Raw genomic sequence first — 113484 nt, forward strand, 5'->3', positions numbered from 1 at the left:
GTCCAGGGCGACGACCCGGGTCTCCCCCTCCCCGTAGACCTTGTTCAGGCCGGTGGCGCGGGCGGCCGCCAGGCCGGTACGGACGGCGGTTGCGGTCGACGTGGTCACGGGGGTGCTCCTTGCTGGTCCGCGGATTCGTACCTCCATGCTCCGCGACGTGATCATGGTTCGGCGTCGCCCCGTCGAACGGTTGGCCCGACCGCCGCTGGTTGTACGGGAGGTACCGGACCCTCCTCCTGCGGTATGACGGGAACCCTGAGGGCGGTGCGGTGGCCGGAATCGCCGTGCTTCGTGGCCAAATCCCGAACTGTTCGTCAGATGGCAAGGAAACATGACAACTTCCGAGGCCGAGAACATGCGAAAGGGTGAGCCGGGCGACTAGTCTCAGGGGTGGTTCACGGGACGCCCGGATGGTGGAACGCAGACACGGGCAGCTTAAAACTGCTTGGCCGCGAGGCCGTGCCGGTTCGAGTCCGGCTCCGGGCACCGCATCGGCCGGCGGGGACGCCTCCGGCGTCCCCGCCGGCAGTCGTTCACCGGATCCTCCTCGCGGCGTATCCCGCTATTTTTGCCAAGCCATTACCCTGGTACCTGGGCGGTGCAGTGCCGCCACGGAGGGAATGTGCAATGAGAAGCAGCAACCCGGTCTTCTCGCGGGAGGGTTCCTTCACCCGCGAGCCCGGTTACGCGGGGTTCGGTGGCACCGGTCAGGCCGGGAGCCCGTACGGCAACCCCTACGCGGGGACGCAGTACGCCCAGCCCCAGGGGCAGGGCCCGCTGACGGACGAGCAGCTCTACCAGATGTACAACGGGCCGTCGGCCGGCCCGGCGGCCACCGGGCGGATGACGCTCGACGACGTGGTCGCCCGTACGGCCATGACGCTGCTCACCCTGGTCGCCGCGGGTGCGGTGGCCTGGTTCACGCTGCCGTTCGAGAACTTCGGCTTCGCGATCGGCGCCTCGCTGGTCGCCTTCGTCGTCGGCCTGGTGGTCTCGTTCAAGCGCAGCGTCAGCCCGGCGCTGATCCTGGTCTACGCGGCCCTTCAGGGCTTCGCGATGGGCGCCGTCTCGCACGCCTTCAACACCATGCTGAACGGCATCGTGATCCAGGCGGTGCTGGGGACGGCGGCGGTGTTCGCGGCGATGCTGTTCGCGTACAAGAGCGGCCGGATCAGGGTCACCGCGCGCTACCAGCGGATCGGCCTCGCGATCGCCCTGGGCTTCGTGCTGCTGATGCTGGTCAACGTGGTCGCGATGGCCTTCGGCGCCGACATGGGCCTGCGCTCCGGCCCGTTGGGCATCGTGGTCGGCCTGGTCGGCATCGGCCTGGGCGCCTTCTTCCTGTCGCTGGACTTCGCGGCGATCGAGGAGGCCATCGCGCAGGGCGCCCCGCAGCAGGAGTCCTGGCGGGCGGCCTTCGGGCTCACCCTGTCGCTGGTCTGGATCTACATGGAGATGCTGCGGCTGATCGCGATCCTGCGCGGCGACGACTGACGCACCCCCGGTCGTCGCCACCACTGCCGCCGGGCCCCGGAGCACTTCGCTCCGGGGCCCGGCGGCGTTTGGTTAGGCTCCTCCCCATGCATGACGTACAGCCCTTGGTCGAAGCCGTGGACAACCTGGCGGATCGTTTCCGCTCGCTGCCGCAGAGCAAGCTGCTGGGCGCCGTGCCCGGCCATGCCTCGCGGGCGGCGGCGGTGCTGGCGCTCGCACGGCGACTGGCCGCGCTGGCGCTGGCGGCGGAGGGCGGGCCGGAGCGGGAGTTCCCGGACGCCGGGGCCTTCGCGGCGGGGGACCAGCTGGCCGTCGCCGGGCACGACCTGGCGGCCGCGCTCGCGGCCCTGCCGGAGGGCGTCGCGGTGGCGCTGCCCGGCGGTCCGGTGCCGGCGGCCGAGCTGCTGGCCGGGGCGGTGGCCGCGGTGCGGGAGACGGCCGGGCTCTGCGCCTGAGCCGCCCGGAGCGCCCCTGGGGGCCTGCCCGGAACCGGACGCGCCGAAGGCCGACCCGGTCGGTAACCCCGTGACCCGGTCGGCCTTCGGTCCTGCTGCGTGGCTGAGGCGGGGTCAGATGCTGGCGACCACCCGGTCGGCGAGCACGTAGACGGCCTCCTCGTCGGTGGAGAAGGTCAGCGAGTAGGAGCCGGAGAAGCGCGAGCCGCCGAGCAGTCGGACGTGCTCACCGGCACGGACCGCGTCGATCAGCCGGTAGGCGGCCTCCCGGTCGCCCGGGGCCACGCACAGCGTGGTGCCGTCGGCGAAGGCGTACACGTCCAGGGTGCCGAGCGGGCCCGGGCGGACGTCGATCAGGGCGACGGCCTCCTCGGCGAGGGCGGCGAGCCGGGTGTCGGTCCACTCGCGGGAGGGCGCCTGGCTCGGCACGAAGTCGGGGTGCGAGGGGTGGCGGCGCGGGTCGGGCGCGGCGACCGGGGCCTCCTCCACGACCGGCTCGGCGTCCAGCAGCCCGGCCTCCAGGCCGGTGGCCAGCAGGTCGGCCTCGCGGCGGGCGCGGGCGTCCTTGGGGGTCTCGCCGACCGGGTGGCCGGGGCGCAGCGGGGCGCCGCCCTCGGTGCCGGGCTCGGTCGGGCCGGTGCCGCCCTCGTTGATCAGGTCCTCCAGCGCGGAGCGCAGCGCCTCGCCGAACTCCGGGTCCATCGTCCCGGCGTTGTCGGCGGCGTCCTGCGGGCCGGTGGGGCGGGGGAAGAACAGCGGCCACTCGTCGGTGCCGGCCAGCACCTCGGTGAAGGGCGCCCCGGTGAAGGGGGAGTCGAACAGTGGCGCGTCCTCGGCCGCGCGGGCCTCCTGCTCGGCCCAGAACGCCCGGGCCTCGGTGATCTCCCGCTCGCGGTCGGCGGCGAGCGCCTCGGCGACGGCCCGGCGTATCGCGCCCTCGTCCACCGGTGCGGGCCCGGCCTGGGCCGCGGCCTGTGCGTCCAGGCGCCGGGAGATGCCCCGGAGGCGCAGCAGCACGGCGGACGACACGGTGATCAGGATCAGCAGCAGGATGGTGTAGACGGCGCTCACGGAACGTACTCCTAGCGAGGAGCGGAACGGGGTTACGTGTCCACACTGCCCCATCCGGGGCTGTTACCGCAGTGGCGAATGTCTAATTCGTCCGGGACTTTCGCGCTTGTCCCCAAATTGTTAGGTAACACCGTTCTACGCAGTGGAGTTGATCCGCTCCGCACTGTCGATTTCCGGGCCGGAAACGACATGGGAGAGGGCCGGATCGACCTCTCGGTGTGATCCGGCCCTCAATTACGCACTGTCACTCCAAATGGGTGGTCCAGACCCTTCGGAGCGGCGGGAGCGGGTCAGCTGAGGCGCTCGATGACCATCGCCATGCCCTGGCCGCCGCCGACGCACATGGTCTCCAGGCCGAACTGCTTGTCGTGCCACTGCAGGGAGTTGATCAGCGTGGTGGTGATCCGGGCGCCGGTCATCCCGAAGGGGTGGCCGACGGCGATGGCGCCGCCGTTGACGTTCAGCTTGTCCAGGTCGATGCCGAGGTCGCGGTAGGAGGGGATGACCTGGGCCGCGAAGGCCTCGTTGATCTCGACCAGGTCGATGTCGTCGATGGTCAGGCCGGCCCGTCGGAGCGCCTGCTTGGAGGCCTCGACCGGGCCGTAGCCCATGATCTCGGGGGAGAGCGCGCTGACGCCGGTGGAGACCACCCGGGCGAGCGGGGTGATGCCGAGCTCGCGGGCCTTGGTGTCGGACATGATGACCAGCGCGGCGGCGCCGTCGTTCAGCGGGCAGCAGTTGCCGGCGGTGACGGTGCCGTCGGGGCGGAAGACCGGCTTGAGGCCCGACACGCCCTCCAGGGTCACGCCGGCGCGCGGGCCGTCGTCGGTGCTGACCACGGAGCCGTCCGGCAGCGTCACCGGGGTGATCTCGCGCTCCCAGAAGCCGGCCTTGATGGCGGCCTCGGCGAGGTTCTGCGAGCGGACGCCGAACTCGTCCTGGTCGGCGCGGGTGATGCCCTTGAGTGCGGCCAGGTTCTCGGCGGTCTGGCCCATCGCGATGTAGGCGTCCGGCAGCAGGCCGTCCTCGCGCGGGTCGTGCCACTCGCCGCCGCCCTCCTCGGCGCGCTTCTTGGTGCGGGCTTGGGCCTCGTCGAAGAGCGGGTTCATGGTGCCCGGCAGGCCGTCCGAGGTGCCGTTGACGCTGCGCGACACGGTCTCGACGCCGGCCGAGATGAAGACGTCGCCCTCGCCGGCCTTGATCGCGTGCAGCGCCATCCGCGTGGTCTGCAGCGAGGAGGAGCAGTAGCGGGTGATGGTGGCGCCGGGCAGGTAGTCCATGCCCATCTGGACGGCCACGATGCGGGCCAGGTTGTGGCCCTGTTCGCCGCCCGGGAGGCCGCAGCCGAGCATCAGGTCGTCGATCTCGCGCGGGTCGAGCTGCGGGACCTTGGCCAGGGCGGCCTGGATGATGTGGGCCGTCAGGTCGTCCGGGCGGACGTCCTTGAGGGAGCCCTTGAACGCCCGGCCGATCGGCGAACGGGTGGCGCTGACGATGACGGCTTCGGGCATTGCGGGGCTCCTCGCTGAGTGACGGCGGACTTGGCGGTCCGGGAGGAAAGTTACCGTGTGGTAGCTCAGCCGTCACCGGCCCCGGCGTGTGAGCTGGCCGACGTGTCGCCGGGCTCCGCGCCGGGCTCCCGGGGCACGTCCGGGCCGACCCGCAGCCGGTGGCGCAGCAGTGCCCAGCGCCGGCCCGCGCCCCCCGCGTCCACGGCCGCCACCTCGGTGCCCGCCCGGCCGGCCGCCGCCGCGGCGGCCACCGCGACCGGCAGCACCGTCTCGCCGCCCGGGACGGCGGCGCTCGGGCGCTCCTCCTCCGGCCACAAGCCGAGCGCGGCGCAGACCGAGGGCAGCACGGCCATCGCGGCGGTGGCGTAGCCCTGAGCGGAGGGGTGGTAACGGTCGGCGGCGAACATCTCCGGGCGGGCGGCGAACTCCGGGCCGAGCAGCGAGCCCAGCGAGACGGTGCGCCCGCCCGCCTCCACCACCGCGATGGTCTGCGCGGCGGCGAGCTGGCGGCTCAGCCGCCGGGCCACCCAGCGCAGCGGCGGGTGCACCGGCTTGATCGTCCCGAGGTCCGGGCAGGTGCCCACCACCACCTCGCAGCCGTTGGCGCGCAGGGCGGCGACGGCCTCGCCGAGCTGGCGGACGGCGAGCTGGGCCGGGCTGTGCCGGGTCACGTCGTTGGCCCCGACCATGATCACCGCGACGTCCGGGCGGTGTCGCAGGGCCTGCTCCAGCTGTCCGGAGAGGTCGGCCGAGCGGCCGCCGGAGCGGGCCACGTTGACCAGTCGCACCGGGCGCTCGGCCACCGAGGCCAGGCCGGCGGCCAGCAGCGCGCCCGGGGTTTCGCGGCCGCGGGCCACGCCGAGTCCGGCGCCGGTGGAGTCGCCGAGGACGGCCAGCACGAGCGGCGGTGCGGGCGGTGCGCAGCCGTCGGCGAAGGCCTCGCCGTAGACGCCGTCGGCCTTGGGCGGGACGGTCTCCAGGACCCCGATGGCCTGGATGGCGAGTTTGCTCTCGGTCAGCAGCAGCCCCACCAGGCCCACCCCGAGCAGACCGAGCCCGCCGCCGCCGTACGCCGCCGCGGTGGCGATCCGACGGGCCACCCGGGCCCGCGAGTCCTGCGCCCCTGGCATCCGCTGCCCCCTTCGCGTCCTCGTGCCGCCCCCTCCGGGGCCACGGCATTGCCTGCACAGCGCTCTTACCCGCGCGGAGGGCGGGAGTACCGGGGTCGCGGGCGGTGGTGGGCCATTGGTGGAGCCCCACGGCCGAGCGGGGAGTGCCGGTAGGGAGGGCTGGGGTGCGTGCCACGCCCTAGGCTTTGCAGTACCGAATGCACTCGCATGCCCATAGACCGGGAGGACCCCCGTGCGGTACCACAACTCGATCATCGACCTGGTCGGCAACACGCCGCTGGTCAAGCTGAACAAGGTCACCGAGGGCATCACCGCGACAGTTCTGGCCAAGGTCGAGTACTTCAACCCCGGCGGCTCGGTGAAGGACCGCATCGCGATGCGCATGATCGAGGCCGCCGAGGCCTCGGGCGCCCTCAAGCCGGGCGGCACGATCGTGGAGCCGACCTCCGGCAACACGGGCGTCGGCCTGGCGATCGTGGCCCAGCAGAAGGGCTACAAGTGCATCTTCGTCTGTCCGGACAAGGTGTCCACCGACAAGATCAACACCCTGCGCGCGTACGGTGCCGAGGTCGTGGTCTGCCCGACCGCCGTCGCCCCGGAGCACCCGGACTCCTACTACAACGTCTCCGACCGCCTGGTCCGCGAGACCCCGAACGCCTGGAAGCCGGACCAGTACTCCAACCCGGACAACCCGGCCTCGCACTACTACTCCACCGGTCCGGAGCTGTGGGAGCAGACCGAGGGGAAGATCACCCACTTCGTGGCGGGCGTCGGCACCGGCGGCACCATCTCCGGCACCGGCAACTACCTGAAGGAGGCGTCCGGCGGCAAGGTCAAGGTCGTCGGCGCCGACCCGGAGGGCTCGGTCTACTCGGGCGGCACCGGCCGTCCGTACCTGGTCGAGGGCGTCGGTGAGGACTTCTGGCCGACCGCCTACGACCGCAACGTGGCGGACGAGATCGTCGCGGTCTCCGACAAGGACTCGTTCCAGATGACCCGCCGCCTCGCCAAGGAGGAGGGCCTGCTGGTCGGCGGCTCCTGCGGGATGGCCGTGGTGGCCGCGCTGGAGGTCGCCAAGAAGCTCGGGCCGGACGACGTCGTCGTGGTGCTGCTGCCGGACGGCGGCCGCGGCTACCTGTCGAAGATCTTCAACGACGACTGGATGGCGGACTACGGCTTCCTGCCCTCGGCCACCGACGAGGCGCACATCGGCGAGGTGCTGGCCCGCAAGGAGGGCATGGAGCAGGGCGGCGTCCCGCAGTTCGTCCACATGCACCCGAACGAGACGGTCGCCGAGGCGGTCCGGGTGCTGCGCGAGTACGGCGTCTCGCAGATGCCGGTGGTCTCCCCGGGCGCCGGGCACCCGGACATCATGGCCGGCGAGGTGATCGGCTCGGTGGTGGAGAAGCTGCTGCTGGAGGGCATCTTCGCCAAGGAGATCGAGCTGACCGACACCCTGGACAAGGTGATGTCCAAGCCGCTGCCGGTGGTCGGCTCGGGCGAGACCGTCACCAATCTGATGACCGTGCTGGAGAAGGCCGACGCGGCGGTGGTGCTGGTGGAGGGCAAGCCGCAGGGCATCGTCACCCGGCAGGACCTGCTGGGCTACCTGACCACCCGCGGCGCGCACTGACGCCTGCTCACCACCGTTCGCCCGTGGCCGGAACCGGAGGATTCGTCCACGGGCGAAGTGGTACACCGGCGTCACCTGTCCGCAGCACGCGCTTAACACGGCTCCTGCATCGTGGTGGTCAACGGCAAGACGCCGAGCGAGACGGCAGCGGTCCACCGGGAGCGGCTCCCCGGCGGTCGCGGCCGGCTCCGGACACGTCGGACGGTCCTGACCCGACCGCCGTGTCCGCCCTCCCCGACCGCTCGTCGGAGGGAGGGGCCCTCCGTGGGGGGCGCCGTCGTCCCGACCCTGTCCGGCTCCGGCCGGTCGACAGGGTGCGGCGGCTCCCGCGGGTCGATCACCGCGCCGTAACAAGCGCGGCTCCGCGGTTCCCGGGTGGGGGAGCCGAGGCGGAGCGGTGGGGCCGGTCCCGTTCCGAGGGACCGGCCCCTTCCGTGTGTCCGGGCCCGTCCGGCGCCCGCTCCCCGTGCGCCGGTCCTCCCGGGCGTCCCCGGCCTGTCGCGGGCCCCCTTGCTCCTGTGCACGCCCGGGGGCCTACGTTCCCGTACGCTCGCTGGCATGACCAGCACTGAAACGACCGACGCCCCGCGCTACGTCAAGCTCAAGATCGAACTCATCGCGGAGATCACCGACGAGGGCGCGCTCAAGGCCGCGGCCCTGCAGCAGGTCGCCGGGGACGAGTACCTCGACGACGAGGAGCGCGCCCAGTCCGTCGACGCCATCGAGGTGGACCCGTCGGGTTCGCTCGCCCACTTCATCGACCCGGTCGCGCTGCTCGGCGACGTCCCGGGTGTGGAGCTCGCCTCGGCGACCTGGGAGTCGGCGCAGACCGAGTTCGACCCCGAGAACGACGAGTGGGACGAGTACTCCGTGGAGGAGTCCGCCGAGTAACGGCCGTTCGCGCCGTCACCACCCGTGAACACCCGGTCCGCCGTCGGCGGACCGGGTGTTTTGCCCATGTTCAGCGGGAAGTTGGGTCATCTCATACGATCGCTTACTCTTCGGTGGTGGAACCGTGAGCGGCCGGATTGCGTTTCTGTATCCGTAAATGCCCGGGAAGATCAGCAGGGAGACGCGACGTGACGGCACGGGACGGTCAGGGGCGGGTGGCCGGAGGCAACTGGAGCCGACGCGGAGTTCTCGCGGGCCTGATCGGGGCCCCGGTCCTCCTGCTCGCGGCCTGCAACGACAACAGCGGCGGCAGCAGTGGCAACGGCGGCTCCGGAAACGGCGCCTCCGGCAACGGCGGTGGCGGCACTCCGGGCTCCGGCGGCGGCAGCAGCGCCCCCAAGACCTCGGCCGCCGTGATCACGGTCAGCCCCGCGGACGGCACCACCGGCGCCAGCTTCAGCGAGCCGGTCAAGGTCACCGTCGCCAACGGCACCCTGAGCACCGTCAAGGTCACCGACTCCACCGGCAAGGAGCTGGCCGGCCAGCTCTCCGCCGACAACACCAGCTGGACGTCGGCCGCCGCCCCGGCCAGCGGTACCAAGTACGCCGTCACCGCCAGCGGCGTCGACAAGGACAAGCTGGAGGCCGACGCCAACGCCAGCTTCACCACGGCGACCCCGGCCAACACCTTCGTGGGCTACTTCACTCCCGAGGACGGCTCGGTGGTCGGCGTCGGCATGCCGGTCTCGATCAACTTCAGCAAGCCGATCACCGACAAGAAGGCCGTCCAGTCGGCGATCACGGTGATAGCGGAGCCGGGTGTCGAGATCGTCGGCCACTGGTTCTCCAGCACCCGCCTCGACTTCCGGCCGCAGGAGTACTGGGCCAAGGGCACCAAGGTCACCCTGAAGCTCCGGCTCAAGGACGTCGAGGGCGCGAAGGGCGTCTACGGCACCCAGTCCAAGGACGTCGCCTTCACCATCGGCCGGGCCCAGACCAGCGTCGCCGACCTCGCCACCAAGAAGCTCACCGTCACCACGGACGGCCAGGTCAGCGCCGTCTACAAGATCTCCGGCGGCTCCCCCGAGCACACCACCTGGGGCGGCAAGATGGTCATCTCCGAGCAGTTCACCCAGACCCGGATGAACTCGCAGACCGTCAACCTGGGCAGCGAGTACGACATCGCCGACGTGCCGCACGCCCAGCGCCTCACCACCTCCGGCACCTTCATCCACGGCAACTACTGGTCGCCGTCGTCGATCTTCGGCGGGCAGAACACCAGCCACGGCTGCGTCGGGCTGCAGGACGCCAAGGGCGCCCAGGACAGCAGCACGGACGGCTTCAAGTTCTACAAGTCCTCGATCGTCGGTGACGTCGTCGAGGTCCGGAACTCCGGCGACAAGACCGTCGCCCCGGACAACGGCCTGAACGGCTGGAACCTGAGCTGGGCCGACTGGAAGGCCGGCAGCGCGGTCTGACCCGCTCCCGCTCCCGCTCCCGCCCCCGCTTCTGCTCCCGGCCCCGCGCCTGTTCCCGCCCCGTCCGAGACCTCGGGCGGGGCGGGGGTGTCTCACCGCTTCGCGTAGTCCGCGAAGCCCTGCCAGTCGACGATCACGCACCGCTCGTCGCCCAGGATCCAGGCGTCGTGCCCGGGCGGGCAGATCATGAAGTCGCCCGGGCCGTAGTCGGCCTGCTGGCCGTCGTCCATGACGATCCTCATCCGGCCGGAGACCACGTACCCCAGGTGCGCCGCCTGGCAGCTGTCCGTCCCGGCGATCGGCTTCACGTGCTTGGACCACTGCCAGCCGGGCTCGAACACGGCCCGGCCGACCGGGCCGGACTCCAGGTTCACCAGACGCAGCTCCCCCGAGCCGTCCTCGAAGGGGCGGACCTCCTCGGGCGCCTCGAAACTCATGCGGACCAGACCGGACATGGCGCACTCCTCTCACGAGGAACGGCCCGGCCGCCGGCAGGTGGCCGGGTCGCCCTTGCTGGCCCTTCCAGTCTGCGCCGGGCCCCGGGAGCGGTCACCTCGGGTGGCGGGCGCCCGTAGGGGCCGGGCGGTCCGCGGACGGGCCAGCGGTTCCGAGGGCTGCCGTCGGTTCGTGGACCCGTGCCCCACTAGGCTGGGTCGGTCGGCCGGGTGGCCGTTCATGCCTGGGGGAGGGGTCGGGACGTGACCTTGCTGGAGAACGATCCGCGGGAGATCGGCGGGTACCTCCTGGAGGGCAGGCTCGGCGCGGGCGGGATGGGTGTGGTGTACCGCGCCCGGTCGGTGTCCGGGCGCCAGGTGGCGGTGAAGGTGATCCGGCCCGAGCTGGCGGCGGACGCCGAGTTCCGGGCCCGGTTCCGGCAGGAGGTCACGGCCGCCCGCAAGGTCAGCGGGGCGTTCACCGCGCCGGTGCTGGACGCGGACGCCGACGCGCCGGCGCCCTGGCTGGTGACGCTCTTCATCGCCGGTCCCTCGCTGGGCGAACGGGTCGCCGGGCAGGGCCCGTTGGCGCCGCCCGAGGTGCGCAGGCTGGCCGCCGGGCTGGCCGAGGCGCTGCGGGAGATCCACCGGGTCGGGCTGGTCCACCGCGACCTCAAACCCGGCAACGTGCTGCTCGCCGAGGACGGTCCGCGGGTCATCGACTTCGGCATCGCGCGCAGCGCGGGCGAGACCCAGCTGACCAGCACCGGTGTCGCTGTCGGGACCCCGCCGTTCATGGCTCCCGAGCAGTTCCGCAGCGGCACGGCGAGCGCTGCCACGGATGTGTTCGCCCTCGGTTCGGTGCTGGCCTTCGCGGCGACCGGGCGCGGGCCGTTCGGCGCGGACTCCTCGCACGCGGTGGGGTTCCGGGTGGTGTACGAGGAGCCGGACCTCGCCGGGCTGGCGCCCGAGCTGTACCCGCTGATCGTCGGGTGCCTGGCCAAGGAGGCGGAGCGACGGCCCACGGTGGAGGGGCTGTTGCGGCTGGTCGCGGACGGGGCGCGGGAGCGGACGGTGCAGCTGCGGACGGGGCCGGTGGCGCCGGCAGCGGCTCCCGTTCCGGCTCCGGACCCGGTCGCTCCGACGCCGACGGCCGCGGGGCCGGTGACTCCAGGGCCGGTGACTCCAGGGCCGGTGGCGCCGGGTCCAGTGACTCCGGGGCCGGTCGTTCCGATGCCGACGGCCCCGTCGGTCCCGCCCGCGGCGGTGGCTGCGCCGGCCCCTGTGCCCGCGGCGCCCGCCGCTCCGCCCGCCGGGGCCGCAGTGCCGACGGGCCCGGTCCCGCCGGCCGTCCCCTCGTACCTGGCCGCCCCCTCCACCCGTCGGTCCCTCGCCGACGCCGCCGCGCGCCCGCGCAGGCGCAAGGGGGTGCTGATCGGCTCGGCGCTGTCCGCGGTGGTCGTCGCCGCGGCGGGCACCCTGGGCTTCCTCGCCTGGCGGGACCACGGCCCGAACCAGCCGCCGTCCCAGGGGCCGAAGTCCGGCCCGTCCTCCCCGGTGACGACGACCGTCGCCTCCGGCTGCGGCCCCGACGGCAAGCAGGCGGTCGGCGCGGACGGGCTGCAGGTGGCCCTCGTCAAGCAGTGGCAGGCGGATTACGCCAAGGAGTGCCCGGGCGTCGGGATCACCTTCAACGGCCCCGCGAGCGGCACCGTGATGGACCAGTACGCGACCTTCAAGTCCGACGGCGTGGCCCTGGACTCCCCGATGACGGACGATCAGCGGGCCGTCGTCGGCCGCCACTGCCCCACCGGCTACGCCTCCCAGATCCCGGTCACCGTGCTGCCGATCGCCGTGGTCTACAACGCGCCCGGGCTGCAGGGGCTGGGGTTCGACGCCCCGACGCTCGCCAAGGTCTTCACCGGCAAGATCACCAAGTGGAACGACCCGGCGATCAAGGCGCTCAACCCGATCTGGAACCTGCCGGACTCGCCGATCGACGTGCGGATCCCGAGCAACGAGTCGGCGTCCACCACCATCCTCACCCAGTACCTCGCCAAGGCGGCGCCCGCCGACTTCCCGTACCAGCCGGGCCGGGCGTGGCCCGACAAGTCGCGGCCCGCGTCCGGCACGAACGCGTCCGACCTCCCCGCCTACGTCGCCGGGCACCAGTGGTCGATGTCCTTCGTGCCGCTCCCGGACGCCGGCACCCTCCAGAAGGCCAAGGTGACGTCCGGCGGCTCCCCGGCGGTGGAACTCACCCCCCAGTCCGCCGGCATCATGGCCGCCGGGGGCTCGGTGCAGGGCACGGGCACCAACCTGACGGTCACGATCGACTACGCGAGGCCCACCTCGCTCGGCTACCCCATCGTCGACATCGGCTACATCGGCTTCTGCGACCACGGCGGGGCCGACCGCGCCTTCGCCGGCACCGCCGTCCTGACGAACTTCCTGGCCCACGGGCTGGGCGCGCAGGGCCAGGCGGCCGGCGAGAACCTCATGTACGGCCCGCTGCCGGACGCCCTGGCGAAGCGCGTACTGGACTCCCTGGCCCCCCTGCGGGTGAAGCCCGGCAACTGATCAAGGAGCGGCGGCGAAAAGGGGGGTGCGGGTGTCCGCAACCCCCCTTTCGCGCTGGTCAGGCGTTGTTCTGCCGCGTCGAGGCCACGCCGATCGGGCAGGAGGCGCCGGTACCGCCCAGGCCGCAGTAGCCGTTGGGGTTCTTGGCGTCCGACAGGTACTGCTGGTGGTACGGCTCGGCCGGGTAGAACGGGCCGGCCGGGGCGATCTCGGTGGTGATCGGGCCGTGGCCGAGCGCGGTCAGGGCGGGCTGGAAGGCGTCCCGGGTGGCGGTCGCGGCGGCGGCCTGGGCGGGGGAGTGGGTGTACAGCGCGGAGCGGTACTGGGTGCCCACGTCGTTGCCCTGGCGGTTGCCCTGGGTCGGGTCGTGGGCCTCCCAGAAGGCCTTGAGCAGCCGCTCGTAGGAGACCACCGCCGGGTCGAACACCACCCGGACCGCCTCGGTGTGCCCGGTCAGCCCGCTGCACACCTCCTCGTACGTCGGGTTGGGCGTGAAGCCGCCCTGGTAGCCGACCAGCGTCGTCCAGACGCCGGGCAGCCGCCAGAACGTGCGCTCGGCGCCCCAGAAACAGCCCAGCCCGAAGTCGGCCACCTCCAGCCCCTCCGGGTACGGGCCGGTCAGCGGGTGGCCGAGGACGGTGTGCGGCTCGGTCAGGGCGAAGCCCGGGGCCTGGCGGCCGGGCAGCGCCTGGTCGGCGGGGACGAGCGAGGTCTTGTGGCGGTTGAACAGCACGGCCTGCTCCAGGGGTAGGGAGGGTTGCCCAGCGTTCAACGCTCCGGACGGCCCGCGGATTCCGGCCCGGCGGGGGCGGGGCAGGGGCCCCGGGGACGTCGGCGGGCCCCGGCGGGCGTCCGTCCCGGGATTCCGGCGGGCGCACGGCCGTACGGCCGTTAGGCTCGGAGTCATGACCGAGCACCAGCTTCCCCAGGGCTTCGAGACTCTCGCCATCCACGCGGGTCAGGAAGCAGACCCCCAGACCGGGGCCGTCGTCACGCCGATCTACCAGGTGTCCACCTACAAGCAGGACGGGGTGGGCGGCCTGCGGGGCGGCTACGAGTACAGCCGCAGCGCCAACCCGACCCGCACCGCGCTCGAGGAGTGCCTCGCGGCCCTCGAAGGCGGTTCCCGCGGCCTCGCCTTCGCCTCCGGCCTGGCGGCCGAGGACACCCTGCTGCGCACCATCCTCAAGCCGGGCGACCACATCGTGATCCCCAACGACGCCTACGGCGGCACCTTCCGGCTGTTCGCCAAGGTGCTGACCCGCTGGGGCGTCGAGTTCTCCGTCGCCAACACCCAGAAGCTGGACGACGTGCGCGCCGCGCTGCGCCCCAACACCCGCGCGGTGTGGGTCGAGACCCCGTCCAACCCGCTGCTGGGCATCACCGACCTGGCCGGGCTGGCCGAGGTCGCGCACGGTGCCGGGGCGCTGCTGGTGGTCGACAACACCTTCGCCAGCCCGTACCTGCAGCAGCCGATCGCGCTCGGCGCGGACGCGGTCGTGCACTCCACCACCAAGTACATGGGCGGCCACTCGGACGTGGTCGGCGGTGCGCTGGTGCTGGCCGAGGCGGGTCTCGGCGAGGAGGTCGCGTACCACCAGAACGCCATGGGCGCCGTCTCCGGGCCGTTCGACGCCTGGCTGGTGCTGCGCGGCATCAAGACCCTGGGCGTCCGGATGGACCGGCACAGCTCCAACGCGGAGAAGGTCGCCGAACTGCTGGCGGGCCACCCCAAGGTCAGCCAGGTGCTCTACCCGGGCCTGCCCGAGCACCCCGGCCACGACATCGCCGCCAAGCAGATGAAGGCCTTCGGCGGCATGGTCTCGTTCCGGGTGGCCGGTGGCGAGGAGGCCGCGGTCGAGGTCTGCAACCGCGCTCAGCTGTTCACCCTGGGCGAGTCGCTGGGCGGCGTGGAGTCGCTGATCGAGCACCCCGGCCGGATGACCCACGCCTCGGCGGCCGGTTCGCCGCTGGAGGTGCCGGCCGACCTGGTGCGCGTCTCGGTCGGCATCGAGTCGATCGACGACCTGCTGGCCGACCTCACCCAGGCGCTCGGCTGAGGGAGTCGAGGGCTACTGCCCCTGCTGGTCCGCCGTGTACGACTCCATCGCGTGGTTGAAGCGGGCCAGCAGGGCGCAGAACGCCTGCTGCTCCTCGGGCGGCCAGTCGGCGGTCAGGCGGCGGGTCAACTCGGCCCGGCCGTCCCGGACTTCGGCGAGCCGGCCGGTGCCGCAGGCGGTCAGCGCGAGCCGTACCGCCCGGCGGTCGGCCGGGTCCTGCACCCGGCCGACCAGTCCGGCCGCGACCAGCGGGGCGACCTGGCGGGTCACCGTGGAGGAGTCCACACCGAGCGCCTCGGCCAGCGCCTTGACGTTGGCCGGCCCGTGCCGCTCCAGGCGGTCGAGCAGCAGGTAGGCGGCCCGGTCCAGCGCGGCGACGCCGCCGCCGGAGGTCCGGACCTGTTCCATCCGGCGGGCGAACACCGCCAGCTGGTACTGGAGTTGGGTGTGCACGGGCTCGGTTCGGTCGGTGGCCTGGGGCGAGGTCGTCGTCATCGCGGCTCACGATCGTCATGCGGTGAGAGAAGCTCAGAAGCAGCAGCGTACGCGGGCGGAGCGGACCCGGGAACAGGCCCGACGTCCGGGGTTGGCCGTGGCCGCGCCTCTAGGCTGGGATCATGCAGAACTGGCCGATCACCCTCGACGACGTCCGCGGTGCCCAGAAGATGCTCGCCGGGGTCGCCCGGGTGACCCCGATGGAGGGCAGCCGGCACCTGTCCGGGCTGATCGGCGCGCCGGTCCACCTGAAGTGCGAGAACCTCCAGCGCACCGGATCCTTCAAGCTGCGCGGGGCGTACGTGCGGATCGCGGGGCTCTCGCCGGTGCAGCGGGCCGGCGGGGTGGTGGCGGCGAGCGCCGGGAACCACGCCCAGGGGGTGGCCCTGGCGGCCTCGCTGCTGGGGGTGCGCTCGACCGTGTTCATGCCGGTCGCGGCGCCGCTGCCGAAGGTCGCCGCCACCCGGGAGTACGGCGCCGAGGTCCGGCTGCACGGCACCACCGTGGACGAGGCGCTGCAGGCCGCGCAGCGGTACTCGGAGGCGACCGGCGCGGTGTTCATCCACCCCTTCGACCACTGGGACGTGGTCACCGGCCAGGCGACCGTCGGCCTGGAGATCCTGGAGCAGTGCCCCGAGGTGCGCACCATCCTGGTCGGGGTGGGCGGCGGCGGGCTGCTGGCCGGGATCGCGGCGGCGGTCAAGCCGCTGCGGCCGGACGTCCGGGTGGTCGGGGTGCAGGCGGCGGCCGCCGCCGCGTACCCGCCCTCGCTGGCGGCCGGGCGGCCGGTCTCGCTGGAGCACTTCGCCACGATGGCCGACGGAATCATGGTCGGGCGCCCCGGGGACATCCCGTTCGAGGTGGTCAACACGCTGGCGGACGGCATCCGCACGGTCTCCGAGGACGCGCTGTCGCGGGCCCTGCTGCTCGGGCTGGAACGGCTGAAACTGGTGGTCGAACCGGCCGGGGCGGCCCCGATCGCGGCGCTGCTGGAGCAGCCGGACTCCTTCGAGGGCCCGGTGGTCGCGGTGCTCTCCGGCGGCAACATCGACCCGCAGCTGATGCAGCGGGTGCTGCGGCACGGGCTGGCGGCGGCCGGGCGCTACCTGTCGCTGCGGGTGCGGCTGGCGGACAAGCCGGGCTCGCTGGCGGACCTGCTGGGGGTGCTGACCAGGGTGGACGCCAATGTGCTGGACGTCGCGCACGTCCGGATCGACCCGCGGCTGGGGCTGACCGAGGTCGAGGTGGACCTGCACCTGGAGACCAAGGGGCCGGAGCACTGCGCCCTGGTGGTCGGGGAGCTGCGGGACGCGGGGTACGTGGTCGCGGACTGAACTCCCGTGCGGGCTGGGCCTCCGTGCGGGCTGGGCCCCCGTGCGGACTGGGCCCCCGTGCGGACTGGGCCCCCGTGCGGACTGGGCCCCGCGCGGGCGGTTTTGCGAAATCCCCTTGACGCGATGTATCGCGAGTTGCCAGACTCGCGATACATCGCGTTCTGTGTCGGTGGGCGAGAACCGAGTCGCCCATGCGCCCGTAGGAGGGGCAGAGTGGGACAGATCGCCCATATTCGTCCGAGGAGATGAGGCAGGCCATGGCGCCAGCCATCCAAGCCGAGAACCTGGTGAAGACCTTCGGCGACGTACGAGCTCTGGACGGCGTCAGCCTCGACGTCCCCGAGGGCACGGTGCTCGGGCTGCTCGGCCCGAACGGTGCGGGGAAGACCACCACCGTGCGCGTCCTGACCACCCTGCTCCGCCCCGACTCCGGCCGCGCGGTGGTGGCCGGGGTCGACGTCCTCAAGCACCCCAATCAGGTCCGCAGCCTGATCGGGCTGTCCGGCCAGTACGCGGCGGTCGACGAGTACCTCACCGGCTTCGAGAACCTCACGATGGTCGGCGAGCTGTACCAGATGAGCACCCGCGACGCGAAGGCCCGCGCGCTGGAGCTGCTGGAGTGGTTCAACCTCACCGAGGCCAAGGACCGCACCGCCAAGACCTACTCCGGCGGCATGCGCCGCCGGCTCGACCTCGCCGCCGCGCTGGTCGTCCGGCCGCCGGTGATGTTCCTCGACGAGCCGACCACCGGGCTCGACCCGCGCAACCGGCTGGCGCTCTGGGAGGTCATCGAGACCCTGGTCGAGCAGGGCACCACGCTGCTGCTCACCACCCAGTACCTGGAGGAGGCCGACCGCCTCGCCCACGACATCGCGGTGGTCGACCACGGCCGGGTGATCGCCCGCGGCACCGCCGACCAGCTCAAGGCGCAGATCGGCGGCGAACGGATCGAGGTCGTGGTGCACGACCCGGGCCTGGTCACGGACGCGGTCGCGGCGCTGTCCGGGTACGCGCTGGGCGCGCCCGCGGTGGAGAAGAACACCCGGAAGATCACCGTGCCGGTCAGCGGCGGCGCCCGGGTGCTCGCCGACGTGATCCGCGAACTGGACGGCCGGGGCATCGAGATCGACGACATAGGACTGCGCCGCCCGACCCTGGACGACGTCTTCCTCACCCTCACCGGCCACGTCGCCGAGTCGGTCGAGGAGGACGGCGGCGGCCCCAAGGGCCGCGGTCGGGGCGGCCGGGGCCGCGGGGCGACGGGCGGCGGTGCAGACGGTGCGGACGGTGCCGGCGACGACGGCGCGGGCCGGGGGCCCGACGAGCAGCAGGCCGTCACGGCCGGAACGGAGCGCTGAGATGAGCACCGCCACCGAGCACGCCATCGGCGGGGCGATGCCCACGCCCCGCCGGGGCCTGGCCGCGACCCTGCATGACTCCTGGGTGGTCGCCAAGCGCAATCTGCGCAGGATGTCCCGGATCCCCGAGATCGTGGTGTTCGGGCTCATGCAGCCGGTCATGTTCGTGCTGCTGTTCTCGTACGTCATGGGCGGGGCGATCAAGATCCCCGGGACGAACTCCAGCTCCGACACGTACATCCAGTTCCTGATGGCCGGCATCTTCGCCCAGACCGTCACCTTCGCCGTCGCCGGCGCCTCGGCCGGCATCGCGGAGGACATGACCAAGGGCCTGGTGGACCGCTTCCGCTCGCTGCCGATGGCCCGCTCGGCGGTGCTGGTCGGCCGCACCCTCGCGGACCTGTGCCAGACCGCCTTCACGCTGGTGGTGCTGGCGCTGGTCGCGCTGCTGGTCGGCTGGCGGATCCACGACGGGGTGCTCAAGGCGCTCGGCGCCTTCGCGCTGCTGCTCCTGCTCGGCTACGCCTTCTCCTGGATCGGCGCGCTGATCGGCCTCTCGGTGCGCAGCCCCGAGGCGGCCACCTCGGCCGGGCTGATCTGGCTGTTCCCGCTGACCTTCGTGTCCAACGCGTTCGTGCCGGTCAGCTCGATGCCGGGCTGGTTGCAGGGCGTCGCCTACTGGAACCCGTTCAGCGCGACGGTGCAGGCCTGCCGGGACCTCTTCGGCAACCAGGTCGGGCCGGTGGACAGCGCCTGGCCGATGCAGCACGCGGCGCTGGTGTCGGTGCTGTGGTCGGTGGTGATCACGGTGGTGTTCTCGTGGCTGTCGGTGCGCAAGTACCGCTCGGCGGTGGGCTGAACCGTCCCACACGCCCGAGGGCGGGTGCGGAGTCCACGGGGGACTGCGCACCCGCCCTCGGGCGCTGCTCGGCAGTTCGGTGCCGGATCAGCCGGCGTGCGGCACGACCTTGACGATCTTCACCATGGCGGGCTTGCCGTTCGGCAGCTCGTAGGTGGCCTCGTCGCCGATCTTCTTGCCGTCGATCGCGCGGCCCAGCGGCGACTGCGGCGAGTAGACGTCGATGGCGTCCGCGCCCGCGACCTCGCGCGAGGCGAGCAGGAACTCCATGAGGTCGTCCTCGTCGCCGTCGAACGCGACCGTGACGACCATGCCCGGGGCCACCACGCCGGAGTCGGCCGGGGCCTCGCCGACCTTGGCGCGCTCCAGCAGCTGGGTCAGCTGGCGGATGCGCAGCTCCTGCTTGCCCTGCTCCTCCTTCGCCGCGTGGTAGCCGGCGTTCTCCTTGAGGTCGCCCTCCTCGCGCGCCGCCTCGATCTTCTGGGCGATCTCGATGCGCCAGGGCCCGGTCAGATGATCCAGTTCGGCCTTGAGCTGGTCGTAGCCGGCCTGAGTGAGCCAGGTCACGTTCTCACTGGTCTGGGTCACGGGTGCTCCTCGTAGGTGCTGGGGCTGTGCTGAGGGTGTGAGTCGTCAGCAGGGTCGACGATGATTTCGGTCTTAACTACAAAGCAACGCCCGCTCCCGTACCATCCGGTGCGGAAGGGGCGAAACCACGAGCCTAACAAGTCCTGCCGACAAGCGGGAGAGGCGTTGTCGCGGCATTGACGGTGGCGTGACGCCAGGGTGTACGGCAACCGGCTGCGGGACTCCCTACGGATGCCCGTTCTGCTGAACGAATATGCGTCCCGGGGGCGTTCCGGGCCCGCTCGGCCCGACGGTCGCCCGTTGCTCCGCCGGGCGTTTCCCGGGCAGCCTCGCCGGGCGTTTCCCCGGTTGCCCGGCCCTACTTCGCCGGGGTGCAGCCGAGCAGTTCGGCGGTGGTGCCGCGGGCGGTGGTGCGCAGGGTGACGGTGGCCTCGTAGCTGGACCCGGCCGCCGGGACGGGGAAGTCGGCCACTCCCACCACGGCGTGGTCGTCGCTCTGCGAACGGACCGTGCAGGTGCCGGCCGTCCCGTCGCTCTTGCTCACGGTCAGGTGCAGCTGCACCTCGGAGTCGGAGAGCACCTGGAAGGTCGGCACCGAACCGTTGATCTTCGTCTCGCGCAGCAGGTAGGAGCCGCCCAGCCAGGCGATCAGCCCCAGGCCGAGCACGCCGCAGACCGCGCCGACGGCCTTCAGACGGCGGTCCGACTCGCCGTCGCCCCTCCGGCCGTAGCGGCCCTCGGGCAGCTGCGTGGCGGTGCTCTGTGCGCTCATCGGACTCCGTCCTCTCCTAGGGAGGGGCCGCGCGGATGGTGCGGGGGAATGCGACGGACCTCCAGTCCGTCACTATAGGAGGGACACGCCCGCGGCCGGTCCGGCGGGGCGGGGCTCGTCCGAGCCGGAGACCGGCCGAGGGCCGGCCTCGCGGCGACGCGGTCCCGAAGTGAGCGGTTCGTACGGTGGGCAGACCCGGACTTCGCGGAACGCCCGACTATGTGGAAGGAACGCAAGGCGTTGACTGAGCAGTTGCGACTGATGGCGGTGCACGCCCACCCGGACGACGAGTCCAGCAAGGGCGCGGCCACCATGGCCATGTACGTCGAGCAGGGTGTGGACGTGCTCGTGGCCACCTGCACGGGGGGCGAGCGCGGGTCGGTTCTCAACCCCAAGCTGCAGGGGGACCCGTACATCGAGGAGAACATCCACGAGGTGCGCCGCAAGGAGATGGACGAGGCGCGGGCGATCCTCGGCGTCAAGCAGGCCTGGCTGGGCTTCGTCGACTCCGGCCTGCCGGAGGGCGACCCGCTGCCCCCGCTGCCCGAGGGCTGCTTCGCGCTGCAGGACGTCAAGGACGCGGCCGAGCCGCTGGTCCGGCTGATCCGCGAGTTCAAGCCGCAGGTCATCACGACCTACGACGAGAACGGCGGGTACCCGCACCCGGACCACATCATGACCCACAAGATCACCATGCTGGCCTTCGACGCCGCCGGCGACCCGGACGCCTACCCCGAGGCCGGCGAGCCCTGGCAGCCGCTCAAGCTCTACTACAACCACGGCTTCCCGATGGGCCGCATCCGCGCCCTGCACCAGTACCTCACCGAGCACGGTCTCGACTCCCCGTACGGCGAGTGGATCGCGGGCTGGGAGAAGAGCGGCCGCCAGGAGCGCGAGATCACCACCCGGGTGCGCTGCGGCGACTGGTTCGAGACCCGCGACCGCGCGCTGATCGCCCACGCCACCCAGATCGACCCGGACGGCCCCTGGTTCCGCGTCCCGCTCGACGTCCAGCGCGAGGTCTGGCCCACCGAGGACTACGAGCTCAGCCGTACCCTGATCGACGTGGACCTCCCGGAGGACGACCTGTTCGCCGGCCTGCGCATCCCCAGCCTGGCGGCCGAGTCCGCCGACACGCGCGACTGAACCACCCCCCGACGGCCCGGCTCGACGTGAGCCGGGCCACCATAGAGATATGAGTGCCCCCGTGAACCTCATCCACCTCGCCGCTGACCTCGCCGTCGACGACGCCAAGGTCACCCCCGGTCTCCTCGGCTTCGTCGTCTTCGCCGCCCTCGGCGTGGCGACGTGGTTCCTGGCCAAGTCGATGAACCGGCAGTTCAAGAAGGTCGACTTCACGGAGGAGCCGGAGGCGCCCAAGGAGTGAGCCCCCGGGGCCAGGGGCCTTCTCGGGCCCCGGGGCTTCGTGGGCGCTCCCGCTGCGCGGCGTCCGGCATCCGGCGTCGGACGGGTCCGGCGCCGGTTCGCGGCGCGGGCAGCGCGAGCGGGGCGGGGGATGCGGGAGGATGGGCGGCATGCCGAACCGTCTCGCGGACGCGACCTCGCCCTACCTGCAGCAGCACGCCGAGAACCCGGTCGACTGGTGGCCCTGGGGGCCGGAGGCCTTCGCCGAGGCCGAGCGGCGCGGGGTGCCGGTGCTGCTGAGCGTCGGGTACGCCGCCTGTCACTGGTGCCATGTGATGGCGCACGAGAGTTTTGAGGACGCCGAGCTCGCCGGGTACCTGAACGAGCGGTTCGTCTCGGTCAAGGTGGACCGGGAGGAGCGGCCGGACGTCGACGCGGTGTACATGGAGGCCGTGCAGGCCGCGACCGGGCAGGGTGGGTGGCCGATGACGGTCTTCCTCACGCCCGGCAAGGAGCCGTTCTACTTCGGGACCTACTTCCCGCCCCGGCCCCGGCACGGGATGCCGAGCTTCCGGCAGGTGCTGGAGGGTGTGGACGCGGCCTGGCGGGACCGGCGGCAGGAGGTCGGCGAGGTCGCCGCGCGGATCAGGGCCGACCTCGCCGAGCGGGCCGCCGTCTACTCCGCCGGGGCCCACCACCCGCCCGGCGACGCCGACCTGCACCAGGCGCTGGTCGGGCTCAGCCGGGAGTTCGACCAGAACCGCGGCGGCTTCGGCGGGGCCCCCAAGTTCCCGCCGGCCATGGTGATCGAGTTCCTGCTCCGCCACCACGCCCGGACCGGCTCCGAGGCGGCCCTGGAGATGGCCGTCCGCACCGCCGAGGCGATGGCCCGCGGCGGCATCCACGACCAGCTCGGCGGCGGCTTCGCCCGCTACGCCGTGGACGCCGACTGGGTGGTGCCGCACTTCGAGAAGATGCTGTACGACAACGCCCTGCTGCTGCGCGTCTACCTGCACCTGTGGCGGGCCACCGGCTCCGCGCTCGCCCGCCGGGTCGCGCTGTCGACGGCCGACTTCCTGCTGAACGAACTCCGCACGCCCGAGGGCGCGTTCGCCTCCGCGCTGGACGCCGACAGCCTGGACGAGGAGACCGGGGCCTCCGCCGAAGGCGCCTACTACGTCTGGGAGCCCGGCCAGTTGGTGGACCTGCTCGGCCCGGCCGACGCGGCCACCGCCGCCCGGCTGTTCACCGTCACCGCCGCCGGCACCTTCGAACACGGCACCTCCGTGCTCCAACTCCTCGCCGACCCCGAGGACTTCGCCGAGTACGAGGAGATCCGGCGGCGGATGTCCGAGGCCCGGGCGGCCCGGCCCGCACCCGCCCGCGACGACAAGGTGGTCGCCGCCTGGAACGGCCTCGCCATCGCCGCCCTCGCCGAGACCGGCGCCCTGCTTGACCGCCCCGACCTCGTCGAGGCCGCCGAACGCGCCGCCGACCTGCTGCTCGCCGTCCACCTCACCCCCGACGGCCGACTGCTGCGCACCTCCCGGGACGGCCGGCCCGGCACCAACGCCGGCGTCCTGGAGGACTACGCGGACACCGCCGAGGGCTTCCTCGCGCTCTACGCCGTCACCGGCGAGGCGGAATGGCTCCAGTTGGCGGGCGGCCTGCTCGACACCGTGCTCAAGCACTTCACCGACGAGACCTCCGGCGCCCTGTACGACACCGCCGACGACGCCGAGGAGCTCATCCGCCGCCCCCAGGACCCGACCGACAACGCCACCCCCTCCGGCTGGACGGCCGCCGCCGGGGCCCTCCTCGGCTACGCCGCGTACACCGGCTCCGAGCGGCACCGCGCGGCCGCCGAACGCGCCCTCGGCATCGTCGGCGCCCTGGCCGCCCAGGCCCCGAGGTTCATCGGCTGGGGCCTCGCCGTCGCCGAGGCCCTGCTGGACGGACCGCGCGAGGTCGCCGTCGTCGGCCCGGCCGACCACCCGGCCACCGCGGCGCTGCGCCGGGCCGCGCTGCTCGGCACGGCGCCCGGCGCCGTCGTCGCGGTCGGCGAGCCGGGCGAGGCCGCCGACGAGGTGCCGCTGCTGGCGGAGCGCCCGCTGGTCGGCGGCGCGCCCGCGGCCTACGTCTGCCGGCACTTCGCCTGCGAGGCGCCCACCACCGATCCGGCGGTGCTCGGCGAGCGGCTCGGCGTCGTTGCGGTCGTGGGCGAATAACCGTTGGCGCACGGGCGTCGAGCGGGGTGAGGATGGGCCATGACCTGGACGCTCAGCCCCTCGCTCGACGACTTCCGCCACCATGCGGGCGACTTCCTGGCCACCCGCCCGGCCGAGAACACCGTCCTGCTCACCATCGCCCACCGGCTTGCCGGATCCGGCCTCGACGCCTTCGGGGACCGGCCGCCGGTCTTCGGCTGGTGGCAGGCCGAACCGGGCGGTCCGGTGGAGGGCGCCTTCCTGCAGACCCCGCCGTTCGGCCCCCGGCTCTCCGCCATGCCACCGGCCCTGGCCGCCGAGCTGGCGGTCCGCCTGGCCGAGGCGGGCCCCGGGTTCACCGAGGTCGCCGGCGTCGGCGGCGGGGCCGAGCCGGTCCGCGCCTTCGCCGCGGCCTGGACGGCCGCCACCGGCATCGACCACTTCGTCCGGGTCGAGGAGCGGCTCTACCGGCTCGGCCGGCTCACCGACCCGCCGCGCCCGCCCGCCGGTCGGCCCCGGCTCGCCGGACCGGCCGACCGGGAGCTGGCGATCCGCTGGTACGAGGAGTTCCTGCGCGAAGTCGAGATCACCCCCTCCGGCGTGGCCCGGGCGGTGGACGACAAGCTGGCCGCCGGCGGCCTCCACCTCTGGGAGGACGCGGGCACCCCGGTCGCCCTGGCCGGCGCCAGCCCCGTGCTCGCCGGAATGTCCCGCATCGGCCCGGTCTACACCCCCGCCGACCGCCGGGGCCGCGGTTACGCCAGCGCGGTCACCGCGGCGGCCTCCGCCCATGTGCTCGGTCTGGGGGCGCAGGAGGTGCTGCTCTACACCGACCTCGCCAACCCGATCAGCAACTCCATCTACCAGCAGATCGGCTACCGGCCGGTGGAGGACTGCCTGGTGGTGGACTTCCGGACGCCGTAGCGGAGTTACGCGTCAGGCGGGATGCGTGAGGCGGGATGCGTCAGACGCCGGGCGTCACGCGTCCTGGGGCGGACGGACGCCGGGCACCCCGACCACCTTCGTCTCGAAGGGGTCGCGGGCCGCCGTCGCGATCGGCGGCGGCAGGTGGTCGGCGTTCCGGTAGTCGTGCGCGCAGGAGATCAGGTGGCCCCCGGCGGTCTTCAGGTCGGTGGCGAGCCCGTCCAGCAGCGTCTGCCAGGCACTGCTGCACCCGGTCAGCGCCGCCGCGCTCTGCCAGCCGGCCAGGCTCCCGGCGGCCGCGCTGCTCGGCTCGGCGAGCTTCGCCGTCTCCTCGGGGACCTTCCCGGCGACCGTCAGCGCGTTGTTCCCGGCGGCGGTCAACTCGCCCGGCTTGACGGTGAATCCCGGGGCCTGTCCCATCGGTTCCCCCTGACATCCGGGTCGGTCGCGGACGCTATGGTAGCTGTGAGTGCCGTGGCGGACACAGAACGCACAGGGGGTGCGGGATGGACATCGCACGCCTGCGGAACGCCAAACCGGCGGACCTGTACACGGCGGCGGGGGCGTACGACGCGCTGGGCAAGGCCATGGCGCAACACGCCACGGACTGGAAGAGCGGGACCGCCGACCGGGCCCACGGCTCCCGGTGGTCGGGGCCGGCCGCCGACGCCGCGCTGCCGGTGCTCGACGACTTCACCGGCAGGATGCGCGCGGCGGCGACGGAACTCGGCCTGATCGGCAAGGAGATCCGTGACTGCGCCGATGCCATGACGCTGGCCCAGGGCAGGCTCACCACCGCACTGTCGGATGCGCAGGCGAAGGGCTTCACGGTCAGCGACACCGGCGCGGTGAGCCGGCCCGCGTCGACCGGTCCGTACCAGGCGCCGGGCTGGGAGGCCAGGCAGACGACGGCCGCCGACGGGATCGGCAAGCAGATCGCCAAGGCGCTGGCCGACGCGGCGGAGGCCGACGACGCGCTGACCGCGGGGCTCAACAGGTTCGCCGGGCACGCCAAGGACAAGTCGGGCCTGGACGAGAAGACGGCCGGCGCCGATGCGTACATGGAACAGTTCGGCGATGCGTCCAACCCGGAGTGGCGGCGGAACATGCCGCTCAAGGGCGCGCCTGCCACTGAGGTCAACTTCTGGTGGAAGGGGCTCGGCCCGCAGGGCCGGCAGTGGTTCCTCGGCCACCACCCGGAGGTGCTCGGCAACCTCGACGGCATTCCCGCGGAGGTGCGGGACAGGGTGAACCGCGACCGACTGGACAACCTGATGAGGAACATCAGGGGCAAGAAGCCGGGGGAGCTGAACTCCGGCGAGAAGAACCTTCTCGCGCTCTACGGGCCCATCGACAAGCGCCTCTCGCAGAACAAGGGGGAGCCACCGGTCTACTTGCTCGGTCTCGGGAGCGAGGGCCGAGGGCGGGCGGTCCTCTCCTACGGGAATCCCGACACCGCCACCGACATCTCCGCCTACGTTCCGGGGATCACCACCACCATGGACAGCCTCGGGCCGGGGGAGAACGACGGGACCAACGAGGCGGAGAACGGCCTGAACCTCTACCGCGCCGCGAGCGGCAGGGCCCCGGCCGGCCACTCCGTCGCCTCGGTGGTCTGGCTCGGTTACGACCCGCCGGGGATGGACCTCGGAGCCGCGTCGACGAAGGCGGGCAAGGACGGCGCCCCGGCGTACGCGAACTTCCTGAGCGGAGTGCGGGCGAGCCACGAGGGCAGCCGGTGTCCGCATGTCACCGCGGTGGGGCACAGTTACGGGTCCTACCTGGTCGGCCAGGCCACCAGGCTCGCCACCCGGCCGGGGTCGCACGACGTGCCGCCGGACGACGTGGTCTTCATCGGCAGCCCGGGTGTCGGCGTGGACAAGGCCGCTGACCTCGGGATTCCCGCCGGTCATGTCTGGGTCGGTGCCGCTGACAACGACGTCGTGACGCACGCCCCGTCGAAGTTCAGCCTCGACCCGGACGAGCGCTGGTACGGCAGGGATCCGTCCAGCAAGCGCTTCGGCGCGAACCGCTTCACCGTCGACGACTGGAGCCGCGGCAACCCCGTCGACGCGCACACCAAGTACTTGAATGGGCGGGGCGGGCCCTCGCTGGACAACATCGCGGCCGTCGTCACGGGCAGCGGGGGCGTCAAGCTCCAGGGTCGACGGGGGTGAAGCGGCCACGACGTGGGCTGGGCTGTTCCCACCGCGTGGACGGATGCCTTCGGGGTGCACGACCAGCCGGAGCAGGACTACGGCGCCCCTCCGGTCGGCGAGCGACAGGCCGGTCAGGCCCCCGCTCCCGACCTCGACGACCCGTACCGGTCGCACTGACCGCCGCCCCGCCTCACTCCCAGTCCCAGCGGATCCCCAGGATGCACGGCCGGACCGCCGTGGCGACCAGGTGGACGCAGTGGTGGCCGTCGAGGGTCAACTCCTCGGTCTCGTAAGGGGGTTCGCCGGGGGAGTGGAGGGCGATGCGGTGGCAGCGGACGGGGAGGGCGGTGGGGTGGAAGGTGATCTGGAGGACGTACTGGCCGGCGCCGGAGTTGAAGCCGCGGACGTACTCGCAGCTGGGCGTGGGGGTGGGGGCGTCGTCGAAGCCGTAGCCGAGGAGGTGGGTGTCGCCGGGGCGGAGGCGGCGGTCGAGGAGGAGTTCGGCGGCGATCAGGTGGTGGGCCTGGTCGCGGCGGATGCGGCCGGGGCGGCAGTTCTCCTCGGCGCGGACGCCGACGAGGGCGGTGTCGCTGCCGGGGTCGCCCTGGTGGAGGGCGAGGTAGCGGTCGATGCCGTCGCGGTGGGCGCGCAGGGCGTGTTGGGAGTCGCGGCGGGTGAGTTGGCGGTCGGGGCCGATGCGGATGCGTTCGATGTGGGTGATGGTGTGGAGGCCGGTGTCGCGGGGGCCGGCGAGCATGGCGAGCAGGTCGTCGACGGCGGTGGGCGGGGAGATCAGGTCGCGGTAGGGGCGGACGGGGGGCCCGGCGGCCGCGGCGGTGCGGCGGGGGCCGAGCAGCCGGGTGAGGGAGTGTTCGGGCAGGTCGAGGACGTCTTCGAGGGCGGCGACGGCGCGCAGTGATTCGGGGCGTTCGGGGCGGCGCCGTCCTTGCTGCCAGTAACTGAGGCTGGTGAGGCCGACATTGACGCCGCGCAGGGCGAGGTGGCGGCGGATGCGGTGCAGGGCGAGGCCGCGGCTGGCGATGGCGGTGCGCAGGGCGAGGTGGAACGGGCCGGTGCGCAGGGCGGCGGCGAGGTCGGCTGGGTCGCTTCGGTGGATGGCGGTCTCCTGGCGGGCGCGGGCCGGGTTTTGACCGTGAATATTCACATCCGGTCGGCGGTTTGTCACCGGTCCGGGCAGCTCGCGCCGGGGTTTCCCGGGTGCCGTTCACATCCACGCGGGCCCGTTCACACCGGGGTCGGAGCCCGTCCGGGGCCGTTGACCAGGCCCGGAGTGCGGCGCGATGCTCGGGGCGCGATCCGGACCGCGCCCCCACACAGCACCTCGCTCCACTCGTGCAAGGAGGCATTCCCCCATGCCAGTTCCACGGATACGGCTGCGCCGCGCGGTCTCGCTGTTGGCCCTGGGCGTGCTGGGCCCGGCGCTGACCGCCGCGGCGAGCACCCCGGCGGCGGCGGCCCCCACGCCCGCCCCGGCCCCCGCCCTCCACCGGGCCGCACACCAGGCCCGCCCGGCGGCGGCGTCCGGCAGTACGGCCGATCTGGCCGGCACGTACAAGAAGCTCAACATCACCATGCAGCAGCAACAGCAGACCAACTGGTGCTGGGCGGCGAGCGGGAACACCATCGCCACCTGGTTCGGCTACAACTACAGCCAGAACCAGTTCTGCAACGCCGCGTTCGGCCGCTCGGTCGACTCCAGCTGCCCCAACAGCCAGGCCTCGCTGGCCGATGTGCAGAACGGGCTGGACTGGGTCGGCATCAACCCGGGCTCGTACGTGACCGGCTACCTGCGCTACAGCACCGTGCAGGCGGAGGTGGACGCCAACCGGCCGGTCGAGACGCGCATCCAGTGGAGCTCGGGCGGCGGGCACATGCACGTCCTGTACGGCTACGACACCGGCAACAACTGGGTCTACTGGGGCGACCCGTGGCCGTCCAACTACCGCTACAACTGGGCGGACTACTGGTACTACGTGAACAACGACACGTTCTCCTGGACCCACTCCCTGTACCGGATCGGCGCGTGAGGACGACCATGACCGAGCTCAGCAAGGCCCGTCGGGCCGCCGTCACCGCCCTGCTCGCCGCCGGCCTCGGGCTGGCGTTCACCCCGGCCGCGCACGCCGACGGGCCCGCGCCCGAGGCGGTGCCCGCCGCCGACCTGGCCGGGGCCCGCAGCGCGGTCCAGGACCCGTCGGTACTCGACAAAGTGGGCCGTTTCTTCGCCCGCAAGGGCGTCCCGCCGACCCAGCAGCTGACCATCGGCGCGGCCGAGGAGGCGAAGGCGGCGGGCGACGCGGCGCCCCGCCTGGCCGGGGACACCGTGCCGGTCTACACCCTGGATGCCGGTTTCGTGGCCGGCAACCCGGGCGCACCGGTGGCGAAGGCCGAGTTCACCGCGAGCAAGGTGGTCGCGGCGGACGGGCAGACCGCCTCGGTCTGGACGGTCCGGCAGGGTGACGCCTGGCGGGTCGTGAACATCGCCTCCGGCGGCGACGAGAGCGACTACGCGGCGAAGGCGGCCGGCAGCGGCGGCGGCACGGCCTTCCGGGAGCCGCAGGTCAACGCCTGGTACGTGCTGCGCGACGGCCGGGTGCTGCCGCTGGACGACGAGGCCCGGCGCTCGGTGGGCTCGGGCGGGGTGTCGCTGGCCGCGTACCAGCAGCTGGTGCACCAGCGGTACGGGGACAAGCTGCCCGGCTCGGCGTACGACCGGGACGGCAAGGGCGGCGGCTACCCGCTGGAGACCGGGGCGGAGGCCGCCCCGAAGGCCGCCCCGGTGGCGGCGGCGGGCGGCGGTTCGGCGGTTCCGGCCGTGACGGCGGCCGCGGCGCTGGGCGCCACCGCGCTGGCGGCCGCGGGTGTGGGTGCCGGCGCGGTGCTACGGCGGCGGCGCGGCCTCCGCTGACGGGCAGCAGCACCACCGATGCCCACCGGGGCCCGGCTCACCGAGCCGGGCCCCGCTCGCGTCGGGGGCTCACACCCCGGCGAAGCCGTTCTCCAGCAGCGCGAAGGCGCGGCCGACCAGGTCGGCGATGTCCTCCCGGCCGTCGTCCGCGGCCCACTGCAGCACGGCCTCGGTGGTGGCGGCGCCGATGGCGGCGGCGGTGACCCGCATGGCGTACGTGGGTTCCTCGACGCCGGCCCGCCGGGTGAGCACGGAGAGGTAGAGCTCGTGCGGGCTGTTGCCGGTGCGGAACATTCCGGCGCGCAGCGCGGGGACCTGGGTGACCAGCCGCATCCGGGTCAGCAGTTCCTGGCGTTCGTGCTGGAGCAGGGTGCGGATCAGGCCGATGAGGGTCTCCCGGCAGGATCGGAGGAAGGGCTCGTCGGCCGGCCGGTCGAGCAGGCCGGCGATGATCGCGGGGTCGTACTCGTCGGTGAGGACGAGGTCGTCCTTGGTGGCGAAGTACCGGAAGAAGGTGGAGGGGGAGACCTCGGCGGCGGCCGCGATCTGTTCCACCGTGGTGTTCTCGTAGCCCTGTTCGGAGAACAGGCGGTACGCCTCGCGGCGCACCGTCTGCCGGGTCTTCAGCTTCTTCCGCTCGCGCAGCGACAGCGGCGCCTCCAGCAGAGCCTGGACCGGGTTGGTCGGGCCGTCCGGGAGGGCCGTGGTCGGCTGCTCGGTCTTCATGCCCCCGATTATCGGTGATCTCCGGTGGCGGCGGCTCCGGCCGGGCCCTCAGCGACGGCGTCGGCCGGGGCCGGGTCCGGGGCCGGAGCACCGTCCCCGCTCGACATCCGGGCCGCGACCAGCACCGCCGAGAGCACCGCGACCAGCCCGGCGACGAGCAGCACCACCCCCATCCCGTGCACGTACGCCGCGTGCGCCGCGGCGCCGAGCGCCGGCCGCCCGGTCTCCCGGGCGACGGCGTCGGCGGCGACCACCGACGTCCCGGCCCGCTGCGCCGCCTCGGCGGGGAGCCCGCCGGTGTCCAGCGCACCCCGGTACGCCCCGGCCAGCAGGCTGCCGAAGGCGGCGATCCCGATCGCGCCGCCGACCTGCCGCAGGGTCTGGAGCAGTCCGGAGCCGACGCCGGCCCGGGCGGGCGGCAGGGTGATCAGGGCGGAGGCCTGGGCGGTGATCAGGGCCAGGCCCATGCCGAGACCGAGGACGATGAGCCAGATCGCGGCCCGCCCGTACCCGTCGGCGCTGCCGGTGCGGCTGCCGAACAGCAGGGCGGCGGCGAGCAGGGCCAGGCCGAGGGTGATCACGGCACGGGCGCCCATCCGCGCCACCAGCCGCTCACTGAGCCGGGCGGCGACGAGCAGGCCGAGCATCATCGGCATCAGTCGCAGTCCGGAGCCGAGGGCGTCGGCGCCGAGCACGCTCTGGAAGTAGAGCGGCAGGACGAAGAAGGCGCCGAACAGGACGAGCGAGATCAGGGTGGCGGCGACCGAGGCCCAGCGGAAGGTCGGCTCGGCGAGCAGGGTGAGGTCGAGCATCGGGTCGGGCCGGCGTCGGCTGCGCAGCACCAGGGCGGTGAGCAGGACCACCGAGCCGATCAGCGTGGTGAGCACCAGCGGGTCGGCCCAGCCTCGGTCGGAGCCTTCGATGATGCCGTAGGTGAGTGCGCCGAGGCCGGTGGCGGCGAGGACGGTGCCGGGCAGGTCCATCCGGGGCGCGGAGGGGTTGCGGGACTCGGGCAGCAGCAGGAGGCAGGCGGCAATGCCGATCACCGTGAGCGGGACGTTGACGGCGAAGACCGATCCCCACCAGAAGTGCTGGAGCAGCAGGCCGCCGATCAGCGGTCCGAGCGGGGCGCCGACGGCGATGGCGGCGGTGAGGAGTGCGCTGGCCCGGCGCCGTTCGCCGGCGGGGAAGATCCCGGGGATGACCGCCAGCGACATCGGCATGACGAGCGCGGCGGCCAGGCCCATGGCGGCGCGGGCGGCGATCAGGGTGCCGGGGGAGTCGGTGAGCATGCCGACGGCGGAGGCGAGTCCGAACAGGGCGAGGCCGACGGTGAGCGTGCGGCGGCGGCCGTAGCGGTCGCCGAGCAGGCCGGCCGGGAGCATCACCGCGGCGAAGACCACGGTGTAGGCGTCGACGATCCACTGCTGCTGCCCGGTGGTGGCCTGGAGCTGTGCGGCGAGGGTGGGCAGGGCGACGTTGAGGATCGTCATGTCGAAGCTGATCACCAGGACGCTCAGGGCGACGGCGATCAGGGCGAGCCAGCGGCGCGGGTCGGCGGGCACGGCGGCCTCCAGGGGCTGTGGCTTGAGAAAGTCTCTGTCAAATGACAGTAACTCCCAAAAGAGCCGGACCGTCAATCTGGAGGCGTTGTGACGATATGATCACTCTCCGTGATGTGTCCTGGAAGTGCTGCTTCCGCATGTGGAATTGACGCAACGTTGATCTGTCGTTCGCCGCTTCGGGGCGGCCCCGGGTGACTGTCGGTAGATACCATGTGGCAATCGGTCAGTGCTGGCCGGACGCGTGCCGAGAGCGGAGAAGGGGTGGGGCGGCAGGAGCCGACCACGAGCCCGGCGCCGGGAAAGGGGAGCCGAAGTGGCTGACGGTGACGACAGGCAGGCGAGTGCCCAGGTGTGGGGCGCGGCCGTGGTGGTGGGTTCCGCGCTGGCCGTGGTCGCGGCCTATCTGATCAACGGTGCGCCGCTGGTGCTCGCGGTCGCCGGGGGCGAGACGCTGGTGTTCATGGTGTACGTCGGCCGCCGCTGGCAGGCCGCGCACCGGCGGCCCTCCCGGGCCGGGCACCGGCCGCGGCGCGGGATCCCGGACGCCGCCCACTGCGAGCGCTGCCGCCGGGCCCGCGAGGCGCTGGACGAGCGGCAGGCGCGCGGGCGGGTCGGGTCGGCGGTCGGGGTGGCGGCCGGTTCGGTGCGTCCGGAGGTCGAGTCGGAGCTGCCGGACTCGCCGGAGGCCGTCGAGGCGGTGCACTCCCCGCAGTCGGAGTCCGGTGCGGCTGACCACCCGTCGTACCCGCGCCGCCCGCAGGGCCGGGCCGGGTACGAGCGGCCGTGGACGGCGGAACGGGCGGCCACCCGGTCCGTGGACCGGACGACCGCCCGTCGGGGTGCGCCGGGTTCAGCCGGCCGCGCTGTACGCCACCAGTGAGACGCCGACGTACTGCACGATGAAGGCACCGAGGGTGAAGGCGTGGAACACCTCGTGGAAGCCGAACCAGCGCGGTGAGGGGTTGGGCCGCTTGAGCCCGTACACCACGCCGCCGATGCTGTAGAGCACCCCGCCGACGATCATCAGCACCAGCACGGCGACCCCGCCGGCGCGCAGGAAGTCCGGCAGGAAGAAGGCGGCGGCCCAGCCCAGCGCGATGTACACGGGGGTGTACAGCCAGCGCGGCGCGCCGACCCAGAACACCCGGAAGGCGATCCCGGCGAGCGCTCCGCCCCAGGCCACCCAGAGGAGTATCTGCTGGTCGGCGCCGTTGAGCAGCAGGATCGTGAACGGCGTGTAGGTGCCCGCGATGATCAGGAAGATGTTCGCGTGGTCCAGCCGTCGGAGTACGGCGTCCCCGCGCGGGCCCCAGTCGAAGCGGTGGTAGACCGCGCTGACCCCGAACAGCAGCCAGGCGCTGACCGAGTAGATCGCGCAGGCGATCTTGGCCGGCGTGGAGTCGGCCAGGCAGATCAGCACGATCCCGGCGGCGACGGTGGCGGGGAACATCCCGGCGTGCAGCCAGCCGCGCCACTTCGGCTTGCCCTCCCGGCTCTCGGCCGGATCCTCCCCAGTGCTCTCCGCGAGCGCAGCAGCAGTCATGGGCAGCATGTTACCTGCTACCTACGGGACCGTAGGTTACCGGCGCGTAGGGAAGTGGTGATCATCACTCTTGGACGTTTTGGAGTAATCGGAGTGTGGTGCCGCACACTCCAGGCTCGATGGACATGGCCTATTACTGGCCAGTAATCATACCTACTGTAGTAAAAGATGCGTCAATTTCGCCGCAATGCCGCATTGGGGGCCAGGAGCCGGGTCTACGCTGCAAGCACCCTCAGACCCCCGCAACGCCGTCTCCCCGCCGGGACGGCGTGAAACGGAGCGATCGTGTCGTACGAGATCTCTGCTCTCAGCGCATCCGCGCCCACCCGCCACAAGCAGCTGCTCGCTTGGGTGAGCGAGATCGCCGAGCTCACCCAGCCGGACCGCATCGAGTGGTGCGACGGCTCCGACGAGGAGTACCAGCGCCTCGCGGACCTGCTGGTGGCTCAGGGCACCTTCAAGAAGCTGAACGAGGACAAGCGCCCCAACTCCTACTACGCCGCCTCGGACCCCTCGGACGTGGCGCGTGTCGAGGACCGCACCTTCATCTGCTCCGAGCAGGAGAAGGACGCCGGCCCGACCAACCACTGGAAGGCCCCCGCCGAGATGCGGGAGATCTTCCAGGGCGAGCAGGGTCTGTTCCGCGGCGCGATGAAGGGCCGCACGATGTACGTCGTGCCCTTCTCGATGGGCCCGGTCGGATCCCCGCTGGCCGCGTACGGCGTCGAGATCACCGATTCCGCCTACGTCGCCGTGTCGATGCGCGTGATGACCCGCATGGGCCGGGCCGTGCTCGAGCAGCTCGGCGAGGACGGCGACTTCGTCAAGGCCGTGCACACCGTCGGCGCCCCGCTCGCCGAGGGCGAGGCGGACGTGCCGTGGCCGTGCAACAGCACCAAGTACATCTCGCACTTCCCGGAGACCAAGGAGATCTGGTCCTTCGGCTCCGGCTACGGCGGCAACGCCCTGCTCGGCAAGAAGTGCTACGCGCTGCGCATCGCCTCGACCATGGCCCGCGACGAGGGCTGGCTGGCCGAGCACATGCTGATCCTCAAGCTCACCCCGCCGTCCGGCGAGGTCAAGTACGTCGCGGCCGCCTTCCCGTCGGCCTGCGGCAAGACCAACCTGGCCATGCTCCAGCCGACCATCCCGGGCTGGAAGGTCGAGACCATCGGCGACGACATCGCCTGGATGCGCTTCGGCGCCGACGGCCGCCTGTACGCCATCAACCCCGAGGCCGGCTTCTTCGGCGTCGCCCCCGGTACCGGCGTGGACACCAACGCCAATGCCATCGACACCCTCTGGGGCAACACCGTCTTCACCAACGTCGCCCTCACCGACGACGGCGACGTGTGGTGGGAGGGCCTCACCGAGGAGCCCCCGGCGCACCTCACCGACTGGCGCGGCAACGACTGGACCCCCGAGTCCGGCACCCCCGCCGCCCACCCGAACGCCCGCTTCGCCGTCCCGGCCGCGCAGTGCCCGACCATCGCCCCCGAGTGGGAGGACCAGGCGGGCGTGCCGATCTCGGCGATCCTGTTCGGCGGCCGCCGGGCCACCGCCGTCCCGCTGGTGACCGAGTCCTTCGACTGGCAGCACGGCGTCTTCCTGGGCGCCAACATCGCCTCCGAGAAGACCGCCGCCGCCGAGGGCACCGTCGGCGAGCTGCGCCGCGACCCGTTCGCGATGCTGCCGTTCTGCGGCTACAACATGGGCGACTACTTCGCCCACTGGCTGAAGGTCGGCGCCCAGGCGGACGCCGCCAAGCTGCCGAAGATCTACTACGTCAACTGGTTCCGCAAGAACGCCGAGGGCAAGTTCGTCTGGCCCGGCTACGGCGAGAACAGCCGCGTGCTCAAGTGGATCGTCGAGCGCCTGGAGGGCACCGCCGACGGCGTCGAGACCCCGATCGGCGTGCTGCCGAAGGTCGAGGGCTTCGACCTGGGTGACCTGAAGCTGTCCGAGGAGGACCTCGACCTGCTCTTCACCGTGGACGCCGACATCTGGCGCCAGGAGGCCGCGCTGGTGCCGGCCCACCTGGAGCTGTTCGGCGACCACACCCCGAAGGAGCTGTGGGACGAGTACCGGAGCCTGGTCGCGCGCCTCGGCTGAGCCTGAGCCTCAGTCGAGCGAGAGGTCGGCGCGCGGCACGAACCGCGCGCCGACCGAGTGACGGGACGGCCGGAGTTCCGCCGGGTGGTCTTTCCCCGACCAAGGAGACCATCAGGGCAAGGGACTCCGGCCGTAGTGCTTTCCCTCCCGCGATTCCCGCGATTCCCGCGAAGCAGCGTCCCCTCCCGAGGGGAGGGGACGGGGGCGGTCAGGGCTGGGTGTAGCCGCTGAGGAATTCGCCGATCCTGGTCACCGCGTCGGTGATCTCCTCGGCGCGCGGCAGCGTGACCAGCCGGAAGTGGTCCGGTTCGGGCCAGTTGAAGCCGGTGCCCTGGACCAGCAGGATGCGCTGGGAGCGCAGCAGGTCCAGCACCATCTGGGCGTCGTCCTTGATCTTGTAGACCTTCGGGTCCAGCCGGGGGAAGGCGTACAGCGCGCCCTTCGGCTTGACGCAGCTGACCCCCGGGATCTGGTTGAGCAGCTCGTACGCGGCGTCGCGCGAGGCGAGCAGCCGGCCGCCGGGCAGCACCAGGTCCTTGATCGACTGCCGTCCGCCGAGCGCGGCGGCCACCGCGTGCTGGGCCGGCATGTTGGCGCACAGCCGCATCGAGGCGAGCACGGTCAGGCCCTCGACGTAGCTCTGGGCGCGCTGGCGGTCGCCGGAGAGCACCATCCAGCCGGAGCGGAAGCCCGCGACCCGGTACGCCTTGGACAGTCCGTTGAAGGTGACGCAGAAGAGGTCCGGGGCCAGGGTGGCCAGCGGGATGTGCTCGGCGTCGTCGTAGAGGATCTTGTCGTAGATCTCGTCCGCGTAGACCACCAGCTGGTGCCGGCGGGCGATCTCGGCGATGCCCTCCAGCACCTCGCGCGGGTAGACCGCGCCGGTCGGGTTGTTGGGGTTGATCACCACGATGGCCCTGGTCCGGTCGGTGACCTTGGCCTCGATGTCGGCGAGGTCCGGGTACCACTCGGACTGCTCGTCGCAGCGGTAGTGCACCGCGGTGCCGCCGGCCAGCGAGACCGAGGCGGTCCACAGCGGGTAGTCCGGCGCCGGGACGAGCACCTCGTCGCCGTCGTCCAGCAGCGCGGTCATCGCGAGCTGGATCAGCTCGGAGACGCCGTTGCCGAGGAAGACGTCGTCGACGGAGAGTCCGTGCAGGCCGCGGTCCTCGTAGTGCATCACCACGGCGCGGCGGGCCGAGAGCAGGCCCTTGGAGTCGCCGTACCCGTGCGCGTTCGCGAGGTTGCGCAGGATGTCCTGGAGGATCTCCGGGGGCGCCTCGAAGCCGAAGGTGGCCGGGTTGCCGGTGTTGAGCTTGAGGATGCGGTGGCCTTGTTCCTCCAGCCGCATCGCCTCGTCGAGCACCGGGCCGCGGATGTCGTAGCAGACGTTGGCGAGCTTGCTGGACTGGATGACCTGCATGCCTGCCTACTTTAGGGGCACGCCGGGGCCCGGCGCCGGGTGTCCGGGGAGGCGGCTCGCCGGGCCTGGAAGGGCATCCTTGGGTCGGCCTTGGATCGACAGGCGGGGGTGTCGAACGGCCTTCCAAACCGCTGGCCGAATGTCCGTAATGCTCATGTATGCGAGGAACGCCGTCCATTCCCCGTGCGGATTCCGGTGCGGAACGAGACGGACGGCACACCGCCGGCCCGCCCCGGGCGGGAAGATGGGGCCCGGTGCGTCGACGAGGAGGGGGAGTGCCGGTGGCGGCGGTCGTGGCCGGGGCGGTGCTGGTCGGTCTCCTGTTGGCGCCCGCGCTGCGCGCGCTGGTCGCCCGCTGCGCCGTGGCCGAGGGCGAATCCTGGTGCGAGGCCTGTCCGTTGTGCGGGCGCCCGGTGGGGCGGCTGCTGCCGCCGACCGGTCGCTGCCCGGGCTGCCGGGGGCGGCTGGGGGCCGGTGCGGGAACGGTGGAGGTGGTCGCGGCGGCGGTCGCGGTCGCGGTGGCGTACGCGGCGGACGGCCCGCAGACGGCGGCGCTCGCCTGGGCGGGCGGGTTCGGCGTGGCACTCGGCTTCACCGACGCGCGGGTGCGTCGGCTGCCGTACCGGCTGACGGTGCCGCTGCTGGCCGGGGTGGCCGTGCTGCTGGCGGTGGCGGCGCTGGCCGAGGGGCGCCCGGGGGTGCTGCTGCGCTGCCTGCTGGTCGCGCTGGCGGTCGGGGCGCTGCTCGAAGTCGCGGTCCAGATCGGCGCGTTGGGCCCCGGAGACTCCCCGCTCGGGCTCGCCCTGGGCGGGCTGCTCGGCTGGTACGGCTGGCGGGTGGCGATCGGCGGGCTGGTCGCCGCGGTGGTGCTGGCCGGGCTGTGGGGCTCCTTGCGGGTCGCCGCCCTGCTGGTCCGCCGGCGCCCGTGGCGCGGACTCGACGTCCCGGTCGGCCCGTTCCTGCTGCTCGGCGCGCTCACCGCGGTGCTGGCGAGATAGCGGTGCCGGCGGGGTAGCGGTGCCGGCGAGATGACGGAGGGGCCAGTCGTACCGGAGTCGGTACGACGGGCCCCTCCGTCGACGCGCCGGCCCCACCCTCAAGGAGCGGCGCGTCGAGGGGAGTTACACCTCGGTGTGCCTCACGGCATCTTGTGGACGAACGGGCCGACCGCGTTGGAGAAGGCGTTGCCGTTGTTGGCGTCCCAGTTGGTGGACCAGGTCATCGCGCCCCGGATGGTGGGCCACTTGGCCGGCGGCACGAAGCTGCCGCAGTTGTTGCCGGTGGCCAGGCAGTTGAGCGCGTTGTTCACCACCGACGGGTCGACGTAGCCGCCGCCGGCCGCCTTGGCGGAGGCCGGGATGCCGATGCCGACCTGGTCGGGCCGCAGGCCGCCCTGGATGTGGGTGCAGACCTGCGAGGTGATGAAGTCGATCGTGCCCTGGTTGTAGACCTTGCCGTCGCAGCCGTTCATGCCGCCCGAGTTGTAGAACTGGGTGTTGACGACGGTCAGGATGTCCTTGGTGTTCAGCGCCAGCTGGAAGTAGGCGCCCGCGGTGCTGTACATCCCGATGGTCTCGGGTGCCATGGTCAGGATGAAGCCGGGGCCGACCTTGGCCTTTAGGGCGTGCAGCGCGTCGCCGAGCGGACCGGCCTGGACGCCGTTCTCCAGGTCGACGTCGACGCCGTCGAAGCCGTAGTCCTTGATGATCGCGGAGGCGCTGTCGGCGAAGTTCGCCCCGGCGGTGGCGTCGCCGACGGTGATCGCGCCGTTCTGGCCGCCGATGGAGAGGACGACCTTCTTGCCGGCCGCCTGCTTGGCCTTGATGTCGGCGCGGAACTGGGCGTCGGTGTAGCCGCCGAGCGCCTTGGACAGGCCCGGGTCCAGCGTGAAGCTGATCGCGCCGGTCCGGGTCGGCACGGCGTCGGCGAAGGAGACCGCGATGATGTCGTACGCGTTCTGCACGTCGCTCAGGCGCTGCGGGGTCGAGCCGTTGTCGAAGTTCTGCCAGTAGCCGGTGACCGCGTGGGCCGGCAGGCCGGTGGTCGGCGGGGTGGGCGTCCCGGTCGGGGTGGGCGTCCCGGTGGGCGTGGCGGTCGGGGTCGGCGTGGCCGTGGGGGTGGGTGTCCCGGTGGGCGTGGCGGTGGCCGTCGGGGTCGGGGTGGGCGTCCCGGTGGGCGTGGCCGTCGGGGACGGGGTGGACGTGCCGCCCGGGCCGACCAGCGCGACGTCGTCGGCGAGGTAGGCGCCCTGCCCGTACCAGCCGTGCAGGTAGACGGTGACGCTGGTGGCGTTCGCCCCGGTGGTGAAGGTGCTGGACAGCTGGTTCCAGCTGGTCTGGTTCGACCAGGCGGACGGGTCGGTCCCGCCGGTGCCGCGGGCTCCGAGGTAGACGTACGGGCCCTGCACCCAGGCGCTCAGCGTGTAGCTGGTGTTGGGCAGCACGCTGATGGTCTGGGTGCACTCGGCGGTGTCGCCCGCGCCCGGGGCGGCCTGGAGCGCGCCGGTGCCGGAGTGGACCGGCGAGGACACCGTGGTCGCGCCGCCGGTGCAGGACCAGCCGTTCAGTCCGCTCTCGAAGCCGCCGTTGGTGACCAGGTTGCCGTCCGCCGCGCTGGCGCCGCCGGCGAAGAGGGCGAGGCCGCCGCCGGCCAGGGCGAGGGCGGTGGCACCGGCCGCGAGGGCCGGAAGGGGGCTGCGCCGGCGCTTGTGCGCGGGCTGGTTCGGCGTACGGGCCATGGGGTGACGCTCCTGGGGGAGGAGCGGCCGCCGCGGTGGGGGGCGCGGCGGCCGCGTGTGGGGGAGGGGAGGTCCGCGGGTGACTCCGGGGGCGGGATCGTTTCGTTCCGCCTCGGGTCAAAAGCTGGACTAGACCATTGCCGGTCGTCAAGGATGCGACAGCCGGTTTACGGCTCCCTTAAGGAAGCGGAGACCGTTCCGTGTCCACGCCGCGCACACCGCCCGTCAGACCGTGACACGCCCGTCGCGACAGACTTCGTACAGGACCGTGACCAGACCGCTACCTGCGGCTTTACCGTGCGCCTGCGCGCCGGAGTAGGCTGCGCCGGGGCGGTGACGCACCAGCCTGAACGAGTACGGAGGGGCCGGGAAACCATGGGTCTGCGCGATGTCGCCGAACGGACGCCGGGGCTGCGCACCCTGCTGGGCGGGATGTACCGGCTCTACGGCCGACGGGTCGAGGTCCACCTCGGTCGCACCCCGCACCACATCGGCGTGATCCTGGACGGCAACCGCCGCTGGGCCAAGGCCGCCGGCGGCTCCACCGCGTACGGCCACCAGCGCGGCGCCGACAAGATCAGCGAGTTCCTCGGCTGGTGCGACGAGACCCACGTCAAGGTCGTCACCCTGTGGATGCTCTCCACCGACAACCTGGACCGCCCGGCCGACGAGCTGGTCCCGCTGCTCGGCATCATCGAGGACGCCGTCACCGGCCTGGCCGCCGCCCGCCGCTGGCGGGTCAACCCGGTCGGCGCGCTGGACCTGCTCCCGCAGCACACCGCCGACGTGCTCAAGCGCGCCGCCGAGGAGACCGCCGGGATCGACGGCATCACCGTCAACGTCGCGGTCGGCTACGGCGGTCGGCACGAGATCGCCGACGCCGTCCGCTCGCTGCTCCAGGAGCACGCCGGACGCGGCACCTCGATCGAGGAACTGGCCGAGATCCTGACCGTCGAGCACATCGCCGAGCACCTCTACACCGCGAACCAGCCCGACCCGGACCTGATCATCCGCACCTCGGGCGAGCAGCGGCTGTCCGGATTCCTGCTCTGGCAGAGCGCCCACAGCGAGTTCTACTTCTGCGAGGCGTACTGGCCGGCCTTCCGCAAGGTCGACTTCCTGCGCGCGCTGCGCGCCTTCGAACAGCGCCACCGGCGGCTCGGGCTCTGAGCCACGGCGCCTGCGGGGCTGCCGCGGGGGCGCCTGCGCGGTGCCGCCGGGGCCGCTCCGGCCCCGCTCCGACCGGAATGACCGCCGTAGGCCTGGCCTACCCGGGCGCCGCGTGAGGCCAAACGTTCACCGGCAATGATCCGTCAGTTCGCCGGGGGCGCGAATGCACCGCCCCCCGCCTGGGAATACTCCAGTCAGTCCGGTCCCGAGGCCACCGGGGCAGCGGGGGCCGGCTTGCCGCGGATGACGCTGGGTCATCCGCTCTGGAGGCCTAGTGGTCAGTTCCAAGAGCCGCCGGACACCAGACCGGCGCACGTACGTTCTCGACACCAGCGTGCTCCTGGCGGACCCGCTCGCCATGACCCGCTTCGAGGAGCACGAGGTCGTCCTCCCGGTGGTGGTCGTCACCGAGTTGGAGGCCAAGCGCCACCACCCCGAGCTGGGCTACTTCGCCCGCCAGGCGCTGCGCCTGCTCGACGACTACCGCATCCGCCACGGCCGGCTCGACGAGCCGATCCCGGTCGGCGAACTGGGCGGGACGATCCGGGTCGAACTCAACCACTCCGACGTCTCGATACTGCCGGTCGGCTACCGGGCGGGCGGCGGCGAGGCGGACACCAGGATCCTGGCGGTCGCCCGCAACCTGCAGGCCGAGGGGTACGACGTCACCGTCGTCTCCAAGGACCTCCCGCTGCGGATCAAGGCCAGCTCGGTGGGCCTGCTCGCGGAGGAGTACCGGGCGGAGCTGGCGATCACCTCCGGCTGGACGGGCATGTCCGAGCTGCACGTCGCGGCCGACGAGGTCGACGCGCTGTTCGCGGCGGGCCACGACGCCGCCGTGGACGTCGACGGGGTCGAGGAGCTCCCGGTGCACACCGGGCTGGTGCTCACCTCGGAGCGCGGGCGGGCGCTCGGCCGGGTCACCGGCGACGGGCGGGTCCGGCTGGTGCGCGGGGAGCGCGAGGCGTTCGGGCTGCGCGGGCGCAGCGCCGAGCAGCGGGTGGCGCTGGACCTGCTGCTCGACCCGGAGATCGGCATCGTGTCGATGGGCGGCCGGGCCGGGACGGGCAAGTCGGCGCTGGCGCTGTGCGCGGGGCTGGAGGCGGTGCTGGAGCGGAGGCAGCACCGCAAGGTGATGGTCTTCCGGCCGCTGTACGCGGTCGGCGGCCAGGAGCTCGGCTACCTGCCCGGCAGCGAGGCGGAGAAGATGGGCCCCTGGGCCCAGGCGGTCTTCGACACCCTCTCGGCGGTCACCACCCCGGACGTGATCGAGGAGGTCGTCGCCCGCGGGATGCTGGAGGTCCTGCCGCTGACCCACATCCGGGGGCGCTCGCTGCACGACGCCTTCGTGATCGTGGACGAAGCCCAGTCGCTGGAGCGCAACGTCCTGCTGACGGTGCTGTCCCGGATCGGCCAGGGCTCGCGGGTGGTGCTCACCCACGACGTGGCGCAGCGGGACAACCTCCGGGTCGGCCGGTACGACGGCGTGGTGGCGGTGGTGGAGAAGTTGAAGGGGCATCCGCTCTTCGCCCACATCACGCTCACCCGCTCCGAGCGTTCGCCGATCGCGGCGCTGGTCACGGAGATGCTGGAGGACATCCACCCGTGAAACGTCCCTGATCGGGACATAGTCGGACAATAGGTTCAACTCGCGGTGCGGGGCCCGTTCCTGACGGAGCGGGCCCCGTCCCTTTCATCACATCGAGTGCTTTCTGTCCGAAGAACTCCCGGGCGGTGAATGTGACATGCGCCACGCAGGCGGGAATTGCGTCGACAGTGCCCGGTGCGGCATGGTGAGGGTTCTGTCAGGCCCCGCGTACGGCGCGGCAGGGCTTCCGGACACCGGGAGTCAGGCCCCGGAAGGTCCGCCAACTCCGGTCGGTGGACGCACAATTGAAGACCGATGAGCCGTACGCCGCCCGATTCCAACGCCCGGTCGCCTCACCTCGACCGGACGCCGGGCCAGCACCTCCCGTGACCAGAGCACCTGCGGAGGTCCGTGCCAAGGGGCATGTTGCGTCCGCACGGTCACGCGTGGGCGATGCTGGAAGGAATCCATGTGACTCGGATCTCGGTCCGGGGAGTTGCTGTGGCCTCTGCCACCGCGGTCACCGCTGTCGGTGCTGTCGTGGGCATGGCCTCGGGCAGCGAGGGCAAGGCCACGCAGACGGTCGACGTCGCCGGCGCGACCCTGCTCGCCGAAGTCCCCTCCGGTACCCAGGCGCAGGCCGTCAGCGACAACATCGGCCAGCAGGCGACCGCCCAGCAGGCCTCCGCCGACGCCGCCGCCAAGGCCGCCGCCGAGCAGAAGGCCGCCGAGGAGGCCGCGCGCCAGAAGGCCGCCGCGGACGCCCAGGCGAAGGCCGACGCCCAGGCCAAGGCCGACGCGGACAAGGCCGCCAAGGCCGCCGCCGACCAGCGTGCCGCGGCCGACGCCGCCGCCAACCGCTCCAAGGCGCGGTCGGCGATGTCCGCGGTGGACGACAGCGCGCCCCCCGTCTCGGTCAGCCCCGGCTCCGTCCAGGACCTGGCCCGGCAGATCGTCGGCAACGACGCCCAGTTCCAGTGCTTCAGCCAGATCGTGAAGCGCGAGAGCGGCTGGGACTACACCGCGACCAACAGCAGCTCCGGCGCTTACGGTCTGGTCCAGGCGCTGCCCGGCAGCAAGATGGCCTCGGCCGGTGCCGACTGGCGCACCAACCCGGCCACCCAGATCAAGTGGGGCCTCAGCTACATGAACAGCCGCTACGGCAGCCCCTGCGGCGCCTGGTCGTTCTGGCAGGCCCACAGCTGGTACTAGGAGGACCCGCCGCCTCCCCCGGGGCGGTGCCACTCCCCGCGGCCCCCGGCCGCTCGTCGAACGCGACGAGCGGCCGGGGGCCGCGGCGTTCCCGGGCGGGCCGGGAAGGGCGGGCCGCGCCGCCCGGGTTGCGCTGACCAAGGCGCTCACGGGCGGTGCGGTCCTGGGTGCGGACGCGGGGCGCGGGAAGGGGTCCTGGTAGCTCCCCGCACCGGCCGGTCCGCCGGCGGTTGGCTCGGTCGACCGATCGGTTCATCGACCGGCCCATCGGGACGACCGGCCTGGCCGGCATCGGTCGCCCCCGTGGGACGACTCGGCGTCCCGTTCGAAGTCCTCCCCAGCCATGCCTGGGCGAAACCACCAGGAACCTGGCGATTTGTCCGGTTCTGCGGAAGGAAGCGATCGCACCGAACCCCACGGCGGGCGGACCCGCCCGGCGCCCGCCGGGTAGCGTCATCCCTGACGGCCGTGGCAGGACCCACGGCGTCACCGCCGGCTCGGCGGGTCCGACGGGGAAGCGGCGGTAGCGAGGATGGCGCGGGGCGGAAAGGCCTTCAAGGCCGTGGCCAAGGGCATGGCCGTGGTGGCGAGCGCGGCCGCCGTGATCGAACGGCGCCGACGCGCCGCGATGGCGGCCGACCCGCACGAACTCCCCGTCCCGGCCCTCGCCGAGGCACCCGGCCCGGTCCCGGTACCGCGCGCCGACCCCGACCCCGCCCTCGCGGCCGCACCGGCTCCGACCGCGGTCCCGGCCTCGCTTCCGGCCGCCGGGGTTGCGACCGAAGCCGTCGCCGACGCCCCGGCCGCCGTGCCCGCGGCGACCACGCCCGCCACCCCGCCCGCACCGCCCGCGCACGCCGGACTCGGCCGCGAGTACCACCCCGGCCGGCCCGCCACCCCCGCCGAGGCGGTGCCGTGGGGCCTGCGGGTGGCCGCCGAGTCGACCTGGCGGCTGCTGCTGCTCGGCGCCGCGCTCTACGTCGTCTTCTACGTCGTCGACATGCTGCGGCTGGTCGCCTTCTCGGTGCTGGCCTCGCTGCTGATCACCGCGCTGCTCGAACCCTCGGTCTCCTGGCTGCGCCGGCGCGGGGTGCCGCGCTCGCTCGCGGCCGGCGGGGTCTTCCTCAGCGGCCTGGCCGGGATCGGGCTGGTCGGCTGGTTCGTGGTCTGGCAGGTGTCCACCAACCTGCCCGACGTCACCGCCCAGGTGAAGACCGGCGTCAACCAGCTCCGGGACTGGATGATCACCGGCCCGCTGCACCTGACCCAGCAGCAGATCACCGACTTCGCCAACCAGATCACCAAGGCCATCACCACCAACACCGACCAGCTCACCTCGGCCTCGATCACCGGCGCGCAGATCGCCGTCGAGATCCTGACCGCGCTGCTGATGACCTTCTTCACCACCTTCTTCTTCCTCTACGACGGCTCCAGGATCTGGAACTGGGCGCTGCGCGGCCTGCCCCGGCAGTCCCGCTTCGCGATGGCCGGCGCCGGCCCCAAGGCCTGGACGACGCTCACCGCGTACGTGCGCGGCACCGTCTGCGTGGCCTTCATCGACGCGCTCTGCATCGGCATCGGCGTCGACCTGCTGGGCGTGCCGCTGGCCATGCCGCTGGCCGTGATCATCTTCCTGGGCGCCTTCGTCCCGCTGGTCGGCGCCCTCGTCACCGGCACCGTCGCCGTCCTGATCGCCCTGGTCACCCAGGGGCCGTGGACGGCGCTGATGGTGCTGGTCGTGCTGATCGCGGTGATGCAGGTGGAGAGCCACATCCTCCAGCCGCTCATCCTCGGCCGCGCCGTCCGGGTCCACCCGCTCGGCGTGGTCCTCGGGGTCGCGGCCGGCGGCATCATCGGCGGCATCGGCGGCGCGGTCGTCGCCGTCCCGCTGATCGCCGTCACCAACACCGTGGTCGCCCACCTGCGCCGCCGCAACGAGGCCGGCCAGGCCGTCTTCACCGCCCTCGAAGCCGCCCGCGAAGCCGCCGCCCGCGAAGCCGCCGAACGCACAGCGGCCACCCGGCCGACGGCGGCCGCGGACTGACGGCGGGGCCGCGGCTCCGGGTCACGGTCGGCCGCCCCGTGGGGCCTGCCTGGTGATCCGGTCGCCGTGGCCGGTGACGATCCGGCCGATGTTGTCGACCGAGGTGCGGTCCTCGCCGGGCCGGCCGTCCCAGTAGGAGGAGTGCGCGGAGCCGTCGGGCGAACCGTCCGGGACGGCGAAGCGCTGGGCGCCGAAGTCGGCCCGCGCGGGATCTCTGGCGTACCAGCCGGTCTGCGACACGTAGTCCCACCGGGCGGCGCCGACGTAGGTGTGGCCGGCGCCGACCGAGAGGTCCGAGGCGTGGTCCGTCCCGGTGCCGGGGCTGCCGACCAGGACGATGTCGTCGGCGGCGAGGCCGCCGGGGCGCTGGGCGGCCAGGCCGACCAGGAGCGAGCCGTAACTGTGCCCCTGCGCCGTGACGTGGGCGGGGGTGCCCTGATGGGTGGCGCGCTGTCCGGCGAGGAACCGCTGGTACGCGGCTGCCCCGTCCTCGGCCTCGGTGCGCGAGGCGACGTCGGCGCCGAGCGGGGCGTCGTAACCGAGCCAGGCGATCGAGGCCGTGCTGCGGGTCGGGTCGGCGCGCTTCGCCGCGTCGTACACCTCCCTGGCCCGGTCGGCGTCGGCTCCGCCGATGTGCTGCAGCTCGGTGCCCATGCCGCCGACGAGGGACGTGACGTCCTGGGCGGTGTCGGGATCGCCGAAGGAGAGGACGGCTCGGCCCTGGCCCTCCTCACCGATGCCGAGCAGCAGGACCGGGGGGTCCTGGCCCTCGGTCCTCAGCCGTTCACCGATCCTGCGGAAGCCTTCGAGCTTGAGCCCGGTCCGGCCGTCGAGCGGCGGCGGGTAGCCCTCGTACCGCGCCAGGAGCCGGGGCAGGAGGATCCGGTTGGCCTGGTCCCTGGCGGTGGCGGGGATCCCGTCGCGGTTGCCGACGAGGTCCGGACGGTCCTTGATCAGCCGTTGCTGTTCGTCCGTGGGCAGGCCGTGCCACCAGGCGTTCACCTCGGCCGGTGGGGCGTCCGCCCCCGGCATGACGGCGTCGAGCAGGGGGCGTAGGGCCAGGGCCGGGTCGAGACGGTCCCGGGCGGCGGCGGCCGGGTCGAGGGCGGTGCCGTCGTGGGCGCGGGTGGTGTGGTGCCGGAGCCGGGCGGCGAGGGCCCGGTCGACGGCGTCGGCCTCGGCGAGGGCGGTGCGGATGCGGGCGGCGAGGGCCTCGGCGGTCCGGTCGCGGGCCTTCCGGTGGTCGGGGTCGTGCCGGTCGGCGGGGGGCGGGGCCGGCCGGCCGACCGTGCCGTGCTCGTCGACCGTCAGGTCGGCGCTCCGCGCGTCCTCCAGCGCCTTGCGCAGTGCCGACTGGGCGAGGACGAGGGCGTCCGCCCCGGTGCGAAGGGCCTGGCCGATCCGCCCGATCCCGGTCCGGGCGGCCGTCAACTCGCCGGTGGTGAGCCGCAGGGCCGGGGTCGCCGCGTCGGCGGCGGGGCCGGTCCAGCCGGCGGCGGCGATGCGCCGGTCGACTCCGGTGTGCCAGTTCTCCAGGTGCTGCCCGAACTCGCCGTGCAGTCTGTCGTACGCGTCGGCGGCGCCGTGGAGCAGACCGAAGTCGGTGTCGCGCAGTGTCGCGAGGTCCATGCCGGCGGCCCCTACCCGAAGTGCCGGACGAAGTTCTGCCGCTGCGCCGCGGTGGGGCCGAACCGGGTGGCGGTCCGCTGGTCGGTGCCCCGGTAGCGGTGCGCGGCCGTGTCGAGGTGCCGGCCGTGGCGGCTCATCGTGGCGTGGAGGTCGTTCAGGAGGGTGTGCCAGGCGCCGGTGCAGTCGTCGAGCGCGGTGCCGGACCGGAGTCCGCGCAGTCCGGCGACGGCCTGCCGGGAGGAGTCGAAAAGGGCCTCGGTCTGGTCCGGGATCGGGGCCGCCGTCTCACCGGCCGTTCCGGCGGCCCGGTGGAGCAGGTCGGCGTCGGTCCGAAAGCCCCCGCCGTTCTCCGGATGGTCGGACAACCCGGTTTCCTCTCGGGTCGTATGTCGTGCACGGATCGCCTTGCACTGTAGCGGAGTTGAGCCCGGGCGAGGGCGCGGAAACGCCGACGGGCCCCTCCGTGCGGAGGGGCCCGTCAGGTGGTGCGGGGTGCGTCAGGCGTTGACGGCGGCGAGGGCGGCCTCGGAGTCGAGGACGCCGGCCACGGCCTGGAGGACGGCGGCGATCTTCATCGAGGCCTGGATGACCTCACGGTCGACGCCGGCCTTGCGCAGGACGGCCTCGTGCGAGTCGAGGCACTGGCCGCAGCCGTTGATGGCCGAGACGGCGAAGCACCAGAGCTCGAAGTCGATCTTCTCGACGCCCGGGGTGCCGATGATGTTCATCCGCAGACCGGCCCGCATCGTGCTGTACTCCTTGTCGGAGAGCAGGTGCAGCGTCCGGTAGTAGACGTTGTTCATCCCCATGATCGCGGCCGCGCCCTTGGCGGCGGTGTACGCCTCCGGGGAGAGGTTGGCCTTGGCCTCGGGCTCCAGCTCGCGCAGCAGACCGGGGCTGCGGGTGGCCATCGCGCAGGACAGCACGGTGCCCCAGAGCTGCTGGGCGGGGAGGTCGGAGTTGCCGATGACCGAGCCCAGGTTGAGCTTGAGGTCCTTGGCGTAGTCCGGGAGCGCGGCCTTCAGGTCGTCGAGGGCCATGGGTCAGCCCGCCAGGAGGGCCTGGGCGTCGAGGGTGTCCTCGCCCTTGTTCCAGTTGCACGGGCACAGCTCGTCGGTCTGCAGGGCGTCCAGCACCCGCAGGACCTCCTTGGGGTTACGGCCGACGGAGCCGGCGGTGACCATGACGAACTGGATCTCGTTGTTCGGGTCGACGATGAACACGGCGCGCTGGGCGGTGCCGTCCTCGCCCTCGACGCCGCAGGCGCGCATCAGCTCGTGCTTGATGTCGGCCAGCATCGGGAAGGGCAGGTCGCGCAGGTCCTTGTGGTCCTTGCGCCAGGCGTGGTGCACGAACTCGGAGTCGCCGGAGACGCCGAGGATCTGGGCGTCACGGTCGGCGAACTCGTCGTTCAGCTTGCCGAACGCGGCGATCTCGGTCGGGCAGACGAAGGTGAAGTCCATCGGCCAGAAGAAGACGATCTTCCACTTGCCCTCGTAGGTCTTGTGGTCGATGTCGGCGAAGGCGCTCGCGGCGTCCAGGTCGACACAGGCCTTGAGGTCGAACTCGGGGAACTTGTCGCCGATCGTGAGCACGTTCGCTTCTCCTGAAGTGAGACTGAGGGGAGCTTGTCCGGATTCCGGACGCGACCCACCATTCCACATCGTGGACTGATCAGGGAAATAGCAGAAGGCATTAAGACTGATCGGACGGGGCTATCAGTGGTGCCCATGCGGTTGCCCAGCAGCCACGCCGGACGGTGACACTACCTGGGCGGAGCCTTCTGCTCTCCCGCACTCGGCGCACCCGCTCGCGATGCGGAGGCACCGGGACCGGCGTGCCCGCCGCCACCGGCCGTGACCCGGTGGCGGCGGGGTCTCCGGGTCAGCCGGCGGTGACGCGTTCGGCGAAGCCGCCGGAGCGGACGGCGTCGACCATGCGGCTGAAGGCGTCGTTCGTCGAGTAGTAGAAGACCGACGGGTCGCCGGTCGTCTCCTCGGCGCGGCGGGAGCTCGCGGTGACGAGCAGACGGGAGAGGCGCTCGTAGAAGCGCTCGGGGGCGAGCCGGGTGGGGAAGAGGGTGTGGTAGCAGTCGAACAACTCGGGGTTGTCGTCGATCAGTTGGTCCCGGACCTCGTCGTACAGGTCGGTGCCCGGCAAGGGCGTCAGCACCGAGAAGCTCGGCATGTCGACACCGAGCTCCTCGACCGTGCGGGTCAGGCGGTCGAAGTCGGCCTCGTCCCAGGACGGGTTCACGATGAAGTTGGCCCGGACCTTGACGCCCAGTGCGTGGAAGAGGTCGAGGGCCTCGCGGGTCTGACGCGCGCTGGTGCCCTTGTGGTAGCCGCTCAGCTCGTCGTCGGTCATGGATTCCGCTCCGACGAGGACGGAGTCCAGCCCGATCTCCGCCCAGCGGGTGATCACGTCGGGGCGGCGGAGGGCGGTGTCGGTGCGCACGTACATGTGGTACCGGCGGTCGAGCTCGGCCTGGTCGATGGCGTCGGCCAGTTCGAGCATGCGGCCGGGCTGGATGAACGCCTCGTCGTCGACGACGTACAGGTTCCGCTGCTCGATGTCCTGGATCTCGCCCACCACGCGCTCGGCTTCCTTGACCAGGTAGCGGCGGTCGGTGATGCGCCACAGCGAGCAGAAGTGGCACTGGAAGGGGCAGCCCGCGCTGAACCGGACCAGGGCCACCGGGTTGTAGATGGAGTGGAAGTAGGAGCCGCGGTGCCGGGCCAGCAGGGACCGGTCGGGGCGGGGCAGGGAGTTCAGCGTGGCCGGTTCCGGCTTGACCGTGCGGCGCAGCGCGGTTCTCGTGTCGTACGGCGCGAGCCCGGTCACCGGCTCGACGCGGGTGCCGCGCTCCAGGTGGCCGATCAGGGTGAGCAGCGGGTCGGCGCCCTCGCCGGCCACGACGTAGTCGGCGGCGAAGCCGTCCATCCACTCGCTGGACACGGTCACGTGGTGGCCGCCGAGCACGACGGGCACGTCGGGCCACAGCCGCTTGACCTCGTGGGTCACCTGTCGGCTGACCGGCACGTTGGTGGTGTACGGGACGGCGACCCCGACGAGGTCCGGCGGCTCGTTGGCCGCGGCGTACTCCGCGAGCGGCGGGTCGAGGCGCAGATCGTGGATGGTGACGTCGTGGTGTCCGCGCAGCGCGCCCGCCAGGTACTCCAGCGGCAACGGCTCGCAACAGCTCAGCTCGTCGCTGAGAACGGCCCGCTCGTTGCGCGGCCACACCAGCAGTATTCGCACGGCTTCCTTCTTCCTGACGGGGCTGTCGATTTGCTTGCTGCGGGCGTGCTCAGTACACGCCTTCGACCCGGCCGTGCACGGTGAACTCGGGGCTGTACGGGTCACCGATCCAGGCCCACGGGTGCGCCTCGGCGGCCGCACCGTACGGGCGGACGCGGTGGGCCCGGTCGCGCTCGCGGAAGCCGGGGATCAGCTGGTCGTCGGTGAACCGCCACACCCGCACCCAGCCCTCCGCGCCGAACTCGACGTCGGCGCCCTCCTCGTCCACCACGTCCAGGAGGACGTGCGGCGAGCTGGGAACGTAGACGACCCGGTAGTCGTCCTCGGGCTCGAACGGCTTCTGCCAGCTGACGCTCGTGGTCGAGGAGCCGTACAGGCCGACGACGGGAACGCCGGGGAAGAGGTCCTCCCGCAGGATGCGGTGGGTCTCGGGCTCCAGGGTGGTGCCCGCGTGGACGATCGCCTCGACGGACGAGAACAGCGCCGGATCCAGGTGCTCGGGGAGCATCTCCAGCAGGCGGGAGGTGCAGAACATGACGCCGATGTCCTGGGAGCGGATGACCGCCTCGGTCTGGTCCCAGATGTGCCGGACGTACCGGTCGGCGGCGGCGGTCATCCCCTCCTCGCCGAAGACCTTGACGATCCGGGGGTCGAGGTCGATCGAGAAGCAGCGGCCGCCGCGGCGCTCGGCGTACGAGACCACGAGACGGCCCGTGGTGTGCGGGCCCATGGGGCCGAGGAAGAGCCAGTTCCGGTCGCGCGGCACACCGTGCAGGTCGAGGAAGTGGTCGGAGAAGTCGAGGACGTCGCGCCAGTAGGTCGAACCCCAGGTGCCGTGCTTGGGCGCACCGGTGGTGCCGCCGGTCTGCGAGGCCCACAGGAACTTCTCCTGGGCGAGGACGTCGCGGGGGATGAAGTCCTCGACCGGGCGGCGGCGGACCGCCTCCTCGTAGCGCTGCTGGTCGGCGGCGTCCCGCAGGCCGACGAGGGCCAGCGCGTCGGCGAGGCCGGTGACCTTCTCGTAGGCGTCGGCGCCCAGTTCGCGGTCGCGCTCCAGCCAGAACGGCGACCCCGTCTCCGGGTGGAGGTGCCTGCGGATCACGCGGCGGACGTGGTCGTCGCCGACGGGGCGCAGGGGGGAGGGGGATTCGGGCAGCGGCATGGATGCATCCTCGGAACTCATGCGGTCCTCCGCGGGAGGAGCGCCTTCTTCTGGAACAGGAAGTCGGAGAGGTAGCCCTCCTGGGGGTCGACCGGGTCGTAGCCCCGGTCGAACGCGTCGTCGGCGAAGACCTTGGTGATCGTGGGCTCCTGGGCGAGCAGTTCGACGACCTCGGGGTGGTCGCCGATGACCGACACGATCAGCGAGTGCGCGCACGCCTCGTCCAGCCGTGCACGGTCGACCCGTGCCACGGCCGTGAAGGGGAAGGGCAGTTCGGTGCGGAACAGCGGGGAACCGGCGTCCGTCAGCAGCACGGTGGGGCGCAGGAAGGCGCTGTCGCCGATCTCCACCAGGAGCGGGACGTCACAGTCGCGGGCGGTGACGTCCACGGCTCCGCCCGCGATCTCGCGCTCGATCTCGCGCACCAGCGCCCGCAGGAGCTCCCGGTCGGGGAAGGCGGGCACCCGGGCCGCCCGGGCGTCGAGCGGCAGGACGGGGTAGGCGTTGAACGCCCTGGCCAGCTGTGCGGCGGCGGCCTCGGCGTCGCCGGTGACCGCGAGCGCGCTGACGTTGGTGCACAGCCGGCCGGAGCCCTGGAAGGCGAGCCGCGCCAGGCGGTCCCAGGTCCGCGGGTCGGGGTGGTCGTCGAGCAGGACGGCCTTGCTGCGCCCGAAGTGGTAGGTCTTCAGCCGCGAGGGCTCCATCGAGGGCGCGTGCTCGCCGGGCCACACGATCTGGTCGGCGAGGTTCAGCCAGGTGGGGACGTCGCCGTGGCACATCGACAGGGCTCCGTCGGGCAGCCCGGCCTCGTACAGGGCGGAGACGAAGACGCCGGCGGTGAACGGGTCGCGCTCGGAGGTGTTGATCAGGGTCGGCCGCCGGGCGGCGAGCGTCTGCAGCCACTCGATCTGGATGGTCGGGAAGTTGCCCGGGACCCGCACCATGCAGGTGCGTCCGGCGGGGAGCCACGCCCACGGGGCGTCGACCCGGCCCGTGCGGTAGGCGGCCAGGTCACCCTGCGGGGCCTGGACGGACATGATGTCCTCGATGCGCCGCAGGTGGTGGGCCACGGCCGCGATGCCGCGTTCGACCCTGAGCTGCGGCAGGCCCGTGGTCGCCGAGATCGCCCGGGCCACCGGGGTCACCCGGCCGGCGGACAGCTCCCGGTCCACGATGTCGGCGGCCCGGTGGAAGTAGCCGAACCAGGTGGCGTCGTCGATCTTCCGGAGTTCGGCGCCGACGTTGCGGGCCAGGACGACGGCCTTGTGCTGGACCAGCCGGTTGGGCTGGGCGACCAGCGCGACCGTGCGGCCGTCGCATCCGGTCAGTGGCCTGGGCCGGGAACCGGTGTAGGCGTTGCGGCCGATCCACGCGGCGACGTCGAGCATGTCGGAGGACGTGCGGGGTCGGGAGGACTCTGTGAGCACGGAGCACCTTCGGTGTTGGGGCGGGCCGGGACAGCGTGGGGCTGTTGTGGTCACGGAGCGAGGGCGAGGGTCAGACCTCGTACCAGCGCAGCCGGTCCCAGGGGTCGGCAGTGAAGTCGTAGCGGACGTGCGCCGGGGTGAGGGCGACCAGGGACGCGGAGGTGGAGCCGTAGGGGCGGCCGTCGAGCAGTCGGCTGACCAGGGGGCTGTGCGGGTTGCGGTCCGCGGGCTCGCCGTCGCCGAACAGGCCCAGCCACGGCGCCCACGCCGTCTCAGCGGGCTCGCCGGGCCGCGGCTCGGCGTCCGCCGTGGTGTTCAGGGCCCGCAGGACACCCGCGGCCCGTTCGTGGTCGCGGTCGTCGAGGCCGTAGAAGGTCAGCACGTGATCGCCGGGCGGAACCTCCTGATGCCGCAGGTCCACCCCGTCCCAACTCCACAGCTCGACGCCCGCCGGGCGCCCGAGCAGGAGGTGGAACCCGCCCATGCCGATCGACTCGGCCCGCTCCAAAGGGAATTCTCCCGCCAGGGCGCGCAGCGGGCAGGCGCCACGGCTGCGCGCGCCGGGCGGCGGGGGAGCGGACTCCGCCTCGTCGACGACAACGCCGTTGACCAGCACGGCCACGGCCGGCTGCGACCGGTCGACGGCGAGCCAGGTGCCGCCGGCCGTGAGGTCGAGGCCGCCCTCGAAGGTTCGGTGGAGCCCACTCCAGTGGTGGTCCGGCGGCTTCCAGAGCCGGTCCAGGAATTCGTCGCGCACCGCGCCGAGGAGGAGAGAACCCCCCTCCCCGGCGCGGAAGCGGAAGAACACGGTACACATGCTTGGTCGGTCCCCCGTCGTGCTTCGTCCTGCGCTCCCTGCCGGGGCAGGGGGTCGGTCAGTGCGTACGGACTCGGCGCACGGCCCGTTCGAGCAGCGACCAGGGATCCGCCGGCTCCAACTGCCCCGCGCCGGCCCGGTCGACGAGTTCGGCGAAGCAGGCGCGGTAGAGCTGCCCGCGGTCGTCGTGGCCGGTCTCCTTGCGGAGCCGGCGCATGACGCCCTGCTGGAGCCCGCCGCCGTGGTGGACCGCGATCTTCTTGCGCCAGGCGACCGGCTCCGGCACCCGGGAGCTCATGGCGGTGCGCAGGTGGTACTTCTCCCGCCCCTCCCGGACCTTGCACTGCGGCGCGGTCTCCAGCGCGACCTGCATGACGGGCCAGGACCAGAACGGGTGGTGGGTGGTCGTGCCGTAGGCGAGCGGCATGCGGTTGGACAGCTCGTTGCTGCGCCGGGTGCGGTCCACCGCGGACAGGACCTGGTCGACGAGCTCGTCCGGGTCGTCGAACGGGCTGTAGAGCCCGGCGTTCATCAGATCGCTGCCGTAGCCGGTGAGCAGCACCCGGTCGGCGGGAAGGGCCCCCACGCGCTGCACCGTGGTGGCGGTCAGCGCGACCTCGACGACCTCGGGATCCGCGACGCCCAGCCACCGGATCGCCTCCGGGATGGAGCCGACGATCTGGTCCTCGTCGAGGTGGACGGGCGCCAGGTCCAGGCCCAGGACCTCGCACAGCTCGGCGGCGTCGGCGAACTCGTCGCCCCACGGGGTCCCGACGCTGTACGGGGTGACCGGCAGTCCGCCGGTGGCCGCGAGGTACGTGACCGTCCCCGAGTCGATGCCCCCGGACAGCAGGGTCGCGTACCGGCCGTCCTCGGGCGTGGCGGCGGCGATGCGGCGGATCTCCGCGGCGAGCGCTTCGAGTTGGGCCTCGCCGGCCGTCAGGGGCTCGTCCCGGTACGGCGAGCGGTGGGCGGCCAGCGGGTCGGCCTCGTCGGCCGTGGTCGTGGTCCAGTTGTGGCCGGTCGAGCGGGTCTCCACGACGATGCCGTGCGGCAGCCGGTCGACGCCCTTCAGCAGGGTGGCGCGCTCGTGCGCCGGCGGCCCGTCTGCGATCTCGACGGCCAGCCCGAGCGCGGGCAGGACCAGCGGGGCGAGCAGGAGATCGGTGAAGTAGGCGAACCGGCCGCGCAGGCGGTTGACCGCGTAGTAGACCGGGTCCTCGTTGAGGGGCGAGATGCGGACGGTGACGGCATCCGGTGCGACGCGCAGGGAGGACCCGGGCCCGGTGCCGCCCGGGCGGGTGACCAGGGTGCGGACGTCCAGCTCGAACGGGGCGTCGAGCCCGACGGGTTCGGGGCCCCGGTAGTGCACGTACAGCTCGCCGAGGTGGTGCCCCGGCGCGAGCGGCGCAAGGTCCGGCAGCGGAACGTTGCTGACGGCACACCACTTGCTGGTGGCGGGAGAGGTCATGGTGCTCAGGCCCTTCCGATGATGCGGCGCATGCGCTGCTGTGCCTCGCCGGCGGAGAACGCGGTGCGATGGGCCTTCTTGCCTTCGTCCCGCACCCGTTGCAGCCCTTCGAGGTAGGGGCCGTTGACCCGGGCGCGGGTGGACTGCACGGCGGCGGCGGTGTAGGACGCGATGCGCCGGCCGTGGGCGAGGGCGCGCTCCAGGAGGTCGCCGGGTTCGGTGACCTCGTGCAGGAGCCGGTCCGCCAGGGCGCGGTCGGCGAGCCACTCGTCGCAGGTGTAGAGCATCTCCTGCATGACGCTGCGGCCGACGACGGTCTCCAGCATGTAGCCGCCGAAGTTGCAGGCGATGCCCACCCGGAACTCCGGCATGACGAGCCGGGCGCGTCGGCTGCCGATCCGCAGGTCGCAGCAGAGCGCGATCTGCAGGCCGACGCCGATCGCGTAGCCGTCGATGGCCGCGACGACGGGCTTGGAGATGCCGACCAGGGTGCCGTACAGGTCGGTGATGTCGTCGATCCAGGCGTCGACCTCGTCGCCGCCGGTGAACTCCGAGACCTCGTGGAAGTCCCCGCCGGCTCCGAAGGAGCGTCCCTCGCCGCCGTACAGGACGATGCACGCCACCTGGTCGTTCCGATCCAAGTCGAGCATGAGCTGGGCCAGTTCCCGCATCCGGGCCCGGCTGAAGGGGTTCTGCTCGTGCGCCTGGGAGAACTCCACGAGAGCGATCCCGCCGGGCTGGATCTCGCAGTGCATGCTCGCCTCGGCGGCGGCAACCGTCGGCATCAGGACCCCCCAAGGGCTGGTGACATGAATGATGATCAGGCCGGTACCCATCTGCCTGCATATTCATACATGGCAGGGGCATGTGGCAACAGTCTCCGAGGGGTGACGCAGTGACACCACTGCCTGTAAAACATCCAGTTGGAGCCGACCTTGACCTCGCAGGGATGACTGATGTATTCACGTCCTTGCACACATATTCGCGGACCTGCGGTTCGAGGTCCCCCAGTGGGACGAGAGCCGGGACCGCTCAGAGAGGATTGATCGGCCATGCAGCCTGTGGTACCTCGCGGCTTCCGGGCAATCACGACGAACATGGGCCTCAAGGACGTCGGGGACGACTTCGCCGCGGTCGTCTCCGAGGTGCCGTGCCGATCGGCCGCGGTGTTCACCAAGTCCCGGTTCGCCGGCCCCAGCGTCGTGCTCAGCCGTGAGGCGGCCGCGCTCCAGCGCGGCCGCGGGATGGTCGTGCTGTCCCGCAACGCCAACGTCGCCACCGGGCGGGTCGGGGCGGAGAACGCCGCGGAGGTGCGCCGCCGGGTCGCCGAGATCGCCGGCATCGATCCGGAGGAACTCGTCATCGGCTCCACGGGCGTGATCGGACGTCCGTACCCCATGGAGGACATCCGGGCCGGGCTCTCCGCCATGACCTGGCCGTTCCCGGAGGCCGACTTCGCGGCGGCGGCCAAGGCGATCATGACGACGGACACCCGCGCCAAGCACGTGAGCGTGCGCTGCGGCGACGCCGTGCTGGTCGGCATCGCCAAGGGCGTGGGCATGATCGAGCCCAACATGGCGACCCTGCTGACGTTCTTCTTCACCGACGCCGACATCCCCGCGGCCGAGCTCGACGCCCTGTTCCGCCGCGTCATGGACAAGACGTTCAACGCGCTGAGCATCGACACCGACACCTCCACCAGCGACACCGCCGCGGTCTTCGCCAACGGACTCGCCGGCGCGGTCGACCCGGCCGCCTTCGAGCAGGCGCTGTACGAGTGCGCGCTGCACCTCGTGCGCGACATCGCCTCGGACGGCGAGGGCGCGTCGAAGCTGATCGAGGTGCGGGTCACCGGGGCCCGCGACGCGGCCCAGGCCAAGCGCGTGGGCAAGACCGTGGTCAACTCCCCGCTGGTCAAGACGGCCGTCCACGGCTGCGACCCGAACTGGGGCCGCATCGCGATGGCCATCGGCAAGCTCGAGGACGACACCGACATCGAGCCGGCGGCCGTCCGCATCCAGTTCGGCGACCTCACGATGTACCCCGACGAGGTGGGCGACGCCCTGCTGGAGCAGGCCCGCCGGTACCTGGGCGGCGACGAGGTGGTCATCCGGATCGACCTCGGCATCGCCGACGGCGCGTTCACGGTGTACGGCTGCGATCTCACCGAGGGCTACGTGAAGATCAACGCGGACTACACCACCTGAGACCGGGATGACGACTCCGCTGAACTCCGTCGCGCTGCCACCGGGCGTTTGCTCGGTGGCGAGCGCGGCCGAGCTGCCCAGGGCCGACTGGGACGGGCTGACAGGCGCGGACGACCTCTTCCTGTCCACCCGCTGGCTCGACGTCGTGGAACGCACCGCGGGCGTGCCGATGCGCTACCTCTGGGTGGAGCGGGACGGCGCACTCGTCGCGGGACTGGCCACCGCGCTCGCCACCCGTGACGCCCCCTGGCTGCTGGGCAGGACGGACGCCGTCCTGCGCCGCGCCGCCGCATCGGACTTCCCGGACGCGGCGGACCTCCTGGCGGAGGTCCAGGACGCGGACGCGCTCCTCCCGTCCCTGCTCGCGGGAGGGCGGCAGCTGGGCAACACCCGGGTGCTGCACGGCCCGCACAGCCGGCCGGAGGACCTGGCCGCCCTGGTCGGCGCCGCCGAGACACTGGCCCGGGAGGCCGGCGCGGCCAGCCTGGCCTTCCTCTTCGTCGCCGACCGCGACCGGCCGCTCGCCGACCTGCTGGCGCGCCGCGGCTACACCTCGTTCACCTCGGGCCGCTACGCCACCCTGACGGTGCCCCCGACCGGCTTCGAGGGCTACCTGGCCGCCTTCTCCGGGCGCCGGAGGTCGATCAAGGCCGAGCGGCGCAGGATCGGCGCCGCCGGCGTCACCGTCGCGGCCGAGCCGCTGAGCACGGACGTGCTGCCGCGCCTGGCCGAGCTGGAGGCCGAGCTGATCGCCAAGTACGGCATCCCCTGGTCGGCGGACCGCTCGCTGAACCTGATCGGGCGGACGGCCGAGCGGTTCGGCGACGACGCCTTCGCCGTCCTGGCCCGGGCCGAGGGCGAGATCCGCGGCTTCAGCCTGGTCCTGCGCCACCACGGGGCCTGGTACGCCCGGCACAGCGGCTTCGACTACGCGTTCCAGCGGCGCACCGGGACGGCGCTGTACTTCGAGGTCGGCTACTACCGGCTCATCGAGGAGGCGGCCGCCGCCGGGGTGGGCACCATCCACTACGGATTCGGCAGCGACGCCACCAAGGCCTCGCGCGGCTGCGCGATCGCCGATCAGCGCTGCCACCTGCTGAGGATCCGGACCAACCGACCGTAGGACGAACTGACCGTAAGGGGAGCGGAAGTTGTCGCACGCCACCGAGGGCGGAGTGTTCGCGGTCGTCGAGTCCTGGCACGGGGCCGTCGGCCGCACGCCGCTGGAAGCCGCGCGCCGACTGGGCCTGCGCACCGCGTTCGTGACCGCCGACGCCGGCCGCTACACGGCGAACGACGCCGACCGGGCGGCCTTCGCCGGCTGCGTCGACGAGGTGATCGAGGCGGACACCCGCAGCGGCGAGGCCGTGGCGGACGCGCTGGCCGCCCACCAGCGGGCGGGCCGGCTGCGCGGGGTCTTCACGACCAACGACTACAGCGTGCCGACCACCGCCGAGGCCGCGCGGCTGCTCGGCCTGCCCGGGCTCGCCCCCGAGGCCGCCCACCGGGCCCGGCACAAGCTGCGCACCCGTGAGGCCTGCGACCGGGCCGGGGTGCCGGGGCCGGCCTGGGGCTGGGCCCGCTCCGAGGCGGAGGCGCTGGCCGCCGGGGAGCGCGTCGGCTATCCGTGCGTGGTCAAGCCGATGACCGACGCCGGGAGCATCGGGGTCCGGCTGTGCCGGTCCCCCGCCCAACTGGCCGAGTACTACCGCGCGATCGCCTCCGTGCCGACCGACTACCGGGGCGGGCCGCGCACCCCGGGCGCGCTGGTCGAGGAGTACGTGGTCGGATTCGAGGTGAGTGTGGAGACCGTCACCTCGGTCGGCGAGCGGACCGTGCTCGGAGTGACGGACAAGGCGCTCGGCCCGCACCCGCATTTCGTCGAGATCGGGCAGTCCTTCCCGTCCCTGCTGCCCGAACCGGTCCGGGACCGGTGCGCGGCCCATGCGCTGGCCGCGCTGGACGCCCTCGGCCACGACTTCGGCGCCGCCCACGTCGAGGTCAAGCTGACGGCGGACGGGCCGCGGCTGGTCGAGGTGAACGCCAGGATGCCCGGCGCCCGGATCACCCGGCTGATCCAGGAGAGCACCGGCGTGCACCTCCAGCGCGAGCTGGTCAAGCTGCACACCGGCCGGCAGCCCGATCTGGCGGTGCGCCACCGACGAGGAGCCGCCTCCCGCTGCCTCACGGCGACCGACGGCGGAACCGTGCGCGCCGTCCGCGGGGAGGAGCTGGCCCGCCGGGTGCCGGGCCTGGTCGCGCTCGATGTGTACGTGCGGCCGGGCGACGCCGTCCGCCGAGCCCGGGACAACGTCGACGTCTGCGGCAGCCTGGTCGCCGTCGGCGACACCGCCGGCGAGGCCGTACGGCGCGCCGACGCGGCGCTGGGCCAGCTCTCGGTGGACGTCGAGGCGGACGTCGAGGCGGACGTCGAGGCGCATGTCGTGGCGGACGTCCAGGCGCACGTCGAGGCGGACCTCAGGGCGCACGTCGAGGCGGCGCCGTGAGCGGTGCACGGGCCGCCCGCCTGCTGCCGAGCGGGCCGGGCGTCCGTCGGCTCGCCGCCGCCGGGCTGGTCAACGCGGTGGGGACCGGCTTCTTCTACGCGTTCGCGCTGCTGTTCTTCGAGGACCGCACGGGGCTGTCGCTGCGCACCATCGGCACCGTCCTCGCCTGCACCACGCTCGCCGTGCTGCCCGCGCTGTCCGCCGTCGGCCGGATCGCCGACCGGTTCGGTCCCCGACCCGTGCTCGTGGTCGCCGCGCTGGCACGGGCCGGCTGCTTCGTCGGCTTCGTCGTGCTGCCCGGACTGCTGCCCTTCGTGCTGCTCAGCGCGGTGCTCGCGCTGGGTGGCCGGGCCGAACAGACGGCTTCTCCGCTGCTGGCGGTGGCGCTGTCCCCGGAGGAGGAGCGCGGCCGCTGGCTGGCGCTCTCCCGGGTGGTGTTCAACGCGGGGATGGGGACGGGCGCGCTGACGGCCGGTCTGCTCGTCGGGCCCGGGGCCGGCTTCGCCCTGGTCGGCCTGGTGAACGCGGCCAGTTTCGTGGTCGCCGCCGCGCTGTACGCGGCGCTGCCCGCGACGGCGGCCGCGGGCCGCTCCGCCGCGCCCGACGCCGACCGCCGGCCGGCCCGTCCGTACCGCGATGCCGGGTTCGTCCGCATCGCCGCCGTGTACGCGATGCTGCTGGCCGTCGTGCTGACCACCGAGAGCGCGCTGCCGGTGTACGCGCTGCGCGACCTGTCCCTGCCGGGCTGGTCGGTCGGCCTGCTGTTCGCCGTCAACACCTGCCTGCTGACGCTCCTCCAACTCCCGTTCAGCCGCTACCTGGAACGGTTCCGCCCGGCTGCCGCGCTGGCCGTCGGGGGGCTCTCGTACGTCACGATGTTCCTCACCGCGCTGCTGCTCCCCGCCGCCTTCGCCGGGCTGCGCACCGTCCTGCTGGTCGCGGCGATGGTGGTCTACACCCTGGGGGAGATGGTGGTCTCGCAGGCGGCCCTGGTGATGCTGACCTCGTGGCCGCCGGCGGAGCAGCGCGGCAGCTACCTGGCGTTCAACCAGGTGCTGACCGGGGTGGCGTCGGCGGCGGCTCCGTTGCTGGCGACCGGACTGCCGACGGGCGGGAGCGGAGCCCTGTGGTGGACGCTGACCGGCATCTGCGGGGCGGCGGCGCTGTTGGCGCTCGGCGCGGTCGGGACGAGCCGGGTACCGGCTCCGCAGCCGGCGCCCGACCCTCAGCGGTCCGTGTCCTGACCGAGCCAGCCGAGTGCCGCGGCTCGCGCGCCGGCCTGGAAGCGGCTGCCCACGTCCAACTTCTGCATCAGGTCGGCGATCAGCCGCCGCAGGGTCCGGGACGAGACGCCGAGGGAGCGTGCGATCGCTTCGTCCTTCATCCCCTGCGCCAGCATCTGCAGCAGCGCCCGCTCGCGCTCCTCCAGGGGGGAGTCCGCCTGCTCCTGCTCGTCGAACTCCTCCTCCGGGGAGGCCGCGGTGCCGTGCACCCAGCAGTACTCGAAGGTCTGGACGAGCAGGGCGACGGCGTCGGCGCCGCGGAACTCCAGCGCCGCCAGCCGGCCGTCCTCGCGCGGGCGCGCGGAGGCGTAGCCGAGCGCCCGGTCGACGACGATCAGGCGGAAGGGCAGCACCGAGGCGACCCTGACCTTGACGCCGATCTCCCGGAGCGACCTCAGGTGGGCCCGCGCATAGGGCACCTTGAGCATGGCGGAGAGGTGGATCGACCGCATCCGCACGCCCCGGTCGAGGGCTTGGAGGTTGCGGTCCATGCTGTCCGTGAGCATCTCCGGCGGCAGCGGAGCGCCCGGGTGCATGCTGAGGATCTCCCGGCGGGCCAGCGCCGCGGCGCTCTCCAGCGCGGAGACCACCTGGTCGCCCTCCAGCACGGCGAACGTGGCGCTGCTCTCCGGGCCGGACCTGAGGTTCATCAGGTTGGCGCTCAGTGCGGCCAGTGTCTGCTGGGTCCGGTGCAGTTGGTCGATCCGGTCGCGGACGGCCTGTTCCTCGTGGTCCAGCAGCCGTGCCAGCGCCAGTTCGAGCGAGGGCGGCCGCTCCTGCAGCTCCTCCAGGGGAGACCCGGTGGTGGCCGAGAGCGCCTGGAGAAGTTCGTGTACGGCAGCACTGGCCGCAGGCATGCCCTCCCCCGTTCTGTAGGCCTCCTACCCTTGGGTGATCATATCCATACAGGCTGTTGCAGGGCTATGCGGTTTCGGACACGAAGCGATTATATGTGGCCATCCAGGAAGAACGTCCGGAGAATCCCAGTTGGCCGCAGGATCTGCCATCGGGCGCGCGTTGACCTGCAGATTCTTCTGTCTCGCCAGGTGGAGTGACGGAAGCCACTGGCCGTCTGCTGCCATGACCCCTCAGGGACATCCGGTGGCCCTTTACGGTCCGTCGAGTCGCCGGACATGCTGATCGTCAGGCCCGAGTGGCCGGCACGGGACGCGTTCGGGATCCCGTGCGACGCAGAACGAAGGACGAGGAAATGCCCAAGCGCCAGGACTTCGCCAACCACCGCACCGCGTCCCGCCCGTGGGCCCTCGCGGCCGCCGCCGCGCTGCTCGCCGCCGCCGGGGCCGCTGCGGTCGCCGGTGTTTCCGCCGGTCCCGTGCACGCCGTCGTGGCCGCCAAGGTCGCGTCCCAGGACGATCTCGCCTGGGGCTGAGGCCGGTTCGGGAGTTCCGGTCGCGGTGACAGGGGCTCGACCGGATGGCCTTCGTCCGTATGATCTGATCGCGTACGGTCAACTTTACGAACGGAGGCGCAATGCCGGAGACCAGCGAACACACCAGCGGATCCCGGGAGTTGACGGAGGGGTCGGCCGGCCCGGTCGGGGAAGTGGCGGCCGGACCGGCCACCGCCCGTGAGGCCACCGGCCGGATCCCGGCGCCCGTGCTCGCGGTGGCCGCGATGTTCACGGTCCAGCTCGGAGTCGCCTGGTCCACCTCGCTGTTCGAGCCGCTCGGGGTTGCGGGCGCGACGTCGCTCCGCCTCCTCGTCGCCGCCGCGGTGCTCCTGGTGATCGCCCGGCCGAGCCTGGCCGGGCGGACGCCCCGTCAACTGGCCACGGTGGCACTGCTCGGCCTCGCCTCGGGCGGGATGACCCTGCTCTTCGCCGCGTCCATCCAGCGCATCCCGATGGGCGTCACCTCGACCATCGAGTTCCTGGGGCCGCTCGGCGTGGCCCTCGCCTCCTCCCGGCGGCTCTCCCACGCGGGTTGGGCCGCCCTGGCCGGCCTCGGCGTGGTGCTGCTCTGCCTCGCGGACGACGGCCTGAACGGTGCCGACGGCCTGGACACCGTGGGTCTCGCCCTCGCGGGCGCGGCCGCCCTGTGCTGGGCGGTCTACATCGTCTTCACCCGGCGGGTCGGGCAGGTCTTCGACGGCTTCCAGGGGCTCGCGGTCTCGATATCCGTCGCCGCCGTCGCGGTCCTGCCGGTCGGCGGGGCGTCGGCCTGGCACGGCCTGGTCGACTCCGACCGGACGCTCTGGCTGCTGGCCCAGGGCGTCGGCGTCGCCCTGCTGTTCCCGGTCGCCACGTACATGCTGGAGATGACCGCGCTGCGGCGGCTCTCCAGCCGCGTCTTCGGCGTGCTGACCAGCCTGGAGCCGGGGGTGGCGGTGCTGATCGGCTTCCTGGTGCTGGGGCAGAGCCTGGCACCGGTCCAACTGGCGGGCCTGGGCTGCGTGGTGCTGGCCAGCATCGCCGCGACCCTGGGCGACCGGGGAGAGGAGTAGCGAACCCGCCCTCATCGGGAACCCGCCCTCATGCGAGGGCGTGCCGCCGCACCGAGTCGAGGTGCCGACCCAGGTAGCGCATGAACGGCGTGCCGCCGGTCCCGGTGTCGGTGGAGTTGGCCTCCTCCCGCTGGGCCTGGCGCTGCACGTATTCGGCCGCGAAGCGCAGGTGCAGCGTCCGGAAGTCCGCCATCGCCTCGATGCAGGCGTCGTACGCCGCCAGCGGGGCGGCCGGGCGGCCGGCGGTCAGGAAGCCGCGCAGGTCGAAGCGGCCGCCCACCGAGGTGATGAAGGCGCGGTGCCGGGCCGGCATGTAGTCCCGCATCCCGAGCAGGTAGTCGCGCAGGGGATCGTCGTCGTCGGCGATCCCCAGCACGGTGTCGAGGAACGGGATGATCGCACTCTGCGCGCCGGTCTCGCCGCTGAACCGCTGCGGCCGTTCCGCGTAGGCGGTCACGCCCTGGTACACCAGTCCGTCCGGGAAGGCGGGGTTGTCCTTCCAGCCGAACAGGAACCGGCGGACCCGGTGGTAGTAGACGTACGGGTCGCAGCGCTCCGGCATCCGGGCCAGGACGGCGTGCATGGCCCGCAACGCCTCGGCGACCGCGTGCAGCCGGTCGGCGAGGAGCTCGGCGTCGCCGGCCGACCCCGCCTCCTGGGCCGCCACGGCCGCGCTGATTCCGGGGCCGGCCGCCGCCTCGATCGCCACGTGGACGAGGACGAACCAGTCGTCGTCCATCCCGCCCAGGAAGTCCTGGAGCCGGCGGATGTTGCCGAGCTCGACCGGGCCGTCCGGATCGAGCCTGGCCCAGTTGTGGAGCTGCTGGGTCGCGTAGGAGAGGATCGGCGGCCGGCCCAGCCGTTCGGCGACGGCGTGCCAGGGGACGGCGATCGGGGCCGGGCAGAACGCGGCCGGGGTGCCGCTGTCGTTGATCCAGGCGTGCCCGAAATAGCTCAACAGGAGCATGGCGCGTTCGAGTCGGGGCCCGTCCGGCAGCTCGGCGACGTCCAGTCGGGGCAGGTCGGCGAGCAGCGTACGGGCCCGGCCGGACACCAGGTGCTTGGGCAGTGCGGCCGCGAGCTCGTCCCAGGCGTCGAACGGGGCCGGCAGCGAGGTCAGCGGGTCGGCGGCGGGGAGGAACCCCAGGACCGGGTCGACCTCGAAGGCCCGGAGGTCGACCCCGGTCTTCCCGTCGGTGCCGTCCAGCTGTCCTTCGGCCATCGCATCCCCCAACTCGCCGTCACATCGCGCTCATCGCCGCCCGGGATGGCGGGAGCGAGCCCGAAGGTACCCAATCGGGGGCCGGACCGGGCGGCCGGTCGCCGACCGGAACGGGCATGCCCGGATCCGGCCAGCGACCCGCTGGAGCAGGCCCGTTGACCGGGTCCGGCCGTGGCACAGGACGGTCAGCCGGAGCAGCTGGACGCCCCTTCTCCGAGACGGTGAGACTCGACGACGGCCCTGCCGATCGACTTCGCGCCGTCCGCGAACGGCACCCCGCGTCTCGGGTGGAGCCACCCCTCTTCCAAGGCGTTTGCCGATACCGCGTTTGCCGACACTGAAGGACTCACTCATGCCCGGTGCCCTTTCGGACCTCCCCGCGTCGCTGCCCCTCCGTGAGGCCGACCAGGTGCCCTACCTCGAACTGACCGACGCCGAGAGCGCCCAGCTGCGCGAGCTCGCGGACGGGATCCTCGACACCGACACCGACCTTCCGCTGGACCAGCGCCTCGACGACCTGGCGCTGCTCGCCCACGAGGCCCCGCGCCGGGTGCGCGCCACCCTCGCCGCGTTCCGCATCACCGGGCGCCCGTACGGCGGCATGGTCCTGTCGAACATGCCGATCGACGAGGCCGCGGCCGGCCCCACGCCGACGAGCTACACCTCCGAGCCGAACAGCCGTGAGGCGGACCGGGCGTCCGCGCTCCTGCTGCTGCTCGGCTCGCTGCTCGGCGACCCGGTCTCCTACCTGACCCAGCAGCGCGGCAAGATGGTCCTCGACCTCTTCCCGATCAAGGGCCACGAGCACGAGCAGCTCGGCTCCAGCTCGACGGTCAACCTGGAGTGGCACAACGAGGACGCCTTCCACCCGCTGCGGGCGGACTGGATCATGCTGATGGGCCTGCGCAACCACGACCAGGTGCCGACCACCTTCGCGCCGATCAACTCCATCCCGCTCGACCCGAAGTCGCGTCGGCTGCTGTCGGAGGACCGCTACCTGATCCTGCCCGACGAGTCGCACACGGCCGCCTTCAACGCCAGCACCACCGGTGTGGAGGAGGGCGACTGGGTGGCCGAGGCGTTCCGGAAGATCACCGAGATGAACGAGACCCCCAAGCCGGGCCCGGTGCTCTCGGGCAACCCGGAGGACCCGTACGTCCGCATCGACCCCGCGTTCATGCCGCGTGACCTCGACCCCGAGGCGCTGGCCGCGCTGGACGAGCTGATCGCCGGCATCGACTCCGAGATCCGGGACGTCGTGCTCGCCCCTGGCGAGATGCTGATCGTGGACAACAAGCGCGCGGTGCACGGCCGCAAGCCGTTCACCGCGCGGTACGACGGCACCGATCGCTGGCTGCGCCGGATCAACGTGATGGCCGACCTGCGCAAGGCGGCCGGCCGCCGGTACTCCCCGCACGGCCGCGCGCTGGTCTGATCCGCGCCGCGACGACCGGTGTGGCCGGCCGGCCCCGGAGGTCGACCGACCCCGGGCCGGCCGGCCACGGTCCGGTTCCGTGGTCAGCTCACCCGGTGGTCAGCTCACCCGGTGGTCAGCTCACCCGGTGGTCAGCCCACCCGGACGCCGTCCGGCAGCGGCCGCTCCGGGCGGGCCAGCGCGGGAAGCACCCGATCGGGTGAACCCAGGTCGAAGAGCATGGCATCGGAGACCTCGCCGGCCATGGTCCGCGGCTCGACGTTGACCACGAACAGCGCCTGCTGGCCGACGATCTCCTGCGGGTCCTCGCGCTCGCCGCGCATCCCCGACAGGACGGTGCGCTGGTGGTCGCCGAAGTTGATCCGCAGCCGCATCAGCTTCTTGGAGTTCGCGATCTCCTCGACCGACAGGATGGTGCCCACCCTGACGTCGAGCCGGTCCAGCACCTCGAACGGGACGAGGGGCTTGACCGGGGCGGGAACGAAGTCCCCTTCCTCGATGAACCGCTGGCTCATGGGGCACTCTCCTGATGATCCGTCGATGCGTGCGTGTGCTGCCGAAGGGCCATGGTGGGCCGCCCGGGCGGACCGATCCTCCTGGTCGATCGCGCACCGGATCCAGGTGGTCCGGTGGCCAGCTTCGGACGTGGCCGCCACCGGACTGCCGCTCCCGATGGAAACCGCGTTCCTCCGGCGGGCAGGCTCCAGCCCCGGAGGCGCCTCAGCGCGATGGCCGCGGCTCCCCCCGGCTCTCCGGCACCCATTCTATGAATGATCGTCACATCCCGTGCCACGGAACCGTTCGGCCTCCCCGGCACGCTCCGGCACCGTACTGATCGCGGAGCCGTTCTCCTCCGGCGTGGACGGCGTGGACGGCGTGGACGGCGTGGACGGCGTGGCGGCGGCGGTCGGCATCACCTCCGGCTCCTTCCACGGCGAACTGCGGCCGCCCGAGGACGAGCCGGTCCTGATCGAGATCGAGGAACAGGGGGCCTGCTCCTCGCCCCGGTGCTCGGCGGTGCGCTGCTGCTGCCCGATTCGGGCCCGGTCGCGGCCGTTCCGGCCGATTCGGTCGAAATGGCTACACTGGGTGTGTCTGATCGGAGATTGCTATCAGTACCGAACCGCCCACCTCCCGGCCCACCCCCCGTAGGGCCGCCGCCGGCAAACCCGAGGCGGCTGTCGGGAGCACCGCGGTCCGCAGCCCGCGCACGCCTACGGTCGCCCAGCTCAAGGCCTTCGTCGCGGTGGCCGAGCACCGGCACTTCCGGGAGGCCGCCGCCGCGACCGGGACCAGCCAGCCGGCGCTGTCCGGGGCGGTCGCGGCGCTGGAGGAGTCGCTGGGCGCGCAACTGGTCGAGCGTACGACGCGCAAGGTGATCGTCACTCCACTGGGGGAGCGCGTGCACGAGCATGCGCGCCGGGTGCTCGCCTCGCTGCAGGCCCTCACCGAGGAGGTCGACGCCGCCCGCCGTCCGTTCACCGGACCGCTGCACCTCGGGGTGATCCCGACCGTCGCGCCGTACCTGCTGCCCACCGTGCTGCGGCTGGTCCGCGACCGCTTCCCGGAGCTGGAGCTGCACGTCCACGAGGAGCGCACCCCCTCGCTGCTGGAGGGCCTGGCCGCCGGGCGGCTGGACGTCCTGCTGCTCGCGCTCCCGGCCGGCGGCTCCTCGCCGACCCGGGACATCCCGCTGTTCGACGAGGACTTCGTCCTGGTCGCCCCGCCGGAGCACCCGCTCGCCGGACGGATCGACGTGCCGCGGGACGTGCTGCTCGACCTGGACGTGCTGCTGCTGGAGGAGGGCCACTGCCTGCGCGACCAGGCCCTCGACATCTGCCGCGAGGTCGGTGCCGACCCGGCCGGCTCCACCACCCGTGCGGCGGGCCTGTCCACCCTGGTCCAACTCGTCGCCGGGGGGCTCGGGGTGACCCTGCTGCCGGCCACCGCCCTGGACGTCGAGGCCGGCCGCACCGACCGGCTGGCCGCCGTCCGGTTCGCCGCCCCGGCGCCCGGCCGTCGGATCGGGCTGGCCACCCGGCCGGGCTCGGCCCGCAGCGTCGAGTACGAGCGCTTCGCGGCGGCGCTGCGCGAGGTGCTGGTCGAGCTGCCGGTCCGGATCGTCGAGGGTCCCTAGCGGTAGGAGGTCAGTGCGCCGCCGGCTCGCCGAGGCAGAGGCCGACGGTGGTCGCCACCAGCAGGTCCAGCCCCTCCAGGGTCTCCGGGTCGGGCCGCTCGCCCGGCGGGCGCCGGATCAGGTGGCGGGCCGTCAGGCCGTCGAAGCCGGTGAGGAAGTGGGCGGCGATCCGGTCGGCGCCCAGCGCGAGGGTCAGTCCGTGGGCGGCGGCGAGGGTGGCGAGCATCTCGGCGGCGGTGCCCTCCATGGCGTGCTGCAGCCCGAGCATGATCTCCCGGACGTCGGGGTCGCGCATCGCCAGCGTCTCGAACTCGCTCAGCAGGACGCAGCGCCCGTCCTCGCCGGTGGCGGCGTCCCAGAGCGCGTGGACCAGGGTGCGGACCTGGTCGCCGAACGGTCCGTCGCCGGGGGAGGCGGCGCGCACCCGGTCGATGAACTGGGCGGCCACCTCCTCGACGACGGCCCGGTAGAGGTCCTTCTTGGTGCCGAAGGTGTAGTGCACCGTCGCCTGTGCCACGCCCAGCTCCGCCGCGATCGCGCGGGTGCTGCCGGCGGAGACCCCTTCCCGGGTCATCAGGTCGATCGCGGCCCGGACCAGCTGCGGTCGGCGTTCGGAGGCGGGGACATGAGCCATTCAGCCAGGGTAGCGCCATGGTCGGGCAACTGTGTCGATCGATTTTGTCGGTCAACTTTGTCACCTGACAAAGTTGGGTCTACCGTGGCAGGGGTTCGCTCAGGCACCTGCCTGGCACCCGCCCGTCCGCCGACCACACCGCGAGGGGTCAGACCTTGGCCACGTACCTGTACCGACTGGGCCGCTACTGCTTCCGCAGAAGGCGCGCCGTGCTGGCCGTCTGGATCGCACTGCTGATCGCCGTGGGCGGGGCCGCGGGCGCCCTCGCGGGCAAGACCAGCGACGAGTTCAAGGTCCCCGGTACCGAGGCCCAGGCCACCCTGGACCGGATCAAGCACACCTTCCCCGAGCAGGGCCACGGCTCCGCCCAGGTGGTCTTCGCCGCCCCGGCGCCCGGCGGCATCGCCTCGCCCGAGGCGCGCCGGGCGGTCGGCGAGGCCGTCACCCGGATCGCCCACGCCCCCGGCGTGGCCGCGGTGCCCGACCCGTACGCCACCGGCGCGGTCTCCCCGGACGGCCGGGTCGCGATCGCACTGGTCTCCTTCGACCACAAGCTCGCCGAGGTCACCGACCAGCAGCGGGACGCGGTCCGGGCCGCCGCCGAACCGGCCCGCGCGGCCGGACTGGAGGTGGCCTTCGGCGGCGACGCGTACAACAGGTTCGCCCAGGTCGAAGGCGGCTCCGAGGCGATCGGACTGGCGGTGGCCGGGGCGGTGCTGGTGATCACCCTCGGCACCCTGGTCGCGGCCGGGCTGCCGCTGCTGACCGCGCTGGTCGGCGTCGCCGTCGCGATGGCCGGGCTGCTGGCGCTGACCGGCTCGTTCGAGATCATCACCACCGCGCCGGTGCTGGCCCTGATGGTCGGCCTCGCGGTCGGCATCGACTACGCCCTGTTCCTCCTGTTCCGCTACCGCCGCCACCTGGACGAGGGCCTGGAGCCCGAGGAGTCCGCCGCCCGGGCCACCGCGACCGCCGGCAGCGCCGTGGTCTTCGCCGGACTGACGGTGGTCGTGGCGCTCGCCGGGCTCGCCGTCGCCGGCGTCCCCTTCCTCACCGTGATGGGCCTGGCCGCCTCCGGCGCCGTCGTGGTGGCCGTCCTGGTCGCGATCACCCTGCTGCCCGCGGTGCTCGGCTTCACCGGCCGCGCGATCGACCGGCTGCCGGTCTGGAAGCGGGCGCTGACCACCCACGGCAAGGTCACCGTGGGCGAGCGCTGGGCCCGCTTCGTGGTCCGCCGCCCGCTGCCCGTCCTGCTGGTCGGCCTGGCCGGACTGGGCGCCATGGCGGTACCCGCCGCCAGTCTGGACCTCGGACTGCCGGGCGGCGGCTCACAGGCCGTCGGCACGGACGCCCGCAGGGCGTACGACCTGGTCAGCGAGGGCTTCGGCCCGGGCTTCAACGCACCGCTGGTGGTGGTCGTGGACGCCCACGGCGCACCGCGTCCCGAGCAGGCCGTCCAGGAGGCGGCGGGCCGGTTGCAGGGGTTGAAGGGCGTGCAGACCCTGCTGCCGCCGAAGGTCGACGCGGTGAGCGGCACCGCCCTGGTGCCGGTCATCCCGAAGACCGGCCCGGACCACCAGGACACCCGGGCGCTGGTGAACGAGATCCGCGACCAGCGCGCCGGGATCGCGTCCGCGACCGGCGCGAGCATCGCCGTCACCGGCACCACCGCCGCCAACATCGACGTCTCCACCAAGCTCGGCCAGGCCCTGCCGCCCTTCGTCGCGGTGATCGTCGGCATCGCGCTGGTGCTGCTCGCGCTGGCCTTCCGCTCGGTGCTGGTGCCGCTCAAGGCGGTGCTGGGCTTCCTGCTCAGCATCCTGGCCTCGCTCGGCGCGGTGGTCGCGGTCTACCAGTGGGGCTGGCTGGACGGCCTGATCGACGTGCCCAAGGTCGGACCGGTGGTCAGCTTCGTGCCGATCCTGCTGATCGGCGTGCTGTTCGGGCTGGCGATGGACTACGAGCTGTTCCTGGTCTCCGGGATGAAGGAGCAGTACGTCCACGGCAAGTCGCCGCGCGAGGCGGTCGTCGGCGGGGTGAAGGGCGGCGCCCGGGTGGTGACGGCGGCCGCGCTGATCATGATCTCGGTGTTCGGCGCCTTCGTCCTCGGGCACGACCCGATCGTCCAGCCGATCGGCTTCGCCCTCGCGGTGGGCGTGCTGGTGGACGCCTTCGTGGTGCGGATGGCCCTGGTGCCGGCTGCCATGGCGCTGTTCGGCGGGGCCGCCTGGTGGTTCCCGAAGCGGCTGGAGAAGGTCGTGCCGAAGGTCGACATGGAGGGCGAGCAGCTGATCGCCCGGCTGGAGGGGGAGCGCCGGTCGGCGAGGGAGCCCGCCGGGGTCTGACGCTCTGACGGTGCCCGGTGGGATCCGACCTCCCGCCGGGCACCGTCATGTTCCGCCGAGCACGGTCACGTGTCGGCGGACGCTGTCACGTCCCGGCGGACGCCGTCACGTCCCGCCGGGCAGCCGCTGCTCGAACCAGACCACCTTGCCGGTGCCCAGCCGGGTGGCGCCCCAGCGGTCCGCGCACCGGGCCACTATCTGCAGCCCGCGCCCGCGTTCGTCCTCCGGACCGGTACGGCGCGGGCGCGGCAGCAGCGGACTGTCGTCGCCGACCTCGCAGCGCAGCCGGGTGGTGCGCACCAGGCTCAGGGTGACCGGCCGGGTCGCGTGCTGGACGGCGTTGGTCACCAGCTCGCTGACCATCAGCTCGGTCGCCTCGCTCAGCTCGTCCAGCCCCCAGCGCCGCAGCGTGTGCGCGGCCAGCCGGCGGGCCCGGCCCGGCGTCTCGTTGCGCGGTTGCAGGTACCAGTGGGCGACGTCCCCGGCCGGGATGCCGTCGAAGCAGGCGCCCAGCAGGGCGATGTCGTCGCCGCGGTCCCCGGGCGGCAGGATGCGCAGCGCCTCCTGGCACAGCTGCTCGGGGGACTGCCAGCGAGCGGCCGCGATCCGCGCGCGGAGCACCTCCAGGCCGTCGCTGAGCGGGCGGGTGCGGGTCTCCACCAGGCCGTCGGTGAACAGCAGCAGCGACGATCCGGGCGGCGCGGGCAGCTCGACCGAGTTGAAGTCCACCCCGCCGACCCCGATCGGCGCCCCGGAGTCCAGCTCCACCAACTCGGCCCGGCCGTCCGGGCGGACCAGCACCGGCGGGACGTGCCCGGCGTTGGCCAGCACCACCCGGTTGGCGATCGGGTCGTACACCGCGTACACGCAGGTGGCGAGGTGCTGTTCGCGGCCGAGCCGCTGGGCCTGCTCGTCCAGGTGGTAGAGCACTTCGTGCGGCGGCAGGTCGAGTGCGGCCAAAGTCTGTGCGCTGGTGCGCAGTTGGCCCATGATGGCGGCCGAGGTGAGCGAGTGGCCCATCACGTCGCCGACGATCAGGGCGACCCGGTTGCCGGGCAGCGGCACCGCGTCGTACCAGTCGCCGCCGACCTGCGCGCCGCGCTCACCGGGCAGGTAGCGCTGGGCGATCCGGACGCCGTGCGACTGCGGCAGGCGCAACGGCAGCATGCTGCGCTGGAGTTCGTTGGCTATCTCCCACTCGCGGGCGTACCGCAGGGCGGTGTCCACGGCCAGCCCCGCCTGGGTCGCCAGGTGCGCGGCGGTCGCGGTGTCGGCCGCGTCGAAGGCCGGCCGGCCGGTGCGTTCAGGGGGCCGCCGGATCAGCACCAGCAGACCGAGGACGGCCTTGCGGCCGCGCAGCGGCAGGGCGACCACCGAGGTGCCGGCGGCCAGCCGGGCCAGCCCGCGGGTGCCGTACACCTCGCGCAGCAGCGACTCGGTGCGCTCGGCGGCGGGCGTGCCGAGGACGGCCGACTCGGCGGGGCGGCGGCTCAGCAGGATGTGCGCCAGCGCGCCGCCCCGGGTGACCGGGGTGGCCGGGCCGGTATCGGCGGTCGAGCGGGAGCCGAAGCGCGAGCGGTGCCGGTCGTCCGCGCCGCTCTTGCGGCCGCGGCGGCCGATCCGGGTGCCGGTGCTGTGGTGGATCCGCAGCTCCTCCGGGAAGCCGGGCTCGCGCTCGACGTTTGGCAGCGGGTCGCGCAGGTGGACGACGGCGGCGTCGGCGAGGGTCGGGACCAGTACCCGGCCGATGTTGCGCAGCGTCGCGGCCAGGTCGAGGGCGCTGTTGATCCGCCGGGTCGCCGCGTCGAGGTAGGCGAGGCGGTCCGCCACCCCGTCGGCCGCCCCGTCGGCCACCCCGTCGGCCGCCCCGTCGGCCGCCCCGTCTGCCGCCCCGGCGCGGTCCGGCCGCGCCGTCGGAGGCTTCGCCGGGGCCGGGGCCGGGGCCGGGGCGGGAGTCACCGCCCGGACCGGTTCGTCCGGTCGGGCCGGGAGCCGGCCGCGCTGACCCGGGACGGCGGGCGGCTGCTCCGCCTCGGTCTTGAGCTGGTCGCGCACGGCTGCCTGTCCTGGATTCGGTGGGGTCGGGAGGTCTGGTCGGTGAGCTGTTCTGGTCCTCTGGTCGGTCAGCCGACGCGTCGACAGCACAGGAACAGCTGTTCCTCCGGCGGCAGCGTGGTACTGGCCGGCGCGTACGGATGCCCCGAGCACTCCTCGACGGCGAAACCGGCCGCGACCAGAACCCGCTCCAGATCCTCCCTCAGATACCCACTGATCCGCAGCTCTCTGCCAAGGAACGGAAGCGGAACGTGATCCAGGTCCGCCTCGACCATGCCGAGCACCAGCAGTCCGCCCGGCCGCAGGAGGTCGCGCAGCCGTCCGAGCACGGTCGGGATCTCGTCCTGCGGCAGCAGGATCAGTGAGAAGAACGCGGTGACGGCGGCGAAGGTGCCGCGGCCCGCCGGCCCCAGCCCGGGCGCGCCCCACACCCGGTCGGCGCGCTCGGTGGCCAGATCGTAGAGGTCGATGCGGTGGAACTCGGCCGGGTACGCGCCCTCGATCCGAGCCTGGCGGGCCAGCGTCAGCATCACGTCCGAGAGGTCTATCCCGGTCACCCGCAGCCCGCCGGCGGTCAGCTGGCGGACGGTCGGCTCGCCCGTCCCGCAGCCCACGTCCAGCACCCGGGCCCCGGGTTCGAGCTCGGCGAGCAGCTGCCGCCCGCATTCCAGCTGGCCGTCCTTGGCGGGGAACGCCTCGCCGTACCCGGTGCCGATGGTGTCGAAGGCGACCGCCTGGAGGGCCCGGGTCGCCCGGCGTCGCCGCACGTCGGGGCCGTCGTCGCCGGCGTCCTCGCCGACGGGGAACGCATCGGATATCTGTCCGGTCGTCACGTTGAGAGGCACCCTTCCACCCGTGGCCTCCGGTCGGCTCCTCCGCAGCCTCCTGGGCCGCTGCCGGTGGCGGTACGTCACGCTCCCCGCATCACAGCTTTCGTCGCACAGACGGCCTGCCCCCCGACACGTTGTCGGCGGACACTCGTGTGCGTACTGGCATCTGAGAATATGCGTGATCACTGCGCCATGGGGTCCCTTTCCGGCCAACTCGTCATGCTTGGGCCGAAGTGGGGCGGGTCCGCGGAAGCACGGGGGTGCGGGCCGGGTGGTGCGACCGGCCCCGCACGCCGCACGGCGCGCCGGTGGTGGCGGCGCTGACCTGCGGTTTTGCCAGTACGCAGGCTGACAATCGGACGTTTATCGAACGTCAATCGGCGGGGTGCACAGTGGAACCAGCGCCGGGGAAGCGTTGAGGGCGCTCCCGCAGCCGGGGGGCTGCGGGAGCGCCGACGCGCGGATCGGGGGAGGTGCTCCGCGGGGGAGCGGAGGCCTTTACGGCGCGGGGGGAGAAGAGAAGGGCTCGGTGTGCTGTCGGGAGATGAGGTCCGCCACGGGGGAGGCCTCCGGCACACCGAGCCGCGTGAAGATCGCGTGCGCCTCCTGGAGGCAGGCGAGCCCACGGGCCGGCTGGGCGAGCGCGAGCAGCGCCTCGCCCAGGGCAGCGTTGGCGAGGCCCTGGCAGTAGGCGGAGTCGAGCTCCTGGGCGATCGCCAGGGAGCCACCGGCGGCCTCGGCAGCCTCTGAGTGTTCCTCGGCGGCGAGCAGGGCGGAGGCGAGGCGGGCCAGGGTGTAGCCCTCCCAGAGCAGGTTGCGCTGGGACTGGTAGAGCTGATGGGCCTCCCGCAGGTGCGGGACGGCCTCGCTCCCGGGGAGCACTACACCCAACTGGTAGAGGGTTTGGGCGAGCAGGGGACCGTTCTTGGACTCCCGTGCGGCGGACACACCCTCACCGGCGGATTGGACGGCCGTCTCGGTCATCCCGAGTCGGTGCTGTACCCGGGCCATGTTGCCGACGATCCGCGCCTCGGCCTTGGGCGCGCCGACGGCCTGGCTGGTGGCCCGGGCCTGTTCCAGGAACGACAGGGCCTCGGCAGGGCGGTTGCCCATGTTGAGGATCACACCCAGCATGTTCGCGGTGGCCAGGAGCAGGACGGTCGGTTCGTCCGCGGCCTGGTGTTCCAGACTCAGGCGGAACGATCGCTCGGACCCCTGGAAGTTGCTGGTGTCGGACTGCAGAGTGCCGAGGGCGAAGTACACCTTGGCGATCCCGGCCGCATCGTTCCGACGCTGCGCGTCATCCCCGATGGCCTCCAGGATCCGGACGACTCGCGGTCCACGGGTCGGATCCGGGTCGATGCTGAACAGGTAGTTCAGCAGGTCGACGGCTGCCCGCTGCGACGTGCTGGGGCCGGTCGAAGCCGCCTCCACGGCGCTGAGCAACAGGGCCCCCTCGGTGCGCAACCAGTCCTGCGCGGCTCGGGCCGTGGGCAGGACCAGGCCGGGCGAGGCCGGTGTGGTCAGCAACTCGGGAAGCAGGTCGTCCGGCTCGATGACGTGGGCGGCGTTGCGGATGGTCGGGATCAGGAGGTCGAGCAGCCGCAGGACCGCCAGCTCCTGTTCCGCCGTGTCCCCGAGCCGCTCGTTCTTCCGCTGGGCGTAGAGCCGGAGCAGGTCGTGGTAGCGGTAGCGGCCGGGGGTGAAGCACTCCAGCATGTTGGCCTCGACCAGCGCCTCGGCGAGGTCCTCGGCGGTGTATTCGTCCACGCCGAGCAGCGCCGCTGCGGCCGCCAGCGGAATGTCCGGCGAGTCGATCAGGGCGAGCAGCCGAAAGGCGCGGGCCTCGTCCACGGACAGCTGTCCGTAGCCGAGCCCGATGGTGGTCTCCACGGCGAGGTTGCCGAGCTGGAGTTCGTCCAGGCGTCGTCGCTGGTCGGCTAACCGACTGGCCAGGTCGGAGACGCTCCAGCGCGGTCGGCTGGCCAGCCGGGCGGCGGCGATGCGGACGGCCAGCGGCAGGAAGCCGCAGGCGGTGACCACCTTCATGGCGGCCTCGGGTTCGGCGGCGACCCGGTGTTCACCGACGATGGCCGAGAAGAGCGCGAGCGCCTCGTCCGGCGTCAGCTCCTCGACGTCGAACAGCTGGGCGCCCGGGATGCCGGCCAGCCGGGAGCGGCTGGTGGCGAGCACCGCGCAGCCGGAGACGCCGGGGATGAGGGGCTGGATCTGCTCGGCGTCGCGAGCGTTGTCGAGCAGGATCAGCATCCGGCGGCTGGCGAGCAGCGAGCGGTACAGCGCGGCGCGCTGTTCGAGCGAGTCGGGGCTCTCGGTGACGCCGAGAGCGTGCAGGAAGTCGCCGAGGACGACCACCGGGTCCGCGGGCGAGGCGCCGGCTCCGCGCAGGTCGACGTACAGCTGTCCGTCCGGGAACTCGGTGCGGACGCGGTGGGCGACGTGGACCGCGAGGGTGGTCTTCCCGACGCCGCCGATGCCGGCCAGCGAGGTCACCACCACGGCTTGGCCGGTGGCGTTCATCAGCACCGTCGAGAGGTCGCCCACGAGCTTCGATCGACCGCTGAAGTCCGATACATCAGCCGGGAGTTGAGCCGGGGCCGGGGGTGGGGCCGAGCCGTCCTCGCGGGCGGCGGGGAGCGGGAGGGCCGGCAGGGTGAGGGCCGGGTCGGCAGCGAGGATGCGGTTGTGCATCCTGGACAGGCCGGCGCCCGGTTCGACCCCTAGCTCCTCGATCAGCAGCTTGCGGGTGTCGGTGTAGACGCCGAGCGCCTCGGCCTGCCGCCCGCAGCGGTACAGCGCCAGCATCAGCAGCTCGCGCAGCCGCTCGCGCAGCGGGTGCTGTGCCGTCAGGTTGTTGAGCTCGACGACGATCTCGGCGTGCAGACCGATGTCGAGGGCGGCGGCGCACAGCTCCTCGGCGGCGGCCACCTGGCGCTCGGCCAGCCGCAGCCGCTGGGCGTCCGCGTACGGACCGGGGATGCCGGTCAGCGGGCGGCCGCGGAACAGGTCCAGCGCCTGGGCCAGCAGTCGGTGGGTCTCGCGCTTGTCGCCCGAGGCGCGGGCGGCCGCGGCCTCGGCGGAGAGCCGCTCGAAGACCGAGAGGTCGAGGGCTTCGCCCGGGATGCGCAGGGCGTAGCCGTCGGCGACGGAGACCAGCAGCTCGGCAGGGCGGCGCACCTCCCGCTGGGGCTCGATGACGGAGCGCAGCCGGGAGACGTAGGTGCGGAGCGCGGCCACGGCCTGGGTCGGCGGGCGCTCGCCCCAGAGGGCGTCGACCAGGTCCTGGGTGGTGACCGGGCGTCCGGAGTGCAACAGGAGGGCGGTCAGGACGGCCTGCTGCTGGGGGGAGCCGAGGGAGAGGGGCTTGTCGTCGAGCCAGGCCTGGACCGGACCGAGGACTTGGAAGCGCAGCGCAGAGGTCTGCGGCGTCTCCCGAAGCTCCATGAAGTCCCCCGATGGCCTGTCGTGTTGATTCCGTGAAAGGGCGCTCGGCGGTCCGCCGCAGTGGTTCAGCTTAGGCGGACGGCCGACTCTGCCGGACGGCACCGCAAGCCGCACGATGTTTATCGGACATTTAATCAACCCTACGATACTGTCCCCGCGCCCGCGCCACGGAGGTCGGGCGGGACACATTTGATGACCGAAAGGCGGCCACTCAATGGCCAACGACCAGAGCGCTGCCCCGGCGCCGTCGACGCCCGTGAACGGCACGACGACCGAGACTCCGGCCACCGCTGTGGAGGCGGGAAAGGCTGTCGAGGGTGCCGTGACCGCGTCCTCGAACGGGACCGCTTACACCGCACCGACTGACGCCGACAAGACCGCGTTCGAGAACGGCCCCTTCGGTGACGAGGGCGAGTACATAACGGAGCCCACCCCGTCGACCACTGGTGACACGGACAAGCCGCGCGAGCCGCTGAACGTCGTGGGCGGCCACCCGTAAGTCGTTCCGGTTCGGTGCCCCCGTGCCCCCGTCCGGGCGCGGGGGCACTTCTGGTTCTGTGCGCGCCAATTCGTGTGCGGGTCCATCGGGTGGCCGATTCCCACCCTTGATGCACGCATGGTGACCACGGTCATCCGTAACGTGCCCGGCGGCACCCCCGGGGCGTTCCGGAATTCCTGATTCACCGGGGGGATTACCAAGCCCTGAATGCCGTGGTTTGCGTGGATTGATCCGCAATTACCGGGGCTGATCACAATCAGCTGAATCGCGGGGCTCGGCGTCGGTCGTGACGGGTGCGGCGGTCGTGGCGGGCGAGACGTGGTGCGGATCGGCGGTCCATTCGCGGCCGCCGTGCTCGGGGCGCAGGTAGTGCTCGCCGCCGATGGTTCCCATGTAGATGCCGGTGCGTCCGGTCCTCCGGTCGAGGACGAGGTCACCCACTGTCGGCCGGTGGACCTGGGCGTTGCGCTGTCGGGTGCTCACCTCACCGCTCCTTCGCTCTGTCGGCGACTGGCCAGCATCTCTAGAGAAGCTAATATCTCTAGAGATGTCAACGGTCGTATCTCCTTATCAGCGACCGCGGACGCGCCTACGATTTGTCCGAGGGAGAGGGAGCGCGATGACCGGCAGCAGTGGCGACAAACAGCCCAAGTACCAGCGGATCGCCGACTCCCTGAAGGCGGCCATCGACACGGGCCGCTACGGCGCGGGCGACCGGCTGCCCGGCGAGAACGACCTGATGGACGAGTACGGCGTGGCCCGGATGACCGCCCGCCAGGCGCTCGGCGTGCTGCAGAGCGAGGGCATCGCGGAGGCCCGCAGGGGCGCGGGGGTGTTCGTCCGGGACTTCCGGCCGCTGCGCCGGCGGGGCATCCAGCGGCTGGCGCAGGGTCAGTGGGGCTCCGGCCGGTCGATATGGTCCGCGGACATCGACAACCGCAGCCTGGTGGTCGACCAGGTGTCGGTCACCGAACAGGGCGCGCCCGAGCACGTGGCCCGGGTGCTGGGGGTGGAGCCGGGCGTCCCGATGTGCGTGCGGCACCGCCGCTTTGTCCTGGACGGCAAGCCGGTGCTGCTCTCCACCTCGTACCTGCCGGCCGTCCTGGTCGCCGGCACCGCGATCACCCGCGAGGACACCGGCCCCGGCGGGACCTACGCCCGGCTGGCCGAGATCGGCGCCAAGCCCGTGCACTTCCGCGAGGAGGTCCGTTCCCGGATGCCCGCCGCCGAGGAGGCGGCCCGCCTCGGACTCTCCGCCGGCACCCCGGTGATCCTGATCTGCCGCACCGCCTTCGCCGACGAGGGCCAGGTCGTCGAACTCAACGAGATGATCCTGGACGCCGCCTCCTACGTCCTGGAGTACGACTTCGACGCCTAGGGTCGGCTGGGGTGCTTCGACTACTGGTAGTGGTAGCGGGCCTTGAGGATCATCACTTCCTTCTCGTCGGCGCGGTACACCAGCCGGTGCTCGTCGTCGATCCGGCGCGACCAGTAGCCGGCCAGGTCACCCTTCAGCGGTTCGGGCTTCCCGATCCCGTTGAACGGGTCGCGCTGGATCTCGCCGATGAGACGGGTGATCCGTTGGGCCATCTTCCGGTTCGATCCGAGCCAGAAGAGGAAGTCTTCCCAGGCGTCAGGGTCGAATCGGACGCTCCTCACACCTCACCCGCTAGGGCTTCAAGTTCCTCCAAGGTCCTGGTGACTCCGGGGTGGCCGGCCTTGTCTCGGGCGACGGCCTCCATGAGTCGCCGGGCGTTGGCGGGGGAGCGCAGGAGGTAGATCGTCTCCTGCCACGAGTCGTAGTCCTCGGCGGACATGATGACTACGTCCCCGGTCTTGGAGGTGACTCTTATCGGCGCGTGGTCGTCGTTGACCTTCTTGATCAACGGGAAGAACTGGGTGCGTGCTTCGCTTGCGCTCATCGCCATTGACGTGCCTCCGTATCCGTACCGGATCCTGGTACCTGGATGGTACAAGTTTTCCGTACCACCTGCCGAGAAAACCGCCCCGGGCGCGAGGGGCGGCCGGGGCGGTCGGGGGGGCGTGCGGGGGTGTTCCGCCGGGGCGGCTACTCCTTGGAGCGGACCCGCAGGTTGGTGATCAGCGGGCCCTCGGTGGTCTCGCGGAAGAAGTCGTTGCCCTTGTCGTCGACGACGATGAAGGCCGGGAAGTCCTCGACCTCGATGCGCCAGACGGCCTCCATGCCGAGCTCGGCGTACTCCAGCACCTCGACCTTCTTGATGCAGTCCTGGGCGAGGCGGGCGGCCGGGCCGCCGATCGAGCCGAGGTAGAAGCCGCCGTGGGCGGCGCAGGCGTCGGTGACCTGCTTGCTGCGGTTGCCCTTGGCCAGCATGACCATGGAGCCGCCGGCGGCCTGGAACTGGTCGACGTAGGAGTCCATCCGGCCGGCCGTGGTGGGGCCGAAGGAGCCGGAGGCGTAGCCCTCGGGGGTCTTGGCCGGGCCGGCGTAGTAGACCGGGTGGTCCTGGAGGTACTTGGGCATGCCCTCGCCGGCGTCCAGGCGCTCCTTGATCTTGGCGTGGGCGATGTCGCGGGCGACGACCAGCGTGCCGGTGAGCGAGAGCCGGGTCTTGACCGGGTACTTCGACAGCTCGGCGCGGATCGCGGACATCGGCTGGTCGAGGTCGATGCGCACCACGTCGTCGTCGAGGTGCTCGTCGGTGGTGTCCGGCAGGTACTTCGCCGGGTCGGTCTCCAGCTGCTCCAGGAACACGCCCTCGGCGGTGATCTTTCCGAGCGCCTGGCGGTCGGCGGAGCAGGAGACGGCCATCGCGACGGGCAGCGAGGCGCCGTGGCGGGGCAGTCGGACCACCCGGACGTCGTGGCAGAAGTACTTGCCGCCGAACTGGGCGCCGATGCCGATCTTCTGGGTCAGCTCGGTGACCTTGGCCTCCAGCTCCAGGTCGCGGAAGCCGTGGCCGGTCTTGGCGTCGCCGGAGGTCGGCAGGTTGTCCAGGTAGTGCGCGGAGGCGTACTTGGCGGTCTTGAGCGCGAACTCGGCGCTGGTGCCGCCGATCACGATGGCCAGGTGGTACGGCGGGCAGGCGGCGGTGCCGAGGGAGCGGATCTTCTGCTCCAGGAACGAGAGCATGCTGGCCTCGTTCAGGATGGCCTTGGTCTCCTGGTACAGGTACGACTTGTTGGCGGAGCCGCCGCCCTTGGCCATGAACAGGAACTTGTACGCGTCGCCGTCGGTGGCGTACAGCTCGATCTGGGCCGGCAGGTTGTTGCCGGTGTTCTTCTCGTCCCACATGGTCACCGGGGCCATCTGGGAGTAGCGCAGGTTGAGCTTGGTGTAGGCGTCGAACACGCCGCGCGCGATGGCGGACTCGTCGGCGCCGGAGGTCAGCACGTTCTGGCCGCGCTTGCCCATGACGATGGCGGTGCCGGTGTCCTGGCACATCGGGAGGATGCCGCCGGCCGAGATGTTGACGTTCTTCAGCAGGTCGAGCGCGACGAAGCGGTCGTTCGGGCTGGCCTCGGGGTCGTCCAGGATGCGGCGCAGCTGGGCGAGGTGCGCGGGGCGCAGGTAGTGCGAGATGTCGTGCATCGCCTCGGCGGTGAGCAGGCGCAGCGCCTCGGGCTCGACCTGGAGGAAGGTGCGGCCGCCGGCCTCGAAGGTGGAGACACCCTCGGAGGTGATCTTGCGGTACGGGGTCGGGTCAGCGCCCAGGGGGAGCAGGTCGCTGTACTCGAAGTCTGGCGTGGGAGCCATCGGGGCGGTCCTTAGGGGTCCAGTGGTCCGGCTGCGTCGGCGAAGCACCATCCAGGGTAGGACCCGGCCGCGGGACGCATGCGGACAGGTCAGCCTTGCGTGACCGGGCTCACTCGGGCAGCAGTGCGAGCCACTAGGCTTGGCCCGTGAACAACACGTCGGACAACACGCCGGACAACTCGCCGTCGCAGGACGATCCGGGACAGCCGCCGGTGCCGGCGCCCGTCCCCCTGACCAAGCCCGAGCCGAAGCCCGAGCCGAAGCCCGAGTCCGAGCCCGAGCCCGAACCGAAGCCCGAGCCCGAACTCATGCCCCGGCCCGCGCCGGTGGCCGACTCGCGGCCGTCGCACGCCCCGGTGGCGGAGGCGGAGCTGCGGGTCTCGGACGCCGACCGCGAGCGGGTCGCGGAGCTGCTGCGGGACGCCTACGCCGAGGGCCGGCTGGACGGGGAGGAGCACGCCGAGCGGATCGGGGCCGCGTACGCCGCCAAGACCTTCGGCGACCTGGTCCCGCTGACCAGGGATCTGCCCGCGCACCGCGCGGTGTCCTTCGACAAGCCGCCGCTGGACGCCGGGGCGCCCGCCCCCGCACCGGCCCGGCCGCTGCCGCCGGCGCGCCACGAGGCGCCGTCCGTGGTGGCGATCTTCGGCGGTGCGGCCCGCAAGGGCCGCTGGCGGGTGGGCTCGCAGCTGACGGCGTTCACCGCGTTCGGCGGGGTGGAGATCGACCTCACCGACGCCGTGTTCGAGTCCCCGGAGGTGGAGATCACCGTGACGGCGATCTTCGGCGGGGTGGAGATCCGGGTGCCGGAGAATGTGAGCCTGCTCGGTTCCGGGGTCGGCATCTTCGGCGGTTTCGACGTCCGGGAGCAGACCGCGGCGGACCCGTACGCTCCGGTCGTGCGGGTCAAGGGCGTTGCCCTGTTCGGGGGTTGCAACGCGAAGCCGCGCCGGGGCAAGAAGCTCAAGGAGTGGGTGCGCAAGCAACTCGGGACGGAATAGCCCGAATTGACCTGTTGGGCGCCCGGCCGGGGATCAACTCCCGGTCGGGCGCTCGGCGTTGTGCCCGGTGCACTCCGTAGTCGATTGCGTGCAGTGTGCATGAATCGCGGCCGAGCGGGGTAGTTCCTTCCGCACATCGCTTCTTGTACGGCTGTGCGCCGGAGGCGGCCCAGTGGCCGTCCCGGGCGTTGGACAGCGGGGGCTCGCAGCCGGGCAGGGGAGCGAGGTTCCCCCGTGTCCGAGAGCCTCGTCAGGAGTACGGCCGTGCTGCATCCGATCGAGTCCCGCACCACCTCGCCAGTCGCCGCCGCCCAGTTGCTGGAGCGCCGTCCGGCCGTCCGCCCGCAGCCGCAGCCTCCGGGCGGCACGGCGGGTCCGGCCGCGGGTGAGGACAATCCGTGGCACACCGGTGCGGCCTGTCGGCGGGACGAGGTGGGGCTGTTCTTCGCGCCCTCGAAGGAGCCGACGGCGGCCCGGTTGTCGCGCGAGGAGCAGGCCAAGCAGGTGTGCGCCCGCTGCCCGGTGCTGCTGGAGTGCCGTGAGCACGCGCTGGCCCAGCCGGAGCCGTACGGGGTCTGGGGCGGGCTGACGGCGGCCGAGCGGCGGGTGGTGCTGGCCAGGCGCCGGCGCCGGGACGCGGAGCTGCGCGAGGCGACCAGGGTGGCCACGGCCGGGCGTCGGATAGCGGGTTGACGGCGGGCCGAAGACCCCTGGGCAGGCGGGCGAGCGCCCCTGCGGGCGCGAGCGTGACCGACGTGCCGCGCGGCCCCGGCGGAGGGGGATTCCGCCGGGGCCGCGCGTCTGGGCGTCCGTGTTCGGGTCCGGGTCAGTTGGCCCGGTCGAAGTCGATCGCGCTGTAGGCCCGCAGCTTCGACAGCTTGTGGACCGAGTTGATCTCGCGGATGGTGCCGCTCCTGGAGCGCATCACCAGCGAGCTGGTGGTGGCGGTCTCCGAGCGGTAGTGCACGCCGCGGAGCAGCTCGCCGTCGGTGATGCCGGTGGCGACGAAGAACACGTTCTCGCCGCTGACCAGGTCGTTGGTGGTGAGCACCCGGTCCAGGTCGTGCCCGGCGTCGAGGGCCTTCTGCCGCTCGGCCTCGTCCTTGGGCCACAGCCGGCCCTGGATGACGCCGCCCATGCACTTCATCGCGCAGGCCGCGATGATGCCCTCGGGGGTGCCGCCGACGCCCAGCAGCAGGTCCACGCCGGTGCCCTCGCGGGCGGTCATGATGGCGCCGGCCACGTCGCCGTCGGTGATGAACTTGATCCGGGCGCCCGCCTCGCGGATCTCCCGGACCAGGCTGTCGTGGCGCGGACGGTCGAGCACCATCACGGTGACGTCCTCGACGGCGCTGCCCTTGGCCTTGGCGACCCGGCGGATGTTGACGGCCGCCGGGGCGGTGATGTCGACGTAGTCGGCGGCCTCGGGGCCGCAGACCAGCTTGTCCATGTAGAACACGGCGCTGGGGTCGAACATGGTGCCGCGGTCGGCGACGGCCAGTACGGCGACGGCGTTGGCCATGCCCTTGGCGGTCAGCGTGGTGCCGTCCACCGGGTCGACCGCGACGTCGCACTCGGCGCCGGTGCCGTCGCCGACCCGCTCGCCGTTGTAGAGCATCGGGGCTTCGTCCTTCTCGCCCTCGCCGATGACGACGACGCCGTTCATCGAGACGGTCGAGACGAGGGTGCGCATGGCCTTGACGGCGGCGCCGTCGGCCCCGTTCTTGTCGCCACGGCCGACCCACCGGCCGGCGGCCATCGCGGCCGCCTCGGTGACCCGGACGAGCTCGAGCGCGAGGTTCCGGTCCGGAGCCTCGGGCGCGACCTCCAGGGCACTGGGAAGGTGGTGCGGGTACTGCGTGGTCATCGTCGTTACCTCTCTGTACGCGACGGCCAGTGAGCGCCCGACTACTGCCAGGTCGAACGCCGTGGTGAGGGTGATGCGATCGTATCTGCCCATGAGATGACTGTCTGTGGCGCGGGTCGCCATCCCGGTGCGATAACCGCCGGTTCGCCCTGCTTCACCCGTACGTGCACACCCCGGGTGGCCTGGCCGGAATGTGGATGAGTCACCATGAGGGGGTGGCTGCAGAGAGCAAGGGCATGAGGGGTCGGCAGACCGTACGGGACATGGTCCTGTCGATGCTGGCGGTCGGATTCGTCGTCTGGATCGGTTACCTGTTCCTCCCGCACGACGCGAACAGCGATCCGGTGCACGTGGTCGCGTACAAGGTGGAGGCGGCCTCGGCGAAGCGCGCCGCGCCGTATCCGCTGCTGGCCCCGGAGGGGCTGTCCGACAAGTGGCGGGCCACCTCGGTCAGCTACACGCCGGCGGACATCAACAACGGCAAGGGCAACGCCTGGCACCTGGGCTTCGTGACGCCCTCCGGCCAGTACGCGGCGGTCGAGCAGGCCGACGTCCCGCGCGAGAAGCTGCTCGCCGACAAGGTCGCGGGCGCCCAGCCGGACGGCACCTCGGACACCGCCGGGCGGACCTGGGACCGGGTGCAGGGCGAGAAGGCCCGCGCGCTGACCGTCCAGACCGGTTCGGCGACCACCATGATCACCGGCACCGCCTCCTACGAGGAGATGGCCGAGCTGGCCCAGGCGCTCAGGTAGCGCCGGGGCCCTCGGGGGCGCAGGGGCACGCGGAAGGGCCCGCACCGGACGAACCGGTGCGGGCCCTTCGCCGTCGCGGGGCGCGATCAGACCGTGGTGACGACCTGGTCGTACTCCAGGCGCGGGGAGCGCGGGAACCAGGCGTCGTCGCCCGGCTTGCCGATGTTGACCACGGCCAGCACCGAGTGCTCGCCGTCGCCGAAGAACTCCTTGTTGATGCCCTCGGCGTCGAAGCCGGTCATCGGGCCGGCGGCCAGGCCGGCGGCGCGCACGCCGATGATGAAGTAGGCGGCCTGGAGGGCGCCGTTCAGCTTGGCGGAGTGCTCACGGACGGCGCGCTCCGAGAAGAACACGTCCTTGGCCTGCGGGAAGTGCGGGAACTGGGTCGGCAGCTCCTCGTGGAACTCGTTGTCCACGGCCAGGACGGCGACCAGCGGGGCGGCGGCGGTCTTGGCCTTGTTGCCGTCCGCCAGGTGCTGGACGAGGCGCTCGCGGCCCTCGGCGGAGCGGACCAGGACGACGCGCAGCGGCTGCTGGTTGAAGGCGGTCGGGCCGTACTTGACCAGGTCGTAGATGGCCTGGACCTGCTCCTCGGTGACCGGCTCGTCGGTGAAGGTGTTCGCGGTGCGGGCCTCGCGGAACAGCAGGTCCTGAGCGGCGGCGTCGAGTACCAGGGCGTCGGTGGTCATGCTTCTGCACCTCATGCGGGAGGGGGGTTCGTCGGTCTGACCGGCGCGGCCGATCACTCCGTCCAACATAGGTGAAGATTCAACGATTCCCCAAGCCATTGTGAGCTGCCCCACATCGGCCCGCGGTCGCCGTGCGCACCGCCCGCCCGGAAGGCCGCTCCCCGCCCCGAGGGTCACTCCCCGCCCGGGCCCGCGTCCTCCTCGGCGGCCAGCGCGGCGTCCAGTCGGGCCCGGGCGCCGTCCAGCCAGCGCTGGCAGACCTTCGCCAGCTGCTCGCCACGCTCCCACAGCGCGAGCGACTCCTCAAGGGAGGTGCCGCCGTTCTCCAGCTGCCGGACCACGTCCAGCAACGCGTCCCGGGCGTGCTCGTAGCCCAGCGCGTCGTCCGGGGTCGGCGCCGCCGCGTCCTGCTGCTCCTGCTGCTCTGCCATGCGTGCCAGCGTAGGGGCTGGCGCCGACAGGGGCGGGTTCCACGGGCCGAAATCGGGGTGCGGCCGACCGGCCCCGGCGCTAGCCTCCGCCGCATGATCAAGGTCCGACCCGCCACCCCCGACGACGCGCCCGAGCTGGTCCGGCTGCGCAACCTGATGCTCGAGGCGATGCCCGCCATGGCCGCGGCGGCCGGCCCCGGCCCCTGGCAGGCCACCGCCGAGCGGCTGCTGCGCGAGCGCCTGGCCGTCCCGGCCGAGCAGCTGACCATGCCCGTGTTCGTGGTCGACGCCCCGGACCGGCCCGGCCGGCTCGCCGCCTGCGCCGTCGGCACCCTGGAACACCGACTGCCCGGGCCCGGCAACCCGGACGGCCTGTTCGGCTCCGTCTTCAACATCTGCACCGACCCCGACCAGCGGCGGCGCGGCTACGCCCGGGCCTGCACCGAGGCGCTGCTGGACTGGTTCGACGGCCGCCGGGTCGGCCGGATCGACCTGCACGCCAGCAGCGGCGGCGAGGCGCTCTACCGCAGCCTGGGCTTCGGCGAGCACTCGATCGCGCTGTCCCGGCAGCGCTCCTACTGAGAGCCGGCCGCCGGGGTCCCGCCGGCCGGGGTCCTCCTACCGAGCTTCCGTCGGCCGGGGGTCCTCCTACCGACCTTTCGTCGGCCGGGGGTGCGCCGCCTCCGGGGCCACCGTGACGTCGAAGCCGCCGCCCGCCACCCGGGCGTGCAGCCCCTCCCCGGCCGCGAGCCCCGCCGGGTCCGTCACCACCGTGCCGTCGGCCCGCTGCAGCACCGCGTAGCCGCGCTCCAGGGTGGCTGCCGGGGAGAGCGCGACCACCCGGGCCAGCGTGTGCCCGAGGTCGCTCTGGGCGTGGTCCAGCCGGTGCCGCAGGGTGCGCCGGGACCGCTCCAGCAGGCCCTCCACCTCCTGCCCGCGCCCGTCCAGCATCCGGTGCGGGGCGGCCAGTGCCGGGCGGCTGCGCAGCCCGTCCAGCCCGTGCTGCTCGCGCTCGACCCGGGCCTGTACGTGCCGGCGGGCCCGGTCGCGCAGCTGGCGGACCTTGGCCAGCTCCTCGCCGACGTCCGGAACCACCCGTTTGGCGGCATCGGTCGGGGTGGAGGCGCGCAGGTCGGCGACGAAGTCCAGCAGCGGCTGGTCCGGCTCGTGCCCGATCGCGCTGACCACCGGCGTCCGGGCGGCCGCGACCAGCCGCACCAGCCCTTCGTCCGAGAACGGCAGCAGGTCCTCCACGCTGCCGCCGCCCCGGGCCACGATGATCACGTCCACCTCGGGGTGCTCGTCCAGCTCCCGCACCGCCGCGCTCACCCGCTCCACCGCGCTGACCCCCTGCACCGGGACGTTGCGCACCTCGAAGCGGACGGCCGGCCAGCGCCGCCGGGCGTTCTCCAGCACGTCCCGCTCGGCCGCCGAGCCGCGCCCGGTGACCAGCCCGACGCACTGCGGCAGGAACGGCAGCCGCCGCTTGCGGTCGGCCGCGAACAGGCCCTCCCCGGCGAGCCGCCGCTTCAGCTGCTCCAGCCGGGCCAGCAGCTCGCCCAGGCCCACCGGCCGGATCTCCGAGGCCCGCAGCGACAGCTGCCCGCGGGCCGCGTACCACTCCGGCTTGGCGTGCACGACGACCCGTGAGCCCTCCTGCACCACGTCCGCGACCTGCTCGAACACCGAGCGGAAGCAGGTCACCGTGAGCGAGACGTCGGCCTGCGGGTCGCGCAGGGTCAGGAACACCACGCCCGCGCCGGGGCGGCGGCTGAGCTGGGTGATCTGCCCCTCGACCCACACTGCGCCGAGCCGGTCGATCCAGCCGCCGATCAGCGCGGAGACCTTGCCGACCGGGAGCGGGGCTTCGGGGGAGCTGGTGTTGGCCATGCGTACGAGGCTAGCGGCGCCCGCCGACACCGTCCGCCGTACTGCCCTGCACGCCGAGCACCACCAGGCCGGCCGCCAGCCAGACCAGCCCGACCAGCTGCGCCGTGGTCGAGGCCTCGTAGACCACGGCGCCGATCACCGCGATCCCCAGCAGTGGGACGACCAGGTGCCGCAGCCGGTCCGGCGAGCCGTGCCGGACGGTGTACCAGCCGATCACCGAGGCGTGCAGCAGCGCGAAGGCGGTCAGCGCGCCCACGTTCACCACCGAGGTGAGCTGGTCCAGCCCGTCGTCCCGCTCGGCCGCCCAGACCGCCGCCGCCATGGTGACCACCGCGGCCGCCAGCAGCGCCCGGCGCGGCACCGCGCTGCCCCGGTCGACCGAGCCGAGCAGGCGCGGCAGCCGCCCGTCCCGGGCCATCGCGAAGACCAGCCGCCCGGCCGCCGCCTGGCCGGCGAGTGCGGCGAAGGCCGCGCCGATCGCCTTGCTGCTCGCCACCAGCACGTGCAGCCAGTGGCCGATGCCGCCCTCCACGGTGTCGTAGAAGGCGGAGCCCTGGGCGGCCGGGTGGGCGGCCAGCTGCTGCGGGGTGGTGGGCTCCAGCACCGCGGCCAAGTAGGTCTGGGCGACGAACAGCAGTCCGGCCAGCGCCAGGCACCACAGCACCGCCCGGGCCACCGCGGCCGAGGCGCCGACCGCCTCCTCGACGAAGGTCGCGATCGCGTCGAAGCCCAGGTAGGAGAGCACCGCGACGGACACCGCCGAGACCACCGCGGTGAGCGAGAAGGCCCCGACGGCGGTGAACGGGGTGTCCCAGCCGCGCCGCGCGCCGTCCCGTACCAGCACCACCACGGCCGCGACCACGAACGCCGCCAGCACGGCGACCTCCAGCGCGAGCACCGCGAAGCCGACCGCGGCCGCCGTCCGGACCCCGACCAGGTTGAGCGCGGTGGTCACCAGCACGGCGACCGCCGTCCACAGCCAGCGCGGGACCCCCGGCACCAGCGAGTGCAGCGCGATCCCGGAGAACAGGTAGGCCACCGCGGGGATCAGCAGGTAGTCCAGCATCGCCATCCACCCGGCGACGAACCCCGGCCCCTCGCCCAGCCCGGCCCGTGCGTAGGCGTACACCGAACCGGTCTGCGGCACCGCGCGCACCATCTGGGCGTACGAGAGGGCGGTGAAGCCCATCGCGACCGTCGCCGCCAGGTAGACGGCGGCCACCGCGCCGTGGCTCCTGGCGTCCAGCACACCGAACACGCCGACCGGGGCCATCGGGGCGATGAACAGCAGTCCGTAGACCATCAGATCGCGGACGCCCAGGGTGCGGCGCAGGCCGCCCGACGTCGGCTGCTCACTCACAGCGCTCATGGAGACCACAGTTGGGCAATCCTCGACCGTTTGCGACCGGAAAGGGCCCGGGGGCGGCGTGGTCCCGCGCCCGGCGCGGTGGGGCTCCCGGCCGCCCGTACGATGGAGCCATGTCCAACACCGCGCCGCGCCGTGTCCTGCTCGCCGCCCCCCGGGGCTACTGCGCGGGTGTCGACCGCGCCGTGATCGCCGTGGAGAAGGCCCTGGAGCAGTACGGGGCACCCATCTACGTCCGCAAGCAGATCGTCCACAACAAGTACGTGGTGCAGACCCTGGAGAAGAAGGGCGCGATCTTCGTCGACGAGACGGAGGAGGTGCCCGAGGGCTCGATCGTGGTGTTCTCCGCGCACGGCGTCGCCCCGTCGGTCCACGACGAGGCCCGGGCCGGCAAGCTCGCCACCGTCGACGCCACCTGCCCGCTGGTCACCAAGGTGCACAAGGAGGCCGTGCGCTTCGCCGACGAGGGCTACGACATCCTGCTGGTGGGCCACGAGGGCCACGAGGAGGTCATCGGCACCATGGGCGAGGCCCCGGACCGGATCCACCTGGTGGACGGCGCCGAGGACGTCGCCAACGTGCAGGTACGGGACGAGTCCAAGATCGTCTGGCTGTCCCAGACCACGCTCTCGGTGGACGAGACCATGGCCACCGTCGGCGAGCTGAAGAAGCGCTTCCCGGCGCTGGTCAGCCCGCCCAGCGACGACATCTGCTACGCGACCCAGAACCGCCAGGTCGCGGTCAAGCAGCTGGCCCCGGAGACCGACCTGCTGATCGTGGTCGGTTCCAAGAACTCCTCCAACTCGGTCCGGCTGGTCGAGGTCGGCCTGGAGTACGGCGCCAAGGCCGCCCACCTGGTCGACTTCGCCGAGGAGATCCAGGAGTCCTGGCTGGCGGGCGTCACCACGGTCGGCCTGACCAGCGGCGCCTCGGTGCCGGAGATCCTGGTCGACGGCGTGCTGGAGTTCCTGGCCGCGCGCGGTTACGACACGGTGGAGACGGTCAAGACCGCCGAGGAGCACCTGACCTTCTCGCTGCCCAAGGAGCTGCGCCGCGACCTGCGCGCCGAGGCCGCCGGCAAGCTCTAGGCCTTCCGTGACGGACCCGGTGCCCGCAGTGGGCACCGGGTCCGTCGCTTTCCGGCACCGCCCGTTGCTGTGCGCCCCCGCCCGCGCTCTCGTAGCTTTGTGCACAGGCTGCGTTTCATGCACAGGCTGTGGACGAGCCGGTCCGCGGCCGGACGGCGGAGGGTGGAGCGATGACGGCGGTATTCGGCGTGGACATCGGCGGTTCGGGCATCAAGGGCGCCCCGGTCGACCTCGCCCGGGGCGCACTCGCCCAGGAGCGCCACAAGGTGCTCACCCCGCAGCCGTCCGCGCCCGAGGCCGTGGTCGCGGCCGTCCGCGAGGTGGTCCGCCACTTCGACCACCAGGGGCCGGTCGGGCTGACCTTCCCCGGCGTGGTGGTCGGCGGCCGCACCCTGACCGCGGCCAACGTGGACAAGGGCTGGATCGGCCTGGACGCCGAGGGCCTGTTCCGCGACGCGCTGGGCATGCCCGCGACCGTCCTCAACGACGCCGACGCCGCCGGTCTCGCCGAGACCGCGCACGGCGCCGGCCGGGGCGAGTCGGGCGTGGTCCTGGTGCTCACCTTCGGCACCGGCATCGGCAGCGCGCTCTTCGTCGACGGCACGCTGGTGCCCAACACCGAGCTGGGCCACCTGGAGCTGCGCGGCAAGGACGCCGAGCGCCGGGCCTCCTCGGCGGCCAAGGAGCGGCACGGGCTGGACTGGGAGCAGTGGGCCGGGCGGGTCGACGAGTACCTGGACCTGGTCGAGATGCTCTTCTCCCCGCAGCTGATCGTGATCGGCGGCGGGGTGAGCCGCAAGCACGAGAAGTTCCTGCCGCTGCTGAAGGAGCGCCGGGCGCGGGTGGTGCCGGCGGAGCTGCGCAATGACGCGGGCATCGTCGGGGCCGCCATGGCGGCGGCCCGGGCGGCGGGCTGAGGGCCCGCGCGCCGGGCCCTCAGCGGGAGCGCTGGATCCGGCGCTGGGCGATGAAGCGGGCGAGCACGATCAGCGCGGCCAGCCCGGTGCCGGAGAACAGCCAGCCGGCCCGCAGCGCCAGCCCGGTCGCCAGCGCCACCACCTGGGCGGTCACGCCCGAGGAGCTGACCGGGGCGAGCGCCAGCAGCGCCACGGCGAAGGCGATCGGCCCGCTGATCGGGGCGGCCAGCAGGTCGACGTAGCGGACCCGGACGGCCAGCTGGAAGCAGACCACCAGGTAGCCGAGGCCGAACAGCCAGCCGAGGTCGTCGAAGAGCAGCCGGTCCAGGCCGGCCACCGCGAGCGTGGCCAGCACGGCGAGCACGCCGGTGCCGATCGCGGTCAGCCGGGTCGGCCGGCCGGTCCGGCGCCGTCCGTACACCCGCAGCCGGCGCTGCGGGGACGGGCGTGCGGCGGGCCGGTCGGCCACCGGGCGTAGCCGGGACCGGGGAGCCGAAGGGGCTCCGGCGCTCTCGGGCGCCCGGCCGGGACCGGGGACGGCGGCCGGGGCCGCGCCGGTCGGCGTACGGCGTCTGGGCCCGGGCGGCTGGGTACGGATGCTCTGCTCCACCCGCCCAACGTACGGTCCGATCATCGCCACACTGTGTAATGGACCGTTCAGGTCTTGTCCCGTGTCCCCGGATGGCGTACTCCTGGGATCGTCACTCAAGGGGCTGACCTGCTCGGCCGAGTCGACGCACCACGATCATCCGATGACCGCATGGGGGAGCGTATGACCGCCGGCTTCACCTTCGAACGCCTCGACCACGTCCAGCTCGACATCCCGGCCGGCGCCGAGGACGAGTGCCGCGCCTTCTGGTCCGGTGTGCTCGGCATGACCGAGCTCCCGAAGCCGCCGGTGCTGGCGGCGCGCGGCGGCTGCTGGTTCCGGGGTGGCGGGGTCGAGGTGCACCTCGGCGTCACCCCGGACTTCCGACCGGCCCGCAAGGGACACCCCGGCATCCTGGTGACCTCGCTGGACGCCCTGGCCGAGCGCCTCACCGCACACGGCCACGAGGTCACCTGGGACGACCACCACCCCGGCCACCGCCGCTTCTTCTCCGCCGACAAGCTGGGCAACCGGCTGGAGTTCCTGGAGCCGCTCCCGGCCGCGACCGAGGAGTGAGCCGACGCGGGCGCTGCCCGTAGACTTGGGGGTCGGCCCGTACGGTGCCGACCCAACTCCTCCAAGCCCACGGGACTGCGCTTCATGTCGCTCACGATCGGAATCGTCGGCCTGCCGAACGTCGGCAAGTCGACCCTGTTCAACGCCCTGACCAAGAACGACGTGCTGGCGGCCAACTACCCGTTCGCCACCATCGAGCCGAACGTCGGCGTCGTCGGCGTCCCGGACGCGCGGCTGGCCAAGCTCGCCGAGATCTTCGGCTCCCAGCGCATCCTCCCGGCCACCGTCGACTTCGTCGACATCGCCGGCATCGTGCGCGGCGCCAGCGAGGGCGAGGGCCTGGGCAACAAGTTCCTCGCCAACATCCGCGAGTCGGACGCGATCTGCCAGGTCGTGCGCGCCTTCACCGACCCGGACGTGGTGCACGTGGACGGCAAGGTGTCGCCCAAGGACGACATCGAGACCATCCACACCGAGCTGATCCTGGCCGACCTCCAGACCATCGAGAAGGTCCTGCCGCGACTCCAGAAGGAGGCGCGCCTCAAGAAGGACACCGCCCCCGTGCTGGCCGCCGCCGAGGCCGCCCAGGCGATCCTGGAGACCGGCAAGACCCTCTTCGAGGCCGGCTTCGACACCGCCCCGATCCGCGAGCTGCACCTGCTGACCGCCAAGCCCTTCCTCTACGTCTTCAACGTGGACGAGGACGAGCTGGCCGACGAGGACTTCAAGGACGTGCAGCGCGCGCTGGTCGCCCCGGCCGAGGCGATCTTCCTCAACGCCAAGATCGAGTCCGAGCTGATCGAGCTCGACGACGACGAGGCCCTCGAACTCCTCCAGTCGATGGGCCAGGAGGAGCCCGGCCTCGCCACCCTCGCCCGGGTCGGCTTCGACACCCTCGGCCTGCAGACCTACCTCACGGCAGGCCCGAAGGAGACCCGCGCCTGGACCATCAAGAAGGGCGCCACCGCCCCCGAGGCCGCCGGAGTCATCCACACCGACTTCCAGAAGGGCTTCATCAAGGCCGAGGTGATCTCCTTCGACGACCTGGTCGAGACCGGCTCCATCGCCGAGGCCCGCTCCAAGGGCAAGGCCCGCATCGAGGGCAAGGAGTACATCATGCAGGACGGCGACGTGGTGGAGTTCCGCTTCAACGTGTGACCGTCGCCTTACCGCGCGCTAGGTGATGCGTCAAGCATGCAGGTCGGAAGGGGTTGGCTCCTATGGGAGTCGACCCCTTCGTCATCACGGTGCTGGACGGGTGCTGGATATCCTGACGCTGGATCAGGCGGTATCAGGCGCCGTAAACGGTGGAGCGATGCCCGACGTGCACGACCCACACCACCAGTTCCCCGTTGTCGATCGTGTAGACGACTCGGTGGTCGCCGACTCGCAGGCGCCGGCGTTCGGGCTGCGACACGAGCGCGGAGGTGTTGAAGCCGAGGGGATCGCTCTCCAAGTCGGTCAGCTTGGCCAGGATGCGCAGTGCAATGTCGCGGGGGACCTTCCGAAGCTCGGCCTGAGCCTCGGGTCGGAATACGGTTCGGTATTCACTCACTGCGGGCCAGGGTCTCCCTCATGATGTCCTCGATCGGGATGCCGGGGGCCGGGTTCGCCATTCGTTCGTCGATGATCCGGTTGATCTCGCGCTCTTCCCATTCCTGGTACTTGCGCAGTACCTCGATGGAGACGACGGCGGCGACCTCCTTGCCTCGGCGTGTGATCACCGTAGGCACATCGTCCCGATCGGCTCGCTCCACGACCTCGGCCAGGTGTGCGCGGACATCCCGGATGGACTCTATGGGCAGGGACTGCGTCATGCGCTCGAGCGTACCGAGTGTTCCATGTGTACACAACGCTCCGCGCCATGGAGGCGTGACCGCGGTCGCATGTGCTGGATGTGCCGGATGGGGCCGCATCGTGCTGGATGGGTGCTGGATGACCACTTCCGGGACCAGGTTTCCGCAGGTCACAGCCCTGCACTGAAAGTTCCGCTCCAACGTGTGAGCCGGTCGGAACCGAATGCCACCTGATGTGGCAAGTGTGCAGGTCGAAGAGGGTCGGACTCCATGGAGTCCGACCCTCTCCATCGGCAAGCCCGAGCCGCTGAAGTACCACCTGCCCGGGGTCTGGTCGCGGCGGATCGATGACGAGCATCGTCTCGTCTATCTGGTCACCGACCGGGAAATCATCATCCTGGCGGCCCGCTACCACTACTGATCCCCGGTCCTGGCGTGCTGCCACCGTGCTGACTCCGTGCTGACTTGGGCCCTCAGGGTCGGTATTTCCGCAGGCCGGTCGCAGCGTTGTGGTGGAAGTTCCGCTTCGACGTGTGACCGCGCGGTGCAACTCCCGTGCGCGGGGCCGGACTTCCAGGGGGAGTCCGGCCCTGTCGGCGTTGCCGGTCAGGCTTGGACGGTGACGGTGAGGGTGCCGTCCGGGGCGGGGGTGACGGTGACGGCGGTGAGCGCGGGGGCGAGGGCGTCCGGGTGGTGGGCGGCGGCGCGGGGGCCGACGCCGATGACGCGCATGCCGGCGGCCCGGGCGGCGGCGATGCCGGCGCCGGAGTCCTCGAAGGCGAGGCAGTCGGCGGGGGCGAAGCCGAGGGCGGCGGCGCCCTTGAGGAAGCCCTCGGGGTCGGGCTTGCTGGCGCCGACGGACTCGGCGGTGACCAGGACGGGCGGCATCGGCAGGCCGGCGGCGTCCATCCGGACCCGGGCGAGCGGGAGGTCGGCGGAGGTGACCAGGGCGTGCGGCAGGTCGGTCAGCGAGGCGAGGAAGGCGTCGGCGCCGGGGACCTGGACGACGCCCTCGGTGTCGGCGCGCTCCTCGGCGAGCATCTGCTCGTTCTCGGCGAGGTTGACCTCGACCGGGCGGTCCGGCAGCAGTGCGGCCATGGTCGCGTGGCCCTGGCGGCCGTGGACGACGGTGAGCGCCGCGACGGGGTCGAGGCCGTGCCGCACGGCCCAGCGGGTCCAGCAGCGCTCGACCACGGCGTCGGAGTCGACCAGGGTGCCGTCCATGTCGAGGAGGAGGGCGCGGGTGGTGAACCGGACGGGGGCGGCGGTCATGGGGTGGCTCCTGGATGCGGGGGGAGAAGGCGAGCTCTTTGTTTCTGAATGATACAAAAGATCACGGGAGCAGGTGGGCGTTGACCGCCCGGGCCTCCTCGGCCAGCTCCGGCAGCTCCACCACCTCGACCCCGGCCGCCTCCAACAGGGCCGTGCCCTGGCAGTCGGTGACGAAGAGGTCCGGCTCCCGCCAGGCGACCACCACCCGGGGCACACCCGCCGCGATCAGCAGCCGGGCGCACGGCACCGGCCGCGAGGCGCGCTGCCCGCAGGGCTCCAGGCTGCTGTAGACGGTCGCCCCGCGCAGCCGGGGGTCGCCCGCCGGGAGCTTGGCCAGGGCCGCCTCCTCGGCGTGGTCGTGCGCGTCCGTCTCCCGACTGAAGCCCTCCGCGAGCACCGCGCCGTCGGCGCCGACGACCACCGCCCCGACCGAGAAGGCCGTCGCGGAGGGCGGGCAGCGGCGGGAGAGTTCGACGGCCCGGCGCAGGTGGTCGAGGTCGGTGGCGGCGGGGTGGGTCACGGCGCGGGCTCCTTCGGGGCGTACCTGAGCAGGACGACGTCGCCCACCGTACGTGCCTCCAGCAGGCGCATCCGCCGGGTCGGGCCGCCGGGGAAGGCGGCCGGGCCGACGAAGCGCGGCGCCCCGGGCTGGCCGACCAGCAACGGGGCGACGGCCAGCTGGAGTTCGTCCGCCAGGCCCTGGGCGAGGAACTGGGTGTGCACCCCGCTGCCGCCCTCGACCATCAGTCGGCGCACCCCGCGCGCGCCCAGGTCGTCCAGCACCGCGCCGAGGTCGACCGAGTCGCCGAGCGCGACCACCTCGGCCAGTCCGTCGAGCCGGGGCCGCAGCACCGCCGCCCCGGCCGCCGTGGTGTAGGCGAGCTTCGCGCCGCCGGTGTGCCAGAACCGCAGGTCGGCGGCGAGGGCGCCGCTCGCGCTGAGCGTCACCTTCAGCGGGTGCTCCGGCCGGCCGGCCGCCGCCCGGGCGGCCCGTCGCGCGGGGTCGTTGACCAGCAGGCGCGGGTTGTCGGCGCGCAGGGTGTTGCCGCCGACCAGGATCGCGTCGGCCGCCGCCCGCTCCTGGTCGACCCGGTCGAAGTCGGCGGGGTTGGAGAGCAGCAGGCGGTCGGGGGAGGCGTCGTCGAGGTGGCCGTCGAGCGAGACGGCGGCGCTCAGCAGGACGAAGGGGCGCTGGCCGGGGCCGGGCATGGGCGGGACCGTTCTGTCGGGGCCGGTCGGTCAGGGCCGGTCGGTCGGGCCGTCCGGTCCGGGCTTCCGGCCGGGGCGCCTCCACGGTACGGCGGCGGGGTGTCGCCGTACCGCCCGATGGTCGCCATGTGAGACGGTTCTGCTCGACATGCGGGATGAAGCGTAGCGTCGGGGTGTCGCGGAAACGGAACACCGACCACGCCCCAGGGGGACCTCATGCCCGGAACGCCCGGACCGCAGCCTGCCGCCGCCTACACCCACGGCCACCAGGAGGCCGTGCTGCGCTCGCACCGCTCCCGGACCGCCGCCGACTCGGCCGGCTACCTGCTGGACCGGCTGCGGCCCGGCCAGGCCCTGCTGGACGTGGGCTGCGGCCCCGGCACGATCACCGCCGACCTGGCCGAACTGGTCGGCCCCGGCGGGCGGGTGGTGGCCGTGGACGCCTCCGCCGAGGTGCTGGAGCAGGCCGCCGGGTACGTGGCCGGGCGGGGCCTGTCCAACGTGGTGTTCGAACTCGCCGACGTGCACCGACTGCCGTACCGGGACGGCGAGTTCGACGTGGTGCACGCCCATCAGGTGCTGCAGCACCTGGCCGATCCGGTGGCCGCGCTGCGCGAGATGCGCCGGGTGACGGCGCCCGGCGGGCTGGTCGCCGCCCGGGACGTCGACTACGCCTCGATGACCTGGTTCCCGGCGGCGCCCGCGCTGGACCGCTGGCTGGAGCTGTACCGGCGGACCGCCCGCGCCAACGGCGGCGAACCGGACGCCGGGCGGCGGCTGCTGTCCTGGGCCCGTGCGGCCGGCCTCACCGACGTCACCGCGAGCACCGGCACCTGGACGTACGCGACGCCCGAGCGGCGCGAGTGGTGGGCCGGGATGTGGGCGGACCGGGTGACCGGTACGGCCTTCGGCCGGACGGCGGTGGAACGGGGCTTCGCGGACCCCGCCGAGCTGGCGCGGATCGCGGCCGGCTGGCGGGAGTGGAGCGCCGCCGAGGACGGCTGGTTCTCGATGATCCACGGCGAGATCCTGGCCCGGGTCGGCGCGGAGCAGCCGGGGCGGTGACGGCCGGGCGGGCGTTCGGAAAGATCGGGTAAAGTCGCGCGACCGTTCACCTCGGGCCAGTCCGGCCCGGGTGGCGGTGTCGTAAGCCGAAACGCCGAGTCGAGGCCCGCCCGGCGGGCCGGGGGAGTCCACGTGTCCGAGCCTGAGTCCGCGCCGCCCGCCGCTCCGGGGCCGGACCCGCGGGCGGACTTCCGCAAGGAACCGGGGAAGGACGCGGCGAAGGAACCGGAGGGGGAACCCGGGGCCGACGGCGCGGAGCCGACGGGCCCGGCGGCCGCCGACCCCTGGGCCCCGCCGGCCGACCGGCCGACCCGAGCGGCCCCGGCCGCCGCCCCGCAGGCCCCGCCCCAGCCGCCGCCCCCGCCGCTGCCCGCCGGCGGCTGGGCCTCCGTGCCGCCCTCCGCCGAGTCCGGCCTCCGGCCCGGCCACCCCCACCCGTACCCGCACCCGGGCCCGAGCCCGCACGGAAGCCCGCACCCCTACCCGCCGTACCTCATCAACCCGTACGACCCCCGGCCCGAGCCGCGCACCAACGGCTTCGCCGTCGGCTCCCTGGCGACCGCCCTGAGCCTGCTCTCGCCGGTGGCCCTGGTGCTCGGGATCCTCGCCCTGGTCCAGATCAAGCGCCGCGGTCAGCGCGGCCACGGCATGGCGGTGGCCGGTGTGGTGCTCGGGGCGGTGGGCACCCTGCTGCTGTCGCTCGCCCTGGGTGCGGGGGACTTCGGCTCCGCCCGGGACGGGCGTGGCGACCGGTACGCCCAGAAGCCGCCCGCCGGCTCGGTCCGCTGGTCCGCGCTCAAGGCCGGGGACTGCTACGTGTCCTCCGGGACGAGCGGGAAGCCCGACGAGAACGGCGACGAGACGGTCTACTGGGTGCGCCGGGTGGCCTGCGCGGAGCGGCACAACGGCGAGGTGGCCGGCACCGCGAAGGTCCCGGACAGCGGCGGCGCCTACCCGGGCGCGACGGTCGTGCGCGAGCGGGCCGCCACCCTGTGCCGCACGGTGCTCGACGACTACGCGCTGGACCAGTGGGCCGTCCCGGACGGCATGGACGACGTCTACCTCTACCCGAGCGCGGGCAACTGGGCGGTCGGCGAACGGTACGTCACCTGCGCCTTCGAGGACCCGGACGACCAGCACCTGGGGACGGTCCGCACCGACCGCCGCAGCCTGACCTCGGTCCAGCTGGCCTACCTGGAGGCCGTCCGGGGCTTCAACGCGGCCTACCTGGACACCCCGAAGCAGGACGTGGCGGTCGCCGAGGCCGAGTACCGGTCCTGGGCCCGCCGGATGGCCACCGCCTCCCGGGCCGAGGCCGCCGCGCTGCGCAGGCCGACGGCCGAGTGGCCGACCGACATCCAGTCGAAGGTCGACAAGCTGGCCCAGACCCAGACCCAGGCGGCCACCGCCTGGGACGCCGCGGCCTCCGGCGACGACGTGGCGGGCGACCTGCGCCGGGCCCGGGCGCTGGTCGCCAGGACGGTGCCGATCAGTGTGGACATCCGGCGCTCGCTCGGCCTGTCCACCGGCGAGCAGGTGCCCGACCTCCGGGCCTGAGCCGGCCGCCCGGGCCGGGCGGCCGGCTCAGGCCCGGGCACCGGGTTACCCGGCGTTAACCGCGTCCGTACCTGCCGGTAGCGCGCGGGCCGTAGGGTCGCCCCCGTGCCCCGGCCCGACCCCCACGCCGGCCGGGGCACGCATCGGGGGGCCTGGGCCGGGGCCGGCGCCGCAGCAGCGGCGATCCGCCCCGGCCCAGCCGGTACCCTCCCCGCATGGGCACCTTTCGGGTGATGCGCCAGGACGACAACGGCAACCGCTTCCTGGTCGCCAAGGACCTGGCCGAGGCGGAGGCGTACCGCCTGGCCGCCGAGTTCGAGGCGCGCGGCCACAAGCAGATGTACTGGGTCGAGGCCCAGGACCCGGACCCGGCCCGCTAGCCGGGGCGGGTCGGACACGCCTTAGGGTCGGGGCATGGACCAGGCCGGAGAGACCACTGTCGAGTCCCCGCCGCGGATCGTCGTCGGCGGGGTGCTGATCCGCGGCGGCCGGGTGCTCGCCGCCCGCCGCAACTCCCCCGCTTCGGTCGCCGGCCGCTGGGAGTTCCCCGGCGGCAAGACCGAACCCGGCGAGACCGAGGCACAGGCGCTGGAGCGCGAGCTGCTGGAGGAGCTGGGCGTACGGGCGCGGGCGCTGCGGCGGCTGCCGGGCGGCTGGGCCGTGCGGCCGGGGCTGGAGCTGCGGTTCTGGGCCGCCGAGCTGCTGTCCGGTGAGCCGGACGCGCTGGAGGACCACGACGAGCTGCGCTGGCTGGGCCCGGCGGAGCTGGACTCGGTGGACTGGATCGACCACGACCGCGAGGTCCTGCCGCACGTCGCCGAGCTGCTCGCGGCCGCGGACGACGCGCAATCCGCCGGATAGGTCAATCGGACAAGACGACACGGGAGCCGGGATAGCCTGGGTCCTGCTGGGTATGTCACTTTTCGGCACTATTCGTCACCATCGGTGAGCCGCCCCAGCCGGCGCCGCCGATCCCGACCAGAGCCGGAGGCCCCGTCGGTGTCGACAACCGGGAACGGCGGGGGAGCGCGGCGGGCGGGCGCCGCGGGAGGCGCCGCCGCCCGCGCCCGGCTGCGCCGCGCCGCCCCGCCGGCCGCCCCGCAGCCGGCGTCCGGCCGCCGCCGCGGCGGCCCCGACGTCCCGGGCACCGCACAGCCCGTCCAGCCGGCGCCGACCCTGGACGTCCCCGAACCCGGCCTCCGGTCCGGCCTGCGCAGCCGCCCCGGCCGGCCGTTCCCGGGCGGCCCGGCCGACGCCCGGCAGGGCCTGGCCGCACCGCCCGGGGGCAGCCTGCTGGACATGCTCAAGGTCGCCATCGCGATCCTGGACACCGCGGGCCGGGTGGTGCTGTGGAGCCCGGCCGCCGAGGAGCTGCTCGGCTGGCCGAGCGAGCTGCTGGTCGGCCGTCGGATCGACGAGCTGATCCCGGACCAGGAGCAGGTCGCCCGGATCAGGGCCGCCGTCCAGGACACCCTGCGGCACGGCCGCTGGACGGGCACCGCCGAGCTGCGCGACCGGGACGGCGTGCCGGTCGCCGTGGAAGCCCGGATCTCCCTGCTGGTGGACGGTGACGGCACCCCGTTCCTCCAGGTCAACCTGGCCGAGGCGGCCGCCGTACGGGCCATCGAGCGGGACCTCGCGGTGCGCGACGCGCTGTTCGAGCAGTCCCCGCTGGGCATCGCCATCCTGGACACCGACCTGCGCTACACCGCCGTCAACCAGACCCTGGCCGAGATGAACGGGGTCGCCCTGGAGGACCACGTCGGCCGCACCACCGGCGAGACCCTGCCCGAGCGGGCCGCCGACGAGATCACCGCGATCCAGCGCCAGGTGCTGGCCACCGGCGAGCCGGTCATCGACGTCACCCTCGCCTCCCCGGTCACCACCCGGGCCGGCTACCGCTCGATCTCCTACAGCCGGATGACCGACCGGGCCGGCCGGGTGCTCGGCATCTCCGGCACCGTGATGGACGTGACGGAGCGCTACCGTGCGGTGGCCAAGGTCGAGCACGCCAGACGCCGGCTCTCGCTGCTCAACGAGTTCGGCTCCCGGGTCGGCGACCTGCTCGACGCCGCCCGGATCGCCCAGGAGCTGGCCAGCTCGGTGGTCCCCCGGCTGGCCGACCACTCCGCGGTGATCCTGCTCCAGGCCGTCGCGCACGGCGACGACCTGCCCCGGCACGGCCACGACCGGCGCACCTCGCTGCTCCAGCTCGGCACCGCCTCCGTCCAGGACGGCCCCGAGGTCGAGGTGATGCTCCGGCGCGGTGCCCGGATCACCTTCGCCGAGGACTCCGCCTGCGGCCGGGTACTGCGCACCGGCGTGCCCGAGCTGCTCTCCGGCGCCGACCAGCTGGACGACGTCACCTACCCGGGCGACCCCAAGACACAGGCCGCCCACGACCTGGGCGTGCACTCGATGCTGGTCGTCCCGCTGCGCGCCCGCGGCATCGTGATCGGCCTGCTGCTGGTCAGCCGGGCCGGCTACCGCGAGGGCTTCGACCGCGACGACCTCGCCTTCACCGTCGAACTCGCCGACCGGGCCGGCAGCTCGCTGGACAACGCCCGGCTGTACGCCCGCGAGCGCACCGCCGCGCTCACCCTGCAGCGCACCCTGCTCCCGCAGCAGGTCCCCCAGCCCACCGGGGTCGAGGTCGCCTACCGGTACGTGCCCGGCAGCAGCGGTACCGAGGTCGGCGGCGACTGGTTCGACGTCATCCCGCTGCCCGGGGACCGCACCGCGCTGGTGGTCGGCGACGTGATGGGCCACGGTCTGCGGGCCGCCGCCACCATGGGCCGGCTGCGCACCGCCGTCCGGGTGCTGGCCGCCCTCGACCTGCCGCCGGACGTCCTGCTGCGGCACGTCCACGAGCTGGCGGACGACCTCGCCCAAGGCCCGGACGAGGCGCTGCTCGCCACCTGCGTCTACGCCGTCTTCGACCCGGGTACGGCGATGCTGACGGTGGCCAAGGCCGGGCACATCCCGCCGGTCCTGGTGGTGCCGGGCGAGGAGGCCACGGAGCCGACCCGCACCGGCGGCCCGCTGCTCGGCGGCGCGGGCCGGATCCTCGACCTGCCCTCCGGCGCCCCGCTCGGCGTGGGCGGAGTTCCGTTCGAATCGGTCGAACTGAAGATCCCCGAGGGCAGCCTGCTCGCGCTGTGCACCGACGGCCTGGTGGAGTCCCGGGACAAGGACCTCGACGTCGGCCTGGGCCGGCTGGTCACCGTGCTCCAGGGGCAGCACGCTTCCATCCAGGCCGCCTGCGAGGCGGTGCTGGACACCATGGAGCAGGGCCGCGAGCCGGACGACGTCGCCCTGCTGCTGGCCCGGCTCGGGCACGGCCAGGCCGGTACCCCGACGGCCGGCTGGACGCTGCCCGCCGAGCCCACGGCCGTCTCCCGGGCACGCCGGCTGGTCCGCGCCGCGCTCACCGAGTGGGGCGTCGAGGAGCTCACCGACACCGCCGAGCTGCTGGTCAGCGAGCTGGTCACGAACGCCGTCCGGTACGCCAGCGCCCCGATCGGGGTCCGGCTGACGCTCGGCGAGACGCTGCTGGTCGAGATCTCCGACCCGCTGCCGGACCCGCCCCGGGAGCGCCACGCGGCCGAGGCCGACGAGGGCGGCCGGGGGCTGGAACTGGTCCACCGGCTGGCGCTGCACTGGGGCGCCCGCGCCGAGGGGATCGGCAAGGTGGTCTGGTTCGAGCTGGCCCTGCCGGGTAATGAGCGGGCGTGAGTCCGGCGGGACGTGAGCCGTGCAGGACGCGAGTAGAACACCAGGAGAACCGTGCTGCATATGCCAACCGGCGCCCGGAGGGAGCGCGCGCTCCGGAAGGGGGCGCGGGCGTGGCATTGTGGTTGCGCGGGCGGTAGGACAAAAACCTTCGCCCGATCTGATGTTGTGATGTTGAGGGCGTGTGAACCCACCCCTCGATGATGAATACTCGGTCTTCTCGACATCCGGACGGTCGCGGGTTGGAGGGGTCGGTCCGTTGAACAGCACACCGGCGCGGAACGCGCCGAGCAGCAGCGGTCATGCCGCTGTGCCCGGGCAGGCCGGTCACCCGTACCTGCCCGCACCGGCGGCTCCGCCCGCGGGCACCGCGGGACCGGTCCGGGGCGACCACCCGGGCGCCCACCCCGCAGTCGGTCCCCGGCCCTGGGGCGCCGGGGATCCGGGCTCGATCTACGACTACATCCGGGTCGCCACCTTCGCGATCGGCCCCGACGGCCGGATCAGCCAGTGGAGCGAGCGGGCCGCCGAGTTCTTCGGCGTCCCCGCCGCCGAGGCCGTCGGCGCCGACCCGATCAGCACCTTCGTCCCCCGCGAGCTCTGGCAGCGCGGCCGCGCCCGGCTGGAGCGCACCCTGGCGGGCGAGGAGTGGGTCGGCACCACCCCCTACCGGGACGCCGGCGGCGGCGAGGGCCTCGCCGAGCTCTACCTGATGCCCGACAGCGCCCTGCCCACCGCGGGTGCCACCTGTCTGGCCGTCGACCTCGGCCGGCTGCGCCGGATCGAGACCGACCTCGCCGCCTCCGAGGCCGTCTTCGGCCAGACGCCCACCGGCTTCGTGCTCTTCGACGACCGGCTGCGGCTGCAGCGGGTCAACGACGCCTTCGCCTCCGGGATGGGCCTCGTCCCCACCGACCTGGAGGGCCTCACCCCGCACGACCTCTTCCCGCCGCCCGAGGCCGACCGGCTCTCCGCCGCCCTGCGCAAGGTCCTCGCCACCGGCGAACCCGTCTTCGACCTGCGCTTCCACAGCGCCGTCCCGACCCGCGAGGGCAACCGGCTCTGGGCCGTCTCGCTGTACCGGCTCAACGGCCCGGCCGGACAGCCGATGGGCGTGGCCGGGCAGGTCTCCGACGTCACCAGCCGGCACGTCGCCGAGCGCGAGGCCGACGGCGTGCGCCGCAACCTCGCCCTGCTCAACGAGGCCAGCGCGCACATCGGCTCCACCCTCGACCTGGAGACCACCGCCAAGGAGCTCCTGGACGTCGTCGTCCCGCCGTTCTGCGACCTCGCCACCGTCGACCTGTACACCGCGCTGCTCTCCGGCGAGACCGTCCCCAGCGCCGGCCGGCTCGGCGACACCGTGCTCACCGACGGCAGCGGCGAACTGCGCCGGGTCGCCGTCTCCAGCGTCATCGGCGGCGCCTCCTCGGTGCTCGGCTCGGTCACCGGACTGCCGATCGCCGAAGCCGGCGGCACCCTCTGCTACCCGCGCCGATCCCCGCACGCCCGGGCGCTGCGCACCGGCCGCAGCGTCGTCCCCGAGCCCGGCCGCGACCCGCTGCTGCGCTCCACCCTGATCGTCCCGCTGGTCGCCCGCGACCAGGTGCTCGGCCTGGTCCAGCTCTCCCGGGCGATCGGCAGCGAGCCCTTCGACGCCCGGGACGTGGCGATCGCCGAGGAACTGGTCGCCCGCGCCGCCGTCTGCATCGACAACGCCCGGCTCTACCGCCGCGAGCACGAGCGGGCGCTGATCCTCCAGCGCAGCCTGCTGCCCCCGGGCAACCCGGCCGCCAGCGGCCTGGAGATCGCCTGCCGCTACCTGCCCAGCAACAACAACACCGAGGTCGGTGGCGACTGGTTCGACGTCATCCCGCTGCCCGGCAACCGCACCGCCCTGGTCATCGGCGACGTGATGGGCCGCGGCCTGCGCGCCGCCGTCGCCATGGGCCAACTGCGCACCGCGGTACGGACCTTGGCGATGCTCGACCTCGACCCGGCCGAGGTGCTCGGCGCGCTGGACGAGATCGCCCGCGGCCTCGGCGACGACTCCGTCCCGGTCGGCCCGCCCACCCCGTACGGCCGGCTCACCTCGACGGCCGACGAGGAGGCCCGCGAGGTCTACCTGGCCACCTGCGTGTACGCGGTCTACGACGCCGTCACCCGCCGCTGCGTGTTCGCCAACGCCGGCCACCTGCCGCCCGTGCTGCTCAGCCCGGGCGAGCCCGCCCGGATGCTCGACGTGCCGCCCGGTCTGCCGCTCGGCGTCGGCGGCGAGCTCTTCGAGGAGGTCGAACTGACCCTCCCGGACGGCGCCGTGCTCGGCCTCTACACCGACGGCCTGGTGGAGAGCCGCAAGCACCAGCTGGACGAGGGCCTGCGCGCCTTCCGGACCGCGCTCAGCGATCGCGGCAAGGGCCTGGAGGACCTCTGCGACCATGTCCTCGGCGAGCTCGACCCGCACCACGGCGAGGACGACATCGCGCTGCTGATGGCCAAGGTGCACGCCTTCCCCGAGGACGCGGTCGGCAACTGGTTCCTGCCGCCCGAGCCCACCTCCGTCGCCAAGGCCCGTGAGCTGGCCTGCAGCTGGCTGCTCGCCCGGGGGCTGGAGGAACTGGTCGACACCACCGAGCTGCTGGTCAGCGAGCTGGTCACGAACGCGCTCAAGCACGGGCGGGGCGAGATCCGGCTGCGGCTGCTGCGCGAGCGCAGCATGGTCTGCGAGGTCTGGGACGACGGCTACGCCCAGCCCCGGCAGCGGCGCGCCCAGGAGACCGACGAGGGCGGGCGCGGCCTGCAGCTGGTCAGCCTGCTGGCGGAGCGGTGGGGCAGCCGGCGCACGCCCAAGGGCAAGATCGTCTGGTTCGAGCTGGCCCTGTAGGGCCCGGGGCTGGGCCGTACGGGTGCAGTCGCCCGGCGGCCCGCCGTGTCGCGGCGGGGCCGGGCGGGCGGGCGGCGTTCGATGGCCGCCATGCGCGTCCGCCAGCTCACCGCCGCAGCCGCCGCGCTGCTGCTCGCCGCCGGTCTCGGCGGCTGCTCCGACGGCCCGGTCCGCGGTCCCTCGCCCGTACCGGCCTCGGCCGACCCCACCGCGACCACCGGGGACGTCCGGCCCGCCGACCGCGGCGCCGTCCGGGACGGCGGCACGCTGCACTGGGCGCTGGACGGCGTCCCGGCCACCCTCAACGTGTACCAGCGCGGCGCGAGCGCGGACTCGGCGCTGCTGGCGCACGCGCTGTACCCCTCGCTGTTCCGTCCCGACGAGCACGGCCGGCTCGTCCCCGACCCGGACTACCTGGCCGGCGCCGAGTCCACCCCGCCCGGGCAGCAGCCGCAGGTGGTCACCTACCGGCTCAACCCGCACGCCGTCTGGAACGACGGCACCCCGCTGTCGGCCGCCGACCTCACCGCCCAGCGGGCCGCCCTGTCCGGCCTGGACCCGGCCTACCGGGGCGGGCCGGCAGCCGGGTACGACGCCATCGACTCGGTCACCCAGGGCGCCGACCCGCACGAGGTCAAGGTGACCTTCCGGCGGCCGTGTGCCGAGTGGCGGGCGCTGTTCGGGCCGCTCTACCCGGCCGCCGAGACGGCCACGCCCGAGGCCTTCAACCGGGCACTGACCGGCACCGGCCACCTGAGCGCCGGGCCGTACGCCCTCACCCGGTACGACGCCGACGGCGGGCGGGTCACCGTGGAGCGCAACCCGCTCTGGTGGGGGGACGTGCCGAAGACCGACCGGATCGACTTCCTGGCCGCCCCGCCCGAGCGGCGGCTGGACGCGCTGGACCAGGGCCGGCTGGACGTCGCCCCGCTCACCGCCGCGGTGGACCGGGCGGAGCCGCCCGCATCCTCGTCCCCGCCCTCCTTCCCGCCCTCACCCGCGCCCCCGTCCGGCACCCCGGGCGCCGCCGACGCGCCCGTCGATCCGCCCGCCGGGGCGCCCGAGGCCGCGGCGCTGGCGCTGCGGCGGGCCGAGTCGCTGCCCGGGGTCACCGTGCACCGGGCGGCCGCCGCCTCGCTCACCCAGCTCACCCTCAACGCCGGCCACGGCCCGCTCGGCGACCCGGCACTCCGGCGGGCGGTGGGCCGGGCGGTGGACCGCCGGGCGGTCGCCGAGGCCGCGCTCGGCCCGCTCGGCCTGCCCGGCGCCCCGCTCGGCAGCCACCTGCTCGCCGCCGACCAGGAGGGCTACCGGGACGACAGCCCCGCGATCGGACCGGACGACGCCGCGCAGCTGCTGGACGCGGCGGGCTGGAAGCTGCCGAACGGCGGCACCCGGACCAAGGACGGCAAGGAGCTCGCCCTCACCCTGCTCATCCCGGCCGGCTCCGCGACCGCGAAGCGCACCGCCGACGCCCTCGTCATCGGGTTCGGCGAGCTCGGCATCGCGGTGAATCCGCGGACCGCGCCCGCCGGCACCTTCGTCCAGGACCAACTCGCCGACGGGGAATACGACTTGGCGCTGTTCTCCTGGCCGGTCGGCGCCAGTCCGGCGGCCGAGCAGCGCGCCGCGTACGCCAAGCCCCGGCCGGATGCCGACGGCGCGCTCGACCACGGCCGCAACTACGGCCGCAGCGGCACCGAGGAGATCGACCGGCTGTTCGACCGGGCGGCCGCCGAACTCGACCCGGCGGCCCGACTGGACCTGCTGCAGGAGGCGGACGTGCGGATCTGGCAGCTCGGCCACTCCGTCCCGCTGTACCAGCGTCCGGAGCTGGTCGGGGTGCGGACCGGGGTGACCGGGGCCGGGGCGTTCGGCTTCGGCTGGCCGCGCTTCCAGGACGTGGGCTGGAGCCGTTAGCGGGGCCGTGCTGTCCGGGGCCGTCGGAACGCGAACGGAAGAGCGTCGGAACGCGTCCGCCGGGTGACGAGCACGTGACTCCGCTGTGATCTTGATCCCGCCCGACCTGCTCGTTTCTGCCCCCTTGGGCGCTTCCCCGTACCATAGGGAAAAGCCGAGGCATGTCCAGATGCCCGGCGGGTGGACCGGTAGTAGCAGGCGGAACGGGTGGCGCGGCCGAAGGGCCGCCGGTGCGCGTCTCGCGGCCGGGCCCGCCGTAACCCACGATTCCGGGAGAATCAGCTAGGCATGCCCACGCGCAACGACATCCGTAACGTCGCCATCGTCGCCCACGTCGACCACGGCAAGACCACTCTGGTCGACGCCATGCTCAAGCAGGCCGGTGCCTTCGCCGCCCACCAGCAGCTCGATGACCGCATGATGGACTCGAACGACCTGGAGCGCGAGAAGGGCATCACCATTCTCGCCAAGAACACCGCGGTCAAGTACCACCCGAAGGATGGTGGCGCGCCGATCACCATCAACATCATCGACACCCCGGGCCACGCCGACTTCGGTGGCGAGGTCGAGCGCGGTCTGTCGATGGTGGACGCGGTCGTCCTGCTGGTCGACGCCTCCGAGGGCCCGCTGCCGCAGACCCGCTTCGTGCTCCGCAAGGCGCTCACCGCGCGGCTGCCCGTCATCCTCTGCATCAACAAGACGGACCGCCCGGACTCCCGGATCGACGAGGTCATCAACGAGACCTACGACCTGTTCCTGGACCTGGACGCGGACGAGGACCAGATCGAGTTCCCGATCGTCTACGCCTGTGCCCGTGACGGCGTCGCCTCGCTGACCAAGCCGGAGAACGGCACCGTCCCGGCCGACAGCACCAGCCTGGAGCCGTTCTTCTCCACCCTGCTGGAGCACGTCCCGGCCCCGACCTTCGAGGCGGACGCGCCGCTCCAGGCGCACGTCACCAACCTGGACGCCGACAACTTCCTCGGCCGCATCGCGCTGCTGCGCGTCGAGCAGGGCGAGCTGCGCAAGGGCCAGACCGTGGCCTGGATCAAGCGTGACGGCTCGATCTCGAACGTCCGCATCTCCGAGCTGCTGATGACCGAGGCGCTCACCCGCAAGCCGGCCGAGGTCGCGGGCCCCGGTGACATCTGCGCCGTCGCCGGCATCTCCGAGATCATGATCGGCGAGACCCTCGCGGACCCGGAGAACCCGATCGCCCTGCCGCTGATCACGGTGGACGAGCCGGCCATCTCGATGACCATCGGCACCAACACCTCGCCGCTGGTCGGCCGCGGCGGCAGCGGCAAGGGCGCGGACGCCAAGTCCGGCGCCAAGGTGGACCGCAAGGTCACCGCCCGCCAGGTGAAGGACCGCCTGGACCGCGAGCTGATCGGTAACGTCTCGCTGCGCGTCCTGGACACCGAGCGTCCGGACGCCTGGGAGGTGCAGGGCCGCGGTGAGCTGGCGCTGGCCATCCTGATCGAGACCATGCGCCGCGAGGGCTTCGAGCTGACCGTCGGCAAGCCGCAGGTGGTCACCAAGGAGGTCAACGGCAAGACCCACGAGCCGGTCGAGCGCCTCACCGTGGACGTGCCCGAGGAGCACATGGGTGCCGTCACCCAGCTCATGGGCGTCCGCAAGGGCCGGATGGACAACATGTCCAACCATGGCTCGGGCTGGGTCCGGATGGAGTTCGTCGTGCCGTCCCGCGGCCTGATCGGCTTCCGGACCGAGTTCCTCACCAGCACCCGCGGCACCGGCATCGCCCACTCGATCCACGAGGGCCACGAGCCGTGGTTCGGCACGCTGACCACCCGCAACAACGGTTCGCTGGTCGCCGACCGGGCCGGTGTGGTCACCGCCTTCGCGATGACCAACCTGCAGGAGCGCGGCGTGCTCTTCTGCGACCCGGGCACCGAGGTGTACGAGGGCATGATCGTCGGCGAGAACTCGCGCGCCGACGACATGGACGTGAACATCACCAAGGAGAAGAAGCTCACCAACATGCGTTCCTCGAACGCTGACGTGGCCGAGTCGATCGTCCCGCCGCGCAAGCTCTCGCTGGAGCAGTCGCTGGAGTTCTGCCGCGAGGACGAGTGCATCGAGGTGACCCCGGAGACGGTTCGCATCCGTAAGGTCGTGCTGGACCAGAAGGACCGCGGACGCACCGCCTCGCGCGCCAAGAAGGTGTGATCCGGACGGCTTGATCGGCCTTTGGCCGGAATGCTTCGCCCCCCTTTCCGATGGAGAGGGGGGCGAACTTTTTCAACTACTCCAAGTTGTCGCGGCCGCTATTAACGGAATAGCGCTCATCACACCCAGGTGTCCGCTGAGCGAACGTGACAGTTCGTCATCCGTGACGACTGTCCGTTTGGTGCCTGTCTGGCTATGTCTCAAATGTCCGGTTTTCGAAACTTACCGACTGTTCATGTGACCTAATTGAGATCGTCACTGGTCACTTTCGTGTCCGTGCGTGACGGATAGTGGGTGCAGTCAGGCTCGGGTCAAGGGTTAACGCGCAGGGGTGCGCGCCGAAACCACGAGCGCGGACGGCATTGCGGGTCCGGTGAGAACCGTTCCGCGGTGCCCTCCTCGTTGCAACGTCGAATTCAGGAGGCACACCGATGCGTGGTGTGAGCCAGGCCAAGTGGGTTGTCGCAGCCGTCGCTGTCGCGCTCGCCGCGACTGCTTGTAGCAGCAGCGGCAGCAGCGACTCCTCCGGCGGGAGCTCGGACAGCGCCGCGGTCGACCCCGCGGGCGTGTTCAGCTACCAGAGCGCGGAGCCGCAGCGTCCGCTGCAGCCGGCCAACGCCATGGAGAACCAGGGCGGCCGTATCGTCAAGCAGCTCTTCACGGGCCTCGTCGACTACGACCCCACGACCGGTGCGCTGCGCAACCAGGTGGCCGACAAGATCGAGACCACCGACGCCAAGAACTACACCGTCACGCTGAAGTCCGGCTGGACCTTCCACGACGGCACCCCGGTGACCTCCAAGTCCTTCGTGGACTCCTGGAACTGGTCCGCCAACCCGGCCAACAACCAGATCAACTCGGACTGGTTCTCGGACATCGTCGGCTACGACGCCGTCCACCCGGACAAGGGTGACCCGACCGCCAAGGAGATGGCCGGTCTCAAGGTCGTCGACGACACCCACTTCACCATCGAGCTGACCGCCCCCGTCTCGTACTTCACGTACAAGCTCGGCTACTCGGCCTTCTTCCCGCTGCCCACCGGGTTCTTCGCGGACCCGAAGGGCTACGGCGAGAAGCCGGTCGGCAACGGCCCGTACCAGTTCGTGTCGTGGGAGCACAACAAGGCTGTCACGCTCAAGGCCTACGACAAGTACGCCGGCGCCAACAAGCCGAAGAACGGCGGGATCGTCTTCCGCGCGTACACCGCCCCCGAGGCCGCGTACAAGGACCTGATGTCCGACACCCTGGACGTCCTGGACCAGGTCGACTCGACCGACCTGCCGAAGTACAAGGACGACCTGGGCAAGCGTGCGGTCGACGCCCCGCAGGGCGCGATCCAGAACATCTCCTTCGCGCTCTACAACGCCGAGTGGCAGGGCCAGGACAAGGCCAAGGTCCGCCAGGGCCTGTCGATGGCGATCGACCGCGACACCATCACCAAGACCGTCCTGAACAACAGCCGTCAGCCCGCCGACTCGTTCGTGGCGCCGGGCGTCATGGGCTACAAGGCCGGCACCTGCGGCGACGCCTGCAAGTACGACCCCGCCAAGGCGAAGCAGCTCATCACCGAGGGCGGCGGCGTCCCCGGCGGCAAGATCACCATCCTCTACAACTCCGACGGTGGTCACAAGGAGTGGGTGGACGCGGTCTGCAACTCCATCAAGCAGGCCACCGGCGTCGAGTGCCTCGGCGACCCGAAGCCGGACTTCAAGACCTCTCGTGACATCATCACGAAGAAGCAGGTCACCAGCATGATGCGTACCGGCTGGGTGCAGGACTACCCGCTGAACGCCAACTTCCTGCGTGACGTCTACGGCACCGGTGCCGCGGCGAACGACGGCAGCTACTCCAGCCCCGAGTTCGACAAGCTGTCGCACGAGGCCGACGCCGCCACCTCGGTCGAGAAGACCGCGGAGCTCTACCAGCAGGCCGAGGCCGTTCTGGCCAAGGACATGCCGCAGATCCCGCTCTGGTACTACAAGACCAACTCGGGCTACTCGAACAACGTCCAGAACGTGAAGTTCAACTCCTTCGGCGACCCGGTCTACACCGACGTCGAGGTCAAGAAGAAGAAGTAATCGGTCGGCACCGCCTGACCCGGTGACAACGGCCGGTGCCCGCCCCATCCCCACAAGGGCAGGGCTGGCACCGGCCGTTGGCACGCCGACTTATCTCTTGCCGGGTTGACGGGCCCGGCAGAGCCATACATGGAGGCACGATGGGGCGCTTTGTCGCGAGGCGACTGCTCCAGATGATCCCGG

Annotated in this window: 100 protein-coding genes, 1 tRNA gene and 3 pseudogenes (1 of these 104 only partly in view); 57 read left to right on the forward strand and 47 right to left on the reverse strand. The window is 72.7% G+C overall.

What is annotated here, in order from left to right; translation table 11 throughout:
- Positions 1 to 147, reverse strand: a pseudogene (locus ABTY61_RS18185) (ABC transporter ATP-binding protein); the annotation flags it as partial.
- 257 nt (positions 148 to 404) lie between these two features.
- On the opposite strand from ABTY61_RS18185, the gene ABTY61_RS18190 reads away from it, so the two are divergent.
- The 3 genes from ABTY61_RS18190 to ABTY61_RS18200 all read left to right on the forward strand — a co-directional run bounded on the left by ABTY61_RS18190 (position 405) and on the right by ABTY61_RS18200 (position 1949).
- Positions 405 to 486: transfer RNA gene (locus tag ABTY61_RS18190), tRNA-Leu, on the forward strand.
- Positions 487 to 627: 141 nt separating this feature from the next.
- The gene (locus ABTY61_RS18195; RefSeq protein WP_350506010.1) at positions 628 to 1494 is read left to right on the forward strand and encodes a Bax inhibitor-1/YccA family protein; all 867 of its coding nucleotides are present in this window, start codon (positions 628 to 630) and stop codon (positions 1492 to 1494) included.
- 86 nt (positions 1495 to 1580) lie between these two features.
- Positions 1581 to 1949, forward strand: coding sequence for a hypothetical protein (locus tag ABTY61_RS18200; RefSeq protein ID WP_350506011.1), 369 nt, complete (start codon positions 1581 to 1583; stop codon positions 1947 to 1949).
- Positions 1950 to 2063: 114 nt separating this feature from the next.
- On the opposite strand, the gene ABTY61_RS18205 is transcribed toward ABTY61_RS18200, so the two are convergent.
- The 3 genes from ABTY61_RS18205 to ABTY61_RS18215 form a co-directional block, all read right to left on the reverse strand.
- Positions 2064 to 3020: a hypothetical protein gene (locus ABTY61_RS18205; protein WP_350506012.1), complete on the reverse strand. Its 957-nt coding sequence runs from the start codon at positions 3018 to 3020 to the stop codon at positions 2064 to 2066.
- Positions 3021 to 3310: 290 nt separating this feature from the next.
- Positions 3311 to 4531, reverse strand: a complete 1221-nt coding sequence (locus ABTY61_RS18210) for an acetyl-CoA C-acetyltransferase (RefSeq protein WP_350506013.1) — start codon at positions 4529 to 4531, stop codon at positions 3311 to 3313.
- A 65-nt stretch (positions 4532 to 4596) separates the two neighbouring features.
- A complete protein-coding gene (locus ABTY61_RS18215; RefSeq protein WP_350506014.1) occupies positions 4597 to 5661 on the reverse strand; it encodes an SGNH/GDSL hydrolase family protein in 1065 nt (354 codons plus the stop codon).
- A gap of 232 nt (positions 5662 to 5893) precedes the next feature.
- Between ABTY61_RS18215 and ABTY61_RS18220 the strand changes: the two genes are divergently transcribed.
- The 3 genes from ABTY61_RS18220 (at position 5894) to ABTY61_RS18230 (ending at position 9663) form a co-directional block, all read left to right on the forward strand.
- Positions 5894 to 7294 carry a cystathionine beta-synthase gene (locus tag ABTY61_RS18220; protein WP_350506015.1) on the forward strand — a complete coding sequence of 467 codons (1401 nt, stop codon included), beginning with the start codon at positions 5894 to 5896 and terminating at the stop codon, positions 7292 to 7294.
- A gap of 558 nt (positions 7295 to 7852) precedes the next feature.
- Positions 7853 to 8185: a hypothetical protein gene (locus tag ABTY61_RS18225; protein WP_350506016.1), complete on the forward strand. Its 333-nt coding sequence runs from the start codon at positions 7853 to 7855 to the stop codon at positions 8183 to 8185.
- Positions 8186 to 8373: 188 nt separating this feature from the next.
- The gene (locus ABTY61_RS18230) at positions 8374 to 9663 is read left to right on the forward strand and encodes a L,D-transpeptidase (RefSeq protein ID WP_350506017.1); all 1290 of its coding nucleotides are present in this window, start codon (positions 8374 to 8376) and stop codon (positions 9661 to 9663) included.
- Between the two features lie 92 nt (positions 9664 to 9755).
- Here ABTY61_RS18230 and ABTY61_RS18235 read toward each other — a convergent pair whose 3' ends face one another.
- Positions 9756 to 10118, reverse strand: a complete 363-nt coding sequence (locus tag ABTY61_RS18235; RefSeq protein ID WP_350506018.1) for a cupin domain-containing protein — start codon at positions 10116 to 10118, stop codon at positions 9756 to 9758.
- A gap of 243 nt (positions 10119 to 10361) precedes the next feature.
- On the opposite strand from ABTY61_RS18235, the gene ABTY61_RS18240 reads away from it, so the two are divergent.
- Positions 10362 to 12677: a serine/threonine-protein kinase gene (locus ABTY61_RS18240; RefSeq protein ID WP_350506019.1), complete on the forward strand. Its 2316-nt coding sequence runs from the start codon at positions 10362 to 10364 to the stop codon at positions 12675 to 12677.
- Between the two features lie 58 nt (positions 12678 to 12735).
- Here ABTY61_RS18240 and msrA read toward each other — a convergent pair whose 3' ends face one another.
- Positions 12736 to 13410: a peptide-methionine (S)-S-oxide reductase MsrA gene (gene msrA, locus ABTY61_RS18245; protein ID WP_350506020.1), complete on the reverse strand. Its 675-nt coding sequence runs from the start codon at positions 13408 to 13410 to the stop codon at positions 12736 to 12738.
- 172 nt (positions 13411 to 13582) lie between these two features.
- Here msrA and ABTY61_RS18250 point away from each other — a divergent pair, with 172 nt between their 5' ends.
- Positions 13583 to 14737: a cystathionine gamma-synthase gene (locus ABTY61_RS18250; RefSeq protein ID WP_350506021.1), complete on the forward strand. Its 1155-nt coding sequence runs from the start codon at positions 13583 to 13585 to the stop codon at positions 14735 to 14737.
- A gap of 12 nt (positions 14738 to 14749) precedes the next feature.
- Here ABTY61_RS18250 and ABTY61_RS18255 read toward each other — a convergent pair whose 3' ends face one another.
- Positions 14750 to 15232 carry a MarR family winged helix-turn-helix transcriptional regulator gene (locus tag ABTY61_RS18255; protein WP_350506022.1) on the reverse strand — a complete coding sequence of 161 codons (483 nt, stop codon included), beginning with the start codon at positions 15230 to 15232 and terminating at the stop codon, positions 14750 to 14752.
- A 122-nt stretch (positions 15233 to 15354) separates the two neighbouring features.
- Between ABTY61_RS18255 and ilvA the strand changes: the two genes are divergently transcribed.
- From ilvA to ABTY61_RS18270, 3 genes are all read left to right on the forward strand, one after another.
- Entirely contained in the window at positions 15355 to 16566 is a 1212-nt protein-coding gene (ilvA, locus tag ABTY61_RS18260; protein WP_350506023.1) for a threonine ammonia-lyase, read from the forward strand.
- A 257-nt stretch (positions 16567 to 16823) separates the two neighbouring features.
- Positions 16824 to 17924 carry an ATP-binding cassette domain-containing protein gene (locus tag ABTY61_RS18265; RefSeq protein ID WP_350506024.1) on the forward strand — a complete coding sequence of 367 codons (1101 nt, stop codon included), beginning with the start codon at positions 16824 to 16826 and terminating at the stop codon, positions 17922 to 17924.
- A gap of 1 nt (position 17925) precedes the next feature.
- A complete protein-coding gene (locus ABTY61_RS18270; protein WP_350506025.1) occupies positions 17926 to 18783 on the forward strand; it encodes an ABC transporter permease in 858 nt (285 codons plus the stop codon).
- Between the two features lie 87 nt (positions 18784 to 18870).
- Here ABTY61_RS18270 and greA read toward each other — a convergent pair whose 3' ends face one another.
- On the reverse strand, positions 18871 to 19371 hold the full coding sequence (greA, locus tag ABTY61_RS18275) for a transcription elongation factor GreA (RefSeq protein WP_350506026.1): 501 nt from the start codon (positions 19369 to 19371) through the stop codon (positions 18871 to 18873).
- A 358-nt stretch (positions 19372 to 19729) separates the two neighbouring features.
- On the reverse strand, positions 19730 to 20143 hold the full coding sequence (locus tag ABTY61_RS18280) for a DUF4307 domain-containing protein (RefSeq protein ID WP_350506027.1): 414 nt from the start codon (positions 20141 to 20143) through the stop codon (positions 19730 to 19732).
- A 240-nt stretch (positions 20144 to 20383) separates the two neighbouring features.
- On the opposite strand from ABTY61_RS18280, the gene mca reads away from it, so the two are divergent.
- From mca to ABTY61_RS18300, 4 genes are all read left to right on the forward strand, one after another.
- Positions 20384 to 21289 (forward strand): mycothiol conjugate amidase Mca, encoded by a 906-nt coding sequence (gene mca, locus ABTY61_RS18285; protein WP_350506028.1) that lies wholly within the window; start codon positions 20384 to 20386, stop codon positions 21287 to 21289.
- 49 nt (positions 21290 to 21338) lie between these two features.
- Positions 21339 to 21530 (forward strand): hypothetical protein, encoded by a 192-nt coding sequence (locus ABTY61_RS18290; RefSeq protein WP_270144532.1) that lies wholly within the window; start codon positions 21339 to 21341, stop codon positions 21528 to 21530.
- Positions 21531 to 21678: 148 nt separating this feature from the next.
- Positions 21679 to 23736 (forward strand): thioredoxin domain-containing protein, encoded by a 2058-nt coding sequence (locus tag ABTY61_RS18295; RefSeq protein ID WP_350506029.1) that lies wholly within the window; start codon positions 21679 to 21681, stop codon positions 23734 to 23736.
- Between the two features lie 39 nt (positions 23737 to 23775).
- Complete coding sequence (locus ABTY61_RS18300; protein ID WP_350506030.1) at positions 23776 to 24639, forward strand: GNAT family N-acetyltransferase; 864 nt, start codon at positions 23776 to 23778, stop codon at positions 24637 to 24639.
- A 54-nt stretch (positions 24640 to 24693) separates the two neighbouring features.
- Here the strand turns inward: ABTY61_RS18300 and ABTY61_RS18305 are convergent, their stop codons facing one another.
- A complete protein-coding gene (locus ABTY61_RS18305) occupies positions 24694 to 25059 on the reverse strand; it encodes a hypothetical protein (RefSeq protein ID WP_350506031.1) in 366 nt (121 codons plus the stop codon).
- Between the two features lie 86 nt (positions 25060 to 25145).
- On the opposite strand from ABTY61_RS18305, the gene ABTY61_RS18310 reads away from it, so the two are divergent.
- Both ABTY61_RS18310 and ABTY61_RS18315 read left to right on the forward strand, forming a co-directional pair.
- Positions 25146 to 26816: an alpha/beta hydrolase gene (locus ABTY61_RS18310; RefSeq protein WP_350506032.1), complete on the forward strand. Its 1671-nt coding sequence runs from the start codon at positions 25146 to 25148 to the stop codon at positions 26814 to 26816.
- A gap of 12 nt (positions 26817 to 26828) precedes the next feature.
- On the forward strand, positions 26829 to 26975 hold the full coding sequence (locus ABTY61_RS18315; protein WP_350506033.1) for a hypothetical protein: 147 nt from the start codon (positions 26829 to 26831) through the stop codon (positions 26973 to 26975).
- A 13-nt stretch (positions 26976 to 26988) separates the two neighbouring features.
- On the opposite strand, the gene ABTY61_RS18320 is transcribed toward ABTY61_RS18315, so the two are convergent.
- Positions 26989 to 27957, reverse strand: coding sequence for a hypothetical protein (locus ABTY61_RS18320; protein ID WP_350506171.1), 969 nt, complete (start codon positions 27955 to 27957; stop codon positions 26989 to 26991).
- A gap of 214 nt (positions 27958 to 28171) precedes the next feature.
- Here ABTY61_RS18320 and ABTY61_RS18325 point away from each other — a divergent pair, with 214 nt between their 5' ends.
- The gene (locus ABTY61_RS18325) at positions 28172 to 28846 is read left to right on the forward strand and encodes a papain-like cysteine protease family protein (protein ID WP_350506034.1); all 675 of its coding nucleotides are present in this window, start codon (positions 28172 to 28174) and stop codon (positions 28844 to 28846) included.
- Positions 28847 to 28854: 8 nt separating this feature from the next.
- A complete protein-coding gene (locus ABTY61_RS18330; protein WP_350506035.1) occupies positions 28855 to 29727 on the forward strand; it encodes a hypothetical protein in 873 nt (290 codons plus the stop codon).
- A 69-nt stretch (positions 29728 to 29796) separates the two neighbouring features.
- Here ABTY61_RS18330 and ABTY61_RS18335 read toward each other — a convergent pair whose 3' ends face one another.
- Together ABTY61_RS18335 and ABTY61_RS18340 are read right to left on the reverse strand one after the other, a co-directional pair.
- A complete protein-coding gene (locus ABTY61_RS18335; RefSeq protein WP_350506036.1) occupies positions 29797 to 30453 on the reverse strand; it encodes a TetR family transcriptional regulator in 657 nt (218 codons plus the stop codon).
- An 8-nt stretch (positions 30454 to 30461) separates the two neighbouring features.
- Entirely contained in the window at positions 30462 to 32018 is a 1557-nt protein-coding gene (locus ABTY61_RS18340) for an MFS transporter (RefSeq protein ID WP_350506037.1), read from the reverse strand.
- A gap of 313 nt (positions 32019 to 32331) precedes the next feature.
- Between ABTY61_RS18340 and ABTY61_RS18345 the strand changes: the two genes are divergently transcribed.
- Entirely contained in the window at positions 32332 to 32898 is a 567-nt protein-coding gene (locus ABTY61_RS18345; protein WP_350506038.1) for a hypothetical protein, read from the forward strand.
- Here ABTY61_RS18345 and trhA read toward each other — a convergent pair.
- Positions 32869 to 33561, reverse strand: a complete 693-nt coding sequence (trhA, locus tag ABTY61_RS18350) for a PAQR family membrane homeostasis protein TrhA (protein WP_350506039.1) — start codon at positions 33559 to 33561, stop codon at positions 32869 to 32871. The genes ABTY61_RS18345 and trhA overlap by 30 nt on opposite strands.
- 285 nt (positions 33562 to 33846) lie before the next feature.
- Between trhA and ABTY61_RS18355 the strand changes: the two genes are divergently transcribed.
- Positions 33847 to 35673, forward strand: coding sequence for a phosphoenolpyruvate carboxykinase (GTP) (locus ABTY61_RS18355; protein WP_350506040.1), 1827 nt, complete (start codon positions 33847 to 33849; stop codon positions 35671 to 35673).
- A 208-nt stretch (positions 35674 to 35881) separates the two neighbouring features.
- On the opposite strand, the gene ABTY61_RS18360 is transcribed toward ABTY61_RS18355, so the two are convergent.
- Positions 35882 to 37096, reverse strand: a complete 1215-nt coding sequence (locus ABTY61_RS18360) for a pyridoxal phosphate-dependent aminotransferase (protein ID WP_350506041.1) — start codon at positions 37094 to 37096, stop codon at positions 35882 to 35884.
- A 281-nt stretch (positions 37097 to 37377) separates the two neighbouring features.
- On the opposite strand from ABTY61_RS18360, the gene ABTY61_RS18365 reads away from it, so the two are divergent.
- Positions 37378 to 38094, forward strand: coding sequence for a prepilin peptidase (locus ABTY61_RS18365; RefSeq protein WP_350506042.1), 717 nt, complete (start codon positions 37378 to 37380; stop codon positions 38092 to 38094).
- A 140-nt stretch (positions 38095 to 38234) separates the two neighbouring features.
- On the opposite strand, the gene ABTY61_RS18370 is transcribed toward ABTY61_RS18365, so the two are convergent.
- Positions 38235 to 39833 carry a chitinase gene (locus ABTY61_RS18370; RefSeq protein ID WP_350506043.1) on the reverse strand — a complete coding sequence of 533 codons (1599 nt, stop codon included), beginning with the start codon at positions 39831 to 39833 and terminating at the stop codon, positions 38235 to 38237.
- A 375-nt stretch (positions 39834 to 40208) separates the two neighbouring features.
- On the opposite strand from ABTY61_RS18370, the gene ABTY61_RS18375 reads away from it, so the two are divergent.
- From ABTY61_RS18375 to ABTY61_RS18390, 4 genes are all read left to right on the forward strand, one after another.
- Positions 40209 to 41003 carry an isoprenyl transferase gene (locus ABTY61_RS18375; protein WP_387925074.1) on the forward strand — a complete coding sequence of 265 codons (795 nt, stop codon included), beginning with the start codon at positions 40209 to 40211 and terminating at the stop codon, positions 41001 to 41003.
- A 274-nt stretch (positions 41004 to 41277) separates the two neighbouring features.
- Positions 41278 to 42612 (forward strand): RNA 5'-3' helicase PhoH2, encoded by a 1335-nt coding sequence (phoH2, locus tag ABTY61_RS18380; RefSeq protein WP_350506044.1) that lies wholly within the window; start codon positions 41278 to 41280, stop codon positions 42610 to 42612.
- A gap of 450 nt (positions 42613 to 43062) precedes the next feature.
- Positions 43063 to 43803 carry an aggregation-promoting factor C-terminal-like domain-containing protein gene (locus ABTY61_RS18385; RefSeq protein WP_350506045.1) on the forward strand — a complete coding sequence of 247 codons (741 nt, stop codon included), beginning with the start codon at positions 43063 to 43065 and terminating at the stop codon, positions 43801 to 43803.
- A 532-nt stretch (positions 43804 to 44335) separates the two neighbouring features.
- A complete protein-coding gene (locus ABTY61_RS18390) occupies positions 44336 to 45847 on the forward strand; it encodes an AI-2E family transporter (protein WP_350506046.1) in 1512 nt (503 codons plus the stop codon).
- Between the two features lie 21 nt (positions 45848 to 45868).
- Here ABTY61_RS18390 and ABTY61_RS18395 read toward each other — a convergent pair whose 3' ends face one another.
- From ABTY61_RS18395 to ABTY61_RS18440, 10 genes are all read right to left on the reverse strand, one after another.
- On the reverse strand, positions 45869 to 47476 hold the full coding sequence (locus ABTY61_RS18395) for an alpha/beta hydrolase (protein WP_350506047.1): 1608 nt from the start codon (positions 47474 to 47476) through the stop codon (positions 45869 to 45871).
- 11 nt (positions 47477 to 47487) lie between these two features.
- Positions 47488 to 47841, reverse strand: coding sequence for a type VII secretion target (locus ABTY61_RS18400; protein ID WP_350506048.1), 354 nt, complete (start codon positions 47839 to 47841; stop codon positions 47488 to 47490).
- 132 nt (positions 47842 to 47973) lie between these two features.
- Positions 47974 to 48516, reverse strand: coding sequence for an alkyl hydroperoxide reductase (locus ABTY61_RS18405; RefSeq protein WP_350506049.1), 543 nt, complete (start codon positions 48514 to 48516; stop codon positions 47974 to 47976).
- A 3-nt stretch (positions 48517 to 48519) separates the two neighbouring features.
- Entirely contained in the window at positions 48520 to 49071 is a 552-nt protein-coding gene (locus ABTY61_RS18410) for a peroxiredoxin (RefSeq protein WP_350506050.1), read from the reverse strand.
- A 289-nt stretch (positions 49072 to 49360) separates the two neighbouring features.
- Positions 49361 to 50737: a B12-binding domain-containing radical SAM protein gene (locus tag ABTY61_RS18415; protein WP_350506051.1), complete on the reverse strand. Its 1377-nt coding sequence runs from the start codon at positions 50735 to 50737 to the stop codon at positions 49361 to 49363.
- A gap of 49 nt (positions 50738 to 50786) precedes the next feature.
- Complete coding sequence (locus ABTY61_RS18420; protein ID WP_350506052.1) at positions 50787 to 51920, reverse strand: AMP-binding protein; 1134 nt, start codon at positions 51918 to 51920, stop codon at positions 50787 to 50789.
- The gene (locus ABTY61_RS18425; RefSeq protein WP_350506053.1) at positions 51917 to 53326 is read right to left on the reverse strand and encodes an oxidoreductase; all 1410 of its coding nucleotides are present in this window, start codon (positions 53324 to 53326) and stop codon (positions 51917 to 51919) included. Before ABTY61_RS18425 ends, ABTY61_RS18420 begins: the two co-directional genes overlap by 4 nt.
- A gap of 70 nt (positions 53327 to 53396) precedes the next feature.
- On the reverse strand, positions 53397 to 54143 hold the full coding sequence (locus tag ABTY61_RS18430; RefSeq protein WP_350506054.1) for an NRDE family protein: 747 nt from the start codon (positions 54141 to 54143) through the stop codon (positions 53397 to 53399).
- 58 nt (positions 54144 to 54201) lie between these two features.
- A complete protein-coding gene (locus ABTY61_RS18435; RefSeq protein ID WP_350506055.1) occupies positions 54202 to 55614 on the reverse strand; it encodes an asparagine synthase C-terminal domain-containing protein in 1413 nt (470 codons plus the stop codon).
- A 5-nt stretch (positions 55615 to 55619) separates the two neighbouring features.
- The gene (locus ABTY61_RS18440) at positions 55620 to 56399 is read right to left on the reverse strand and encodes an enoyl-CoA hydratase/isomerase family protein (protein WP_350506056.1); all 780 of its coding nucleotides are present in this window, start codon (positions 56397 to 56399) and stop codon (positions 55620 to 55622) included.
- A 267-nt stretch (positions 56400 to 56666) separates the two neighbouring features.
- Between ABTY61_RS18440 and argJ the strand changes: the two genes are divergently transcribed.
- The 4 genes from argJ to ABTY61_RS18460 are packed head-to-tail and all read left to right on the forward strand — an operon-like array spanning position 56667 to position 61572.
- Positions 56667 to 57821 carry a bifunctional glutamate N-acetyltransferase/amino-acid acetyltransferase ArgJ gene (gene argJ, locus ABTY61_RS18445; RefSeq protein ID WP_350506057.1) on the forward strand — a complete coding sequence of 385 codons (1155 nt, stop codon included), beginning with the start codon at positions 56667 to 56669 and terminating at the stop codon, positions 57819 to 57821.
- A gap of 7 nt (positions 57822 to 57828) precedes the next feature.
- Positions 57829 to 58944, forward strand: a complete 1116-nt coding sequence (locus tag ABTY61_RS18450; protein ID WP_350506058.1) for a GNAT family N-acetyltransferase — start codon at positions 57829 to 57831, stop codon at positions 58942 to 58944.
- A gap of 28 nt (positions 58945 to 58972) precedes the next feature.
- Positions 58973 to 60328: an ATP-grasp domain-containing protein gene (locus ABTY61_RS18455; protein WP_350506059.1), complete on the forward strand. Its 1356-nt coding sequence runs from the start codon at positions 58973 to 58975 to the stop codon at positions 60326 to 60328.
- Entirely contained in the window at positions 60325 to 61572 is a 1248-nt protein-coding gene (locus tag ABTY61_RS18460) for an MFS transporter (protein ID WP_350506060.1), read from the forward strand. The genes ABTY61_RS18455 and ABTY61_RS18460 overlap by 4 nt, the downstream gene beginning before the upstream one ends.
- On the opposite strand, the gene ABTY61_RS18465 is transcribed toward ABTY61_RS18460, so the two are convergent.
- Positions 61554 to 62468: a helix-turn-helix transcriptional regulator gene (locus tag ABTY61_RS18465; RefSeq protein WP_350506061.1), complete on the reverse strand. Its 915-nt coding sequence runs from the start codon at positions 62466 to 62468 to the stop codon at positions 61554 to 61556. The genes ABTY61_RS18460 and ABTY61_RS18465 overlap by 19 nt on opposite strands.
- A 353-nt stretch (positions 62469 to 62821) precedes the next feature.
- Between ABTY61_RS18465 and ABTY61_RS18470 the strand changes: the two genes are divergently transcribed.
- Positions 62822 to 63001 carry a hypothetical protein gene (locus tag ABTY61_RS18470; RefSeq protein WP_350506062.1) on the forward strand — a complete coding sequence of 60 codons (180 nt, stop codon included), beginning with the start codon at positions 62822 to 62824 and terminating at the stop codon, positions 62999 to 63001.
- A 101-nt stretch (positions 63002 to 63102) separates the two neighbouring features.
- Positions 63103 to 64074: an EamA family transporter gene (locus ABTY61_RS18475; RefSeq protein WP_350506063.1), complete on the forward strand. Its 972-nt coding sequence runs from the start codon at positions 63103 to 63105 to the stop codon at positions 64072 to 64074.
- Positions 64075 to 64102: 28 nt separating this feature from the next.
- Here ABTY61_RS18475 and ABTY61_RS18480 read toward each other — a convergent pair whose 3' ends face one another.
- Positions 64103 to 65296 carry a PrnB family protein gene (locus ABTY61_RS18480; protein ID WP_350506064.1) on the reverse strand — a complete coding sequence of 398 codons (1194 nt, stop codon included), beginning with the start codon at positions 65294 to 65296 and terminating at the stop codon, positions 64103 to 64105.
- Positions 65297 to 65648: 352 nt separating this feature from the next.
- Here ABTY61_RS18480 and gntD point away from each other — a divergent pair, with 352 nt between their 5' ends.
- Positions 65649 to 66731, forward strand: a complete 1083-nt coding sequence (gene gntD / locus ABTY61_RS18485) for a guanitoxin biosynthesis L-enduracididine beta-hydroxylase GntD (RefSeq protein ID WP_350506065.1) — start codon at positions 65649 to 65651, stop codon at positions 66729 to 66731.
- A gap of 131 nt (positions 66732 to 66862) precedes the next feature.
- Here gntD and ABTY61_RS18490 read toward each other — a convergent pair whose 3' ends face one another.
- Positions 66863 to 67246, reverse strand: a complete 384-nt coding sequence (locus ABTY61_RS18490; protein WP_350506066.1) for a hypothetical protein — start codon at positions 67244 to 67246, stop codon at positions 66863 to 66865.
- A gap of 271 nt (positions 67247 to 67517) precedes the next feature.
- Between ABTY61_RS18490 and ABTY61_RS18495 the strand changes: the two genes are divergently transcribed.
- The gene (locus ABTY61_RS18495) at positions 67518 to 67883 is read left to right on the forward strand and encodes a hypothetical protein (protein ID WP_350506067.1); all 366 of its coding nucleotides are present in this window, start codon (positions 67518 to 67520) and stop codon (positions 67881 to 67883) included.
- A complete protein-coding gene (locus ABTY61_RS18500; RefSeq protein ID WP_502895360.1) occupies positions 67837 to 68868 on the forward strand; it encodes a LysR substrate-binding domain-containing protein in 1032 nt (343 codons plus the stop codon). Before ABTY61_RS18495 ends, ABTY61_RS18500 begins: the two co-directional genes overlap by 47 nt.
- 10 nt (positions 68869 to 68878) lie before the next feature.
- Here the strand turns inward: ABTY61_RS18500 and ABTY61_RS18505 are convergent, their stop codons facing one another.
- A complete protein-coding gene (locus ABTY61_RS18505; RefSeq protein WP_350506068.1) occupies positions 68879 to 69502 on the reverse strand; it encodes a TetR/AcrR family transcriptional regulator in 624 nt (207 codons plus the stop codon).
- A gap of 155 nt (positions 69503 to 69657) precedes the next feature.
- Between ABTY61_RS18505 and ABTY61_RS18510 the strand changes: the two genes are divergently transcribed.
- Positions 69658 to 71847, forward strand: coding sequence for an MMPL family transporter (locus tag ABTY61_RS18510; RefSeq protein ID WP_350506069.1), 2190 nt, complete (start codon positions 69658 to 69660; stop codon positions 71845 to 71847).
- A gap of 105 nt (positions 71848 to 71952) precedes the next feature.
- Here the strand turns inward: ABTY61_RS18510 and ABTY61_RS18515 are convergent, their stop codons facing one another.
- From ABTY61_RS18515 to ABTY61_RS18525, 3 genes are all read right to left on the reverse strand, one after another.
- Positions 71953 to 73902, reverse strand: a complete 1950-nt coding sequence (locus ABTY61_RS18515; RefSeq protein ID WP_350506070.1) for an ATP-binding SpoIIE family protein phosphatase — start codon at positions 73900 to 73902, stop codon at positions 71953 to 71955.
- A gap of 68 nt (positions 73903 to 73970) precedes the next feature.
- Complete coding sequence (locus ABTY61_RS18520) at positions 73971 to 74735, reverse strand: class I SAM-dependent methyltransferase (RefSeq protein WP_350506071.1); 765 nt, start codon at positions 74733 to 74735, stop codon at positions 73971 to 73973.
- 495 nt (positions 74736 to 75230) lie between these two features.
- Entirely contained in the window at positions 75231 to 78194 is a 2964-nt protein-coding gene (locus ABTY61_RS18525) for an AfsR/SARP family transcriptional regulator (RefSeq protein ID WP_350506072.1), read from the reverse strand.
- 214 nt (positions 78195 to 78408) lie between these two features.
- On the opposite strand from ABTY61_RS18525, the gene ABTY61_RS18530 reads away from it, so the two are divergent.
- Entirely contained in the window at positions 78409 to 78693 is a 285-nt protein-coding gene (locus ABTY61_RS18530) for a hypothetical protein (RefSeq protein ID WP_350506073.1), read from the forward strand.
- Between the two features lie 237 nt (positions 78694 to 78930).
- Here the strand turns inward: ABTY61_RS18530 and ABTY61_RS18535 are convergent, their stop codons facing one another.
- Complete coding sequence (locus ABTY61_RS18535) at positions 78931 to 79176, reverse strand: hypothetical protein (RefSeq protein WP_350506074.1); 246 nt, start codon at positions 79174 to 79176, stop codon at positions 78931 to 78933.
- Between the two features lie 136 nt (positions 79177 to 79312).
- Between ABTY61_RS18535 and ABTY61_RS18540 the strand changes: the two genes are divergently transcribed.
- Positions 79313 to 80071 carry a GntR family transcriptional regulator gene (locus ABTY61_RS18540; protein WP_350506075.1) on the forward strand — a complete coding sequence of 253 codons (759 nt, stop codon included), beginning with the start codon at positions 79313 to 79315 and terminating at the stop codon, positions 80069 to 80071.
- 20 nt (positions 80072 to 80091) lie between these two features.
- Here the strand turns inward: ABTY61_RS18540 and ABTY61_RS18545 are convergent, their stop codons facing one another.
- The 3 genes from ABTY61_RS18545 to ABTY61_RS18555 form a co-directional block, all read right to left on the reverse strand.
- Positions 80092 to 80352 (reverse strand): Txe/YoeB family addiction module toxin, encoded by a 261-nt coding sequence (locus ABTY61_RS18545; RefSeq protein ID WP_350506076.1) that lies wholly within the window; start codon positions 80350 to 80352, stop codon positions 80092 to 80094.
- On the reverse strand, positions 80349 to 80621 hold the full coding sequence (locus ABTY61_RS18550) for a type II toxin-antitoxin system Phd/YefM family antitoxin (protein ID WP_350506077.1): 273 nt from the start codon (positions 80619 to 80621) through the stop codon (positions 80349 to 80351). Before ABTY61_RS18550 ends, ABTY61_RS18545 begins: the two co-directional genes overlap by 4 nt.
- A gap of 140 nt (positions 80622 to 80761) precedes the next feature.
- Complete coding sequence (locus ABTY61_RS18555) at positions 80762 to 82429, reverse strand: fumarate hydratase (protein WP_350506078.1); 1668 nt, start codon at positions 82427 to 82429, stop codon at positions 80762 to 80764.
- A gap of 308 nt (positions 82430 to 82737) precedes the next feature.
- On the opposite strand from ABTY61_RS18555, the gene ABTY61_RS18560 reads away from it, so the two are divergent.
- On the forward strand, positions 82738 to 83430 hold the full coding sequence (locus ABTY61_RS18560) for a DUF1707 SHOCT-like domain-containing protein (RefSeq protein ID WP_350506173.1): 693 nt from the start codon (positions 82738 to 82740) through the stop codon (positions 83428 to 83430).
- 234 nt (positions 83431 to 83664) lie between these two features.
- Positions 83665 to 84123, forward strand: a complete 459-nt coding sequence (locus ABTY61_RS18565; RefSeq protein WP_350506079.1) for a WhiB family transcriptional regulator — start codon at positions 83665 to 83667, stop codon at positions 84121 to 84123.
- Positions 84124 to 84256: 133 nt separating this feature from the next.
- Here ABTY61_RS18565 and glpX read toward each other — a convergent pair whose 3' ends face one another.
- Positions 84257 to 85297, reverse strand: a complete 1041-nt coding sequence (gene glpX / locus ABTY61_RS18570; protein ID WP_350506174.1) for a class II fructose-bisphosphatase — start codon at positions 85295 to 85297, stop codon at positions 84257 to 84259.
- 215 nt (positions 85298 to 85512) lie between these two features.
- Between glpX and ABTY61_RS18575 the strand changes: the two genes are divergently transcribed.
- Entirely contained in the window at positions 85513 to 86049 is a 537-nt protein-coding gene (locus ABTY61_RS18575) for a DUF4245 domain-containing protein (RefSeq protein WP_350506080.1), read from the forward strand.
- An 86-nt stretch (positions 86050 to 86135) separates the two neighbouring features.
- Here ABTY61_RS18575 and ABTY61_RS18580 read toward each other — a convergent pair whose 3' ends face one another.
- Together ABTY61_RS18580 and ABTY61_RS18585 are read right to left on the reverse strand one after the other, a co-directional pair.
- Positions 86136 to 86738 carry a malonic semialdehyde reductase gene (locus tag ABTY61_RS18580; RefSeq protein WP_350506081.1) on the reverse strand — a complete coding sequence of 201 codons (603 nt, stop codon included), beginning with the start codon at positions 86736 to 86738 and terminating at the stop codon, positions 86136 to 86138.
- A 173-nt stretch (positions 86739 to 86911) separates the two neighbouring features.
- A complete protein-coding gene (locus ABTY61_RS18585) occupies positions 86912 to 87169 on the reverse strand; it encodes an exodeoxyribonuclease VII small subunit (RefSeq protein ID WP_350506082.1) in 258 nt (85 codons plus the stop codon).
- Positions 87170 to 87262: 93 nt separating this feature from the next.
- Between ABTY61_RS18585 and ABTY61_RS18590 the strand changes: the two genes are divergently transcribed.
- Complete coding sequence (locus ABTY61_RS18590; protein ID WP_350506083.1) at positions 87263 to 87751, forward strand: GNAT family N-acetyltransferase; 489 nt, start codon at positions 87263 to 87265, stop codon at positions 87749 to 87751.
- Between the two features lie 66 nt (positions 87752 to 87817).
- Here the strand turns inward: ABTY61_RS18590 and xseA are convergent, their stop codons facing one another.
- Both xseA and ABTY61_RS18600 read right to left on the reverse strand, forming a co-directional pair.
- Positions 87818 to 89059, reverse strand: coding sequence for an exodeoxyribonuclease VII large subunit (gene xseA, locus ABTY61_RS18595; RefSeq protein ID WP_350506084.1), 1242 nt, complete (start codon positions 89057 to 89059; stop codon positions 87818 to 87820).
- A 10-nt stretch (positions 89060 to 89069) separates the two neighbouring features.
- On the reverse strand, positions 89070 to 90428 hold the full coding sequence (locus ABTY61_RS18600) for an APC family permease (RefSeq protein ID WP_350506085.1): 1359 nt from the start codon (positions 90426 to 90428) through the stop codon (positions 89070 to 89072).
- 110 nt (positions 90429 to 90538) lie between these two features.
- Between ABTY61_RS18600 and ABTY61_RS18605 the strand changes: the two genes are divergently transcribed.
- Positions 90539 to 91513 carry a 4-hydroxy-3-methylbut-2-enyl diphosphate reductase gene (locus ABTY61_RS18605; RefSeq protein WP_350506086.1) on the forward strand — a complete coding sequence of 325 codons (975 nt, stop codon included), beginning with the start codon at positions 90539 to 90541 and terminating at the stop codon, positions 91511 to 91513.
- Between the two features lie 170 nt (positions 91514 to 91683).
- On the forward strand, positions 91684 to 92430 hold the full coding sequence (gene ppgK, locus ABTY61_RS18610; protein ID WP_350506087.1) for a polyphosphate--glucose phosphotransferase: 747 nt from the start codon (positions 91684 to 91686) through the stop codon (positions 92428 to 92430).
- A gap of 19 nt (positions 92431 to 92449) precedes the next feature.
- On the opposite strand, the gene ABTY61_RS18615 is transcribed toward ppgK, so the two are convergent.
- Positions 92450 to 93040, reverse strand: coding sequence for a DUF6542 domain-containing protein (locus ABTY61_RS18615; protein WP_350506088.1), 591 nt, complete (start codon positions 93038 to 93040; stop codon positions 92450 to 92452).
- Positions 93041 to 93190: 150 nt separating this feature from the next.
- On the opposite strand from ABTY61_RS18615, the gene ABTY61_RS18620 reads away from it, so the two are divergent.
- A complete protein-coding gene (locus ABTY61_RS18620) occupies positions 93191 to 93595 on the forward strand; it encodes a VOC family protein (protein ID WP_350506089.1) in 405 nt (134 codons plus the stop codon).
- 84 nt (positions 93596 to 93679) lie between these two features.
- Positions 93680 to 94753 (forward strand): redox-regulated ATPase YchF, encoded by a 1074-nt coding sequence (gene ychF / locus ABTY61_RS18625; protein ID WP_350506090.1) that lies wholly within the window; start codon positions 93680 to 93682, stop codon positions 94751 to 94753.
- A gap of 133 nt (positions 94754 to 94886) precedes the next feature.
- Here ychF and ABTY61_RS18630 read toward each other — a convergent pair whose 3' ends face one another.
- Positions 94887 to 95150 carry a type II toxin-antitoxin system RelE family toxin gene (locus ABTY61_RS18630; RefSeq protein WP_350506091.1) on the reverse strand — a complete coding sequence of 88 codons (264 nt, stop codon included), beginning with the start codon at positions 95148 to 95150 and terminating at the stop codon, positions 94887 to 94889.
- Entirely contained in the window at positions 95143 to 95412 is a 270-nt protein-coding gene (locus ABTY61_RS18635; RefSeq protein WP_350506092.1) for a type II toxin-antitoxin system Phd/YefM family antitoxin, read from the reverse strand. Before ABTY61_RS18635 ends, ABTY61_RS18630 begins: the two co-directional genes overlap by 8 nt.
- Positions 95413 to 95668: 256 nt before the next feature.
- Between ABTY61_RS18635 and ABTY61_RS18640 the strand changes: the two are divergent.
- Positions 95669 to 95812: pseudogene (locus ABTY61_RS18640) on the forward strand (Txe/YoeB family addiction module toxin); the annotation flags it as partial.
- Between the two features lie 185 nt (positions 95813 to 95997).
- On the opposite strand, the gene ABTY61_RS18645 reads toward ABTY61_RS18640, so the two are convergent.
- Positions 95998 to 96663 (reverse strand): HAD-IA family hydrolase, encoded by a 666-nt coding sequence (locus tag ABTY61_RS18645; RefSeq protein WP_350506093.1) that lies wholly within the window; start codon positions 96661 to 96663, stop codon positions 95998 to 96000.
- 61 nt (positions 96664 to 96724) lie between these two features.
- Positions 96725 to 97872: pseudogene (locus tag ABTY61_RS18650) on the reverse strand (dihydrofolate reductase family protein).
- 216 nt (positions 97873 to 98088) lie between these two features.
- Here ABTY61_RS18650 and ABTY61_RS18655 point away from each other — a divergent pair.
- The 10 genes from ABTY61_RS18655 to ABTY61_RS18700 all read left to right on the forward strand — a co-directional run.
- Positions 98089 to 98937, forward strand: coding sequence for a methyltransferase domain-containing protein (locus ABTY61_RS18655; protein ID WP_350506094.1), 849 nt, complete (start codon positions 98089 to 98091; stop codon positions 98935 to 98937).
- A 132-nt stretch (positions 98938 to 99069) separates the two neighbouring features.
- The gene (locus ABTY61_RS18660; protein ID WP_350506095.1) at positions 99070 to 100494 is read left to right on the forward strand and encodes a DUF4190 domain-containing protein; all 1425 of its coding nucleotides are present in this window, start codon (positions 99070 to 99072) and stop codon (positions 100492 to 100494) included.
- A gap of 215 nt (positions 100495 to 100709) precedes the next feature.
- Positions 100710 to 100874 carry an SPOR domain-containing protein gene (locus tag ABTY61_RS18665; RefSeq protein ID WP_350506096.1) on the forward strand — a complete coding sequence of 55 codons (165 nt, stop codon included), beginning with the start codon at positions 100710 to 100712 and terminating at the stop codon, positions 100872 to 100874.
- A gap of 34 nt (positions 100875 to 100908) precedes the next feature.
- A complete protein-coding gene (locus ABTY61_RS18670; RefSeq protein ID WP_350506097.1) occupies positions 100909 to 101355 on the forward strand; it encodes an NUDIX domain-containing protein in 447 nt (148 codons plus the stop codon).
- A gap of 138 nt (positions 101356 to 101493) precedes the next feature.
- Complete coding sequence (locus ABTY61_RS18675) at positions 101494 to 104229, forward strand: SpoIIE family protein phosphatase (protein ID WP_350506098.1); 2736 nt, start codon at positions 101494 to 101496, stop codon at positions 104227 to 104229.
- 256 nt (positions 104230 to 104485) lie between these two features.
- On the forward strand, positions 104486 to 107110 hold the full coding sequence (locus ABTY61_RS18680; RefSeq protein ID WP_502895353.1) for a SpoIIE family protein phosphatase: 2625 nt from the start codon (positions 104486 to 104488) through the stop codon (positions 107108 to 107110).
- 90 nt (positions 107111 to 107200) lie between these two features.
- Positions 107201 to 109030 (forward strand): ABC transporter family substrate-binding protein, encoded by a 1830-nt coding sequence (locus tag ABTY61_RS18685; RefSeq protein WP_350506099.1) that lies wholly within the window; start codon positions 107201 to 107203, stop codon positions 109028 to 109030.
- 288 nt (positions 109031 to 109318) lie between these two features.
- A complete protein-coding gene (typA, locus tag ABTY61_RS18690) occupies positions 109319 to 111223 on the forward strand; it encodes a translational GTPase TypA (RefSeq protein WP_350506100.1) in 1905 nt (634 codons plus the stop codon).
- 431 nt (positions 111224 to 111654) lie between these two features.
- Positions 111655 to 113301 (forward strand): peptide ABC transporter substrate-binding protein, encoded by a 1647-nt coding sequence (locus ABTY61_RS18695; protein WP_350506101.1) that lies wholly within the window; start codon positions 111655 to 111657, stop codon positions 113299 to 113301.
- Positions 113302 to 113441: 140 nt separating this feature from the next.
- Positions 113442 to 113484 carry the start of an ABC transporter permease gene (locus ABTY61_RS18700; RefSeq protein ID WP_350506102.1) on the forward strand. It continues 887 nt past the right edge of the window, so 43 of the gene's 930 nt are visible here — the first part of the coding sequence; the start codon lies at positions 113442 to 113444; the stop codon falls past the right edge of the window.

The organism is Kitasatospora sp. NPDC096128, assembly GCF_040303105.1.
In the GTDB taxonomy this organism is placed as follows: Bacteria; Actinomycetota; Actinomycetes; order Streptomycetales; family Streptomycetaceae; genus Kitasatospora.

Excerpts from the sequence above, each read along its gene's own strand:
- ABTY61_RS18195 (WP_350506010.1), top strand. The coding sequence starts at position 628 with ATGAGAAGCAGCAACCCGGTCTTCTCGCGGGAGGGTTCCTTCACCCGC.
- ABTY61_RS18200 (WP_350506011.1), top strand. The coding sequence starts at position 1,581 with ATGCATGACGTACAGCCCTTGGTCGAAGCCGTGGACAACCTGGCGGAT.
- ABTY61_RS18210 (WP_350506013.1), bottom strand. The coding sequence starts at position 4,531 with ATGCCCGAAGCCGTCATCGTCAGCGCCACCCGTTCGCCGATCGGCCGG.
- ABTY61_RS18215 (WP_350506014.1), bottom strand. The coding sequence starts at position 5,661 with ATGCCAGGGGCGCAGGACTCGCGGGCCCGGGTGGCCCGTCGGATCGCC.
- ABTY61_RS18225 (WP_350506016.1), top strand. The coding sequence starts at position 7,853 with ATGACCAGCACTGAAACGACCGACGCCCCGCGCTACGTCAAGCTCAAG.
- ABTY61_RS18235 (WP_350506018.1), bottom strand. The coding sequence starts at position 10,118 with ATGTCCGGTCTGGTCCGCATGAGTTTCGAGGCGCCCGAGGAGGTCCGC.
- ABTY61_RS18250 (WP_350506021.1), top strand. The coding sequence starts at position 13,583 with ATGACCGAGCACCAGCTTCCCCAGGGCTTCGAGACTCTCGCCATCCAC.
- ABTY61_RS18255 (WP_350506022.1), bottom strand. The coding sequence starts at position 15,232 with ATGACGACGACCTCGCCCCAGGCCACCGACCGAACCGAGCCCGTGCAC.
- ilvA (WP_350506023.1), top strand. The coding sequence starts at position 15,355 with ATGCAGAACTGGCCGATCACCCTCGACGACGTCCGCGGTGCCCAGAAG.
- ABTY61_RS18265 (WP_350506024.1), top strand. The coding sequence starts at position 16,824 with ATGGCGCCAGCCATCCAAGCCGAGAACCTGGTGAAGACCTTCGGCGAC.
- ABTY61_RS18270 (WP_350506025.1), top strand. The coding sequence starts at position 17,926 with ATGAGCACCGCCACCGAGCACGCCATCGGCGGGGCGATGCCCACGCCC.
- ABTY61_RS18280 (WP_350506027.1), bottom strand. The coding sequence starts at position 20,143 with ATGAGCGCACAGAGCACCGCCACGCAGCTGCCCGAGGGCCGCTACGGC.
- ABTY61_RS18290 (WP_270144532.1), top strand. The coding sequence starts at position 21,339 with ATGAGTGCCCCCGTGAACCTCATCCACCTCGCCGCTGACCTCGCCGTC.
- ABTY61_RS18295 (WP_350506029.1), top strand. The coding sequence starts at position 21,679 with ATGCCGAACCGTCTCGCGGACGCGACCTCGCCCTACCTGCAGCAGCAC.
- ABTY61_RS18300 (WP_350506030.1), top strand. The coding sequence starts at position 23,776 with ATGACCTGGACGCTCAGCCCCTCGCTCGACGACTTCCGCCACCATGCG.
- ABTY61_RS18305 (WP_350506031.1), bottom strand. The coding sequence starts at position 25,059 with ATGGGACAGGCCCCGGGATTCACCGTCAAGCCGGGCGAGTTGACCGCC.
- ABTY61_RS18310 (WP_350506032.1), top strand. The coding sequence starts at position 25,146 with ATGGACATCGCACGCCTGCGGAACGCCAAACCGGCGGACCTGTACACG.
- ABTY61_RS18325 (WP_350506034.1), top strand. The coding sequence starts at position 28,172 with ATGCCAGTTCCACGGATACGGCTGCGCCGCGCGGTCTCGCTGTTGGCC.
- ABTY61_RS18330 (WP_350506035.1), top strand. The coding sequence starts at position 28,855 with ATGACCGAGCTCAGCAAGGCCCGTCGGGCCGCCGTCACCGCCCTGCTC.
- ABTY61_RS18335 (WP_350506036.1), bottom strand. The coding sequence starts at position 30,453 with ATGAAGACCGAGCAGCCGACCACGGCCCTCCCGGACGGCCCGACCAAC.
- trhA (WP_350506039.1), bottom strand. The coding sequence starts at position 33,561 with ATGACTGCTGCTGCGCTCGCGGAGAGCACTGGGGAGGATCCGGCCGAG.
- ABTY61_RS18360 (WP_350506041.1), bottom strand. The coding sequence starts at position 37,096 with ATGCAGGTCATCCAGTCCAGCAAGCTCGCCAACGTCTGCTACGACATC.
- ABTY61_RS18370 (WP_350506043.1), bottom strand. The coding sequence starts at position 39,833 with ATGGCCCGTACGCCGAACCAGCCCGCGCACAAGCGCCGGCGCAGCCCC.
- ABTY61_RS18375 (WP_387925074.1), top strand. The coding sequence starts at position 40,209 with ATGGGTCTGCGCGATGTCGCCGAACGGACGCCGGGGCTGCGCACCCTG.
- ABTY61_RS18390 (WP_350506046.1), top strand. The coding sequence starts at position 44,336 with ATGGCGCGGGGCGGAAAGGCCTTCAAGGCCGTGGCCAAGGGCATGGCC.
- ABTY61_RS18395 (WP_350506047.1), bottom strand. The coding sequence starts at position 47,476 with ATGGACCTCGCGACACTGCGCGACACCGACTTCGGTCTGCTCCACGGC.
- ABTY61_RS18405 (WP_350506049.1), bottom strand. The coding sequence starts at position 48,516 with ATGGCCCTCGACGACCTGAAGGCCGCGCTCCCGGACTACGCCAAGGAC.
- ABTY61_RS18420 (WP_350506052.1), bottom strand. The coding sequence starts at position 51,920 with ATGAGTTCCGAGGATGCATCCATGCCGCTGCCCGAATCCCCCTCCCCC.
- ABTY61_RS18430 (WP_350506054.1), bottom strand. The coding sequence starts at position 54,143 with ATGTGTACCGTGTTCTTCCGCTTCCGCGCCGGGGAGGGGGGTTCTCTC.
- ABTY61_RS18435 (WP_350506055.1), bottom strand. The coding sequence starts at position 55,614 with ATGACCTCTCCCGCCACCAGCAAGTGGTGTGCCGTCAGCAACGTTCCG.
- ABTY61_RS18440 (WP_350506056.1), bottom strand. The coding sequence starts at position 56,399 with ATGCCGACGGTTGCCGCCGCCGAGGCGAGCATGCACTGCGAGATCCAG.
- argJ (WP_350506057.1), top strand. The coding sequence starts at position 56,667 with ATGCAGCCTGTGGTACCTCGCGGCTTCCGGGCAATCACGACGAACATG.
- ABTY61_RS18450 (WP_350506058.1), top strand. The coding sequence starts at position 57,829 with ATGACGACTCCGCTGAACTCCGTCGCGCTGCCACCGGGCGTTTGCTCG.
- ABTY61_RS18465 (WP_350506061.1), bottom strand. The coding sequence starts at position 62,468 with ATGCCTGCGGCCAGTGCTGCCGTACACGAACTTCTCCAGGCGCTCTCG.
- ABTY61_RS18470 (WP_350506062.1), top strand. The coding sequence starts at position 62,822 with ATGCCCAAGCGCCAGGACTTCGCCAACCACCGCACCGCGTCCCGCCCG.
- ABTY61_RS18475 (WP_350506063.1), top strand. The coding sequence starts at position 63,103 with ATGCCGGAGACCAGCGAACACACCAGCGGATCCCGGGAGTTGACGGAG.
- ABTY61_RS18480 (WP_350506064.1), bottom strand. The coding sequence starts at position 65,296 with ATGGCCGAAGGACAGCTGGACGGCACCGACGGGAAGACCGGGGTCGAC.
- gntD (WP_350506065.1), top strand. The coding sequence starts at position 65,649 with ATGCCCGGTGCCCTTTCGGACCTCCCCGCGTCGCTGCCCCTCCGTGAG.
- ABTY61_RS18490 (WP_350506066.1), bottom strand. The coding sequence starts at position 67,246 with ATGAGCCAGCGGTTCATCGAGGAAGGGGACTTCGTTCCCGCCCCGGTC.
- ABTY61_RS18505 (WP_350506068.1), bottom strand. The coding sequence starts at position 69,502 with ATGGCTCATGTCCCCGCCTCCGAACGCCGACCGCAGCTGGTCCGGGCC.
- ABTY61_RS18525 (WP_350506072.1), bottom strand. The coding sequence starts at position 78,194 with ATGGAGCTTCGGGAGACGCCGCAGACCTCTGCGCTGCGCTTCCAAGTC.
- ABTY61_RS18530 (WP_350506073.1), top strand. The coding sequence starts at position 78,409 with ATGGCCAACGACCAGAGCGCTGCCCCGGCGCCGTCGACGCCCGTGAAC.
- ABTY61_RS18540 (WP_350506075.1), top strand. The coding sequence starts at position 79,313 with ATGACCGGCAGCAGTGGCGACAAACAGCCCAAGTACCAGCGGATCGCC.
- ABTY61_RS18550 (WP_350506077.1), bottom strand. The coding sequence starts at position 80,621 with ATGGCGATGAGCGCAAGCGAAGCACGCACCCAGTTCTTCCCGTTGATC.
- ABTY61_RS18555 (WP_350506078.1), bottom strand. The coding sequence starts at position 82,429 with ATGGCTCCCACGCCAGACTTCGAGTACAGCGACCTGCTCCCCCTGGGC.
- ABTY61_RS18560 (WP_350506173.1), top strand. The coding sequence starts at position 82,738 with ATGCCCCGGCCCGCGCCGGTGGCCGACTCGCGGCCGTCGCACGCCCCG.
- glpX (WP_350506174.1), bottom strand. The coding sequence starts at position 85,297 with ATGACCACGCAGTACCCGCACCACCTTCCCAGTGCCCTGGAGGTCGCG.
- ABTY61_RS18580 (WP_350506081.1), bottom strand. The coding sequence starts at position 86,738 with ATGACCACCGACGCCCTGGTACTCGACGCCGCCGCTCAGGACCTGCTG.
- ABTY61_RS18585 (WP_350506082.1), bottom strand. The coding sequence starts at position 87,169 with ATGGCAGAGCAGCAGGAGCAGCAGGACGCGGCGGCGCCGACCCCGGAC.
- ABTY61_RS18590 (WP_350506083.1), top strand. The coding sequence starts at position 87,263 with ATGATCAAGGTCCGACCCGCCACCCCCGACGACGCGCCCGAGCTGGTC.
- xseA (WP_350506084.1), bottom strand. The coding sequence starts at position 89,059 with ATGGCCAACACCAGCTCCCCCGAAGCCCCGCTCCCGGTCGGCAAGGTC.
- ABTY61_RS18600 (WP_350506085.1), bottom strand. The coding sequence starts at position 90,428 with ATGAGCGCTGTGAGTGAGCAGCCGACGTCGGGCGGCCTGCGCCGCACC.
- ABTY61_RS18605 (WP_350506086.1), top strand. The coding sequence starts at position 90,539 with ATGTCCAACACCGCGCCGCGCCGTGTCCTGCTCGCCGCCCCCCGGGGC.
- ppgK (WP_350506087.1), top strand. The coding sequence starts at position 91,684 with ATGACGGCGGTATTCGGCGTGGACATCGGCGGTTCGGGCATCAAGGGC.
- ABTY61_RS18620 (WP_350506089.1), top strand. The coding sequence starts at position 93,191 with ATGGGGGAGCGTATGACCGCCGGCTTCACCTTCGAACGCCTCGACCAC.
- ychF (WP_350506090.1), top strand. The coding sequence starts at position 93,680 with ATGTCGCTCACGATCGGAATCGTCGGCCTGCCGAACGTCGGCAAGTCG.
- ABTY61_RS18635 (WP_350506092.1), bottom strand. The coding sequence starts at position 95,412 with ATGACGCAGTCCCTGCCCATAGAGTCCATCCGGGATGTCCGCGCACAC.
- ABTY61_RS18645 (WP_350506093.1), bottom strand. The coding sequence starts at position 96,663 with ATGACCGCCGCCCCCGTCCGGTTCACCACCCGCGCCCTCCTCCTCGAC.
- ABTY61_RS18655 (WP_350506094.1), top strand. The coding sequence starts at position 98,089 with ATGCCCGGAACGCCCGGACCGCAGCCTGCCGCCGCCTACACCCACGGC.
- ABTY61_RS18665 (WP_350506096.1), top strand. The coding sequence starts at position 100,710 with ATGGGCACCTTTCGGGTGATGCGCCAGGACGACAACGGCAACCGCTTC.
- ABTY61_RS18670 (WP_350506097.1), top strand. The coding sequence starts at position 100,909 with ATGGACCAGGCCGGAGAGACCACTGTCGAGTCCCCGCCGCGGATCGTC.
- ABTY61_RS18685 (WP_350506099.1), top strand. The coding sequence starts at position 107,201 with ATGCGCGTCCGCCAGCTCACCGCCGCAGCCGCCGCGCTGCTGCTCGCC.
- typA (WP_350506100.1), top strand. The coding sequence starts at position 109,319 with ATGCCCACGCGCAACGACATCCGTAACGTCGCCATCGTCGCCCACGTC.
- ABTY61_RS18695 (WP_350506101.1), top strand. The coding sequence starts at position 111,655 with ATGCGTGGTGTGAGCCAGGCCAAGTGGGTTGTCGCAGCCGTCGCTGTC.